The organism is Paenibacillus glycanilyticus, assembly GCF_023715145.1.
GTDB classification, from domain to species: Bacteria; Bacillota; Bacilli; order Paenibacillales; family Paenibacillaceae; genus Pristimantibacillus; species Pristimantibacillus glycanilyticus_A.
The window spans coordinates 228499-343841 of the sequence record NZ_JAMBNP010000004.1 but is presented as its reverse complement, the minus strand read 5'-3'; the positions used below and the strand labels follow the sequence as shown (position 1 = coordinate 343841).

Annotated in this window: 110 protein-coding genes and 3 pseudogenes (2 of these 113 only partly in view); 89 read left to right on the top strand and 24 right to left on the bottom strand. The window is 48.2% G+C overall.

Going from position 1 to position 115343, the window contains the following annotated elements:
• From M3194_RS14015 to abc-f, 3 genes are all read left to right on the top strand, one after another.
• On the top strand, positions 1-234 hold the 3' portion of the coding sequence (locus tag M3194_RS14015) for a hypothetical protein (RefSeq protein ID WP_251654693.1). 432 nt of this gene lie to the left of the window's left edge; 234 of the gene's 666 nt are visible here — the last part of the coding sequence; the start codon falls outside the window, past its left edge; it ends in the stop codon at positions 232-234.
• 162 nt (positions 235-396) lie between these two features.
• Complete coding sequence (locus M3194_RS14010; protein ID WP_251654692.1) at positions 397-1245, top strand: protein phosphatase 2C domain-containing protein; 849 nt, start codon at positions 397-399, stop codon at positions 1243-1245.
• A gap of 372 nt (positions 1246-1617) precedes the next feature.
• On the top strand, positions 1618-3369 hold the full coding sequence (gene abc-f / locus M3194_RS14005; RefSeq protein ID WP_251654691.1) for a ribosomal protection-like ABC-F family protein: 1752 nt from the start codon (positions 1618-1620) through the stop codon (positions 3367-3369).
• Between the two features lie 156 nt (positions 3370-3525).
• Here the strand turns inward: abc-f and M3194_RS14000 are convergent, their stop codons facing one another.
• Complete coding sequence (locus M3194_RS14000; protein WP_251654690.1) at positions 3526-4290, bottom strand: glycerophosphodiester phosphodiesterase; 765 nt, start codon at positions 4288-4290, stop codon at positions 3526-3528.
• Between the two features lie 265 nt (positions 4291-4555).
• On the opposite strand from M3194_RS14000, the gene M3194_RS13995 reads away from it, so the two are divergent.
• The 6 genes from M3194_RS13995 to M3194_RS13970 all read left to right on the top strand — a co-directional run bounded on the left by M3194_RS13995 (position 4556) and on the right by M3194_RS13970 (position 10912).
• Positions 4556-5590, top strand: a complete 1035-nt coding sequence (locus M3194_RS13995; protein WP_251654689.1) for a LacI family DNA-binding transcriptional regulator — start codon at positions 4556-4558, stop codon at positions 5588-5590.
• 137 nt (positions 5591-5727) lie between these two features.
• Positions 5728-7185: an extracellular solute-binding protein gene (locus M3194_RS13990; RefSeq protein ID WP_251654688.1), complete on the top strand. Its 1458-nt coding sequence runs from the start codon at positions 5728-5730 to the stop codon at positions 7183-7185.
• 104 nt (positions 7186-7289) lie between these two features.
• Complete coding sequence (locus tag M3194_RS13985; protein ID WP_251654687.1) at positions 7290-8165, top strand: ABC transporter permease subunit; 876 nt, start codon at positions 7290-7292, stop codon at positions 8163-8165.
• Between the two features lie 5 nt (positions 8166-8170).
• On the top strand, positions 8171-9040 hold the full coding sequence (locus tag M3194_RS13980; RefSeq protein ID WP_251654686.1) for a carbohydrate ABC transporter permease: 870 nt from the start codon (positions 8171-8173) through the stop codon (positions 9038-9040).
• An 11-nt stretch (positions 9041-9051) separates the two neighbouring features.
• Positions 9052-10545, top strand: coding sequence for a CehA/McbA family metallohydrolase (locus M3194_RS13975; RefSeq protein ID WP_251654685.1), 1494 nt, complete (start codon positions 9052-9054; stop codon positions 10543-10545).
• A gap of 115 nt (positions 10546-10660) precedes the next feature.
• Positions 10661-10912: a DUF7667 family protein gene (locus M3194_RS13970; RefSeq protein ID WP_251654684.1), complete on the top strand. Its 252-nt coding sequence runs from the start codon at positions 10661-10663 to the stop codon at positions 10910-10912.
• A 47-nt stretch (positions 10913-10959) separates the two neighbouring features.
• Here the strand turns inward: M3194_RS13970 and M3194_RS13965 are convergent, their stop codons facing one another.
• Positions 10960-11676 (bottom strand): DUF5666 domain-containing protein, encoded by a 717-nt coding sequence (locus tag M3194_RS13965; protein ID WP_251654683.1) that lies wholly within the window; start codon positions 11674-11676, stop codon positions 10960-10962.
• Between the two features lie 334 nt (positions 11677-12010).
• Between M3194_RS13965 and M3194_RS13960 the strand changes: the two genes are divergently transcribed.
• The 4 genes from M3194_RS13960 (at position 12011) to M3194_RS13945 (ending at position 15536) form a co-directional block, all read left to right on the top strand.
• Positions 12011-12571 carry an ATP-binding protein gene (locus M3194_RS13960; protein ID WP_251654682.1) on the top strand — a complete coding sequence of 187 codons (561 nt, stop codon included), beginning with the start codon at positions 12011-12013 and terminating at the stop codon, positions 12569-12571.
• Positions 12572-12979: 408 nt separating this feature from the next.
• Positions 12980-13978, top strand: coding sequence for a type I glyceraldehyde-3-phosphate dehydrogenase (locus tag M3194_RS13955; protein WP_251654681.1), 999 nt, complete (start codon positions 12980-12982; stop codon positions 13976-13978).
• 304 nt (positions 13979-14282) lie between these two features.
• Positions 14283-14615 carry a winged helix-turn-helix transcriptional regulator gene (locus tag M3194_RS13950; protein WP_251654680.1) on the top strand — a complete coding sequence of 111 codons (333 nt, stop codon included), beginning with the start codon at positions 14283-14285 and terminating at the stop codon, positions 14613-14615.
• A 192-nt stretch (positions 14616-14807) separates the two neighbouring features.
• On the top strand, positions 14808-15536 hold the full coding sequence (locus M3194_RS13945; protein ID WP_251654679.1) for an NAD(P)-dependent oxidoreductase: 729 nt from the start codon (positions 14808-14810) through the stop codon (positions 15534-15536).
• A gap of 81 nt (positions 15537-15617) precedes the next feature.
• Here the strand turns inward: M3194_RS13945 and M3194_RS13940 are convergent, their stop codons facing one another.
• Positions 15618-16175 (bottom strand): DUF420 domain-containing protein, encoded by a 558-nt coding sequence (locus tag M3194_RS13940; protein WP_251654678.1) that lies wholly within the window; start codon positions 16173-16175, stop codon positions 15618-15620.
• Between the two features lie 229 nt (positions 16176-16404).
• Between M3194_RS13940 and M3194_RS13935 the strand changes: the two genes are divergently transcribed.
• Positions 16405-17181 (top strand): class I SAM-dependent methyltransferase, encoded by a 777-nt coding sequence (locus M3194_RS13935; RefSeq protein WP_251654677.1) that lies wholly within the window; start codon positions 16405-16407, stop codon positions 17179-17181.
• Between the two features lie 114 nt (positions 17182-17295).
• Here the strand turns inward: M3194_RS13935 and M3194_RS13930 are convergent, their stop codons facing one another.
• Positions 17296-17526 (bottom strand): hypothetical protein, encoded by a 231-nt coding sequence (locus M3194_RS13930; protein ID WP_251654676.1) that lies wholly within the window; start codon positions 17524-17526, stop codon positions 17296-17298.
• Between the two features lie 106 nt (positions 17527-17632).
• On the opposite strand from M3194_RS13930, the gene M3194_RS13925 reads away from it, so the two are divergent.
• The 3 genes from M3194_RS13925 to M3194_RS13915 all read left to right on the top strand — a co-directional run bounded on the left by M3194_RS13925 (position 17633) and on the right by M3194_RS13915 (position 19451).
• Positions 17633-17908: a hypothetical protein gene (locus M3194_RS13925; RefSeq protein WP_251654675.1), complete on the top strand. Its 276-nt coding sequence runs from the start codon at positions 17633-17635 to the stop codon at positions 17906-17908.
• A 79-nt stretch (positions 17909-17987) separates the two neighbouring features.
• Complete coding sequence (locus tag M3194_RS13920; protein WP_251654674.1) at positions 17988-18929, top strand: phosphotransferase; 942 nt, start codon at positions 17988-17990, stop codon at positions 18927-18929.
• Positions 18930-18968: 39 nt separating this feature from the next.
• Positions 18969-19451 carry a cysteine hydrolase family protein gene (locus tag M3194_RS13915; protein ID WP_251654673.1) on the top strand — a complete coding sequence of 161 codons (483 nt, stop codon included), beginning with the start codon at positions 18969-18971 and terminating at the stop codon, positions 19449-19451.
• 83 nt (positions 19452-19534) lie between these two features.
• On the opposite strand, the gene M3194_RS13910 is transcribed toward M3194_RS13915, so the two are convergent.
• The gene (locus M3194_RS13910; RefSeq protein ID WP_251654672.1) at positions 19535-20299 is read right to left on the bottom strand and encodes a glycoside hydrolase family 2 TIM barrel-domain containing protein; all 765 of its coding nucleotides are present in this window, start codon (positions 20297-20299) and stop codon (positions 19535-19537) included.
• On the opposite strand from M3194_RS13910, the gene M3194_RS31660 reads away from it, so the two are divergent.
• The 13 genes from M3194_RS31660 (at position 20276) to M3194_RS13850 (ending at position 36706) form a co-directional block, all read left to right on the top strand.
• Positions 20276-20371 (top strand): AraC family transcriptional regulator, encoded by a 96-nt coding sequence (locus M3194_RS31660; RefSeq protein WP_397334320.1) that lies wholly within the window; start codon positions 20276-20278, stop codon positions 20369-20371. The genes M3194_RS13910 and M3194_RS31660 overlap by 24 nt on opposite strands.
• On the top strand, positions 20372-20563 hold the full coding sequence (locus M3194_RS13905; RefSeq protein WP_251654671.1) for a helix-turn-helix domain-containing protein: 192 nt from the start codon (positions 20372-20374) through the stop codon (positions 20561-20563).
• Positions 20564-20703: 140 nt separating this feature from the next.
• The gene (locus tag M3194_RS13900) at positions 20704-22476 is read left to right on the top strand and encodes an SgrR family transcriptional regulator (RefSeq protein ID WP_251654670.1); all 1773 of its coding nucleotides are present in this window, start codon (positions 20704-20706) and stop codon (positions 22474-22476) included.
• A gap of 310 nt (positions 22477-22786) precedes the next feature.
• On the top strand, positions 22787-23830 hold the full coding sequence (locus M3194_RS13895; protein WP_251654669.1) for a phosphodiester glycosidase family protein: 1044 nt from the start codon (positions 22787-22789) through the stop codon (positions 23828-23830).
• A 172-nt stretch (positions 23831-24002) separates the two neighbouring features.
• Complete coding sequence (locus M3194_RS13890) at positions 24003-25451, top strand: SWIM zinc finger family protein (protein WP_251654668.1); 1449 nt, start codon at positions 24003-24005, stop codon at positions 25449-25451.
• Positions 25452-25463: 12 nt separating this feature from the next.
• Entirely contained in the window at positions 25464-27278 is a 1815-nt protein-coding gene (locus M3194_RS13885; protein ID WP_251654667.1) for a hypothetical protein, read from the top strand.
• Positions 27254-28345 carry an ATP-binding protein gene (locus M3194_RS13880; protein WP_251654666.1) on the top strand — a complete coding sequence of 364 codons (1092 nt, stop codon included), beginning with the start codon at positions 27254-27256 and terminating at the stop codon, positions 28343-28345. The genes M3194_RS13885 and M3194_RS13880 overlap by 25 nt, the downstream gene beginning before the upstream one ends.
• Positions 28303-30651 (top strand): DUF5682 family protein, encoded by a 2349-nt coding sequence (locus M3194_RS13875; protein ID WP_251654665.1) that lies wholly within the window; start codon positions 28303-28305, stop codon positions 30649-30651. Before M3194_RS13880 ends, M3194_RS13875 begins: the two co-directional genes overlap by 43 nt.
• 3 nt (positions 30652-30654) lie before the next feature.
• Positions 30655-31884 (top strand): VWA domain-containing protein, encoded by a 1230-nt coding sequence (locus M3194_RS13870; RefSeq protein WP_251654664.1) that lies wholly within the window; start codon positions 30655-30657, stop codon positions 31882-31884.
• Positions 31885-32145: 261 nt separating this feature from the next.
• Positions 32146-33264, top strand: a complete 1119-nt coding sequence (locus tag M3194_RS13865; RefSeq protein ID WP_251654663.1) for a BMP family ABC transporter substrate-binding protein — start codon at positions 32146-32148, stop codon at positions 33262-33264.
• A gap of 25 nt (positions 33265-33289) precedes the next feature.
• Positions 33290-34267, top strand: coding sequence for an aromatic ring-hydroxylating dioxygenase subunit alpha (locus M3194_RS13860; protein ID WP_251654662.1), 978 nt, complete (start codon positions 33290-33292; stop codon positions 34265-34267).
• A 144-nt stretch (positions 34268-34411) separates the two neighbouring features.
• Positions 34412-35440: an ROK family protein gene (locus tag M3194_RS13855; protein ID WP_251654661.1), complete on the top strand. Its 1029-nt coding sequence runs from the start codon at positions 34412-34414 to the stop codon at positions 35438-35440.
• A gap of 66 nt (positions 35441-35506) precedes the next feature.
• The gene (locus M3194_RS13850) at positions 35507-36706 is read left to right on the top strand and encodes an MFS transporter (RefSeq protein ID WP_251654903.1); all 1200 of its coding nucleotides are present in this window, start codon (positions 35507-35509) and stop codon (positions 36704-36706) included.
• A gap of 511 nt (positions 36707-37217) precedes the next feature.
• Here M3194_RS13850 and M3194_RS13845 read toward each other — a convergent pair.
• Positions 37218-38246, bottom strand: a complete 1029-nt coding sequence (locus tag M3194_RS13845) for a LysM peptidoglycan-binding domain-containing protein (protein ID WP_251654660.1) — start codon at positions 38244-38246, stop codon at positions 37218-37220.
• Between the two features lie 214 nt (positions 38247-38460).
• Between M3194_RS13845 and M3194_RS13840 the strand changes: the two genes are divergently transcribed.
• The 4 genes and pseudogenes from M3194_RS13840 to M3194_RS13825 all read left to right on the top strand — a co-directional run bounded on the left by M3194_RS13840 (position 38461) and on the right by M3194_RS13825 (position 42977).
• The gene (locus M3194_RS13840; RefSeq protein WP_251654659.1) at positions 38461-39570 is read left to right on the top strand and encodes an N-acetylmuramoyl-L-alanine amidase; all 1110 of its coding nucleotides are present in this window, start codon (positions 38461-38463) and stop codon (positions 39568-39570) included.
• Positions 39571-40699: 1129 nt separating this feature from the next.
• Positions 40700-41578, top strand: coding sequence for an EamA family transporter RarD (gene rarD, locus M3194_RS13835; RefSeq protein ID WP_251654658.1), 879 nt, complete (start codon positions 40700-40702; stop codon positions 41576-41578).
• 145 nt (positions 41579-41723) lie between these two features.
• Positions 41724-41923: pseudogene (locus M3194_RS13830) on the top strand (TetR-like C-terminal domain-containing protein); the annotation flags it as partial.
• Between the two features lie 136 nt (positions 41924-42059).
• Positions 42060-42977 (top strand): helix-turn-helix transcriptional regulator, encoded by a 918-nt coding sequence (locus tag M3194_RS13825; RefSeq protein WP_251654657.1) that lies wholly within the window; start codon positions 42060-42062, stop codon positions 42975-42977.
• A gap of 79 nt (positions 42978-43056) precedes the next feature.
• On the opposite strand, the gene M3194_RS13820 is transcribed toward M3194_RS13825, so the two are convergent.
• Positions 43057-43671, bottom strand: a complete 615-nt coding sequence (locus M3194_RS13820; RefSeq protein ID WP_251654656.1) for a helicase-related protein — start codon at positions 43669-43671, stop codon at positions 43057-43059.
• A 294-nt stretch (positions 43672-43965) separates the two neighbouring features.
• Here M3194_RS13820 and M3194_RS31655 point away from each other — a divergent pair, with 294 nt between their 5' ends.
• Positions 43966-44301, top strand: a complete 336-nt coding sequence (locus tag M3194_RS31655; RefSeq protein WP_397334319.1) for an alpha/beta fold hydrolase — start codon at positions 43966-43968, stop codon at positions 44299-44301.
• Positions 44262-44768: an alpha/beta fold hydrolase gene (locus M3194_RS13815; protein ID WP_251654655.1), complete on the top strand. Its 507-nt coding sequence runs from the start codon at positions 44262-44264 to the stop codon at positions 44766-44768. The genes M3194_RS31655 and M3194_RS13815 overlap by 40 nt, the downstream gene beginning before the upstream one ends.
• Positions 44769-44941: 173 nt before the next feature.
• Here M3194_RS13815 and spoVB read toward each other — a convergent pair whose 3' ends face one another.
• Positions 44942-46489, bottom strand: a complete 1548-nt coding sequence (gene spoVB / locus M3194_RS13810) for a stage V sporulation protein B (protein WP_251654654.1) — start codon at positions 46487-46489, stop codon at positions 44942-44944.
• A gap of 104 nt (positions 46490-46593) precedes the next feature.
• Between spoVB and M3194_RS13805 the strand changes: the two genes are divergently transcribed.
• On the top strand, positions 46594-47076 hold the full coding sequence (locus M3194_RS13805) for a tetratricopeptide repeat protein (RefSeq protein ID WP_251654653.1): 483 nt from the start codon (positions 46594-46596) through the stop codon (positions 47074-47076).
• Between the two features lie 74 nt (positions 47077-47150).
• Complete coding sequence (locus tag M3194_RS13800; RefSeq protein WP_251654652.1) at positions 47151-48131, top strand: aldo/keto reductase; 981 nt, start codon at positions 47151-47153, stop codon at positions 48129-48131.
• A 45-nt stretch (positions 48132-48176) separates the two neighbouring features.
• Here M3194_RS13800 and M3194_RS13795 read toward each other — a convergent pair whose 3' ends face one another.
• Positions 48177-48548 carry a glycoside hydrolase gene (locus M3194_RS13795; RefSeq protein ID WP_251654651.1) on the bottom strand — a complete coding sequence of 124 codons (372 nt, stop codon included), beginning with the start codon at positions 48546-48548 and terminating at the stop codon, positions 48177-48179.
• A gap of 177 nt (positions 48549-48725) precedes the next feature.
• On the opposite strand from M3194_RS13795, the gene M3194_RS13790 reads away from it, so the two are divergent.
• The 7 genes and pseudogenes from M3194_RS13790 (at position 48726) to M3194_RS13755 (ending at position 52702) form a co-directional block, all read left to right on the top strand.
• A complete protein-coding gene (locus tag M3194_RS13790; protein WP_251654650.1) occupies positions 48726-49376 on the top strand; it encodes a response regulator transcription factor in 651 nt (216 codons plus the stop codon).
• Positions 49369-50082, top strand: a complete 714-nt coding sequence (locus M3194_RS13785) for a HAMP domain-containing protein (protein WP_251654649.1) — start codon at positions 49369-49371, stop codon at positions 50080-50082. Before M3194_RS13790 ends, M3194_RS13785 begins: the two co-directional genes overlap by 8 nt.
• Positions 50075-50653, top strand: coding sequence for a sensor histidine kinase (locus tag M3194_RS13780; protein WP_251654648.1), 579 nt, complete (start codon positions 50075-50077; stop codon positions 50651-50653). Before M3194_RS13785 ends, M3194_RS13780 begins: the two co-directional genes overlap by 8 nt.
• Positions 50654-50958: 305 nt before the next feature.
• Positions 50959-51159: pseudogene (locus M3194_RS13770) on the top strand (SDR family oxidoreductase); the annotation flags it as partial.
• 156 nt (positions 51160-51315) lie between these two features.
• The gene (locus M3194_RS13765; RefSeq protein WP_251654647.1) at positions 51316-51489 is read left to right on the top strand and encodes a hypothetical protein; all 174 of its coding nucleotides are present in this window, start codon (positions 51316-51318) and stop codon (positions 51487-51489) included.
• 22 nt (positions 51490-51511) lie between these two features.
• Positions 51512-52072 carry an SMI1/KNR4 family protein gene (locus M3194_RS13760; protein ID WP_251654646.1) on the top strand — a complete coding sequence of 187 codons (561 nt, stop codon included), beginning with the start codon at positions 51512-51514 and terminating at the stop codon, positions 52070-52072.
• 282 nt (positions 52073-52354) lie between these two features.
• Positions 52355-52702, top strand: coding sequence for a YrdB family protein (locus M3194_RS13755; RefSeq protein ID WP_251654645.1), 348 nt, complete (start codon positions 52355-52357; stop codon positions 52700-52702).
• A 151-nt stretch (positions 52703-52853) separates the two neighbouring features.
• Here M3194_RS13755 and clpP read toward each other — a convergent pair whose 3' ends face one another.
• Entirely contained in the window at positions 52854-53438 is a 585-nt protein-coding gene (clpP, locus tag M3194_RS13750; protein WP_251654644.1) for an ATP-dependent Clp endopeptidase proteolytic subunit ClpP, read from the bottom strand.
• A gap of 165 nt (positions 53439-53603) precedes the next feature.
• Between clpP and M3194_RS13745 the strand changes: the two genes are divergently transcribed.
• Complete coding sequence (locus M3194_RS13745) at positions 53604-54323, top strand: RNA polymerase sigma factor (RefSeq protein WP_251654643.1); 720 nt, start codon at positions 53604-53606, stop codon at positions 54321-54323.
• Between the two features lie 63 nt (positions 54324-54386).
• Here the strand turns inward: M3194_RS13745 and M3194_RS13740 are convergent, their stop codons facing one another.
• Positions 54387-54929 carry an NAD(P)H-dependent oxidoreductase gene (locus M3194_RS13740; RefSeq protein WP_251654642.1) on the bottom strand — a complete coding sequence of 181 codons (543 nt, stop codon included), beginning with the start codon at positions 54927-54929 and terminating at the stop codon, positions 54387-54389.
• A 165-nt stretch (positions 54930-55094) separates the two neighbouring features.
• Here M3194_RS13740 and M3194_RS13735 point away from each other — a divergent pair, with 165 nt between their 5' ends.
• The 9 genes and pseudogenes from M3194_RS13735 (at position 55095) to M3194_RS31650 (ending at position 62431) form a co-directional block, all read left to right on the top strand.
• The gene (locus M3194_RS13735) at positions 55095-55472 is read left to right on the top strand and encodes a winged helix-turn-helix transcriptional regulator (RefSeq protein ID WP_251654641.1); all 378 of its coding nucleotides are present in this window, start codon (positions 55095-55097) and stop codon (positions 55470-55472) included.
• A gap of 146 nt (positions 55473-55618) precedes the next feature.
• Positions 55619-56737: a GerAB/ArcD/ProY family transporter gene (locus tag M3194_RS13730; RefSeq protein ID WP_251654640.1), complete on the top strand. Its 1119-nt coding sequence runs from the start codon at positions 55619-55621 to the stop codon at positions 56735-56737.
• Positions 56709-58157, top strand: a complete 1449-nt coding sequence (locus tag M3194_RS13725) for a spore germination protein (protein ID WP_251654639.1) — start codon at positions 56709-56711, stop codon at positions 58155-58157. The genes M3194_RS13730 and M3194_RS13725 overlap by 29 nt, the downstream gene beginning before the upstream one ends.
• Positions 58154-59311: a Ger(x)C family spore germination protein gene (locus tag M3194_RS13720; RefSeq protein ID WP_251654638.1), complete on the top strand. Its 1158-nt coding sequence runs from the start codon at positions 58154-58156 to the stop codon at positions 59309-59311. The genes M3194_RS13725 and M3194_RS13720 overlap by 4 nt, the downstream gene beginning before the upstream one ends.
• Before the next feature lie 113 nt (positions 59312-59424).
• On the top strand, positions 59425-59904 hold the full coding sequence (locus M3194_RS13715; protein WP_251654637.1) for a hypothetical protein: 480 nt from the start codon (positions 59425-59427) through the stop codon (positions 59902-59904).
• 171 nt (positions 59905-60075) lie between these two features.
• Positions 60076-60774, top strand: a complete 699-nt coding sequence (locus tag M3194_RS13710) for an FHA domain-containing protein (RefSeq protein ID WP_251654636.1) — start codon at positions 60076-60078, stop codon at positions 60772-60774.
• A gap of 21 nt (positions 60775-60795) precedes the next feature.
• Complete coding sequence (murA, locus tag M3194_RS13705) at positions 60796-62085, top strand: UDP-N-acetylglucosamine 1-carboxyvinyltransferase (RefSeq protein WP_251654635.1); 1290 nt, start codon at positions 60796-60798, stop codon at positions 62083-62085.
• 131 nt (positions 62086-62216) lie between these two features.
• A pseudogene (locus tag M3194_RS13700) lies at positions 62217-62336 on the top strand (IS3 family transposase); the annotation flags it as partial.
• Positions 62337-62338: 2 nt separating this feature from the next.
• On the top strand, positions 62339-62431 hold the full coding sequence (locus M3194_RS31650) for an IS3 family transposase (RefSeq protein ID WP_397334329.1): 93 nt from the start codon (positions 62339-62341) through the stop codon (positions 62429-62431).
• A gap of 84 nt (positions 62432-62515) precedes the next feature.
• On the opposite strand, the gene M3194_RS13695 is transcribed toward M3194_RS31650, so the two are convergent.
• The 4 genes from M3194_RS13695 to M3194_RS13680 all read right to left on the bottom strand — a co-directional run bounded on the left by M3194_RS13695 (position 62516) and on the right by M3194_RS13680 (position 67221).
• Positions 62516-63574, bottom strand: a complete 1059-nt coding sequence (locus M3194_RS13695) for a Ger(x)C family spore germination protein (RefSeq protein WP_251654634.1) — start codon at positions 63572-63574, stop codon at positions 62516-62518.
• Positions 63571-64665, bottom strand: coding sequence for a GerAB/ArcD/ProY family transporter (locus tag M3194_RS13690; RefSeq protein WP_251654633.1), 1095 nt, complete (start codon positions 64663-64665; stop codon positions 63571-63573). The genes M3194_RS13695 and M3194_RS13690 overlap by 4 nt, the downstream gene beginning before the upstream one ends.
• Before the next feature lie 140 nt (positions 64666-64805).
• Positions 64806-65900, bottom strand: coding sequence for a GerAB/ArcD/ProY family transporter (locus tag M3194_RS13685; protein ID WP_251654632.1), 1095 nt, complete (start codon positions 65898-65900; stop codon positions 64806-64808).
• A gap of 1 nt (position 65901) precedes the next feature.
• Positions 65902-67221, bottom strand: a complete 1320-nt coding sequence (locus tag M3194_RS13680; RefSeq protein WP_251654631.1) for a spore germination protein — start codon at positions 67219-67221, stop codon at positions 65902-65904.
• 126 nt (positions 67222-67347) lie between these two features.
• Here M3194_RS13680 and M3194_RS13675 point away from each other — a divergent pair, with 126 nt between their 5' ends.
• From M3194_RS13675 to M3194_RS13655, 5 genes are all read left to right on the top strand, one after another.
• Entirely contained in the window at positions 67348-67911 is a 564-nt protein-coding gene (locus tag M3194_RS13675) for a TetR/AcrR family transcriptional regulator (protein ID WP_251654630.1), read from the top strand.
• A gap of 263 nt (positions 67912-68174) precedes the next feature.
• Entirely contained in the window at positions 68175-69056 is an 882-nt protein-coding gene (locus M3194_RS13670) for an oxidoreductase (protein ID WP_251654629.1), read from the top strand.
• Between the two features lie 65 nt (positions 69057-69121).
• Positions 69122-69451, top strand: coding sequence for an antibiotic biosynthesis monooxygenase family protein (locus tag M3194_RS13665; RefSeq protein WP_251654628.1), 330 nt, complete (start codon positions 69122-69124; stop codon positions 69449-69451).
• 146 nt (positions 69452-69597) lie between these two features.
• A complete protein-coding gene (locus tag M3194_RS13660; RefSeq protein ID WP_251654627.1) occupies positions 69598-71031 on the top strand; it encodes a spore germination protein in 1434 nt (477 codons plus the stop codon).
• 23 nt (positions 71032-71054) lie between these two features.
• Complete coding sequence (locus M3194_RS13655) at positions 71055-72203, top strand: Ger(x)C family spore germination protein (RefSeq protein ID WP_251654626.1); 1149 nt, start codon at positions 71055-71057, stop codon at positions 72201-72203.
• Here M3194_RS13655 and M3194_RS13650 read toward each other — a convergent pair.
• Positions 72200-73288, bottom strand: coding sequence for a GerAB/ArcD/ProY family transporter (locus M3194_RS13650; RefSeq protein WP_251654625.1), 1089 nt, complete (start codon positions 73286-73288; stop codon positions 72200-72202). The genes M3194_RS13655 and M3194_RS13650 overlap by 4 nt on opposite strands.
• Before the next feature lie 430 nt (positions 73289-73718).
• Here M3194_RS13650 and M3194_RS13645 point away from each other — a divergent pair, with 430 nt between their 5' ends.
• A complete protein-coding gene (locus M3194_RS13645; RefSeq protein ID WP_311290751.1) occupies positions 73719-75257 on the top strand; it encodes an MDR family MFS transporter in 1539 nt (512 codons plus the stop codon).
• A 110-nt stretch (positions 75258-75367) separates the two neighbouring features.
• On the opposite strand, the gene M3194_RS13640 is transcribed toward M3194_RS13645, so the two are convergent.
• Entirely contained in the window at positions 75368-75949 is a 582-nt protein-coding gene (locus M3194_RS13640; RefSeq protein ID WP_251654624.1) for a CGNR zinc finger domain-containing protein, read from the bottom strand.
• 241 nt (positions 75950-76190) lie between these two features.
• Here M3194_RS13640 and M3194_RS13635 point away from each other — a divergent pair, with 241 nt between their 5' ends.
• The 6 genes from M3194_RS13635 (at position 76191) to M3194_RS13610 (ending at position 81310) form a co-directional block, all read left to right on the top strand.
• Positions 76191-77405, top strand: a complete 1215-nt coding sequence (locus M3194_RS13635) for an epoxide hydrolase family protein (protein WP_251654623.1) — start codon at positions 76191-76193, stop codon at positions 77403-77405.
• A gap of 136 nt (positions 77406-77541) precedes the next feature.
• Complete coding sequence (locus M3194_RS13630; protein WP_251654622.1) at positions 77542-78801, top strand: sensor histidine kinase; 1260 nt, start codon at positions 77542-77544, stop codon at positions 78799-78801.
• A gap of 125 nt (positions 78802-78926) precedes the next feature.
• Complete coding sequence (locus M3194_RS13625; RefSeq protein ID WP_251654621.1) at positions 78927-79289, top strand: hypothetical protein; 363 nt, start codon at positions 78927-78929, stop codon at positions 79287-79289.
• Between the two features lie 39 nt (positions 79290-79328).
• Positions 79329-79511: a hypothetical protein gene (locus M3194_RS13620; protein ID WP_251654620.1), complete on the top strand. Its 183-nt coding sequence runs from the start codon at positions 79329-79331 to the stop codon at positions 79509-79511.
• 146 nt (positions 79512-79657) lie between these two features.
• Positions 79658-80080: a peptide-methionine (R)-S-oxide reductase MsrB gene (gene msrB / locus M3194_RS13615; RefSeq protein WP_251654619.1), complete on the top strand. Its 423-nt coding sequence runs from the start codon at positions 79658-79660 to the stop codon at positions 80078-80080.
• Between the two features lie 312 nt (positions 80081-80392).
• Positions 80393-81310 carry a tyrosine-type recombinase/integrase gene (locus tag M3194_RS13610; RefSeq protein WP_251654618.1) on the top strand — a complete coding sequence of 306 codons (918 nt, stop codon included), beginning with the start codon at positions 80393-80395 and terminating at the stop codon, positions 81308-81310.
• Here the strand turns inward: M3194_RS13610 and M3194_RS13605 are convergent.
• A complete protein-coding gene (locus M3194_RS13605) occupies positions 81307-81945 on the bottom strand; it encodes a cysteine hydrolase family protein (protein WP_251654617.1) in 639 nt (212 codons plus the stop codon). The genes M3194_RS13610 and M3194_RS13605 overlap by 4 nt on opposite strands.
• A 293-nt stretch (positions 81946-82238) precedes the next feature.
• On the opposite strand from M3194_RS13605, the gene M3194_RS13600 reads away from it, so the two are divergent.
• The 8 genes from M3194_RS13600 to M3194_RS13565 all read left to right on the top strand — a co-directional run bounded on the left by M3194_RS13600 (position 82239) and on the right by M3194_RS13565 (position 88937).
• Positions 82239-82958 carry a metal ABC transporter ATP-binding protein gene (locus M3194_RS13600; protein WP_251654616.1) on the top strand — a complete coding sequence of 240 codons (720 nt, stop codon included), beginning with the start codon at positions 82239-82241 and terminating at the stop codon, positions 82956-82958.
• Positions 82895-83770 carry a metal ABC transporter permease gene (locus M3194_RS13595; protein ID WP_251654901.1) on the top strand — a complete coding sequence of 292 codons (876 nt, stop codon included), beginning with the start codon at positions 82895-82897 and terminating at the stop codon, positions 83768-83770. Before M3194_RS13600 ends, M3194_RS13595 begins: the two co-directional genes overlap by 64 nt.
• A gap of 45 nt (positions 83771-83815) precedes the next feature.
• Positions 83816-84760 carry a metal ABC transporter substrate-binding protein gene (locus M3194_RS13590; protein WP_251654615.1) on the top strand — a complete coding sequence of 315 codons (945 nt, stop codon included), beginning with the start codon at positions 83816-83818 and terminating at the stop codon, positions 84758-84760.
• 90 nt (positions 84761-84850) lie between these two features.
• Positions 84851-86032 (top strand): GTP-binding protein, encoded by a 1182-nt coding sequence (locus M3194_RS13585; protein WP_251654614.1) that lies wholly within the window; start codon positions 84851-84853, stop codon positions 86030-86032.
• Positions 86033-86120: 88 nt separating this feature from the next.
• Positions 86121-86618 carry a GNAT family N-acetyltransferase gene (locus tag M3194_RS13580; RefSeq protein WP_251654613.1) on the top strand — a complete coding sequence of 166 codons (498 nt, stop codon included), beginning with the start codon at positions 86121-86123 and terminating at the stop codon, positions 86616-86618.
• A gap of 32 nt (positions 86619-86650) precedes the next feature.
• The gene (locus M3194_RS13575; protein ID WP_251654612.1) at positions 86651-86932 is read left to right on the top strand and encodes a hypothetical protein; all 282 of its coding nucleotides are present in this window, start codon (positions 86651-86653) and stop codon (positions 86930-86932) included.
• A gap of 94 nt (positions 86933-87026) precedes the next feature.
• Positions 87027-88052: an AraC family transcriptional regulator gene (locus M3194_RS13570; protein ID WP_251654611.1), complete on the top strand. Its 1026-nt coding sequence runs from the start codon at positions 87027-87029 to the stop codon at positions 88050-88052.
• A gap of 90 nt (positions 88053-88142) precedes the next feature.
• The gene (locus M3194_RS13565; protein ID WP_251654610.1) at positions 88143-88937 is read left to right on the top strand and encodes an SDR family NAD(P)-dependent oxidoreductase; all 795 of its coding nucleotides are present in this window, start codon (positions 88143-88145) and stop codon (positions 88935-88937) included.
• Positions 88938-89376: 439 nt separating this feature from the next.
• On the opposite strand, the gene M3194_RS13560 is transcribed toward M3194_RS13565, so the two are convergent.
• A complete protein-coding gene (locus M3194_RS13560; RefSeq protein ID WP_251654609.1) occupies positions 89377-89631 on the bottom strand; it encodes a hypothetical protein in 255 nt (84 codons plus the stop codon).
• 185 nt (positions 89632-89816) lie between these two features.
• Here M3194_RS13560 and M3194_RS13555 point away from each other — a divergent pair, with 185 nt between their 5' ends.
• The 10 genes from M3194_RS13555 (at position 89817) to M3194_RS13505 (ending at position 105723) form a co-directional block, all read left to right on the top strand.
• Complete coding sequence (locus M3194_RS13555; RefSeq protein WP_251654608.1) at positions 89817-90296, top strand: hypothetical protein; 480 nt, start codon at positions 89817-89819, stop codon at positions 90294-90296.
• A 283-nt stretch (positions 90297-90579) separates the two neighbouring features.
• Positions 90580-94419, top strand: coding sequence for a fibronectin type III domain-containing protein (locus M3194_RS31645; RefSeq protein WP_397334316.1), 3840 nt, complete (start codon positions 90580-90582; stop codon positions 94417-94419).
• Between the two features lie 412 nt (positions 94420-94831).
• Positions 94832-95719 carry a hypothetical protein gene (locus M3194_RS13540; protein ID WP_251654607.1) on the top strand — a complete coding sequence of 296 codons (888 nt, stop codon included), beginning with the start codon at positions 94832-94834 and terminating at the stop codon, positions 95717-95719.
• A gap of 137 nt (positions 95720-95856) precedes the next feature.
• Entirely contained in the window at positions 95857-97797 is a 1941-nt protein-coding gene (locus M3194_RS13535) for a PAS domain S-box protein (RefSeq protein WP_251654606.1), read from the top strand.
• Positions 97798-97965: 168 nt separating this feature from the next.
• Positions 97966-100770, top strand: a complete 2805-nt coding sequence (locus M3194_RS13530; RefSeq protein WP_251654605.1) for a sugar-binding domain-containing protein — start codon at positions 97966-97968, stop codon at positions 100768-100770.
• 458 nt (positions 100771-101228) lie between these two features.
• The gene (locus M3194_RS13525) at positions 101229-103325 is read left to right on the top strand and encodes a PrsW family intramembrane metalloprotease (RefSeq protein ID WP_251654604.1); all 2097 of its coding nucleotides are present in this window, start codon (positions 101229-101231) and stop codon (positions 103323-103325) included.
• Positions 103326-103327: 2 nt separating this feature from the next.
• Entirely contained in the window at positions 103328-103657 is a 330-nt protein-coding gene (locus M3194_RS13520; protein WP_251654603.1) for a hypothetical protein, read from the top strand.
• 332 nt (positions 103658-103989) lie between these two features.
• Positions 103990-104256, top strand: a complete 267-nt coding sequence (locus M3194_RS13515; RefSeq protein ID WP_251654602.1) for a CD3324 family protein — start codon at positions 103990-103992, stop codon at positions 104254-104256.
• A 154-nt stretch (positions 104257-104410) separates the two neighbouring features.
• Positions 104411-104992, top strand: a complete 582-nt coding sequence (gene cysC, locus M3194_RS13510) for an adenylyl-sulfate kinase (protein ID WP_251654601.1) — start codon at positions 104411-104413, stop codon at positions 104990-104992.
• Entirely contained in the window at positions 104989-105723 is a 735-nt protein-coding gene (locus M3194_RS13505) for a Stf0 family sulfotransferase (protein ID WP_251654600.1), read from the top strand. The genes cysC and M3194_RS13505 overlap by 4 nt, the downstream gene beginning before the upstream one ends.
• 127 nt (positions 105724-105850) lie before the next feature.
• Here M3194_RS13505 and M3194_RS13500 read toward each other — a convergent pair whose 3' ends face one another.
• Complete coding sequence (locus M3194_RS13500) at positions 105851-107044, bottom strand: RNA polymerase sigma factor (protein WP_251654599.1); 1194 nt, start codon at positions 107042-107044, stop codon at positions 105851-105853.
• Between the two features lie 445 nt (positions 107045-107489).
• On the opposite strand from M3194_RS13500, the gene M3194_RS13490 reads away from it, so the two are divergent.
• The 3 genes from M3194_RS13490 to M3194_RS13480 all read left to right on the top strand — a co-directional run bounded on the left by M3194_RS13490 (position 107490) and on the right by M3194_RS13480 (position 110700).
• Positions 107490-108467: a phosphotransferase enzyme family protein gene (locus tag M3194_RS13490; protein ID WP_251654598.1), complete on the top strand. Its 978-nt coding sequence runs from the start codon at positions 107490-107492 to the stop codon at positions 108465-108467.
• 172 nt (positions 108468-108639) lie between these two features.
• A complete protein-coding gene (locus M3194_RS13485; protein WP_251654597.1) occupies positions 108640-110124 on the top strand; it encodes an amidase family protein in 1485 nt (494 codons plus the stop codon).
• 105 nt (positions 110125-110229) lie between these two features.
• Positions 110230-110700 carry a DinB family protein gene (locus tag M3194_RS13480; RefSeq protein WP_251654596.1) on the top strand — a complete coding sequence of 157 codons (471 nt, stop codon included), beginning with the start codon at positions 110230-110232 and terminating at the stop codon, positions 110698-110700.
• Here the strand turns inward: M3194_RS13480 and M3194_RS13475 are convergent, their stop codons facing one another.
• The 4 genes from M3194_RS13475 to M3194_RS13460 form a co-directional block, all read right to left on the bottom strand.
• Entirely contained in the window at positions 110701-111804 is a 1104-nt protein-coding gene (locus tag M3194_RS13475) for a Ger(x)C family spore germination protein (RefSeq protein ID WP_251654595.1), read from the bottom strand.
• The gene (locus tag M3194_RS13470; protein ID WP_251654594.1) at positions 111774-112856 is read right to left on the bottom strand and encodes a hypothetical protein; all 1083 of its coding nucleotides are present in this window, start codon (positions 112854-112856) and stop codon (positions 111774-111776) included. The genes M3194_RS13475 and M3194_RS13470 overlap by 31 nt, the downstream gene beginning before the upstream one ends.
• A 25-nt stretch (positions 112857-112881) precedes the next feature.
• A complete protein-coding gene (locus M3194_RS13465; RefSeq protein ID WP_251654593.1) occupies positions 112882-114162 on the bottom strand; it encodes a spore germination protein in 1281 nt (426 codons plus the stop codon).
• A 73-nt stretch (positions 114163-114235) separates the two neighbouring features.
• Positions 114236-115102 (bottom strand): AraC family transcriptional regulator, encoded by an 867-nt coding sequence (locus tag M3194_RS13460; RefSeq protein ID WP_251654592.1) that lies wholly within the window; start codon positions 115100-115102, stop codon positions 114236-114238.
• Positions 115103-115254: 152 nt separating this feature from the next.
• Between M3194_RS13460 and M3194_RS13455 the strand changes: the two genes are divergently transcribed.
• Positions 115255-115343, top strand: the start of a protein-coding gene (locus tag M3194_RS13455) for an alpha-L-arabinofuranosidase C-terminal domain-containing protein (RefSeq protein ID WP_251654591.1). Its footprint extends 1924 nt past the window's final position; the window shows 89 of its 2013 coding nt (coding positions 1-89); it begins with the start codon at positions 115255-115257; its stop codon lies beyond the right edge, outside the window.

Sequence of the window (115343 nt, the reverse complement as noted above, 5' to 3'; positions counted from 1 at the left end):
AATGGTTTAAATAATGTCGTCAATCGTGCCGAAGTGCTGAGCGAGTCGCTTTTTGTTATTCTAAGCTTAGCGACGCTTATCCTTTACATGATTTTCCTGGTCATCTGTATCCAAGTATCGCGCGGCCTGCGAACAGCTGGTCTAGAGATTTCTTTCAGTCCATCCCCGGACACGGTTGCGGAAGGCTTCGAAGCGCACTCAAATGGACAGCCTGCCGTAACCGAGCAGCTGTAATCCATCCTTGCAAGAAGCAAACCATAAAGCCAAGTACCCATGGTATTTGGCTTTATTTGTTTATTAGGAGATTTAAAGGGGAGTAAAGCTTCAATACTTGAAGCGGGATGTATGGTAAAGTAGGTGACAGTTATTTAAGCCGTTTGAGAATGGAGTGACACTATGAATATGACTTATGATGCGATTAGCCGGAAAGGCATTGGATTACTTAACGAGGATGCCGTTATTACTCTTCCTAAAGCAAATGTGTACGGAGTTTTGGATGGCGTATCTTCATTGGTGCCTTATTTAAATTCGAACAATGAAACGGGTGGTTTTATTGCGTCGAATTTGATCAAGGAATACTTCCAATCGATTACTGAAATTGGAAGTCTAAAGGATCACCTAATTCTGGTTAATGATCTTCTTAGAGAACAAATGGAACTCGCCAATATCGATCTGGAGAAAAAAGAAGAGCTCTGGGGCTCGGCATTGGCAATCGTACATATACAGGATAATGGCGTAGAGTTCATCCAGACAGGAGATTGCATGATTCTGGCCGTGTACGATAATGAGGAGGTTCGCCCCTTAACATGGCAACAAGTTTCACACTTGGAAGCTCCGGCATTCTCTAAATGGCAGGAAGGAATAAACAAGGGCCTGAAAAGCCGGAAAGAGCTTCATGAGACCGTTATTGATATCATAAGAAAGAACCGTTATCAGTCCAATACGGATGGCGGTTACGGAGTCCTGAATGGGGAGAAGAATGCAGTTCGATTTTTTGAATACGGTAAAATCAATCTGACAGGTATAAAACATATCATTTTGATGACCGATGGGTTGTTTTTGCCAATGAATATCGTACCCGAACAGAGTTCGTATTGGAGTTTTGTTGCGCATAGAATGTTGGACAGGGGCATCAAACTTTATACAGAAGAGTTAATAGAACTTGAAGAAAGCGATCCCGAGTGTATGGAATATATCCGCTTTAAGAAATCGGATGACAAGACCGCAATCGTAATCAGCTTTTAAATTTTAGGTTTCTTTTACAGCCGGAGGGATGTCAAGCGTGATATCGTCATGCTATAATGGGGTATCTTGAAAGTTGTAGGAGGTATCCAATCAGACATCATGTGGACCTAATTTCCTGTCGATCATGATTTTCGATAATGACGATAAGTGATGAGAGCTCAGCCTCTGCGCGGAGCGGATTAGGATACGTGTGTCCATTGGAGAATACTCCTGCCACCTTGATTGATGCCGTTTGTTGGTGTCTATTTGGGGTGTTTTCACGCTATGCCTATATCCGCATATCCTTAGCCGCAGGCGCGCCCTGCGGTTTTTTTGTCTTCGACAATCATAGCCCATGTCAGTTGTTAAACTAAACTAGAAGTGGTGATTGGAATGACAATATTAACTTTACGCGGAATTAAAAAAAGCTACGGAGACACGAATGTGCTCGTGAACGTAAACGGCGATCTGGCAAGCGGAGAGCGTGTCGGCTTGGTTGGGATGAACGGGGCAGGCAAAACAACGCTGGCCAATCTGATCTTCGGTACGATTCGGCCTGACGAAGGCAAGCTCACCTTCCACAAGGATGAGCTGCGCATCGGGTATTTACTGCAGTCGACCTCGTATACCGTAAGTACTTTAAGCATGATGTTGGATCCCTCAGCTGAGCCGCGCGAAACCGAACTGTTTCTGCGGACCGCAAGTCATCTTGGCTTGCACAAGGTGAAGGAGTGGGACGGAGCGAGACTAGCGGGATTGAGCGGAGGAGAGAAGACGAAGCTGGCAATCGCCCATATTTTATCCTCGAAGCCGAATATCCTGCTGCTCGATGAACCAACGAATCATTTGGATTTTGACGGCGTTGATTTTCTCGTTCAAGAGCTTGCGCGATTTAGCGGAACAACCATCGTAATCTCGCATGACCGATATTTCCTGGATCAAACGGTGGACCGGATTATAGAATTGCAAGATGGCGTGTCGACGTCTTTTCCCGGCAATTATACGTTCTATCGGGAGGAGAGATCCCGCCGTTTCCAGAGTCAACTGCATGCGCATGAAGAACAGCAGAAATACGAGCAGAAGATTGAAGCGGAGATCAATCGGCTGAAGAACTGGTCAGCGAAATCGCATCGCGAAGCCGGCAAGGTTGGGAAAATGGCAGAAATGCGAGCGGGAGTGAAGGAATTCTACCGCAGCAAAGCCAAAAGCATGGATAAGCAAATAAAATCCCGCATCCATCGTCTGGAAAAGATTGAACTTGAAGGCGTGAAGAAGCCGGAGGAGGAAGCAAAGGTGTCCTTTGGCTGGGATCAGCCGGACAAACGCGGGCGACGAATTGTAGAAGCGCAGCGGATTGGCAAGTCGTATGACGGCCGCTCCTTGTTTGCCGATAGCTCCTTCTACTTGCAGCGCGGGGAGAAAATCGGCTTGCTTGGGCCTAACGGCTGCGGAAAAACAACTCTTATTCAAATGCTGCTAGCCCAGAAATCGGTAGACTCCGGTAATCTGTGGATTAGTCCAACCGCCAATGTGGCGTATCTGACGCAGGACGTATCGGATCTCAATCAGCAAGGCACCGTGCTGGAACTGCTGCAGGAGAGCCATGAGGTTCGCAGCGATGTGGGAAAAGCGCGGACTCTGCTGGCCAATATGGGCTTCGATGCCTCTATGCTCCATAAGCCGATTGCGCAGCTAAGTCTTGGTGAACGAACGCGGATCAAGCTTTCGCAGCTTATGATGCGCGAGCAGGATTTGCTCATTCTGGATGAGCCAACCAACCATCTCGATTTGGCTAGCCGCGAGCAGCTTGAAGAAACGTTATCGGAGTATCGCGGAACACTGATCGTGGTATCGCATGACAGATATTTGATTGACAAAATCTGCACGAAGCTGCTTGTTTTTCAGAGTGGCAGTATTAAGCGGATCGAATCCGGCTTCGAGGCGTTTCGCGAGCGGACAGAAGGCGTACATGCAGCAAGCGGGGCGAACGAACAGCAGTTGGAAGAGGAGAAGCTGGTTATCGCAAATAAATTGGCGTTTGTGCTTGGGGAATTAAGCTTGCTGAAGCCAACGGACATTCGGTATGCGGAGCTGGACGAGGAGTATAAGCAGCTTCTCGCCCGGAAGAAACAGCTGAGGACATGAGTAGATCTGCCAGATCGCAGGACAAAAAATATCTAAAAGCCGCGTTGCGGCTTTTTTTTGTACAGAAGTTCTTGTCCCGTTGTTAAGGACAAGAACTTCTATGCAACTATCGGAAGCTAGTACAATCAGCCTGGTTATCGGCAGGCGCAACCGTTGTTATTGTCGTACGTGCACTCGAAGTTCGCGCATGACGTCCGGGATATTCGTATCCATGGCGTCGACGCCAATAGCCTGCAGGCGGGCGAATACGTCAGGGTCGTCCGACATGCTGCCGTATACGTAGTAGCCTCGTTCACGCAGCTCGGCAACTCGTTCCGCGGATAGATGCTGCAATGGCGTATTGAAAATTTGCGCCTGCAGGCTTTCCAATAGCTCGATCGGGTGCTCTACCCATTGCCCGCAGATCGGCGCGGTTCGAACTTCCGCATTCACGTCGCGCACCGCTTTCACTAACCTGTGCTGAAACGACATCAGTTGCACCTGATCGTTCATGCCATGCTCGGCAACGAGCAGCGCTGTTCGATGGGCTAGCGTAAGATCCTCGCAATCCGCTGCCTGTTTCATCTCGATGCTGAGCCATATGCGATTCCGCGCCCAAGCAAGCGTCTCCGCCAGCGTTGGAATGCGCTGCCCTGCGTAGGCTTCCGAGAACCAGGAGCCTGCATCCAGCTCGCGCAGCTCCGCAAGCGTATAGTCGCTTAACGGACCATGCCCGTTCGTTGTTTTGCCCGTATTCAAATCATGAAAGACCACGATCTCCCCGTCCTTCGTCAGTTGAACATCAAGCTCGATCAGATCAGCCCCGCAGTCCAAGGCGCGATCGAAAGCAGCCATCGTATTCTCGGGCGCATAAGCCGAAGCGCCCCGGTGAGCGCCGATGGCAATGCCGCGCATGCCGTTGAAAATCGTTCTCCTTGTCATCCTATCCATCCCTTTCAGTCTGAAGATGACATTCATTGTACCATGATGATTTCGCTTTGAAAGATAACGTTTTGTTAAAGCGGTTTAATGCTACTTTTTTCCTAAATGCCTAAGAATTCTCCTGAATTTATTCGAATAAATGTGACTTTGTAACGAAATATCGATATTTACAATAACTAATCATCATTCTTAAATAGATTTTACAAAACCGGTTTAAGCTTAACAGCGTGTCCGGTATCACGGAAGAAAGCGAGGTTTAACGATTTTGGCAACTATTGACGACGTCGCGAAAGCATCCGGCGTTTCCAAAGGAACGGTCTCGAGCGTCTTCAGCAAGAAGCGTCCAATCAGCAAAGAGGTTACTGAGCGCGTTCTTGCTGCGGCTAAAACGCTAAACTACAAGCCGAATTATTGGGCGAGGAGCCTCGTGAACCGATCCACACGCATACTCGGATTAAATATCAGGGGCGAATCGCTGGAATTCGGTCAGTTTCACCACTCTTTACTTAACGGCGTCCTGCGCGTCTGTTACGAGAACGGCTACCGCCTGCTGGTCAATGCGCTGTCGCCGGCCTACCTCAGTCAAGTCGAGAACATTTCTTCGGATCCGGTGGATGGCGAAATCTTGCTGGACCCTATCGAATCGGACGGCAGGATTGAGGAGAGGCTTCTGAGCGGCGTACCGATCGTGATCATCGGCCGCCCGCCTGCGCTATACGAAGCGCGGGTAAGCTACGTCGATAACGATAATGTCGGCATGGCCGCACAGGTCACACGCTACTTAATCGAACTGGGGCACACGGAAATCCTGTTTCTCAATGCGCCGGCTTCGAGAACGGTATCGGTGGATCGCAGCTTCGGATACAAAAGCGCGTTCAAGCTCGCCGGCCTGCAGCCGAAGCCCGAGCTGATCCTGCACAAGCCGCTTAAGGGCGAGTCTGCGCACGCCTTCGGTTACGAGGCGGCGCTGGCCAGATTGACGGCTTCGCCGGAAATTACGGCGGTCATCGCCGATACGGACATGATGGCGCTCGGCGTATACAAAGCGGCGGATCAGATGGGGCTGCGCATTCCGGAGCAGCTGTCGGTATTCGCGTTCAGCGACGATACCGTGCTCTCGCCGGAATTCTCACCGCCGCTTACCGGCGTCCGGCTCCATGCCGACCGGCTTGGCGTTGAAGCGCTGCGACTCCTGCTTGAACAGCTGAACGCGGATCAGAAGAGCGCCAAGCGGGTGCTTGTTCCGACGGAGCTCTCGATTCGCGGCTCCTGCGCTGCACCTGCCGCTAGCGGCAAATAAAGGTAGCCGTTCCTTACGATATGGCAATTGCAACAGATATTTACTTGCTCTAATACGCATATAACGGTTGGCTGTCGCTCTACATCACACGGATTCATAATACCAATACGCTCATGCATTCAGGAGGTTATCTACCCATGAAAAAAGTAATGTTAACGGTGTCTACGGTTGCCGCTCTCGGAACACTGCTTCTGTCCGGCTGCGGTTCGGAAAGCGGATCGAGCAATGCTGCAAATACGCCAGGGGCTGGTAATGCACAGACCGGCAATAGCGCGAACGCCCCGTCTAATGCTCCGGCGGCGGATATGAAGCTGCGGATCCTAGACGGTAACGTCGGAGGCAAGACACCGGAAGAGACCACGAAGTTCGCGGCGGAAATCACGCGACTGACCGGTATTGACACTTCGATTGAGAAGCCGGCAAGCGATTACGATCAGAAAGTACTGACGGCACTAGGCTCCGGCGAGAAATACGATCTGATCGAGCTCAGCGATCTCGGCAAGCTGGCTACTTTTGTGGATCAAGGCGTCGTTACGGACCTGACGGATTTCGTCACCGGCTCCAAAGTGCTCTCCGATCCGACTGTCGTTCCTACAAGCGAATGGGAGCAGCTGAAGGACAAGGACGGCAGAATCGTCGGCGTATTCAACAAATTCCAAGGCGGCACGATGCCGATCGTGCGCAAGGATTGGCTGGACAAGCTTGGCCTGCAGGATCCGAAGACGCTGGACGAGTACTACAACGTGCTTAAAGCGTTCAAGGAAAAGGATCCTGACGGCAACGGCAAGAATGATACGTACGGCCTCAGCACGGCGGATATTTACGATATACAAGCCTTCATGAGCGCCGCAGGCGTTAAGGCGCATTATGTAATGAAGGACGGCAAGCGCACGATTCCGTACGCGACAGAAGCAGCCATTCCGATTTATGAATGGTTCGCCAAGCTGGTGAAGGAAGGCATCATGGATCCAAACTTCGTGACGAACGACTCGGGCAAGATGCGTAATCTGTTCCTCACCGACCGCGTTGGCATGGTCACTTATTGGGATGCTTGGGTTGGCATGTTCAATAACACGCGCAAACAAGAGGATCCGAACACGACGTTTAATGCAAAGGCGCTTTCGAGCATACCGGGTGCTGACGGTACCGTCCTGATGCGGCGCGGAGATCCGGATTTCTGGATCATTCCGGCCAATGCCGAGCATCCGGAAGCCGCGAAGAAGTTCCTGGAATTCTGGCACACGGAGCCGGGCATTATGCTCGGAAGCCTGGGCATCGAGAATGAGGATTACACGAAGGAAGGCGATGCGTACAAGCTGACGCCGACCGGAATCGAGCATAACATGGACCACGGAGTACCGTTCTGGTACAACCAGAACGTGGAGTATCCGTTCGGCAAGCTTCCTGGCGTGCAAGAGGCGCAAGATCTCGTGAACAAGAACGCGACGCTTGAATTGTCATTGCCAGGCTGGCCAGATGCGGAGAAGATCGTCAAGAATTATGCGCTTAAAGCAATGTCCGGTCAAATGGACGCTGCGGAAGCCGTGAAGAAGATGCACGATGAGCTGCTTGGGAAGAAACTGATCGACGAGTAAACCTGATCCGTATGAACGGAGCATAAGCAGGCAGGGGAGCGTGGATCCCCTGCTTGCCTGCTTTCATCCCGATCACTTTACCAGATAAGGACGTGAAGAAAAGGATGAGATTATTGAAGAAATACAGCGCCCTCTACGTCATGATGGTGCCGGTGATCGCTTATTTTCTTGTTTTTGCTTATTACCCGCTCGTGAAAGGGCTTCAGACCAGCTTTCAGGATTACAAGCTGATGGGTGACAGACCTTACGTCGGATTCGCGAACTATTCAGCGGTGCTTCATGACTCATTGTTCTGGGATGCAGTGGTCAACACGCTTGTCATAGGAGGAGGCATTCTCTGCTTCAGCTTTGTCGCGCCTCTTGCTATCGCACTGTCACTCAACGAAGTGCTGAGGACCTGGTTCAAGAAGGCGGCGCAGATGATTTTGTACGTACCGCATCTTCTCTCGTGGGTCGTTGTTGGAGGGATCTGGATTTTCATGCTTTCGCCCGACAGCGGGATTATCAATATGATTCTTGTCCATGTGTTTCACATGAAGCCGATTAATTTCATGGCCGACTCCGGATGGGCGCGCTGGATCTTGATTCTCCTTGCAACCTGGAAGGAGATGGGCTATACCTGCATCCTGTTCCTGGCGGGAATCGTGTCGATCAATCCTTCGCTCTACGAAGCGGCGCGCATGGACGGCGCGTCCCGCTGGAAGCAATTAATCTACGTCACGATTCCGCAGCTCAGCAACACGATGAAGGTTGTTTTCCTGTTGAATACGCTTGGCATACTGCGGATCTTTGACGAAGTATTTATCCTACGCAACCCTACGATTGCCGCGAAAGTGGACGTGCTGATGATGTACACGTTCCAGAAGGGGATTCTTGAAATCCAGCTTGGCCCCGCGGCGGCCGCCAGCTTCTTCGTATTGCTATTAACGCTCGCGCTGACACTCGTCGTACGGCGAATCACGCGATTTGATGAGGTGTAATGACTATGTCCGATCGATTCGAACGGCTTGGCTGGAAGAGTAAAGTGTTCGACGCGTTGAATGTCTTGTTCTTGTTTGGTCTCATGCTTACCATGATTATTCCGTTCATTAACGTACTGGCGCTGTCCTTCTCTTCGGGCATCGCCTCCATGAGGCCGGAAATCGTGCTGTGGCCCAAGCAGTTCAGCGCGGAGGGCTATGCCATTGTATGGAAAAGCCTGGATATCTGGCGTCCCCTGATGAACAGCGTTATCGTAACCGTGATCGGCACCGTGCTGCATGTGCTGCTGTCCAGCTTAGCCGGTTATGTATTCATCTATCCTCGTCTACCGGGAAAGAAGATAATGCTGACGTTCATTCTGATCACGATGATGCTGCCCCAGGAAGCGATTATGATTCCGCTCTATGTGGTTAACAAAGACTTGCATCTGATCAACACGCTGAGCTCTCTAGTACTGTCGGGTCTCGTGTCTGGGTTCTCGATCCTGCTCATGCGCAGCTTCTTCCTGAACGTCCCTTACGAGATGTCGGAGTCGGCCAAGATCGACGGCGCCGGCGAGTTCCGTATCTTCCTGACGATGTATATGCGTCTAGCCGCTGCGGGTCTTGCAACCGTGACGCTGTTCGAGTTCGTCGGACGGTGGAATATGTTCACCGCGCCGGTCATGTTCATTAACGATTCCATGAAGTATACGCTCCAGGTCGCGCTGAAGGCGATGATCATCGATACGAGCAGCAATTCCGGTACCTATATGGTCACAACCAACGTGCGGATGGCAGGTATCGTCATCAGCATCCTTCCGCTGCTGGCGGTATATCCGTTCGTGCAGAAGTATTTCATGAAGGGCATCCTGCTCGGAGCCAGCAAAGAATAGGAGGAAGTATGATGGAGATGAAGAAACAGCGGTTCGTGCTGCGCAGATGGATTGACAAAGAAGAGCAGCGTTCTTATTTGGAGGTTCCTTTCGCGGTGGAAGGAGCTGTGGAGCGTATCGATATCGCTTATCGCTATGAACGTGAGGCAGCCGGGGGAGCAGCGGTCGTCGATATTGGCCTTCGCTCGCCGAAGCGAATCGTCGGCTGGAGCGGCGGCGCTCGCGAAGCGTTCTTCGTCGGTACAGAGAAAGCGACCCCGGGCTATCTGGCCGAACCGATTGTCGAGGGCGAATGGGCCGTGCTGCTCGGAGCGTACAAAATCCCTGAAGGCGGAGCGGAGGTTATCATCGAAGTCGAGTTAACGAGACCGCATGGCCGGTGGATGAAAGGCGATCTACACATGCACAGCGTGCACAGCGACGGGAGCTACACGATCGGGCAGGCGAAGGAATCATGCAAGGCCCGCGGTCTGGAATTTATGGCGCTAACGGATCATAATACGACTTCTCAGAATCATGAGACGCTTGTTCCCGACGAAGAGCTGCTGGTCATTCCTGGCGTGGAGCTGACAAGCTATTTTGGCCATGCCAACGTCCTTGGCGTGTCGGATGCGCTGATGGATTTTCGCGTCACGACGTCGGAACAAGCAGGCGAGGTGCTCGGTGAAGCGCGCAAGCGCGGAGGCTTCGTGTCGCTTAATCATCCGTTCTGCCCGTCTTGTCCATGGGAGCTCGGATTTGACTTGCCGTATGATGCTATAGAGGTATGGAACGGCCCGTGGCGAGGACTGAATGAGCGCGCGCTTGCTTGGTGGCAAGGGCAGCTTGCTCAGGGTCACCGCTTGATCGCCCTTGGCGGGAGCGACGCTCACCGGGAGGAACGATTTGTAAAACACGGCCGGCCAACGGCATCCGTTTGGGCGGAAACCGACACGGCGCAAGGCGTGCTGGCGGGTATTCGTCAGGGCCGCGTCGTGCTGCAATTCGATCCTGACGAGACTTGCTTGGCTCTTACGGCCGGCGAGTATGGCATTGGCCAGACCATTCCTTTGACGGCCGTCGATGGAAAGGACGGGATCCCGCTGACGATCAACGTTTGCGGAGCCAAAGGCGACCGCGTAGCCTTATGGTCGGACCGCGGCATCGAGGCAATATGGGACATTGCCGATTCGCATGCGTCCATCGAGGCAAGACAATGGGAGCAGGATGCCGCTGAAGCCGGCGGCTGGACCGTTCAGCGGGAAGTCGCCGAGATTCTCGAGTTCGATGCGCCGGACAATAAAAACTGCGCTCCTTGGGAGCCGGATGCCGTGGTACTTGCAGGCGCCGTTGCGCCGCGAACGGTTGAAGCGGAGAACGGTCAGGTCCTGCTGGAATTCCATGGCTCAAGCGACCGGTTGTTCTACAGGCTGGAGGCACGACGCAGCGTGGAGGGATTGAAGCAATCGGCAGTGACCTGTTTGACGAATCCGATATACATCGAACAAGAAGGAAGGACTTGGTGATTGCTTCGCTTCCCGGGCTAGATTCATCCCCAAGGCCGCTCCGCTGCTAGTGCTTGGAAGCTTACATTTTTGGTCATACTGGCTAATAGCAAAAGACGTAAGAGGGAGGCCAAGTATGACCATTCTGCCGATACATGAACGGCTTGCTGAGTTATGGATCATTCGAGGTAGCAGGCGTCTGACCAGTGAAGAGCAGGCGGATTTCGAGCACTGCCTGGCGGTCAATGCTATGCATATGAGGCAATTAGCCGGTTTGTACAATTTATCGCTGGCCGCGTCCATAGCCGGGGATGTCGAATGGCAGCACGAGATTTGCCAAAGGCTGGAGAAGCTGAGCGGCTTGCCGCCGGGTTCTCCTCAATTTTAAGAATGAGAAAAAGCACCCGCAAAAGGTGCTTTTCTTCGTCTATCCTCTTATCCTGCGTAAGGCATATTGTTGTAGATGCGTGCGGCATTTACTTTGCCGCTGCTCAGGTCATCCGTTGTAAAACCGGAGACCAAGTTCCCAACTTTGAATTCTTTTTCCAGCAATTCATCGGATTGCTCGCCGGCTGTTGGTTCAGTGATGCCCATTATCGTGTCAGGAGTAACCGTTACCCAAACATCATTAACCTTAAAGCTCTTGCCGTCTTCGCTTACTTCAGAGATGACGCCGTTTAGATTTGCCGCCATCTTGGCTGTAGTAGCAGGCTTGCCGGCATCATCCTTTTGAGGCGCAATCAAGTTGTAGATTACATCAGCCTTTACATTGCTTGTGCTTACATCTTGGGAGGTATAACCGGACACGATATCGCCTACTTTAAATTCCTTATTGAGCAGCTCCTGGGACGGCTCCGCCGCAGTAGGCTCGCTGCTTCCCAGCTGCGTTTGATCGGTTACTTCAACCCACAATCCGCCTACCTTGAAGCTTTTTCCATCCTCGCTTACTTCGGAAATTACGCCTTCAATATTAACCGATACTTTGCCTTTAATAGGAGAGTTTGTTGTCGCATCAGCCGTCTGTTCCTGCTTAGTCGGTGAAGGTACCGTGTTGTTTGGATTCTGATTGACACTAATAACGCCAGCTGCCAAGACCGCGCATGCCGCGATACCTACTGTCCAACCCGTCCATTTCTTTTTGTTCTTTTCCATAATAATCCGCTCCTTATTTATTGTAGAGTTGTTTGTTGTGTTCGCTAATGCGCGCTTTAACTTCCGAGAGGTTGCCTTTTTGAAGTTTTTGCTGGTTCGCAATTTCGACATTGCAAGCTTATAAATAGATTTATTAGGGTCAAATAAATGGAACATTTCAGCACCTCCTCCTTAACACTTGTAATACAACTGAGTGACGAATTATTTTTCATTGATATTTTATTTTTTAGTAGACTCATAAAAGCTTAGCGCCGCCCCTAGCTGCTTCATGCTCTATAGGAGGGAATGCATCATAATCTGTGGAATAAAGTGTAAGCAAAGGAAGGAGGCTTTTATGACGAATAGAATTGTAGTCGTAACGATAGGTAAAACGCATAGCGGTAAGACGACATTCGCAAAGCAGTTAGAGTTGCAATTAAAGAATGCCGTTATGATTGACCAAGACAATCACGCATCGTTCATAAACGCTTATTATGAATCGCTGCGTCCTAAAGAAGGCCCAAATAAGCTGAAATATGCGGTTACTCAATCGATAATCGATTACGCGGTAAATCAGACCGATTGTCATATCGTGTTATGCAATTCTAATCTCGCGCGAAAAGGTCGCATGGAAGTATTGAACTATTTTCGAAGCAAAGGGTTTATTGCCATTCTCGTTTATTTCGATATTCCGGAGGACGTACTTCAAATACGGGTAAAGGAAAGTCAGCGCAGCAAAGACATTTTTCGGAGTGGCTCAACGTTCGAAGACGTGCTTGCCCGACAACTAAAGAACGAGATATCGGTGCCGGAGAAAGACGAAGCTGACTATCTATATGTAGTCAGAAGCAATGAAGTAGACGTACCGATGATTATTGAGAAGATTACGGAAATTAACGAGCGTATAAGACAATGAGGAAGGGGAGATATAAACTTATACTCGGATGGGGAGTTTATTTTATTGCGATATGGCTCATGAGTTATTATTTTATCGGGATTGACTTTAATAAGTCTGTACAGATGGCAGCTTTAATTACAATTTTACATATTTTAATAGGGTTTATAGATAGATATTATAAGAGGAAAACCAAATAATCGTGGTTTGAACTTAGTTTGAACGATAAAACAGCGGAGCAGTCTGCCGTCGGCAGGATGCTCCATATCCATCGTCATCACCATTAGTCTGCTGCTGTAAAAGGATCTGGCTATTTTTGAAATCCTCGTTAGCCTTGGTGACAAAAAAATGGCCATCTTTGGATATTTAATGTTCAAACTTGCGTACACTATACCCGTCGAAAACATCATGCACATGGAGGATGAGAAAATGGGTAAAATTGCGATATTCGGATTCGGCCGCATCGGCAGACAATTGCTGCGCGTCGCTCTTCAGGACAAGCTCTTTGTTCCGGTTTCGGTATCGGATATCAAGGACGAGGGCACGCTTGCCGCTCTGTTCGAGGTGGATTCCAACTATAAGCGTTGGCACGAGGACGTATCCTCCAAAGAGGGTGTCATGGTCATCGGCGGACGAGAGATTCTATATATTAATTCCTCTCAGGAAGTACCGGACTGGAAGGCACTCGGCGTGGATCTCGTTGTCGACTGCACGGGCCGTGCCGTCGTCCGTTCCGTCGCGCAGGTCCATTTGGACCGCGGCGCAAAACGCGTTCTGATCAGCGGCCCGAGCAAATCCCTCGACGATTGCGACGCGGTGCTGCTTAAGGGCATCAACCTCGACAGCTTCGATCCCGACAAGCACCGGATCATCAGCATGGCCAGCTGCACGACTAAAGCCTTGGCCGCCGTCGTAAAGCTGGTTAAAGAAAACTACGGGATCAAATTCGGACTGTTCTCCACGGTCCATTCCTATACCAATACGCAATCGTTGACGGATCAGCCGATGCGGGACCGCCGGGACTCGTGGGCGGCGGCCGAAAACATCATTCCGTCTTCTTCAGGCGCGGCCAAGGCGCTCAAGTTCATCTGGCCGGACCTGCAGATTACGGGCAAAGCGTACCGCATTCCGACCCGCACGGGCAGCATCGCCGAGCTTAACCTGATCACCGAGAAACCATGCTCGGTGCAGGAAGTGAACGATATGTTCCGCCGCGCCTCGCGAGAAGGAGACCTGAAAGGCGTCATGGACGTACTCGAGGACGAATGGGCGTCGTCGCGGATCGTTGGAGACCCGCATACCTCAATCATTGATCTGCCTCTCACTCACGTGGAAGGGGAGCTCCTGTCCGTCGCGACGTGGTATGACAATGAATGGGGCTTCGCTACTCGCCTGGCGGAGGTTGCGGCATTTTTGGCGAATAAATAACTTAAACACAAGGGGCAGACAAACCGTACAGCCTAACTTTATCTTATCAAGAGCCGCGTTAATGCGGCTCTTTGGTGTTATGAGGTGTTTGTGTCGTTAACATTAAATATAATGTTCCTATAATACACGAGTCAGAAGTCCGTTGGCATGTTTAAGAAATATTGAAGACAGCAGCGGGAAGGGCGGCTTAGAATAGTTTGTTTCAATGGATTTGATTGACCCGGCCGCAATTATTCTGTAAGATTTTGTTAAGAGTTGCTTTGTGAGCAAGCAGCTACCTTCAAGGTAAGGGGATGATTTATCAATGATTCATCAGCTTGAATGCCCGGTGGAGACAATCATTCATGTTTTAGGCGGCAAATGGAAGCCAATGATTTTATGGCATTTGATACAATCCAATAAACGATTCAACGATCTGGAAAAGCTTATACCCGATGCTTCCCAAAAAATGCTTTCCCAACATCTTCGGGATTTGGAACGAGAGGGCATAATCGATCGAACGGTCTACCCGACCGTCCCTCCAAAAGTAGAATATTCTCTTAGCGAATATGGTAAAACATTGATTCCTGTGGCTGAAGTTATGTGTGCTTGGGGAGAAAATCATAATAAACGGAAATTTGAAGAATCCGCGTCATAAAGAAAGCTGCCATCCTTGGCAGTTTTTTTGTTTGCGGTCAAATTTTTTCCGAATCACTCTGTCTGTTTAAAACTTACTTTAAAGTAAGGTCCCCACTTTAAAGTGCGTTCTTATCAAGATTTTTAAGCGATGCTATGCTTGAATCAATTCAGAGATGAATAAACGGAGTCATTAAATAAAGGAGGAAAAACGATGAAAATCATTGTTTTCGGAGCAACGGGAAATACGGGAAGAAGAGCGCTGGAGCAAGGGTATAGAAGGGGACATGAAATGACTGCATTCGTGCGAAACTCCGAGAAGTTCTACGAGCAGCAAGGAGAGAGTTCCGCCAGACAGGTGAGGGTGGTCGTGGACGATATCCTGAATCCGGCAAGCGTTAGAGAGGCGCTCTCGCATCAAGACGCCGTTATTATTGCTGCCGGCCATGCGGGTCAAGGAGATGAGTTTGTTCGTCTCGTTGATAATATTATAAGCCAATGCGAAGTTCATCCTAGCTTTACCGGAAGGGTATGGGTAATGGGAGGCGCTGGCCTGCTGGATATTCCATACACGGATTTCATTGGCAATAATCTTCCAGGCTTCCCGCCTGCGTACAAAACCCACAACCGAAACTATGAACGATTGCTGCAATCAAAGCTCGATTGGTCCATTATGTGTCCGGGAACCATGCTTGATTCGACTGAGCCTCCGGCGCCCAGCCATCTAAATGTGACAACGGAAGTCTTACCCCTATCCATTCCGAAGGCGATTAAGGAATATTCCGAGGCAGATCTAGCCGGTTATTTGTTCAGCCGACTTCAAGATCTAGACGTTGCTTATGATGATGTTGTCAAATGCATGATGGACCATATGGAGCTCGATGGGCCTTTCAAGAGAAAAAGGGTTGGCCTCGCCTGTCAAAATGATAACGCTGTACGCTAAGGAGCATATGGGAGCTTGGGGCAAACATCATTAAAGAAGGCAACTCCATTTGGAGTTGCCTTTCCTTGATTTCCATTCCTTTTAATAATAAGGTGCCATCATCAGGAATACGACAACCCCGGTTAAGCTGACATAGAGCCAGATCGGCATTGTCCAACGAGCAATTCTACGATGTTTATGCAACTGATTGGTCCATCCCCATACGAGAGTGAACAAAGCGAGAGGCACGATGATAGCCGCCAGAATGCTGTGAGAGATCAGAATGAAGAAGTAGATCGGCCGAATAATGCCTTCACCGCCGAATTTCGCCGTCTCCGTCGACATGTAATGGAACGTTAAGTAGGAGACAAGGAATAACAATGTAGATGAGAATGCGGCGATAATAAAGCCTTTGTGAAGCTTTACGTTCTTTCGCAGGATCGCAAACAACGCTACAAGCAGGAAAATGAAGGTAAAGCTGTTTAACACCCCATTGATTCTTGGGAAAAGGGTAATGTCGAAATCGATATCTCCCTTGTAGCCAATAGGTGAGAAGAACAAGAGTAAAATAACGATATTAGCGACCAATGAGATGGTGACGATGGCACCTGTGTAATTTTTGTTGCTCGTTTGCCCCGGTTCATTGTATCTTTCGCTCATTTAAAACAAAGATCTCCCTTCCTGACACATGGTAATGGCTTCATTATAGACGGTTTTAACGAGCAGCAATCAGACACTGTTGTCAAAATGGCGAAATCTTATTGACGATTTATAGTCTTTTCAGAAGTTGGGCCGTTACGGAGGCATTATGGCGTGATATGAAGGGAATTGCTTCAGTATTGTTGAAATAACCTAATACGATTTGAACTACCAGTAGGCGGTGAGTAGGATGGATGAGTCAGTTTTAGATTTTTATGATAACCTAGCGGAAGATTATCATCTTATATTCGTTGATTGGAAGCAGGCTATTTCTTGGCAAGGTGAGGTTCTAAGCAATTTCATTCATTCAAAACTCCATTTTTTTATGGAAGGAGGAACTTCTCTATTGGATTGTTCCTGCGGTATTGGAACTCAAGCCATTGGACTAGCCAATCACGGATTTAAAGTTACGGGGACCGATCTAAGTTCTGCGTCCATAGAAAGAGCAAAAAAAGAGGCAGAATCTTTAGGAGTGGGTATCAACTTCGGATTAGCAGATTTTCGTTCTTTAGAAAGAGATGTTCCCGGAGTCTATGATGTTGTTCTTTCCGCAGATAATGCAGTCCCGCACCTGCTGACCGATGAAGATTTATATCTGGCTGTAAGGAACATGTATTCCAAAGTTAAACAGGGAGGCATTCTTCTTCTTACAATCAGGAATTATAATGAGCTGGTAAATGAAAAGCCTAGAGCCACAGAGCCTCGCGTTTTCGATAACGGCAAACGAATTGTATTTCAGGTATGGGATTGGGCAGATCACGAGAAAACCTATCGAACTAACCATTTTTTATTGCAGGAAATTAACGGGCAGTGGATAACCAAGCATAACAAGACACAATACAGAGCTTTATTAAGAGAAGAGCTTACTCCTATTCTGAGTATGGCGGGTTTCTCGGATATCGAATGGACAATGCCCTCCGTATCCGGTTATTACCAGCCGATCGTAACGGCTCGTAAAACTGTGTAATTCTATGCTGAAAAAAGTGGAGCAGTCTGCCGGCAGCAGCTGCTCCACTTTAACCCAAAGGCAGTAGTATAGCGTAAGAAGAGCCATGGCGGCATCTCGCGCCAATAATTGAAGTCAAATTCCCGGACGATATTTCCGTTCACTAGATGAATCATCTTTCGTGCGTTTCTTGTTCTTCTCGTCCTGCTGCTCGATGGTCTGATCTTCGACCGGAATCGGATCAACCGTACGCTCGCTGGCGAACTTGTCAAACAGGCTCTCCTTATCCGTCGGAATCCCCTCCGGATTATCGCGCTTGCCCTGCTGCTCGTGCCGGCGATCGGCACTATGCTCGAAAGGGTTCATTGCTATCACCTCACTCAGCTTTTAAAACTACTTACCCGGTTTCCAATAGGCTTCAAACTTATAGGTAAGAACTCATGCTGCTCTGTTTAATCATCTAGAGGGATCTTTGAAGCTGAGATTATTACAGAAATATACTGCTCATTTAGTGACAGCGTATAGCCTTCAATGGATACCGGGGCAAGGGGACGACATCGTTACTTATTTAATTAATGCGGATTTAGTAGCAATTGTCGAGACTGAACGTTATGATGCAAGTATAGAGCCTATTATCGAAACAATGTCAATTACACAATACATGATCGGTTTGTGTAAGTCTCATCGCATTAAATTGGCAGTTGCTTTGGATATGGCACGGAAAGATATGGGGCTCAATCAGAGCTAGGTTGTCAGATCAATATAGGGGGGATTCATTGTGGCGGCTAAATCCTTGCTGCACCTCCTTAAGGAGAATCGAGAGCATAATGAAAGATTCCATAGTTATAAAAGCAGAACAAATTGCAGGCGATTTTCTTCGGGAAGAAGTAACATCATCCTACCTGATTAAGGATAGAGGTATCGATAATCAGGTTTGCGTAGTGATAACAGAGAATAGTAAAGTTGTTGTACGCATGAATGATGAAGCTTTTTTCCCAAGCTATGCGAAAGAGAAATGGTGCATCGAGCAAGCTGGCGCAGTTGGCATTCCCGGACCGGAGGTATTGTCCATAGGAATCCTTGATGATACAGCTTATATGATTCAAGCTTTTATTGATGGCGACAATGGTCTGGATTCTAAGGTTTCCAAGGTTGAGGTGTGGAGACAGTTCGGCGAATATACCAGGATTATTAACACTATTCAGGTAAAGGGATTCGGAGAAAATCTGAAGGATCCCGTCCGAGGCGAGTTTCAATCTCCTCCGCATGCAGGATCTGACGGAAGCTGGCTAGGGTATGTGCAGTACAACATAGATAGTTTGACGGAGCATGATCCTTTGATACAGCTTGGCGTTATAACACCGAACGATTCTCGGCAGGTAAGAAGCCTGTTTGAGAATTTGAAGAAAGATACGTTCCGTTTCGGTTTAAATCATGGCGATATCTCTTTGAAAAATACGATAATCAATCACGCAGACGAAGTTATCTTATTGGACTGGTGCAATTCGGAAGTGAGCGCTGTACCGCACGGAACCGTCGCTCAAGTGATGCATTGCCAGATGCTAGGGCTAATAGAAGGACCCAATATAGAGGAATTCCATGCTTTTCTAGACGGGTACGGATTAAACAAAACAGATCTTACAGCTATGTGGCATTTGCTGCTATTAAAGGCCTTCGATACTCTCAGGTGGGCAATAGACCAATGCCCGGACCGGATCGAAGCTTATGCTGCGTTTGCGAAACAAGCTGCTGATACGGTTTTGGATTAGCCGCGAAATTCAATATCAATTTGAAAAGGAGAAACATTAATGAAAATTGGATTTTTAATTATTGACATGCAAGCCGTACACTTACAGGATATCGACAAGAAAGCTATTGATCGCGCTTGCGAGTATATCAATTATGTATCGGACATCCTCCGATCCAAAAATCAAGTAATCATTCACGTTCAGGACGTAGAAGGGATTTCAGAGTTAAATAAAGATTCATTTACAACCATTCCAGAGGTTCAAATGAAGGATACGGACCTTGTTGTAACCAAACAATTCTCAAACGCGTTTTGGCAAACGGAGCTCGATCAACTATTGGCCGAACAGGGCGTGGAGCTATTGATTATTTCCGGAACTGCCGCAGAACATTGCGTCTTGTTCACTTATAACGGAGCCGGTGAAAGAGGCTTTAAACCGGTCATTCTGCAAAACGCAGTCTTAAGCAAGCATAGCGATGCCATAACATCCTTGTATAGAGACAGAAACTTAATCTCGCATCCGGCTATCTCCTATTTAATGTAAAGCATCGATTCGGAAAACTAAGCGGCAGCCGGTCATTATGACCGGCTGCCTATTGTCACGGTATGCGTAAAGTGGCATCTTATTTAACGGTCTTGCTCGCTCCAAGCCCGGTAGATGCGGCGTACTTCTCGGAACGATTGCTTTGGCTTGCGGTATTCATTGACCAGCCCTTTATTGTTGAAGCTTCGGGCGCGGTCGCGGAAATGTCTGGCGTTGCTCTTCAGATCGCCCCGGATATCGGCAAACTGCCAGATGTAGGTGCCTCCAATTCGGAGATCCCCTCTGAATATTTCCAGTGCTTCGGTCACAATATGAGCTTGATAGTCTTCGCTGAACAATCGCGGCTCCCAGCCGACATCCCCGGCTATCCCGGCACCGCCGAACTCCGTCATAAGCACCGGCTTGTCTCCGGCCCCCAATTGCTCGGCCCGCTCGTGAAACTTCTGAAGCATTTCTCTGAACCCATCAACATGGCCCTCATACCAGCCGTAATACTTGTTGATCCCGATAACATCAAATAACGGAAGCAGCACATCCTCCAGCGGATGCATGGTGGCATAGGTGATCAATCTGCTCGTATCCAGCTCTTTTACCAGTTCAACCATTCTCTCCGTCATCTCGTACGCATCTTGCGTTCTGGAATCAAGCTCATTATGTACGGACCAGAATACAACGGAAGGGTGGTGGAGGTGCGTATGGACCATTTCCTTCATCATCGTCAGCGCACGTTCCTGGAATAGGGGTTCACATACAGTCGCATTAGGAAGCATAGCTCCCCAGATCGGAATCTCGCTCCAGAATATAATTCCGTTCTCACAGAAAATTTGCGGATTGAACAGCTGGCTCATGCATACAGTATTTCTCCTTCATACCTGCGCAAGGTGTTTATTAAATATACCGGCATGGGGCCAAAAGAATAGTTGAATCATATCCGCAACCAGCAAGCCTGCGGTTATCTCGTCTTTACGGACTATCCAGTCAAGCAGATTGCCAAGCTATGCGGATATTATGAGGAATATCATTTCAGCAAGATGTTCAAACAGCATAACGGCGTGTCTCCAAGTCGTTATAGGGAACGAAAGAGGGCGGAGAGCGGCAACGTTATGGATTAGCAAACAAGATAACGATGCAACATTGTTGGTGCTGCGGCTTCTTTAATTATAAGAGATCTTGGTGCTACCCAAACAGGTGGAAGAAGTGTATACTTGCGCCAACAATATTCCTTGATTGACTACATAGGAGGGCTGCAGACATGCTTCTGGATGAGAGGTATTTGACCTTATACGAACGTTTTGGCGGCGACTCCGTTCCTGTGGAAGCTACCTTGGAGGAATTATCCGACCTTCTATACTGTACGCCGCGCAACGCCAAGCTTATTCTGAAGAAGCTTCAGAGCGAGCAGCTGATAGAATGGCTGCCCGGGGTAGGCAGGGGCCATCGGTCCAGAATCGTATTTCATACCGGCAAGGAGCCGTATTTGTTAGAGTATGTCACGCATATGGCGGAACAAGGGGATTATAAGCGCGCATTCGATCTTATCGCTCAATACGGAAGCGGAACGAATGCCAGGATCAAATTCCTGGAATGGCTTGATAATCAGTTCGGCTACAAAAAAGCGGGGGCAGGGGAAGGTCAGCAATGCAGGGATTCCCTCGTTTTTCCCGTGTTAAAGGCGCCTCTGACTCTGGATCCGGCCGATCTGCTGTATGCCTTCGATTCTCACCTGATTCGCCAAGTCTTCGACCGGCTGTTGCGGTTCGACGAGCAAATGGGCAAGATTGTGCCGATGCTCGCCCATTCCTGGAATTCAAATCCGGCAGCTACGGAATGGACGTTTTATCTCCGCAAGGGAGTCCGGTTCCATAATGGCCAGGAGCTTACTTCTAGCGACGTGCAATTTAGTCTTAACCGGCTGCATAAGGGAACAGCGAACAGTTGGCTGCTGCGTGAAGTGGCGAGTATAGAGACAATTGGTCCCCGCGTGCTGCGCATCAAGCTTAACCGGGTCAATCGGATCTTTGACCGGTTCATGTGTTCGGCGGCAGCCAGCATTCTTCCTTGCGATTTTGCAGGCAATGAAGAAGAGAATTTCTGGAAACAACCGATTGGGACCGGTCCCTTCCGGCTTGCGAAGTGGACGCATAGCCGAATCAGACTGGATGCTCATGCTGATTATTTTCAAGGCAGGCCCTATCTGGATGAAGTGGAAGTTGTGATTATGCCGGAGGTTTGCAGTACGGATATCGACAAACTTGCGAAGGTTCATCATAGTCTGGATACGATGCGAATGGATCAGACAACTACGCGGGAAGAATGGCAGGAGATCGAGAAGCTCTGTCAGGGCTGCGTTCTTCTGAATTGGAATCTAGCAGCGGCCGGCCCGCAGCGGTCTGAAGCTTTCCGTCAGGCTGTTCGCCTGATTGTTCACCCGGAGGAAATGATAGCGGAGCTTGGCGGAGAACGGGCAATTCCGGCTTTTGGCTTCAGACCGGAAGCAATCCGTTCGCATTCGCTGGAACCCGTACAGCCTGAGCAAATCCGAAGCCTGCTTCAAAACTCCGGTTATGGCGGAGAGACGCTGCGGTTTGCCTTTCATCCCAAGTACAAGGAAGACGGCGCCTGGGTGACGGACCGATTGGCGAAATGGGGCATCCAGACGGAGGTGCTGCCCTACGATAGCTTGTTGCTAGCCGATTTCTGTATTTCCGGACTTGTATTTCCGGAGGATGAGGTTTGCGAGATTGAGGCCTATGCTCATCGTGACAGCGTGATGAATAACTTTTTTGACGCAGAACGGAAAGCGTGGGTATTCAGCCGGATCGATCATGCGTTAGCAGCTGAAACGATGGAAGAGCGCCGTATGTTGTTGAAAGAAATAGAAGAGCGCCTACGTCAAGAAGCGGTGGTTTGCTTCCTTCACCACAGACGCCTAAGTACTTATTTGCATCCATCCGTACGGGGAGTAAGCTTAAATCCTTTAGGCTGGATTGACTTCAAGGATGTGTGGCTGGAGGAGCATGATTAATAGAACGGGATGTCTACAACGTGTATTTAGTTTGCGGTTTGAGGATTAAGGTAATGCATCCGTTTAATAGTTTTAAAGCGAGCGGTCTCTAAAAGGGACCGCATTTTTTGACTCTTTTTTCGCTGGAAAAAATAGATTAGAAAAAAATTGCGAGAAACTGCATTATTTTTGTCGGTTCATTACGTCTATTAAATAGAGAAGAAAACATAATGGTTCAACTGAAAATATTTGCTTATAGCATTTGTTAGGCTGCTAGACTTATAATGGGCTTTCATCTTAAAGTGAATTCCGCACAGAAAGGATGGAATTTGTGAAGAAGTTTTTTGGTTTTGTAGGCATATTTATCATCGTCTGGGCGATTATTTCGGGTGTCTTTATGTTTTTTACGGATTCCGGATATCAGCTTCGAGCGATGGCAGCAGAGAGTATCTTATCATCACAGCATCGCCAGTGGGCGAAGTTTACTTTCTTGCCGCAAAGTGAACTGGATGCCATGTTGGAAAATATAAACAATCCGAGTTATGAGAATAGCGCGTCAGTCAAAGATGATTTAGACGACCTTGTTAACGTAAAATCGGATAAAGATTTGTACGTGCATGTGGAGTCGATCGAGAGCTACACGAATCCTACGCATTATTACAAAGGGAAAATCATCACGATCTCGAATCCGAACCGGGTAAAGCTGGTCAGCTCGAAGCTGAGTGATCACGGGGAACAAATCTTTGTCATTGCAAAGCGGGCGAAAGCACTTGCCGCGATCAATGCCAGTGGCTTTGTCGATTTGAACGGCCAAGGCAACGGCGGAGCATCTACCGGCGTCGTTATCGAGGATGGCGTTATCAAAAGCCAGAACAAAAACACAAAAGAGTTTGTTGCCGGAATTACAAAAGACGGCGTGATGATTACCGGCAAGTACAGCGCGAATGAGCTAGTTAATCTTGGGGTACAATATGCTGCAGGATTCAAACCGCAGCTCATCGTAAACGGCCAAAAGATGGTCGAAGGCGATGGCGGCTGGGGCTGGGGACCGCGTACGGCAATTGGCCAGAAGAAAGACGGCACCATTATTTTCGTTGTTATTGACGGCCGGCAGGCTCGCTCCGTAGGAGCAAGCATTAAAGAAGTACAGGACTTGCTGTATGAGCGCGGAGCCGTTAATGCCATGTGTATGGATGGCGGGTCTTCCGCTTCGATGTATTTTAACGGTGATAATATTACGATTCCTTCTTCTCGCAATAATATACCGCGTTATCTGCCAAACATCTGGGCTTTGATCCCGCAAGAAGGAGATAACCTTCATGTTGATGTGGACGGCAAAAAGGTAACCTCGTTTGAAGGCATTGGCCTCCAATAAATAAATAATCAAAGACCCTCCTGGCGACAGGAGGGTCTTTGTGTTTGATTACGCATAAAACCGGTTATATTCACGCCCCTTTGCCATACAGATAGAAGGATGCCATTTAGGCAGGAAAATATCATTCTGTTGTGGAATTTAATAGAATTTCCTATGAAATGCGGGGTATACCATGGCAACGATAACAGAAGCGTACGTCGACAGTTTGGCGCCAACTGCAGGAGCGATCAAGAACGGAAGAGATCTGGTGAAGAAGAACAGCTTCCAGCTGCTGAATGAGACCGACGATAGAACGCTATTGTTCGGAGAATGCAAAGGAAGCGGCAAAGATCCTTACCGGTGTTCGGTGGACTTCATGAATGAAGGAAGTCCGGTGTTTCGCTGCAGCTGTCCAAGCAGACAATTTCCATGCAAGCACGCTCTTGGTCTCTTATATGCCCGTGCATTAGGCAAAGCATTCGCCACAGCGGAAATGCCGCAGGATATTGCGGATAAACGGGACAAAGCGGAAAAGCGGGAAGAGAAGAAGAAGGAAGCGGCAGCGGCTGATCCGGGAGATTCGGTTAAACCGAAACGCAAGGTAAACAAATCCGCATTGGTGAAAAAGATTGCGGTTCAGCTTGACGGACTTGGCCTATTGGAGAAGCTTGTGCTTCAGCTGACATTGTCCGGTCTCGGAAGCGTAGATAAGAAGACTCTTCAGATGATCGAAGAGCAGGCGAAGCAGTTAGGCAACCATTACATACCCGGGGCTCAAGCCGGTCTCAGGGAATTTGTCATGATTATGCAGCAATCGGAGATCGACAGGGAAGCGGTCTACACGGATGCGATGGAGCAGCTTCTTGCTCTCAGAGCATTAACCAAGAAAGGCAAAGCCTATCTGGAGCAGCGCGCTGCAGATCCGGAATCTCCGATGGAAACGGATACGAACCTCGAAGAGCTGTTGGGTCATGCCTGGCAGCTGGCGGAGCTGCGGGAATATGGACGGGTGCAGAAGGATGCGGAGCTGCTGCAGCTTGCGTTCATGTGCTATACGGATGAAGCGCGGGGTGAATTCGCGGATACGGGGTGGTGGATTGATCTTGGCACCGGCCATATCCGCGTGACCCGGCATCTTAGGCCGTTCCGCGCAGCACGGGCGCTGCGGGAGGAAGATACCTTTCATGCTGTCGTCAAGACCGAGGAGCTATTCCTCTATCCTGGCGAGCTTAATCCGAGAGTGCGTTGGGAGAATGCGACATTCCGGGAGCCGGGGGAGTCAGATTACGCAAAGATAAAGTCCTTGGCTGCAGCCTCTTTCCCCGATGTAATCAAACAAGTAAAAAATGTTATCAAGAATCCGTTAGCCGATAAAAGTCCCGTCATGCTGGTTGCTTTTCAATCCATTGAGCAAATAGACGGTAAGCTTGTTCTTCGAGACCGGGCCGGCAAGCAGCTTCAGCTGGAGGATTTCCAAGGGAACGGACGGACGACGACAGCGCTGGTCTCTCTGCTAGGCGAGGAAGAGCTGAAGGATCAGGCTGCATTAGTCATGTTCCGCCATCATCTTGATGATAACCGGTTAAGCGCGCAATTAATGAGCATGGTTACGGATAGCCGTATTATACGGCTGCTGTACTAGAGGAGAACCGATATGAGCGTAGAGATCTTATCTAATCTGCAGCAGGAGTCGCGGCGCCTGTTCATTGCCGGAAGCGCAATGGCTGCGGGTGATTTGCGGTTGACCAAGCTGCTGCCTTCCATTCAGAAGCTGGGAGAATCCTCTCCGGTGTTCAAGCGTCTTGCTGGCGCGGTGGAAGAATTGTTAGGCGCGAATCGTGAAGAGAGCGCAGTTAAGCTGCTCGAGCTGTCCACGCTGCTGAGTGCCATTCTGTATACCCAGGGTAAAACGGAGACGGAAGGCGAAGCGATTCGCGTGCAAGGCAGCGGAATTGGACTCAAGACGGAGAGTACATACCGCAAGCTGCATCCGTTTATCGAAGCGTTGACAACCAAAGGCCAAGGACGGCTGGAGCAGATCCGAACATCCTTCGAGGACGGCAGCTTTCTGGACCTGCGTGCTCTTCCCGCTGTATGCTCGGCGCTTGACGACAGCTATGCCGAGATTCCGGACTTTGTACAAAACAACCTGATCCCAGCGTTTGGTGAGGCAGCTGTACCTGTCCTAAGAAATCAGCTTAATCTGCAAGGCGGCAAAGGCGACGGGAGAAGACTTCTGCTGCTTCATCAACAGCTTCGAAGCTCCATGATTGAGCTTGTTACGGAGGCTGCCGTCGGCGGGGCGCCCGAAATCAAGATCGCGGCAATCACCATTCTGGGAGAATACCCGGAGCAGGAATCGCTGCTCTTGGAGCTTAGTCTGGAAAGACGCAAGGAGGTCCGTTCAGCGGCGTATTTCTCGCTAGCCAAGCTTGGAACCAGCGCCGCAGAGCAGCGGCTATATGAAGCGGCAGTATCAAAGGATCGCGAGATTGCCGTCGAGCCTATTCAGCAATGTGCTTCTTCCGTACTGCTCAGTCGTCTCATTGTCTTTGGCGGAGAAGCGTTGCAGCGATATTCCGCTCAGGAAGGAACCGCGAGAACGGAATCCGTCGAACAGATTGCAACCGTTATTCGCTGCTTGGAAGGCTCGGGCAGCCAGACGGCGCAAGAAGCGTATTCCTTCATTAGAACGCTATTAACCACAAAGGGCTTCCTCGTGCAGGAGACGGAAAATGTTCAGGAATCCGCGGCGGAGCTGCTGCTTGAACTGGATTGGGAAGAAGCCGATCATTTCGCTATCGAGCTCAGCGATAACTATAAGGGGCCGTTCATCCGCTACGGATTCCGTGCCGCCTTTAAGCTTTTGTCACCGGAGAATGTGTATAACCGATTTGTTGATGTGCTTGGCAACGGGAAATCCAGAGCGGCGAAGCAGCTGCTTATGGCGATCAAGGAGCTGGCCGAAGCGCAGTCCAGATCCGAAGAGGAATATGAAGGTTACGGTGCCGTACAGGAACGGCAATGGGATTCCAGGTGGATTCAGCAGTTTATTCGTCTCGAGCAGACGGAGCTGGTCAGCCTCTTTGCTCAGCGGCCAGACCGGGAGATTACGGACTACTTAACGGCTAAGCTGCAAGCGGCCAGATTGAATGATTGGAATGTTCTCGAGATTCTGCTCACGCTGTTCCGGATCCGCTACAAAGATGCTCCTGAACGGTTTATGGATATTTTGGAGAAAGGGTCCGTGCGCAATATGTACTACTTGAGCTGGCAGCATGCTCGGTTGCTTGCTTATATGCCCAAAGCTTACGCGGAACGCTTGCGTGCTTTTGCAGAAAAGGTTACTTACGAATCCGTGCGCAATGAGGTTGTGGCTATCATTGAGGCAGTGGAGCAGAAGCCCGATGAATTGAATGAAGAGAGCGGAAGGAGCGTTTGGAGATGGATCAAAAGCAAGATGTCCTAAGATTGCCTGCCGAGAAGCTGTATGCCAAGGAGCTTGAGGCGTTGAAGGAGAACGACAAAGCGGAAAGACCTGCCGGCTGGCAGCTTTCGCCCAAAGCGGTACTGACCTTCATAACAGGAGGAAAAGCGGGAAATACGGTAATTACGCCTAAATATATCGGCAACAGAAGGCTGGTTGAAATGGCGATCGCAACGCTTCTGACAGACCGGGCGCTGCTGCTTATCGGAGAACCGGGCACTGCGAAATCGTGGCTGTCGGAGAACTTAACGGCTGCGATCCACGGCGATTCCTCGAAGGTGATACAAGGTACTGCCGGCACAAGCGAGGAGCATGTCCGTTATTCCTGGAACTATGCGATGCTGCTGGCCCAAGGACCTTCCGAGCAGGCGCTCATTCGAAGCCCTATCTTCCGGGCGATGGAAAGCGGCGGAATCGCGAGGTTTGAGGAGATATCCCGCTGTGCTTCGGAAGTGCAGGATGCGCTTATTTCCATTCTATCGGAGAAGACGATCGCGATTCCCGAGCTGAACCGCGAAGCGGCGGCAGACCGCGGCTTCTCGATTATCGCAACGGCCAACACGCGTGACCGTGGAGTAAACGAGATGTCCGCGGCGCTGAAACGCAGATTCAACATTATCGTTCTTCCGGCACCGTCCAGCATCGAGACGGAGATTGATATCGTCCGCCGGCGCGTTGGGGAGATTTCCGCAAGCTATCAGCTAAGATCGGCTCTTCCGGATGAAGAGACCGTACGCAAGGTCGTCACGATATTCCGGGAGCTTAGAAGCGGATTGACGCTGGATGGCAAGGATAAAGTAAAGGCGCCAACCGGAGTAATCTCGACGGCAGAAGCCATCTCTCTGCTAACCGGCAGTATGGCGCTGGCCGGAAGCTTTGGCGACGGTCGGGTTAGTGACGAGGATGTGGCCGCGGGCTTGCAGGGAGCAATCGTGAAGGATGAAGAGAAGGACCGTGCAGCATGGAAGGAATATCTCGAGAACGTCATGAAGAAACGAGGGGCCTCATGGCGAAGTCTGTACGGCGCATGCTCGGAGATCAATGGGTGAGCGGGGCACGGGGACCGCATTGCTATGGCATCCGGCATTTGTCGCCGGCCGGTGCGTATCATCTTCTTGCTTTACTCGATGAGATTAAGCCAACCGCGGTATTGATTGAAGGTCCAAGCGATGCCGTTCAGCTGGCCAATCAGCTGGTGTCGCCCGGCGTAATCCCGCCGGTTGCCTTGCTTGCCTATACAGAGCAGCTGCCGGTTCGAACCGTCTTATATCCATTTGCCGATTATTCGCCGGAATACCAAGCCCTTCTATGGGCGAATCGGAATGAATGTGATGTGGATCTGATTGATCTGCCTACGGAGATCACGCTTGCTTTGATAGAACCGCGAAGAGGCTTGTCTGTTCCTTCGGATGAATCCGAAGCGGGAACGGAAGAGAAACGGCCAGATTTGTACGCACGGATTGCGGAGCTGTCCGGCGAGCCTGATTATGAGGCTTACTGGGAGCGTTACTTCGAACATAATCTTGCCCCTGGCGCCTATCGGCATGCCATTGCCCGTTATTCAGCGGAAATGCGTTCATTGACGGAGGAGGAAGAGCTTCGGTTAGCTCCTCATGAGTCGGCGTATAACGAGATCCGCGAAGCCTATATGCGCCGCAAAATACGGGAGACGATCGCAGCCGGACATGCGGCGGACAATATCGTGGTCATTACCGGGGCTCATCATACATCGGCTATGTCCGAGGAGCTTCCTCCCATGACGGATAAGGAGCTGGCGTTATTGCCGCGGGTAAGAAGCAGAATGACCTTGATGCCTTATTCGTATTATAAGCTCTCCTCCCATTCCGGTTATGGAGCAGGCAACGCTGCGCCGGCTTATTTCGAGCTGCTCTGGCAATGCATGCGGCAAGGCGAGCCGGAGAAGCTCCCGTCCTTCTATCTGTCTTCCGTTGCAGCTCGAATGCGCGAGCAGGGAGCTTGGCGTTCCACAGCATCCGTCATTGAAGCCGTCAGGCTTGCCGAAGCATTGGCATCCATGCATGACGGCGTTCAGCCGACCTGGAAGGATCTGCGCGATTCAGCTACGATTCTGTTCGGGCATGGCGAATACGCGGTTGTGGCGGAGGCTTTTGCCAAGACGGATATTGGCACGGCGATTGGTCAACTGCCTGAAGGGGTGAGTCAAACCCCCGTGCAGGATGATCTTAACCGAGAGCTGAAACGGCTAAAGCTTGACAAGTACAAGACGCTTGTCGCGGCCGACTTGGAGCTTGATCTGCGGGAGAACCGGCGCGTCAAGACAGAGGAGGCAGCCTATCTGGATCTGAACAGATCCGTTCTGCTGCACCGGTTAACGGAGCTTGGCATCCGGTTTGCCCGCAGGCAGCGAACTCGTCAGGCGGATGCGACCTGGGCGGAGCATTGGGTGCTGCAATGGTCTCCCGAAGCCGAGATTGAGATCGTCGAATCCACGTTAAAGGGAGAGACCATTGAGCTTGCCGCGGCTTATGTCATCCATGAAGAGCTGCTCGCTTGTACGGAAATAGCGGAAGCTGCGAAAATCATTCGCCGTGCCGGCAATTGCGGTCTTCCCCAGGTTGCAGGTCAAGCGGTAGCCGCTCTGCAGCGGCTTGCTGTGGATGCCGGGAATTTCGTTCAGATCGCGGATACCGTCCGAGAATTATCCGTCCTGCTCCAGTATGGTTCCGTAAGGCGGATTCATACAGAGGCATTAACGCCTATTATGAAGCAGTTGTTTCTTCGCGGCAGTCTGCTGCTGGTTGAAGCGTCCGGATGCAATGATGATGCGGCATCCGGGATGATCAACGGCATTCATGCCATGAATGTCGTTTCGCAGGAGCATTATAACGAAGTAGATGAGCAGCTATGGCTGAGCAAGCTCAATGATCTTGCTTCCCGCGATGACCGCAATGCCAAGCTGTCCGGTTATGCTTTCTCCATCGTGCTTGAACGAAATGCTGCCAGTGAAGAAGAATGCGCGCGCGAGGTCTCCCGACGGTTGTCTCCCGGTATCCCTGCCGACCTTGGCGCAGGCTGGTTTGAGGGGTTATCCCTGCGCAACCGTTATGCGCTGTTATCCCGGGATTATCTATGGAAGCAATTGGACGCTTATATCCAATCCCTTGAGCCGGAGCCTTTCAAACGATCGCTTGTCTTTTTGAGAAGGTCGTTTGCCAGCTTTGAACCGCGGGAGAAAGCAGCCATTGCCGAACTGCTCGGAGATATTTGGGGTACGGGATCGGAAGCATCGGGCGAGGAGCTGCAGCGTTCGCTTAATGAGGAAGAGAAGGAGATGCTGGATGAACTTAATGATTTTGACTTTGGAGATCTGTAGCCTATGACAACGATGGATCCGGAACTTGTAAAGCGGTGGCGCTTGATTCTTGGAGCCGCCGCGGAAGAGAAGCTGCAAGGGGCCAGCAGGCTCGGGACTCATTCCGGCCTGCTGGACGAAGAAGGACGATTGATGGATGAGGCATTGGCGGCTATCTATGACGGTACCTCGGGAATTGACGGAGGCGGTACCGGGACCGGGATAGTTGGCAGAGGATCAAGATCGGCGGGACTTGGCGCTTCCACACCCAAATTGGCGAAGTGGCTTGGCGATGTGCGTTCCTTTTTCCCGTCCGACATTGTATCGGTCATTCAAGCGGACGCCGTTCAGCGCAAAGGGTTGACGAAGCTGTTATTCGAGCCGGAGCTGCTGTCTCAGGTAAAGCCCGATATTGGAATGGTTGCGACCCTTATGTCGCTTCGCGGGCAAATTCCGGAACGAACCAAAGAAACCGCGCGTACCCTTGTGCGGGAAGTGGTGGACGAGATTGTCCGGAGGCTGGCCAGCGATCTTACCCGCGCCGTAACCGGAGCGCTTAACCGCAGGAAGCATTCGCCGCTGCCTTCCTTGTCGGGACTCGATTGGGATAAGACCATTCGCAGCAACTTGAAGCATTACGACACGGAGCGCAAGCTTCTGATTCCGGAGAGAGTCTACTTCTTCGACCGGGTACGCAAAAGCAAGGAATGGACCGTCATTCTGGATATTGACCAGAGCGGGTCGATGGCCAATTCCGTTATCTATGCCTCTATTGTAGGATCGATCTTCGCCAGTATGCCCTCGCTGGATACCCATGTTGTGGCATTTGACACCGAGGTCGTAGATTTAAGCGAAGCCTGCCAGAACGATCCGGTGGATCTTCTGTTTGGCATTCAATTGGGCGGCGGCACGGATATTAACAAGTCTATTGCCTATTGCGAATCATTTGTTGCCGAGCCGAGGAAGACGATTTTCCTGCTGGTGTCGGATTTGTACGAAGGCGGCAACCGGACGGAAATGATCCGCAGATTAAGAGACATGCATGAATCCGGTGTCCGAACGGTCTGCCTCTTGGCTTTATCCGATGACGGCGTACCGTCTTATGATGAAGACGTCGCAAGGAAGCTGTCGCAATACGGCATTCCTTGCTTCGGATGCTCGCCGGATAGGCTGCCGGAGTTAATTGAAGGCGCATTGAAGGGGATGGATCTCCAGCAGCTGGCAGATCGCTTGAAGCAAGCCAAGAGTTTATAAGGATCGGAAGATAACGAAGAAGCCCTCGGCAACGAGGGCTTCTTCGTTATCTATTTAATTCGTTTTTTACCTTTCGAGACTTCTGGTGACAGTTAACATCACATTAATTTTGTATGGATGTGCATGATGCACAATTGACCTCGATGTTTTTAGTTGGCAATCTATACTTGGTGTAAGCAATATTGACGCAATACTAACAATGCCCTATATTTTCTCTAAGCTTTCTGAAATAATCGTTCGCATATTGGGGAGGGTCTGGGAATGAAGAAGCTGATAATGGTCGTTACGGCAGCTCTGCTTGTTTTCACTGCTGCATGCTCGAAGGAAACGAATACCAGCGCAACGAATACGAATGCGACCGCGGCTGCAAACAAGGGCGAAGAGCAAACAAAACCCCGAGTAGCTTTTGTCTATCTGGGTGTGCCGGGTGATGGAGGGTGGACGTACGAGCATGATCAAGGACGCAAGATGATGGAAGAGGAGCTGGGCATTACGGCTACAACGGTCGAGAACGTGCCGGAAGGCGCAGATGCCGAACGCGTATTCGAAGAGCTGGCCGAGAAGAATGATATTATATTTGGCACAAGCTTTGGTTATATGGATGCAATGGTTGCCGTGGCACAGAAGCACCCGGATGTGAAGTTCCTTCACGCGAGCGGCTACAAGACCTCGGATAACCTCGGTACCTACCTGGGCAAAGAATATCAAAGCGCTTATCTGGTGGGGATGGCTGCCGGAAAAATGACCAAGAACAATCACCTCGGCTACGTCGGAGCTTATCCGATTCCGGAAGTCATCTATACGATCAACGCGTTTGCGCTTGGCGTGCAAAGCGTCAATCCGGATGCGAAGGTGGATGTCGTATGGAGCAATACTTGGTTTGATCCAACCGCGGAACGCCAGGCTGCAACCAGCCTGTTAGATAAAGGCGTGGATGTGCTGGCAGCCTATCAGGATTCGCCGGCCAGCATTCAGGCAGCGGCTGAGCGCGGCGTATGGGGAATCGGGAATGATTCGGATATGAGCAAATATGCACCGGACTATTACATTTCCAATCCGAAGTGGAACTGGGGCCCTTATTATGTGGAGACGGTGAAAGCCATTATGGACGGTACCTGGAAGTCGGAGAGTTACTTCGGTTCGATGAAGGACGGGATTACGGACATCGCACCATTTGGCAAGAATGTACCTCAAGACGTTAAAGATCTGGTAGAAGCGAAAAAGAAAGAGATACTGGACGGAGCATTCGATGTATTTACCGGACCTATCGCCGACCAGACCGGTACGGCTAAGGTTCCCCAAGGCAAAGCCATGACTGTTGATGAAATCTTGAACATGAACTGGTTCGTCAAAGGAATCGAAGGAACGATTCCTCAATAAATCCGGTGAGCGGGGAGGTGCGGACATGATTAGACAAGATCCTGTATTGGAACACGAATGGCATCCGGTGGCTCTTGCCGCCGATGTCACTGGCACGCCTAAGCAAGCGATCGTACTGGGAGAAAAGGTTGTATTGTTCCGTACGAAGCAAGGGGTCCGGGCGATGAAGGACTTATGCATCCACCGCGGCGTTCCGCTCTCGCTTGGAAGGGTGGAGAATGATCAGATCGTCTGTGCTTACCACGGTTGGTGCTATGACGGCGACGGACGTTGTGTCCGCATTCCGTCTTTGCCGGAGTCCCATGCGATTCCGTTAAAAGCGAAGACTCAGACTTATTATTGCAAGGAGCAGCATGGTTTCGTATGGGTTTGCCTCGGGGAGCCCAAGGAGGAGCATCCGCCGCTTGCGGGTAAAGTTAATGCCGAGCTTATCCCGATCTGGATGGGACCTTACCCGGTTCAAGCCTCTGCGCCTCGCGTCATTGAGAATTTTCTGGACGTATCGCATCTGATGTTTGTTCACGAAGGGCTGCTAGGCGACAGCGCTTTTGCGGAAATTAACGATTACAACGTGCATCAGGTCGACGGGGCGCTGGTTACCGATGAGATTATCGTGTACCAGCCGGACCCTGACGGCCGTGGGGTAGGTGTACACAACCGATATATCTATGAAATCTATACGCCATGCTGCGTGAAGCTGGTGAAGCGAAGCGAAGGATCGGACGAGGAGTTTCATCTCTTCTTGATCGTACTTCCCGAGACCGAGACAACTTGCACGGCATTTATGCTGCAGCTTCGCAACTATGCACCGGAGATTCCGGATCAGATATTTATCGATTTCCAGAATACGCTGCTCGAGCAGGATAAACGGATTGTCGAAGAGCAGAAGCCGGAGCTGCTTCCGCTGGATCTGCAGGCGGAGCTGCATCTCAAATGCGATCGCGTCAGCATTGCTTACCGGCGCAGATTGAGGGAGCTTGGCGTTACGATTGGAACGGAATAATGAAAAGCATGTCCAGGAAAGGCCGCTGCAACGCGGCTTTTTTTGTTTTTTAATAGATAAATCTGGTTGACTTATCCTTTCGAGGAATTTATACTCCACTTATTAAAATAGTTTTAAAAAGTGTTTTAATAAAGGAGTAGGAGTATGTCATCTTACACGCATAATACCATTCACGTAAAAAAAATGAATGTAGAGCTGGTAAAGAATGCCCTAAAGGCTCAAGGCGCGGGGACAAAGGCATCCATTGCGGGCTTGACCAAGCTAAGCGTTGCGACCTGCGGGACGATACTGAACGAGCTGCTTGCTATCGGCGAGATTATCGAATTGGAGCCGGATGGACCAAACGGCGGAAGACCTGCCAAGCAATACAAGTACAACGCCAACTTCGGCTGCATCATCTGTCTTCTTGTCAGGACGGAAGGCGGCATTCATTCCATTAGCTACAGCATTGTTAATTTGCTGGGCGAGACCGTTAACGGGACAACGGTACAGTTGAATCATATCGACAAGGAGGTTATCCACCGGTTGATTGAGCAATTAATCCAGGACAATGATAATGTGCAAGCCATTGGCATGGGAATTCCCGGCGTCGTTCACCTTGGAGTTATCGGCGTATGCGATGTTCCGGATCTTGCAGGACAGCCGTTAGGGCCGTATTTCGAAAAAAAATACGAGCTGCCGGTCACGATTGAAAACGACATGAACATGACGGTATACGGCTTCTACCATCTTCAAAATTTCGAAGAGGATAAGACGTTTGCCGTGGTGACGTTTCCGAAGAACCATTTTCCCGGCGCCGGGTTTATCGTTGACGGACGGATCCTGTCAGGCAATACGACATTTGGCGGGGAGGTATCCTATTTGCCGTTTGGCGTATCGCGCGAGGAGCAGCTCCGTCAGCTGCATACCGAGGAGGGCTTTATCCGGCTGGCCGTAATGACGCTTGCCTCCATTATTGCCGTTATTAACCCGGTTGCCATAGCCATCACGGGAGAGCTTCCGCGGGAATCGCAGCTGGATGACCTTTATTCGGGTTGTCTAAAGGATATTCCGAAGGAGCATATGCCGCAGCTTATCATTCAGAATAACATCCAGCGGGAATACATGACGGGCCTTGTGAGAGCTACCTTGGAAAGTCTCGCTTATCGGCTTCAGGTCACTCAGAAAAGATAAGATAAATCAGTTAGGAGCACATGAAGAGTGGAAAAAAGTATAGGCAAGATCAATAAGGTTTACGCCATGCAGCTGGCGACCATATTTATTGGTTTCATCATCTTCGGATTCTCGGAAAATATTAAAGGACCGGCTATACCGCGCATTCAATTCGATTTTCTGCTTAACGAATCCCAGCTAGGCACCTTATTATCCCTAAATGCACTGGGTTATTTGATAGCCTGTTCCTTCACGGCTTATCTGACCAAAATTTGGGGAATTAAATGGGTCACCGTTGCCGCATTTGCTTCCATGGCCTTATCCGGCATCCTGATTTTCTCTTCCCATTACTATCCGATGTTCTCGGCTTCGTATTTCCTTATGTATATCGGGAACGGGATGCTGGAGATTGGTCTGGCTATTCTAAGCGCCCGGATTTTTGTGAAAAACACGGGAACGATGATGAATATGACGCATGGCTTTTACGGGCTAAGCTCGACGGTCGCGCCGCTTATCGCAACGGGACTGATGAAGGTGACGATTGCCGGCCATACACTGGACTGGCGCGGGATGTACCTGGTCATGCTGATGTTGTCCGTCATTCCCATTGTTATTGCTTTGTTCAGTGCTTTCCCCGGGGATGATATCTCCCACGAAGACCGGGTTTCCTTTAAAGTGCTGCTGAAAGACAAAGTATTATGGTTAATGGTTCTGGTCCTGACGTTTGGCGTCGTGTCGGAACTGGCCGTTGGCGGATGGCTCGTCAACTTTCTGGAGAAAGCTTATGGCTGGGAGGCGGTTAATGCCTCCGGGATGCTATCTATTTTCTTCTTATGCTTTGCGCTCGCCCGGTTATTGTTTGGTCCGCTGACGGACCGGATAGGATTTGTATTGTCGCTAATTATTTTTTCCGGGTTTTCGGCCTTATGCACCTTCGCCGCTATAATCGGGGGTGAAGGTGCCGCCTATCTGTTTGCAGCATCGGGTATTGGGATTGCGATGATTTATCCTACCGTTATGGCGTTTATCGCCAAAAGATACCAGAAGGGCAGCGATACCGTCATTACTTTTACCGTTACCTTGATGGGGCTTGGCAGTGTCATCGGCAATTATCTGATCGGGGGAGTTATCGAGATCGTCAAGCATGTGGTTGGCGAAGATTCGCCAACAAGCCTGCTTCGCGGACTTCAGGCCGGCTACGGCTTCATTGGATTATGCGCGGCCTTATGCGCAATAACCGGACTTATTTTATACGCGTATTTGTTTAAGAGAAAAGAAATCATCTAAGTAGATAGGGCTTCAACATTTCCATGAGTAGAGAAAATATTGTAAAACAAGGGTGGCCCAAATGCCGCCCTTTTCTTATTTCTTTTCAATAAGCTGTGGGCAGGATACTTACAATATCTGGTTGAATACCTTAATAGATATTCTTGAAAGGAAAGGGATGAAAAAGCACTAATGTATACAAGTACTAGCTCTAACATCGGAGCTAGTACTTGTATACTTACTAGCCTGTTGGATGGTCGATCTAAGTTTGTCGATGGGAAAAATGGGGATTCCGTGGTTCAATTCGAAGGACAAGACTCTAATGGTTATGAATGGTTTCCAATCGATGATGTTACACCGATAAATTCATCACCGTTGGTCCAGCAAGCGGCCGATTGGTTTCGTACGAAGATGTTCCCAGTTAGTAGAAGTTCATATGATTACAGATCTTTAAGCTGAAGTGAAACTATAGTTTATGTTGCTCATCAGAGGCTCCGCTATGGCGGAGCCTTTTCTGTCCGGTTTCGATGACCTAAGCCTTTGGAATTTTCAGCACCGTGCCGGCTTTCACATCATCAATATTATCAATATGATTGTAATCCGCGATGAACATCACATATTTGTCGGAGCCGTAATAGATTTTGGAGATGCTGTAGAGCGTCTCGCCACTCTTTACGGTATGATCGGTTGTCTCGGAATCTTCCGGCTTGTCGTTTTTCAGGGAAGGAATGACGATGTTGGTGCCAGCTTTCAAGCCTACATTTTTATCAAGCTTATTTTCTTTCGCGATATAATCCACATATTCCGCCGATTTGTAGAACATTCTGGAAACTCCTGACAGCGTGTCGCCTGCTTGGATTAGATAGGTAACGGGCAAGCGTATTTTCGAATAGTCTTTCGTTCCTTGCTGGCTACCAATTATCGAGCCGGTAGTTGATGACAAGGACGGGATCTTAAGAGTATCACCGGCTTTCATATCATTAATGAACAAGATATGGTTATACTCTGCAAGCAGCGTATAATACTCCTTAGATTGATAGAACTTTTCTGCTATCAATCTTAGCGTATCGCCTTTTTGAACCACATAGGTGGTTGGAAGCTTCAAAGTTTTAGTAGGGGCTTCCGTTGATTTATTGCCTGTCTGTGCCGGCTTAGGCGTCCCCGTTGGCTTATCGCTTTCTCTGACCGGTGTGTTGGATGCAAGAGGAGCAGGTTCTTCTATAAAATCATTGTAATCCTCTGCAGGCTCTTGTTCTTCTTCACTGTTAACGGTTCCGGCGGGGATGGGATCATCTGCCCATAGCTCGTTTCCGTCATTCCCATTATTAAGGGAATCCGAATCAGCTGGCTTGCCAATTCTGTTCTGCCCAGTGGCTTGCTCGGCATCCTCGGCAGCTAGCGGAGGTTTAGAGTCAACTTTATTCGTATATTTGCCGTACAATACTCCGCAAATGCCAACAAGAATGATCATTATTGCCAGATAGATGATGAGATTTGTTTGTTTTGGAGATACCAATTTGGCTTTGGAATGTTTGCTGCTGCGTGTGGTTCTTTTATTCAAAATGTAATCTTCTCCTTTGCTACAAATTTAAACCTATTCTATCGGACTTATTGAACTCTGTGGAATGGGACTTAATAGCCAATTCATTCTCAACGAGCACTGCTGGTGGCGCATGAGAATGATGGTTAATATAGGTCTGCACGAATCTAATTAATTCAGGTATAATAGTAAACCTACATATCCTAAGAATATTAAAGGAGACTTATAGACTTATATGAAAAAAATTGTATGCCTGGCAATTTTGATCTGTGGGTTGATTAGTATTTCCGGTTATCTACCAAATCGGGTGGAAGCAAGCGGTAGTTATACGGCCAAGGTATACACCGATTCATTGAATGTCCGCAGCGAGCCATCGCGAGAATCGTTGATCGTAGGCGGTTTGAAGAATGGCGAAATGGTCACCGTTTCAGATGAAGAGTACGGCTGGCTGCGCATCAAGTCGGACCGCGTCTCCGGTTGGGCAGCAGGACATTATATGAAGAAAGTCGATGGCAATGTCGTTACGGCATCAGCGGCAGATCAAGATGACAGCGTGCAGAAGAGCTCTGCAGCCGCCCGCGCGACTGTGCTGGCCGATAGGCTTCGTCTCAGGGCAGGCGCCGGATTAAACCATGAAATTCTGGGATATCTAACAAAAGGTGAGGCAGTTACGATAATAGACAACCGGGAAGGGTGGGTTCGGGTCCAGACCCCGGATAAGCAACTTGGATGGGTATCGGATCGTTATATCGCGAAAGGAGAAACACAAACGGGGGCGGTTGCATCGGGAAAATCGAAGAGCCTCAAGGGAAAAGTAATCGTAATCGACCCCGGTCATGGCGGAGACGATCCCGGAATGATCGGAACTACATATGAAACGATTGAGAAAGAGCTTAATTTGAGCACATCCTTCTACCTAGAGGATGAGCTTCGCAGCCGCGGAGCGCGTGTCCTCATGACAAGAACGAAGAATGAAGAGAAGCCCGCGCTTACCGATAGGGTCAAAATAAGCGAATCGGCCGGTGCGGATGCATTCTTCAGCATCCATTATAATTCTTCGGAGAAAAACACGTCAGGCATACTTACCTTCTATTATTCGAATACAAAAGATCGGCCATTGGCCCGCGCGATAGAAAACAGGCTTGCGGACGGCATCGGCTTGAAGAGCAACGGGATTTCATACGGAAATCTTCACGTTTTGCGGGAAAATGATACGGTATCCGCACTCATAGAGCTCGGCTTCTTGTCCAACGCAAAAGATGAATCCATCGTCCGTGACTCGGACTATCAGAAAATAGCAGCCAATGCAATTGCGAATGGGTTGGAGGATTATTTCAGCAGGTAACTGAGTGGTTCGTACTCTACCGCTTCGTTCCTGCAGCGCTGGTTTATTATCTACATATGAATTTACAGAAATCATACTTCTTCGTTAATCCCCCTTGATGGCTAAGGGGGATTATTTATGGTGTCTTGTCATTCCTGCCAGCTTGTAATAGCATTACTCTACAAAACGGAAACGATAGACCACATCTTTGCCTGGCTATGGGCCGCCTCGTCTGAGAGGCCTAAAGACTTGTGAATGCCAGCTCCAGAAGCAGTTCGCCGACTTTCAAAGAAGTAAAAACAGACGAAAAACGAGATTGGTCAGACAGGGAACGATGGTGTACCATAAATTACACACCTTTCTTTGTTTGCATGGTTGCTAGTCACTCCCATGATACTAAACGAAGAAGGTATTTTTTTGTCTAGAGAAAGAAAAAACGCGAATTATCCCTACATTCACAAGGGACTCAAGCTAATTTTCGCGTTGCGAAAGTTGAGTTGTTAAATTTTGAACTTATTTTGTGGAGGAATCAACAGTGATTGTAAGCGCAAAATATCAGATCCCCCATATACGAAATACTATGGTATCCCGTCCGAAGCTGATGCGCAAGCTTAATGAGGGGATGGAAACCAAGCTTATGCTACTCTCTTTATAACAACAGTCGCAGAGTAGAAGCAGTTATGCTGGTGTTCTGCGACTGTTTTAGTTTATCTATTAAAAATCTGTGTTTTACTCAAATGTGCATCTCATCATGAAGGGGAAACAATAGTACAGTCCTCTGCGGGACCGGAAGCAATGTGAATATCACGGTATGCTGCGGGCGAGTTTGGATCGACTTAACATTCTTCAAAGTCTCCACATCTGCATGCTGATAACAAAATCAAGCTTTGAATTGACTCTCATGTGATCTGGGTTTGCCGTTTTAGGAATGATTACAAGACCAAGCTGAACATCGAATTGATACGATTACTCGACATACTTATTAAAAGTATCAATATATTCAGGGAAGGTGGGCACACTCAGTATGGCGAAAATTCGCCTATTACTTTCTCATTATGAAAGATAAAATACCAGTTATTTCCTTTGTTAAAGTGTGAATCGAGGTGTATAATCCGTTCAGACATCAGAGAGAAGAAGGGGGGAATTGGTTATGAACAACGGGCTTATCAATGCCATTATTGCGTATATCATGTGGGGTGTTCTCCCGCTATATTGGAAGCTGTTTAGTGACGTGCCTGCAGGAGAGATTCTGTCGCATCGGGTCATCTGGTCGTTTGTCTTCATGGGTATTCTTGTAGCTGTCCAGCGCCGCTGGGGCGACATGAAGCGGATAGCGACTAGCCGCGCGCTACTGCTGCCACTGGCTGCCAGTGGACTGCTGATCGCGGCGAATTGGCTTATCTTCATCTGGGCGGTTAACAATGGCCATGTCGTAGAAACAAGTCTCGGCTATTATTTGAACCCGTTGATTAACGTGCTTCTGGCGATCGTCTTCCTTCGAGAGAAGCCAAACCGTGGCCAATGGTTCGCGATTGCCATCGCTGGCGCCGCAGTGCTTATCATCGCTATCGACTACGGGCGGTTCCCGTGGGTCGCGATCTCGCTGGCCGCATCGTTCGGCTTGTACGGCTTCGCGAAGAAAAAGATCGCGCAAGACGCTTCTGTAGGCTTGCTGTCGGAGACGGCTGTCGTCCTGCCCATCGCGTTAGGCTACTGGATCTACATGGCCGCCGCAGGAAAGACGACGGCATGGACGCTGCCCGCGTCCACGTTCATCGAACTGCTATTGTCAGGCGTGGTTACGGCGTTGCCGTTGCTCTTTTTTGCACGGGCTGCTGCACGGATGACGCTATCCGCACTTGGATTCGTACAATACATTGGACCAACGATTATGTTGCTATTGAGCATATTCGTATTCAAAGAAGTAGTCTCTCCGGAACTGCTCGTCGGCTTCGCGCTCATCTGGACCTCGCTTGTCGTATACGCTGTGGCGTCACTACGGGGTACAAGACTTGCGAAGGCCAGTTAACGGCAAGGGCGCTCAGGCACTTTCAAAATGGCCAATTCTGCCCTATGGGCGGAGATGGCCATTTTGACGTGGCAAGCACGAGCAGAGCGAAATCCATAGTCTAATTATTTTGAAAAAGATAGGTCAACACGAAGGAAATGGCGGCAAGCTCGAGGCGAGACAACTGCTGGAGCGCGGTGTTCGCACGGAGAATTAAAAGAGGGCTTGGATATCGAATTAAGCATTGGCCTCCTGTATGGTCCAATCTTCTATCGGTTGCTGGTACTAGGCGATGCGATGGACGACGAGTATGCGGAAAAGCTGGTCAGCTATTCGTTTGCAGGAATTACGTCGGTTGGAAATTAACTAGCATTCTACTTTCAGTTGAATTACGCGGAAGTGATTATTCAACCAACGATTGAAGGATGATGTTCGCGAAGATGCTATGCTGTTTATGGGCAGTGCGCACTGTACATTTTGTTTTGTCGAAGGTAGATATACGATGTTCAACTTACGCAAGATTGGAGCTTATATTTTAAAGCTTCGCAAGGATCAGGATCTAACGCAATTGGAGCTCGCCGATCAACTGAATGTAAGTCATCAAGCCGTATCGAAATGGGAACGGGGAGGCTCGTTACCGGATATTGGAACACTCCCGCTTGTAGCAAGGATATTCGGCAAAACGGTAGACGATATTCTAAATGCAGGAAATAACATAGAAAGTCGGGAGCACCAGCATCTAGGAGCGATCGTTGAGGACATCGCAGAGAGTAAGCCGGAACATGTTGCAGAGATGGTCAATACCGGAGAGGTTGAGCTCGAAGAGCTTGTAGAAGTAGCGCCGTTAGTAAAGGTAAGCACGTTGCAGAAGGTTACTGAACGATTAGTCAGCAGCGTCCTTACGTTAGACGTGATCATGAGGCTGGCGCCGTTCCTTGGAACAGATACATTGGATGATCTGGTTCGTCAGGTAGAAGAGAGCGAACTGGAGTGGAATGCCATTGCCGGGCTCGCTCCATTCGTCAGCAGCAACACCTTAAGTAGACTAGTTGACAGATCGATTGATGATTCCTTTTACGTGCATAATCTTGTTGGAATTGCCCCGTTTCTTGGAAGAGAGCATATAGACCGCTTAGTACTACAAACGGGAGCGGGTAGCCTAACCTGGCATTCTGTTCAAGGACTAGCTCCTTTTATCAGCAGAGAGACATTAAGTAATTTGGTAGACCGAGTTAGAGAAGGCAGCCTTGATGCTGACCGGATCGTAAGCCTCGCACCTTTTCTGGATCGAGAACATCTCGAAAAATTGATTGGCGGAGTCGAAGCTGAACATCTTAGCCAGGATCTGCTGATAAGTCTTGCTCCTTTTATCGATCAAAGGACAGTAAGCAGAATGGTGACAAATTTAATAAATAAGTAAAGCATACATAGTACCCATATTATGGGGCAGCTTGGAACTGCCCGCTACCTGCCGCCCCCGGACGGCAGGTTTGTAGTCATTATGGGTTCTGGCATTCCAGATATTCGAACTCGTCAATTTTGCCTGAAGTTAGAAGATAATATATGGTGGCTTCTTCATGATAGGAAGTTTGTCTCGATATACGTTTGTTGCGCTGCAGAATATCAGAGTAACGTGCCGGATAATCATAGTGCACCAGATGATTTGCCGCCGTAACGTCGAGACCGGCGTTGACGGAATCCGTTATAAGCAGAACGGTGGAATCCGGGCTTTTATTAAATCTGTCAATCAACGCATTGAGCTCATGAATGGACAGCTGTGTCGTAATAATAAAAACGCCTTTGATGTCCTCGTCCGTAGAAAGCTCCTCAAATAACAAGGCGGTGACGATAGTGGATTTGGAGATGACGACCGCCTTTTCCCTTTTGTCACTCACATCCCGGATGATGGACTTTAGCATGTTCAATTTTTGCGCATTCTGGTTGCACATAATCGCCATTTGCTCTTTAATCGCCATGAGCTGTTTTTTTTCATGAATGGAGGAGGCCCGGCTATTTCGCTCAGAAGCTGTAAAGTAATCATTCAGCAGCTTCAAATATTCAGTTTCATATTCGGGTTCCAAGGATACGACGATCTGTTTTTCACTAATGTTCATGATATCAGTCATCCTTCCTGCTCTTCTTATTCTTTGAATAAAAGCAATTAACTTATGATACGGTTCTCCCGGCGATAGGGCAAGTCCTATAATATGGGAAATCGCTTTACCGCATCACCAAATAAGGTAATCCTCCTTCTAATATCCTCCGTTTTTGCTCTCGCAAATGTAAACCTCACAAAGCCTGGATCAGAACCATACACACTTCCTGGATCAAAAACGACTGGAGGTCTCCTCCGCAACAGTGTATTGTATGAGGTCAGGCAGTTCCTTTTGTAAAGCTTCGACAATGATATGCCGTTTTCATGTTATCGTTCTACGGGCAACCTTCAGGGTCATAATTGGGCACATCGTTCATCCTCCCACATGTTCCGTGATTTGATTCCGCTACTGGCTGATCGTTATTATGTGATTGCGCCGGATTATCCAGGGTACGGAAACAGCAGTATGCCGTTAGTTAACGACTTCTCGTATACTTTCGAACATCTTTCTTTGATCATTGAACAATTGATTAATCAACTCTGCATCCCTTGCTATATCTTGTATGCCCCATTGGGTTCAGGATTGCCGTTCGGAATCCAGAACGTGTTTTGGGTTTCGTTATCCAGAATGCTGTTGCGCATGAGGTAGGTCTTGGACAACCATTTGATAGGTTTAAGGCACTTTGGGTGGATCCGAGTCCTGAAAATCAAGTGGTGTTTGCCACGCTTGTCGAAGCAGAATTTACAAAGAAACAATATGTTTACGGTGTTTGTAACCCTTTCAGAATAAGTCCGGATGGGTATACGATGGACCAGTACTTCCTCGATCGGCCGGGAAATGCTGCAATTCAGCTGGTACTAGGTTATGATTACCGGCATAATGTGGAACAATATCCGATATGGCAGCAGTACTTACGTACCCATCAGCCTCCGACCTTAATAGCCTGGGGTAAAAACGATTTTAATTTCACTCTGGCCGGGGCGTACGCACTAGCGCGAGAATTGACTTGCGCCGAACTCGAGTTGTTGTGCGGAGGACACTTTGTCCTTGAAGAAGAGAGTTGGACGGTTTCCGAATTAATTAAATCTTTCTTTTGTCGTGTTTACGGATTCTAATGAAGTAACTATTTTAGAAAAACGGGTGGCGTGCACCGAACCGTTTTTTTTTTGCATGAGCTCATTATTCGAAATTTCTTGTCGTTGTACTCTGATGGTCATAGGAAGCCAAAAAGCCTGCATATCAGCTGCAGGCTTTTTCGTGCTTTTTCAGATAGTTAACATAAATATTATTATGGTAATGGAATCGTGCGACGGAAGCTTTTCCAATTAATCGTATTGGTCAGCATGAGGGTGATAAAATAGAACAGCGTGGATACGGCAATGGAGGCTACCATGCTCCATAACATGGTCCAGCCTTCATACGAGAAGAATTCCATGGACCAGCGGCCGCAGAGGGCCATCAGTACCATGCAAAACCCGACCTTGATGTAAGGCTCAACCCGCCAATAAAACCCGATTGAGCTGGAGATGGAGAAAAAGTTCAGCAGCATCTGCAGGACCATGCCGATCCCGATGCCAAACGCCACGCCAACAATGCCGAATTGACTGCCAAATACGAAGATCGATACGGCCTTGAAGGCCGTAGATATGACAAAGTTCCACAAGGCGGCATTTGTCCGGCCAAGTCCGAGAAGGATGGCATGCAGCGGTGCGTCAAAGTAATGAAAGAAGAACATAGGCGCCAAGATTTGGAGCAGCATCCCCGCATCGGGCGCTCCGTAAATGACCGATGTCAGCGGTGTAGCCCATTGAAATAGAATGACGGTTGCCGGCGCTCCGATTAAGAGACCAACAATCATCGCCTGATTCATCCGTTCATGAATTAGCAGACTATTCTTGCTGACAGCCGCCTCGCTGATCGCAGGGACGAGAGCGGTGGATAGCGAATTTGTAATAAAGCTGGGCATGAACAGAAGCGGAAAGGCATAACCGGCCAGCAGGCCAAATTGCTTTGTTGCCATAGCTGTGCTGATTCCGGCCAGCGCTAGACTTGATGTGATAAGCAAGGGCTGAAAAGCGCTGTACAGCGAGTGAAAGACGCCTTGACCCGCCGTTGGCAATCCGAGATTGAGCAGCTCGGTAAGCGTGCTTCTCCCGTGCTTGAGGTGGCTTTTCCATGTTTCGCCCGCGACCTTCCGTTCTCCATACAGCTTGTAGCTGACAGCGAGGAAGAGGAGGCTGATCACTTCGCTTACGACGGAGGCGGCCATGGCACCGGCAGCTGCATACGCCACGCCATAAGGAAGCAGCAGGTTAACGAGTGCCAATACACAGGCAATCTGCACCGTATGTTCGAGGACATCGGACGCCGCAATAGCCTTCATCTGCTGCATGCCCCGGAAGTAGCCCTTCAGAACCGCCGAAATCGCCACAATTGGCGCAATGGGCGTAATCGCCAGCATCGCGTAGTAGGCACGCTGGTCGCTTAGCAGGATGGAAGCAATCCATTCGGAGCCCATCAGCGAGAACGTGGTGAGCGAGATGCTTAACACGGACGTGATCGCGAGAGATACGTGCAGAATCCGCCTGATTTTGGCCCGGTCTCCTTGTTCGTTTGCTTCTGCAACCAATTTGGAAATGGCGACTGGCAGACCCAGCTCCGTAATGGTTATGACCAGCGGAACAAGGGGATGAGCCATCATTAACAATCCGATGCCTTCCGCGCCAAGAGCGCGGGCGATGTACATACCGCTAATGAAACCGAGAATCCGGTTGATAAAAGCGGCGGCCGACAGAACCAACGTACCTTTCACGAATGAAGATTTAGGTTGTGACATACTTTCCTCCTGAGAATTCGCTCGAATATTAAAGTGTATTCATCGATTGGAAAAGCATGCGAACAAGCTGCCGGAGGAGAAATGAATATGAAGGAGTAATCATCATGGACGAACTGGAAAAAGCGATAAAATTAAGAGAATCCGGTCAATTAGAGGAAGCCCGGTCAAACTTGCTGAGTTTAACGGAGCTTTATCCGCAAAACCCGTCGGTATGGTACCAATGTGCCTGGGTGCATGATGCAATGGGATTGGAGAAGGAGGCCGTCCCCTTTTATGCCAAAGCGTTGGAGCTTGGGTTAACCGGCGAGGATCGAGAAGGAGCTTATTTGGGGCTGGGGAGCACGTATCGTACATTAGGCAGGTATGAAGAAGCAAAGGCGATTTTCGTGGAAGCGATCAGCATTTATCCGGATAATAGAGAGTTTCGGGTGTTCTATGCCATGGTGCTTTATAATCTGAAGGAGCATGGCTCGGCTATGGAAATATTGCTGAAGCAATTAGCGGAGACCAGTCAGGATAAAGGCATTCAGGCTTATCAAAGAGCCATTCAATTCTATTCCGATAAGCTAGACCAAACATGGGAGTAAGACTTTGACTTGACTTGGAGTTAACTCCAAATGCAATAATGGTTTTATCAAACGGAAAGTAGGGGATCTATCAAATGGAATATGTAAAGCTTGGAAATACAGGTCTGGATGTTTCCCGCCTCTGTCTTGGCTGTATGAGCTTTGGCGAAGTCGAGCGTTGGAATCATCCGTGGATACTTGATGAAGAGAATAGCCGTCCCATTATTAAGAAAGCGCTGGATTTGGGGATCAACTTCTTTGATACCGCGAATATTTATTCAACGGGTGCCAGCGAAGAGATTATGGGACGAGCCTTGAAGGATTACGCTAACCGGGATGAAATCGTTATTGCTACGAAGGTGTTCTTCCGCATGCAGCCCGGTCCCAATGGAGCGGGTCTTTCCCGCAAAGCCATCATGAACGAGATTGATAACAGTCTGAAGAGACTGGGAACCGATTACGTGGATCTGTACCAAATTCACCGCTGGGATTACAATACGCCGATCGAAGAAACCATGGAAGCGCTGCATGATGTAGTGAAGGCGGGTAAAGCAAGATACATAGGAGCTTCCGCCATGTATGCCTGGCAGTTCCAGAAGGCGCTGCATGTCGCGGAACAAAATGGCTGGACCCGGTTTGTGGCCATGCAGAACCATCTCAATCTGATGTACCGGGAAGAGGAGAGGGAGATGATGCCGCTGTGCAGGGAAGAAAAAATCGGCGTCATTCCTTACAGCCCGCTCGCTTCCGGCAGATTGGTTCGCGATTGGGGGACGGTAACGAATCGTTCCGAAACGGATCAGGCTCAGAAGATGAAATACGATGCAACAGCCGAGCATGACCGTTTGATCGCGGAACGGGTTGCAGTCATTGCGGAGAAACACGGCGTTCCTCGCGTGCAGGTCGCTTTGGCATGGCTCTTGCAAAAAGAACCGGTGACCTCTCCCATTATCGGAGTTACGAGCATGGCGCAGCTTGAAGAAACAATCGGATCTCTCGAGCTGACCTTAACCGCGGATGAAGTGAACTACTTGGAGGAGCTGTACGTTCCTCACCGGGTAGTTGGCGCTTTGTAATAGTGAAAGCTGGTCCTTATCGGAGCCAGCTTTTTTTTGCGTGATTTAACTTGTTGCAAGCAGCTTGGCGTTCGCCTCTGCGTCAAACAGAGTGCGTTTCTCCTCGATAATAACGGCTGACTTGGCTTTCACGGACTGACCGTCCTGGAGGGTTACATCGCGGCCGGAGAAATTCACAATGACCTTCAGCTTGTCTCCGTATTGCGCGCTTTGTACCATTTGGTCATCCGACAGAATCGAGAATGTCGTCAATTCCTGCTTGACCGCTTTGCTATGGAAGGGAGACCACACCTTAAGGAAACCGGTAATGCTTGCTTTCTGCTTCGTCCACGCGTCCCGGTCCAGATGATACAAAGGAGGAGCGTTGTACAAAAGCTCATACAGCATCCGCTCAGCCTCTGCTCCTTTGGGTTTCATGCTTTGAATTCCTCCATTTCTGAAATTGAAATCGAGGTCATTGTAAGACAATAATGTTACATGAATGTGCCAATCTTTTTTCATTTGCAATCGTCACATTGGCGTCACCTGATTTTTATTTAGTAGAAATCTAAGCCCCCGATTTGGTAAAACTGAAGGAAAGAAGGTTGGTGACGTATGAACTTGCTGCTGGCAGATGATGAGCCGATGATGCTGCAAATATTAAATAGTTATTTTGTGAAGGACGGATTTAACGTTCTGACGGCCGGTGATGGGGAGCAGGCAATGGAATTGTTTTACGAACATAAGATTGATATTGCCGTATTGGATTGGATGATGCCCAAGCTGAACGGAGTGGAGGTATGCAAGGAAATCAAGAAGGTCAGCCGGGCGAAGGTGTTGTTATTAACGGCCAAGGGCGAGCCGGAGGATGAGTTGTACGCTTTAAACGCCGGTGCGGATGAGTATATGCGCAAGCCGTTTGATCCGAGAGTGCTGCTTGTCCGGGTCTGCAAGCTCATGAACTGGAATTCTCAAATGCGGGAAGGCGATCTGCTTGTTGATATGAATGCACTGAAGGTTTACCGTGACGGCAAGGATATTCAGGCAACCTCGAAGGAATTTCAGCTCATGAAATATTTGATTCTGAATAAGGGGCAGATTGTTACCCGGAAGATGCTTCTGGATCAGGTCTGGGGATTTGATTATTTCGGAGATGACCGGACGGTGGATACTCATATTCGCAGGCTTAGGGAGAAGATCGGGGACTCTCGAATCAAAACGTACCGTGGATTGGGTTATAGTCTAGAGGTCGGCCTGGATGAGTAAGCTGACTTCAAAGCTGATCACGCAGATTACCTTGGCGCTAATCGTGGTATTTCTATTAACCTTTGCGATGAATACTTATTTTCTGCCGAAATATTTCTTATATCAGAAGAAGGAAAAGCTGGCGGCACTTACCGCCGAACTGTCAGGAATGCCGGTCAGCGAGTTGGATGTGCAGATCCCGAGGATGGAGCAGCATAATGACGTTACGATCGTCTATGCCGCATTGTTGCAGAGCGTGGACGATCTAAATGACCGGCTCCTGTTACAGCTGAACCGGAAAGGGATCACGTTAAACAAGTTTTGGCTAAACGATGAAAATGTAGGGCTGCTGCGACAAGGAAAGCGCGTCAATAAGCTGTTTGACCAATCCAAGCTCAAATCCAGCTTTCTGGTAAATTTTCTGCCATCGGAAGGCAGGGTACTCGCGGTTGGAGAATCGATCTCCTATTCAAAGGAGACGATTGGTATAGTAAACCGGTTCAATCTGTATATTTGGGCCAGCATGCTGCTGCTGCTTATTCTCCTAGCGTCCTTGTATACGGCGAGGATTGTTAAGCCGTTGGCCAAGCTGAACGACACAGCCAAATCCATTGCCGATTTATCCTTCACTCATGCCGATATTCGTACCGGAGACGAGATTGAATCGCTCGCTGCGAGCATAAATAAAATGAGCGATAAATTAAAAGACACAGGATGGGATGGATGACGGAACCTATGCGGAGGTGATCGGGCGCCAGACTAAACAGATGGCCGGGATGATCGATCAGCTTCTGGAGCTGTCGAGGCTTCAGACGGAGGTTTATGAGCTGGCTCCAACCGAACTCCATCAGCTTCTGAGCGCAACGGTAGAGGATTATCGCACAGCCTTTCGTCACAGGAATATGGAGTTGATCGTGGAAGACGCGCTGCCTCCGCAGGTTTGGGTCATGGCTGACGGACGCAAGCTTGAATCCGTGCTGCGCAATCTGCTCTCGAACGCTTTGAAATATTCGGAAGGAAACGAGGTGCGCGTGTCAGCGGAGGTTCGCTCGGATGCCGTACACTTCCGGATCGCAAACAATGCGGACACGCGTAATAAAGCCAAGTGGGATCAGGTGTGGGAGCCGTTCTTCGTGATGGAAGAATCGCGCAGTAAACAGCTGAGCGGGACGGGGTTAGGTTTGTCCATCACCGCTTCCATTCTGCAGAAGCATGGAGCAGCTTATGGCCACGAGGCAGAGGACGGGAAGGCGGCGTTTTATTTTTCTTTGGGAGTGATAGGAGGGAACAAGAAATAGCTGCCTCACTTGAAGCGGCTATTTTCGTTAGATTATAGAATCATAAATGCTTGCCGTATATCTCGTAATGGCGTTGTCATAATCGGGATAGCGATATCCGAGACCTTGCGCCACGGACGTGGAGTATTTTCTTCAACAGCGTGCAAGTCACTCTGGGCACCGTGGTGCTGGAGCTTCTGCTTAGTACTCTGATTTCATTTGCGATCTTCAGGCTGGGCGGAAAAATCGGCATGATCGTGTTTGGTCTATTTACCGTCGGCTTGATTGTTCCGTCACCATGATGAAGCCGTTATTCGTATTTATGATCGCCGCGACCAACCTGGACGCCGTTAATTCCTTCAGCCTTTACGGCAGAAGAAGTAATGACATTTGGCACCGATGTACCGTTAGGGCGTTCCGGTCAGCCCTTTGAGCTTGCTCCCACGTATGTCCTGCTGGCATCCGATGATTCCTCGTACATATCCGGACAAATCTACTTCGTTAACGGCGGCACCATTGTTACTTGATGCTTCAAATCCATGCTGCCGAGGTGAAGAAGCATTAGTCCCTCTCCAAGTTGGGGAGGGACTTTGTTTTGATTAAAATCCAAGAGGAAAAATTATCCTAATTTATGTTATCATGGATGGACTGCACAAGTTATTTCGGATGGGAGGGATATAAGAATGATGGAAACTTCCGTTTCTGTATTTTCGGTATTGCCAATGATCATGATTATTGTATACGGGTTATTTATTTTGATGGGATTATACGCTCTTTATCTCTTAATTAAACTAATGATTCGAGGTATAGAGGCACTGGATATTCATCTGGATGAGAAGAGGAACAGAAGATTCTAATAGGGGACAAGGAGCGTATTCGATGAAACGATTGTGGGACAGAATGGAGACTTGGCTGAAGGAGAATGCTCCGGAAGTATTGACGGATCTCCATCCAGGGGCCAGCGAGTCCGAAATTTCGCATTTAGAAGAGGCTGTAGGCTTTGAGCTCCCAAGTGAGCTGAAGGAATCATTGCGCATTCATAATGGACAGTCAGGGGATTCTCAGTGGTTGATTGCAGGATGGGAGCTGCTTTCCACTGAGCGTATCTTAGAGGAATGGCAAGTCTGGAAGGATCTTTATGATTCGGGTTCGTTTGAAGACTGGGCCATTGAAGCTCAAGACGGCGTCGCGAATGTATGGTGGCAGCCAGCTTGGCTTCCTCTAACGTATGATGGCAGCGGAAATCATCATTGCATAGATCTATCACCAGCCCATGGCGGCAGCCGTGGTCAAATCATTACAATGTGGCATGATTCGGGAGAAAGAGATATTGCAGCGATAAACTATACGCAATGGTTCGAGCATCTGGTAAGCACATTTGAAAAGAATGACGCGGAGCATGTGTTTGACAGCGGCGAATTCAACTTCTTCGCCGTTTAAGTCTATGAGCGTTTTGCTCTCCCATTGTACTAATTTAACCATGTTAATTATATGTGAAAATCATTTTTTAACTAAAGTAAAAAGCAAGGCAATCGAAACTAATTAACATCATTAAATACTTATGTCTTAGTGTGTATGGAGAAGGAAGTTAACGGCGTTAAATATTGAGGGAAAAGTACAAATCCACTTATTATCAAAGCGACGCTTGATAACAAATCACAAGACGGAAGCCGCGAATTCGCGGCTTTTTGTTGGCTGTAAGCATGAAGATGGAGGACTCACATGAAAGCACTGATTCTAACGCTATTTTTTGTTCTGGAGCTCGCTGCCTTAGTCGTGTTTGGTTATTGGGGCTATCAGCTTCGCTCGGCCGAAGTGTTCAGAATCCTGTTGGCGGTGGCTGCACCGCTTGCTGTTGCGATTCTATGGGGTTTATTCTTATCCCCGAAAGCATCCGTGCCGATCTTCACGTATCCGGTCAGAACAGCATTAAAGCTTGTCGTATTCCTTGTTGCTTCTGCAGCATTATTTGTGACCGGGCATGACAAGCTCGGAACCATATTTTTGGTTGTATCGATTGCGATCATAGGAGCCGTGTTTATCATGAAGTGGCATAAAGTGAACAACTAAGGGGTGAAAGCTATCAAACTTCAAAGACGATGATGTAAGCGTATTTTATCTGAAAAAAGCCGGACCATTCTGGTATGTGTCAAGCGTAGGCACTGCTCCATGATCATAATTAAAAGCTGCCCATTGCAGGCAGCTTTATTAATTTGGAGCGTTAAACCGTATGCACGACTTGGTCGATAATGCCGTATTCCAGAGCTTCCTGAGCGGAGAGGAAGTAGTCGCGGTCCATATCCTTTTCGATCTTCTCAAGAGGCTGGCCCGTGCGGTCGGCAGCAATCTGGTTAAGCCTTGCTCTCGTATTCAAGATTCTCTTTGCGCTGATTGCGATGTCGCTTGCCTGACCTTGGGCTCCGCCATGCGGCTGGTGGATCATAACCTCGCTGCTTGGAAGAGCGAACCGTTTGCCCTTTGCTCCGGACAGCAGCAGGATAGCTGCGAACGAAGCCGCCATACCCACGCAGATCGTATGAACTTCGGGCTTGATATATTGCATCGTGTCATAAATGGCAAAGCCCGCTGTTGTTGATCCTCCCGGCGAGTTGATATAAAGGCTGATTTCTTTGTCAGGATCTTCGGCGGCAAGGAACAGCAGCTGGGCAACGATGCTATTTGCGACCTGGTCGTCAATGGCTGAACCCAGGAAGACTATTCGGTCCTTCAGCAAACGGGAGTAAATATCATAGGAACGCTCCCCGCGATTGGATTGTTCAACCACATATGGAATGAAGCTGCTCATTGTAATCCCTCATTTCTTCGTTTGGTGTCTTACAATCTGAACAACGAACAGGGGATCGGAAAGGATACGCCAAAAAAATATTCGATTCCAGCGTATCCTTCGCAAGGCTTCGCTCGTTTACTGAATTAAGGATGCGTATAATAGGAAGCAACGGAGGTGTCCGAGATGATTGAAGCGATAATGGAAAAGGAAGATAAAGAGCTTGAACGGCTGCAAGTAATGCTAAGCCGCTACTGTCTTAAATTGACGAAGTCCCGGGTGGAAGCGGAGGATTTAGCTCAGGAGGCGTGGCTTAAGGCGGTGGATTCGTTGCAGCCGCTCTCGCATGCTAATCCTGAAGCTTATTTGCTTAGGATAGCTCGGAACACTTGGATTGACCGTATAAGAAAACAATCCACGCATGCGCGAATGCTGAAATCTGTTCAAGACTCCGCCAAGCACCACGCCATGCCGGATGACAGCCAGATCGGAATGGAAATAGCGATGCAGGCGATCATGACCTTCTTGTCCCCGCTTCAGCGGGCCGTATTTCTTTTGCGGGACGTGTACGGGTACTCCGCTCAGGAAACCGCTTTAAGGCTGGGAATAACAGAAGGTGCCGTCAAAGCAGCCCTGCATCGCGCTCGCGCTTCATTGCCTTCCGTTAGGCAAGCCATTGAGAAGGGGTCTTTGGCAGCTCCAAAAGACGAAGGGCTTCGCGATGTCTTGCGGACCTTGGCAATCGCTTATGAGGGAGGCGACATTGAGACGATGCTGACACTCGTACAGCATGGGGAACTGGAGCCCGCCCCGGCAATCGCCGTGCTGCAGAGCAGAAGATTACGTGCTTCCGGTTCGTCGATTCGACGCGGCGGCTCCGTGCCATCGATGCAGCTTGCCGCTTGATTGTATATGTAGAAAAGCCGCTGAATTGGCGGCTTTTTCTTTTTATCCCGGTCCGTCCTCGCATTAATGAACAAGTACTGGAAGGGGAGTTCGGATATGCTCCGCATAACGGATGGCTTCCTCTGCCAAAGTCTCATCAGTCGCCGTCATGACCGCATAGCTTACGAAAGCCGGTAAATACGTGCCGTTGCATCTGGTAATGGTACGTTCGAGCGGCCGCAGAAATTCGCTGATGGTGAACTGATTATCTCCTCCCGAACGGTATGCCTTCTCAGTACCGCCCGTTGTGGTGGCAACGAGAAATTCTTTCCCGATCAGTTGATCGCCTCCAGGACCGTATGCCCAGCCATGTGCCATCACCTCTTCGAGCCATTTTTTCAATAGCGGCGGGCAGCTGTACCAATAGAAGGGGAATTGGAGCACAATCCGGTCATACTGCAGCAAGAGCTGCTGTTCCTTTTCCACGTCGATAATCCAATTCGGATATAACTGATACAGATCATGGACATGAATGTCTTGGCTGTACTTGCTGAGGCCTTTCAAGAAGGCTTTATTGGCACGGGAGGCGTTTAATTGGGGATGGGCGGCAATGACGAGAATTTTCATTCTAAAACTTCCTTTCGAATAGAATACACCCATTATTGAGCATGATGCCGGATCTGAAAAGTACGCTCTTTTTCCGTACTTAGTACGGTATACCGTACCATCTTGTTGTTGCTTGAACCTCTGTTATAATAAAAATCATCGTAAGAAACGGAAATGGAGGAGCTTATGGACCCGATCGGCAACAGGCCATCTTCCACGGAAGGAATAATCGCCACGCTTCAAGCTATTGGAGGGAAGTGGAAGCCGTTAATCTTGTTTATTCTGCTGTATGAAGGAACAAAGCGGTTCGGAGAGCTGAGGCGGATGCTGCCGAACGTGACGCAAGGGATGCTGACGAATCAGCTTCGCGAGTTGGAGAAGGATGGACTTATCCTGCGAAAGGTGTATCAGGAGATTCCTCCCAAGGTCGAGTATGAGTTATCGGAGCATGGCCGCTCACTCAGCTCAGTTCTGTCAGACATGTGCGGATGGGGCTTCAAGCATTTGGCATTTATGGATGAAACGCAGCAAGGGGAAGAAGCACGGAAGAAAGGATTAACCTGATCTATTTAACGAGCGGATACCTTAGGGGTATCCGTTTTTTTATGGTTAAGGAGTTTAATCAGATCGCAGAGAATGGCGGGTAGTTGGATAAATTTATGGAAGGTGGAAAATACTACAAAAAAATTCTGTAATAAAGGTGTGTATGGATGAATACGTTCAAGATTTCACTCGTGCAGGCTTTTCTATTGCTTGTTATCACATCGGCCGTCACGAATCAGTCCACCCTTATTCCGCTCATCTTAAAAGTATCCGGCAGGGATTCCTGGATCAGCGTTGTTATGGCCATCGTGCCGGGGGTAATCCTTGTACTTATGCTTCAATTTATTATGAACGCTACAAAAAACGAGTCGATTATCCCTTGGGTAAAACGCCATTTTGGTTCGTTTGCCGGCTGGATGGTCGCATTGCCGTTTATTATCTACCTATTGTCCGACGGCTTAATTACGCTAAAGGATACAACGAATTGGGTGGATACGACCTTTCTGCAGGAGACGCCGCGGTTTGTGATTGCCGCTTCTCTGACCATGCTATGCTACTTGGCAGCGCAAGCGGGCTTCTGGTCGATTACCGTATGCGCAGGCGTGCTGCTTCCGTTTTTCATTCTGCTGGAAATCTTCTTGTTACTCGTCAATCTGCAGTATAAGAACTATCAGTATGTCATGCCCGTACTGGAGAATGGCTTTGCCCCTGTCATGCAAGGAAGCTTATTCTCCACGCATACGGTGATGGAAATTGTGATCCTTCTGCTTATTCAGCATCATATTCAAACCAAGGTTCGTCCGGGCTTTGTGCTGCTGCTGGTCGTCGTCCAGATCGGACTCGTGCTGGGTACCTTGCTCGATATTATTACGAACTTCTCGCCAGGAGAGGTTGCTCTTCAGCGGTATCCAACGTTCGAACAGTGGGGACTCGTTTCTTTGGGCAAGAATGTGGCTCACCTTGATTTTCTATCGATCTATGAATGGCTGAGCGGAGCCTTTATCCGCTTGTCGCTGTGCATGTATATCATCGTTGAGCTGTTCCATTTCAAAGGCAGGCGCTCCCGCACTATCGCACTCCTTTCCCTAACGCTGCTTATATTGATCACCCCGCTTTTTCCAATCAATGATCCCATGTTCGTGTGGTTTCTGCGGGTGTTCTTTTACAAAATTGCCTTGATCCTGGTCTTTGCCGTATTAGGTCTGCTTCTGTTATTTGCCGTTATTGTTCGCGTTAGAGAGAGGGGGAATCATGGCCATGTATCCAAATCAAATACAACCAATTGAATCCTCCTTGCGGCAATGGTTTGAGAACTGCTCGGACGTTATTTTCCGGCATGTACAGCTTGTGAACGAGGATGAACGATGGGGTGTATTGTTTGTTTATTGCGAGGGCTTGTCCGACGACAAACTCATTGATCAATCGATTATTCCTCAATTAGAAAAGCTGTCCGTTAATCAAGTGGAATCCGACATTCTGGGGAACCTTTCATTCACGCCGCTTGAGAAGGAGCAGCAAAGCATCGTGGACGAGATCTTCTCCGGGAAGCTGCTCGTGATCTTTGACCATATCGAAAAGCTTTATTCGCTGGATATCTCGAACCCTCCGCAGCGGCAGCCGCAGGAGTCCAATACGGAAGTATCGGTTAAGGGGCCTCGCGACGGCTTTACCGAGCAAATCTCAACGAATATTGCTTTAATCCGCAAGCGGCTTCGTACGAGAACCATGTGCTGCGAAAGCTTTGTAATCGGCCGCAGAAGCCGTACCAAGGTGTCGCTTTTGTACGAAAGCGACATTATTAACCCGAAAATTCTGGAGACCGCCCGTAAAAGGCTCCGGAAAATTGATGTCGACGCGTTAGTCAGCAGTGAAGAGCTCGCAGAGTATATTTCGGATTCTCCATTCAAGCTATTCCCGTCGATTGATTATATCGGAAGGCCGGATTTTGCGGTTGAAGCGATTCTTAGAGGGCGATTCGTCATTATCGTGGACGGAACGCCTATGGTGCTTATTGCCCCAGCAACTTTGTCGGCATTATTGAAGACGCCCGAAGATATTCACGCTTCCTATATCTTTGTGGCTTGTGAATCCTTCTTAAGATATTTAGGACTGTTCATCGGCATATTTGTTCCAGGCTTCTATGTTGCGCTTACGTCGTTTCATCTGGATCAAATTCCGATTACCACGCTGGCAACCGTGATCAATGTAAGCAAGGGTTTGCCCATCCCCGCGCCTTTGGAGGCATTTTTGATGCAGATCACGTTTGAATTATTCCGGGAGGCAGGCATCCGGCTGCCGAAGGGAGTTGGTCAGACGGTTACCGTCGTAGGGGGACTCTTCATCGGTCAAGCCGCGATAGACGCCGGTTTAACCTCTTCGGCCATGCTGGTGGTAACCGCTCTGTCGATGGTCTCGACCTATACGCTGGTTAATCAGTCGCTAAGCGGCCTGGTCACATTACTCCGTTTGTTTATTCTGGCTTGTTCATCATTCCTCGGGATGTACGGCTTTTTCTGGGGCATGTTTGCCTTGCTCATTTACTTGTCCAGAATGCAATCCTTCGGCGTGCCTTATCTGGCACCCATGTCGCCGCCCGTCTTCAAAGACATGCTTATGGCGCTGTTCTCGAAACCAAGAAATATGGTTAGAACAAGACCGCTTATTTATAGTCCGCAGGATTTGGATCGAAAGGAGGGAGAGAAGTGAAGAAGTTAGTCGGAGTCGTTATGCTACTGATCAGTGCAAGTCTTGTGCTTACAGGATGCTGGGATGTAAAGACCGTATCCGACTACAATTTTGTCACCGCAATGGGCATCGATTATAAAGAGGGCAAGTATAAAGTTTATGTAGAATTAATGGATTTCGGGGATATGGGCAGCAAGGATGAAAGTCCGTCCGGCGATCGTTCGAAGGTATGGATCGGGAACAGCGAGGGAGAAACGCTGTACGAAGCGATTAATGAATTATATAAAACGTCTCAGCAGAACCTGTATTGGGACCATCTAATGGCTATCGTGTTTAGTGAAGCCGTTCTGAAAAAGGAGATCAACACTTTTTTTGATTCGATCCCGCGATTCCCGCAGATTCGTTATAACTCGTGGGTTTTTGGCTCGCGCGAACCGATCAACGAGCTGTTCAAGTATTCGACCTTCTTTAATATGTCGCCTATTTCTAACCTTTTGCATAATCCAAAAGTACTCCATAATCAGTTGTCCTTCATTCCGCCGATTCGGCTCAGTACTGTCTTGGCCAATGCGGAAGAACATGGGGAGACCGATCTCATCCCGTTGCTTATCTTGAAACCAAACACGTGGGAGGACGATAAAAAGTCTCAGACGGTTCTGCAAATGGACGGTGCCTATGTTCTGAACAAGGGGTATGCGGAGAAAAAGTTCACCGAAAAGCAGCTGGACGGCGTGAGATGGGTGAACAGCAAGACAAGACGTGCCGTCCTTCCAATTATTCGGGAGGGCAAAAGAATTGGCTCCGTATTAATATTAAAACCTAAGAAAAAAACTGAGGTTGCGATCCGGGAGGGCAAACCCGAGATAACGATAGGTTTAAAGTTTACCGGGATTGTTGAAGAGGTATTGGCGCCGTCCGCGGTTAAGCAATTTAAGGAGATCGCCGAGAAAGCCATTCAAGAAGAGGTCATTCAAACCTATCGGACAGGTATTGCGAATCATTCGGATGTCTTTGGTTTTGGGCAATACCTGTACAGGCGGGATCCAAGTGCTTGGAAATCCTTGACAGCCGCTTCAAGCGCGAACAACGGATTGATCTTAACGGAGGATTCTTTACGAAGTGTGAAGGTTACCGTTAATCTCGCTCATTCCGGGATGTACGATATGGAGCCTTAATCAGCAGATCCGCGCTAAGCGCGGATTTTTTGCGTTTTCCGCAGAAAGGCGGGATAATGGAAATGCGAGTGGGATTTGCTGGATAACGAAAACAATGGTGGAGGGGAACCGCATTGCCCATTATTCATTCCGTAAAACGTCCTTTCAGAATAAGAAATTTAATAGCTTTTTCTCTAATTAGTTTGGTATGGAGCTATATGGTCATTCGTTCATGGAGCCATGAAGCATGGAACGACAAAGACACCGAGGATATTATTGTTCTTTTTTTTCAAACTCTATTGTTACTAATGTATTATGGTTCTCTAATATTAACTCTATATAGAGGCTTTAAGAAACCAACGGAATTATACATGAATCCGGATGAAATCACAGTCAATGGCCGGACTATTCAAGCCAATGAGGTTAAGGTTGTCATGAAAATGGGTTATTTCAGACCCGTTATCGGGATTAAACCAATAGGCAAGAAGGTTGTGCCCTTAAAACTATGCTTCAAATTCTCGGAGAATGAAGATCAGGGCATCTCGGATATACAAAGCTGGGCAGAAACCAACCGGATAAAGATCGTCAACCAAGATTTCATGACATGGCTGTAAATGTCGGAGTCGCATCCTGCGGCTCTTTTTCGTTAACTGACTGTATTCGCATTACTGAAAAATAAGCGCGCCGTCAGTGCGGGGAGGTTTTAATCAGGCCCTGTTTGAGTTACGATATCTAATGGAGTCATTTCCGGTGACAGCCTGTCATCGAATACGGAGGAACTTATAGTGGACAACTTTGCATGCCTATATATCATTCGCGGCGAACCTTACCGAGCGGGGACGATCGTGAATTTGAATGAGGATGAGACGGCCATCGGCCGGTTATCCAATCAGTTGACTCCGGATATCGCCTTTACCAATCCGTTTATTTCCCGTCAGCATGTCGTTATACGCAAAGAGCATGACAAAGCCGTGCTGTACGACAAGGGCAGCCGCCATGGAACCGAGCTTAACGGGGAGCGGGTTAAGCCGCACCGCCCTTATCCGCTTAACAATTTTGACATCATCAAATTGGCTAACGGAATGAGTGTCCTTCACTTTTCATATATGTTCGCGGATCAGACCCTTGAGCTTGAACCGCTCAGCGTCACGAGACAATTGGAGATCCCGGGTCTTCCTCTGACGATTCATTGGGAGAAGAGGGAGTGCGTGGTGGAAGGGCAGCGAATTCCGATGTCGGAAAAAGAATATTTGCTGATTCGTCTGCTGCACGAGAACGCGAATAAGCTTGTGCCGCTTGAAGACATCAAAATGACGGTATGGCCCGAACGTTTGGCTGGGGAAGAGGGCATTCCGGACGTAACGCTTGATGAATTAAACGCTTTGATCTACCGGGTGCGCAAAAAATACGGCAAAGACACCTTCCTGATTAGCGCAGTGCGGGGCAGCGGCTACGTACTCGAATCGGAAATTGTATCTTCCTGACGAAAGTAGGAGAATCCCTTCATGAAATATATACAAGCCGAGTATTCAGGACCCCTTAACGGAAAAGTACATATACCGGGAGCGAAGAACAGTTCCCTGGCACTGCTCGCAGCCGCCTGTCTGGCGGACGATATCGTTACGCTGGAGGGGATTCCGCAAATTGATGATATCCGCATGATTGCGGGCATAAGCCAGGATATCGGGATGGAATTGAAGCAGGACGGCGGACAAGTCGTTCTGGATCCGCGCTGGATTCACAGCGCCGTGATTGACCCGGGCAAATCCTCGAGCTACCGCGCATCGTATTATTTTGCCGGCGCTTTGCTTGCCAAATTCGGCCGAGTAACGATCGGATTTCCAGGCGGCGACGACTTCGTGTCCAGACCGATCGATCAGCATATAAAGGTATTTCAGGCGCTTGGCGCCAATGTCCAATTTCTCAAGGATTATTATGTCGTAGAGGGCACAGAGCTTAAAGGAACGGATATTTACTTTGATACGATTACATCCGGCGCTACCATTAATGCGATACTCGCTGCTTCGCGGGCGAAGGGACGCACTATTCTGCATAATGCCGCGGTGGATCCGGAGGTTGTGGATACGGCTGCATTCCTTAATCGGCTGGGTGCGAAAATTTATGGCGCGGGAACGAACAGAATCCGAATAGAAGGTGTCTCGTATTTGAACGGAGGAACGCATACGGTCATTCCCGACCGATTAATCGCAGGAGCTTTCCTAATGGCTGCCGGCATGAATGGGGGACAGGTGACCGTAGAAGACGTCATTCCGGAGCATCTTGGTTCCTGCCTCTCCAAACTTCAAGAAGTGGGAATTGAGATCGAATCCGGCGAGAATCACATTACCGCGTACAGCACCGGCATATTAAGAGCTACGCGCATCCGCACAGGGATGTATCCGGGCTTTGCCACTGATCTGCAGCAGCCGATGACGGCGCTTCTGCTTCAGGCGAAGGGCAAGAGCATCATAACAGAACGCGTCTATCCGATGCGCTTCGCCCATGTGCCGCAGCTGCGCCGGCTTGGTGCCGAGATCGAGCTGCGCAAGGAAAGTGCTTTTATCCGTGGCGGGCTTCCGCTGCAAGGCGGTTGGGTTCACGCAACGGATGTTCGGGCAGGAACTTCTCTTCTTCTGGCCGGCTTAGCCGCGGAGGGGAATACGTATATGACCGGCGTCGAGCATATCGAACGCGGCTACGAGGATGTCATTGACAGCTTCCGCGCGATTGGGGCGAAGGTCTCGATTCAGGAGCATACCGGTAAAGAGAAAATAGCAGATAAAAAACTGAGTTAATTCCTTATTCGGCTGAAAAGCCTCTATTCATGATGTGGGACTGCCCCCTAGCTTGAGACAAATTAAAACACCTTCAAGAGAAAGCCTCCATGTCGTAAGATATGGGGGACAACTTTGGAGGTGTTTTTGCGTTGGCAACAAGAGTTAGTTACCCATTAGAAACCAAACCGAAAGCAATAGAAATGAGAATGGCAGGTATTTCTGTGAAGGAGGGCATGGAACAACTAAACATTCGAAATGAGACACAAGTGACATTCGAGACTACAAACCTTACTATAACTCAATTCGAATTCAAACGAAACTAAATAACCAGTCGCCGATTGATTTCCGACGACTGGCTGCTTAAACTTGAAAGGTGTTTTGATCCCTGTCTTAATAACGGGGGTCAGTCCCCATGTTCAGGTTAGATGTTTTTTGGTACACGAAGAGGTTAATCATTCAACTTCAGATTGCCCGTATTGCGAACCGTCGTTTTAATATCCAGATTGATCCGGGCATCTGGCAAATATTTCGAGCGCCATTGAGCCAGCTCTGTTCTAGGCAGTTCATTTCGGAAATGCTGACCGATGCCGAATATATCGGCATTTGCGCGTTTCATCTTCTGGAAGATTTGATCCATCTCATGATCGAGCAGTTTTTTTAACTTCGTTTGGAAGTCTTTTATGGATGTCTGGCCTGAAGTATCCAGGATAGTGACATTTAATTTGAGAACGCTATCCAGCACAGGTTTGTTATTTTCAAACCTGCCATTATTTTTGATACTGCTGCTCACAATCTGTACGGTGGAATGTCCCATAATCTCGATTTTGCCCTCCAGGCTTTTCCCGTCAAAGACGTTATAAAACAGAGTCTGCTCGTTATTTAAACGGCTTACCATCCTCCCGTTTTTGAGGATTGCGGACCCCATGCTTTCGATCGTCGTGGACTCTCCGGATTTCACGATCGGGACAACAACGTCATTCGTATAGGAGTGGATGCTCCTGAATACTTTCCACACCGGGGTGTGAGCGATTTCAGGATTCCAGCCGGCATCTTTTTGGAAGAAATCGTAGATTTCTTTCCCGTCACCATCCGTTTCGTTGTTGATTCGCGTGAAAAAACGATCAAGCGGTTCATCGCTAATGACAAACATTGTCTTGGGGGAAACATGGCGGGAACGAATAATATTGGAAGTTATTTCTTCCAGTCCCAGTTTTGCGAATGGTTCGTCTACGACAATCACTTTCAAATGAAGCAGATCAACCTGGCTTTCCATATTGACGCTGATCTTGTTAACCGCAGCACTGATCGAATCCCCATTGGCCGTTACGACGTCAATGCCTTCATTATTTACGCTAACCTTTGGAATGTCCAGATAAACCTTGTATTCCCCTTGATGAAAAGAAATCCCCATTGCGATTGGAAGCGCTCTGTGATTAATGTCTTTATTGTCCCAGCAACCGCTAAGCATAAGCAAGAAGAATGTTCCGATTAGAATACGTCGTATCATAGGTTATTCAACTCGACTTTTAATTTTTTGGCGTGCAGCCATCCTATTATCAACAGATAGACGGGGGTAGTAACCATTACGTACAATCTGAATGCCATACTCCATTGTAAAAGCTGAACAGAAGTATCCCAGTCAGGAATAAAAAGGCAACTAATAAATAGTAGAATCAAAATGATCGGAATCAAATAGTTAGAGTTAATGTTCCTCACACCCTGTTGTATGATACAAAGAATCTGCCATAGACTTACGCTGATAAAAAACATGCAGAAAGCAACCAAACCCAGCAGCAAGAATACGTTGATTCGTTCAAACATGAGCCAGTTAATCTCAATGGTGTCGACGACAAAAATATAAGGGAATTGCAACTGGCGAGCGGTCTGCTCCCCAAATGTCAATATCGGTACATACACGGAAATCAGATAAGCAGGAAGCAACGCGAGAGCCCCCCAATAGATGGCCTTTGGTTTAAACTTTGTAAACGAAGGAAGGAAGCCAATCATTAAGAATCCGCCGCTGCAAGCAAACAAGCTCATATAAAATGAGGGGTTCGTCACAAATTTGAAGTCGCTGAAGCCTGTCCAAAGCGGTAACAAATAATGCCAGTCCACATTCTGAAACGAGGCAAGAATAACAAATACGACCGGAACTACGAACAAGGCACTGATCAAAACGGAAAGCCTTAATATGCCGCCAATCATCCCTTGTAATGTGATATATCCGGGAATAATCAGAAAGAGCAGCATCAAAACCCATATAGGAGTATTGGACAGAACGGTGATCGATATCACTTCCGCAAAGCCTCTAACCGTCAGTATGATCATCGATCCCATATATATCAGAGCATGTAAAAGGAAGAACCAGGCCAGAAATTTGCTTTTCTTCATTAAAATTTCAATAATATTCTGGTCCTTGAAGTAACTAAGACCTTTAAGATAGATGAAAATCATAATCAGATTAAACAAACAACCAAAGAGCACCGGCAACCAATGAACTTGGTCAGTGCTTTCCATGATATCAATGGGATAAATAAAAAAGATTTGCGCTAAATGGACCAATATATAAGTTGTGGATACTTGCAGATTCTTAGACATTTTATTCCCCTTTAGGCTTATAGTGCAGCTAAGAATACCAAAAGACAATTAGCAGCAGCAAGTAGGTGTTAGATAGCTTGTGACTGCAGCGGTGAGCAGCAAAACGGCTGGTAAAAATATTTTCCAATTTTATTATGTCCTCATAGGTTTTTTGACTCTGCTTTTGATTTTTTGGCATGCAGCCATCCTATTGTTAGTAAATAGCCCGGGATAACAATTACTACAAACAGTTGGAATCTCATACTCCATTGTAAAAGTTGACCCGCAGTCCTCCAGTCAGGAATACAAAGACATCCAATTAATATCGGAAGAATGATAATCGGAACCAGGTAGTTAGAGCTGATGTCTTTTATGCCCAGCTGGATGACACAGAGTATCTGCCATATCAATAAACTTATATAAAACATGAAGAAAGCAATAAGGCTAAGCAATAAAAATACGTTGATTCGTTCAAACATCAGCCAATTGATCTCTACCGTGTCGACGACAAAAAGATAGGGGAACTGCAACTGGCGAGCAGTCTGCTCTCCAAGCGTCAATACCGGCACATAGACGGAAATCAGATAAGCAGGAAGCAACACAAGACTCCCCCAGTAGACGGCTTTTGGTTTGAACTTTGCAAACGAAGGAAGAAAACCAAACATGAGAAATGCGCCTGAATAAGCAAACAGGCTCATATTAAAGTGTGGCTTCAATAGAAATGTCATCGCGCCGGAATCCGGCCAAAGCGGAAACAAATAATGCCAGTCCGCATTCTGAAATGAGGTTGCAATGACAAATACGACGGGAACAACAAACAAAACGCCTAACAAAACGGACAGCCTGAGTATGCCGCCAATCATCCCTTGACTCGTGATAAATCCCGGAATGACCAGTAAAAGCAGGTTCAGAACCCACAACGGAGTATTGGACAAAATGGCGATGGACACCACCTCCGCGAAACCTCTAACAGACAATACGGCTAACCATGCCATGTAGAGCAGAGCAGGAAAGAGTATGCACCAAGCTACGAATTTGTTTCTTTCCATCAGGATTTCAACGATATTCTGGCCTTTGAAATACCTTAGACCTTTTAGATAAATCGTAACAACGAGAAGATGAAAGGCAAATCCAAAGAGCACGGGCAGCCAGTGAGCTTGGCTTGTGCTTTCAATAACATCGATGGGGTACACAAAAAAGATCAGCCCCAAATGGGACAACACGTATGTGGTGGACACCTGCAGATTTTTATACATTTTATTCCCCTTTAGGCCGAATCAATTGCAAATATGGAATGCCAAGCGTGCGGTTACCGGCAATATAAGCGCATATGATAAGCAATCCTGACATTATGCCGAGCACCCCTAGAATTGCGGCTAAGAATAGCAGCAGATATTTGAACAGTCGCAGGACATAGGTGTTCTGATAACCTACGACTGCAGCGTTTGCGATTGTGGTGGTAGCCAGAATAATAATAAGGAGATTGCTTACCAGCTTAGCATCCACGACCGCCTGTCCCAATACGATACCGCCTACCATCGTGATGGTTGGACCGATGCTGCTTGGAAGCCTGATAATCGCTTCCAGAATTAATTCCAGCACGCATAAGAGAAGCAGGGCCTCAATTACAGCGGGGTAAGGGACATCAAGACGACTTCTCGCAATGGAGTGCGCCAGTTCAAATCGCAGTACGTCCGGGTTGACAGAGACAAGCGCTACATACAAGCCAGGTAAAATTAACGTCAACATAACGCCAAGGAAGCGAAGACTTCGCATCAGCCAGGAATAGATAGGCGGGTGGTTCAAGTCATCCTCGGACATAAATAAATCGGAGAACAGACTAGGCAGAACGATGGAAAACGGGAGTCTATCAATAAATAGTACGGCTTTCCCATTTTTTAAAGCTCTAGCCGTATTTTGCGGCAGTTCAAAAGCCATATAATGGGTAACCCATGTAAATTTCGTGAAGCCCAGTCTATGGGAGAGCTCCAACATATTTGTAATTTCCGTCGTCGGATCAGATTCAAGCTTGTGCTTCAAATTTTGAAGAAGCATGGGATCAATCGTCTTATCCAAAAAACACAGACTGACTCTGTTCTTCACTTGGTTCCCAAACTCATAAGTCTTCACTTGAAGATCAGCAGAATTCAAATGACTTCGGAGCATCATAATATTGTTATCCAGGCTCTCGTTAAATGCACTATTAGCTCCTCCTATGCTGTTTTCCATCGTGGGCAAAGAGATAGCCCGGCTGTTTGGTTGAGGAACAGGATAGATGCTGACAACTAATCCGGATGCTTCATGTACGGCGACAAGCATACCGTCCAGTATCTCGGTAATGATAGTATTCCGATCCACCGATATCGGCTGCCCAAGACTCGTAAATACATCGATGAGCTCCAGCCCGTTCATGGCAGATGTTAGGAGAGGGTCTCTAAACATATATATCGTTTGAGGAAAATTAATTAAAGACTTTAATCCGGTCACGGTTAAGGTTTCAGCAGCGATTTGCAGCTTCTGATTCACAAAATCCGGATACGCAGAAAAATGATCGGTTACTTCGTCCATGACTGTCATATCGTAATTCTCCTTAAAAAGAAAATTTCAGTCTCATTATGCCCTGAATTTCCATTGTTATCCGGGATCGTATACTTGACATCCTCCCAAGACGCGTACTAATGTTATTGTCAAGAGGTGGGATACATGAGCAAGAAGCAGGACATTATGGCTGCAACGCTAGACTTGATTCATGAAGAGGGACTCCAGTCGGTGACCTTCTCGAAAATATTCAAGCGCGCAAACGTCGGCTCCGGCACGATCTATAACTATTTTGCTAATAAAGAAGAACTGATCAATGCCGTGTATAAAGAAGCGCGCATTCTTATGGGAGAGCATCTGCTGCATGGTTACGATCCCGAAGCGAGCTTATATGAACGTTTCAAATGCCTGCAGCTCAATAGATTGAAATTCGGCATGAAATATCCGAAGCAGTTCTTGTTTATTGACAGCTTTTCGTTCTCGCCGTACATTTCTCCCGAGCTTCGCAATATGAGCGATACCCACAATTCTGGGGAAGTCATTCTTTCACTCATTGTTGAGGGCCAGAAGCAAGGGATTGTGAAAGAGATGGATTCGCATTTGTGCCATCAGCTCATTCACGGCATTATCTCTTCCATTCTCAAAGGTTATTACATCGACAAGTATCCTTTGAACGAAGCGCAGATTCAACAAATTCTGGAAGCCTCCTGGAAAGCCATATTAGTATAGAAACAGCCTCGAGACGGAAAGTCTTAGGGGCTGTTTTTTTGCGCGAGATCGGAATATTTATTCCAATTAATCTTATGTTAGATTTGAAGAAGAGGAATGAATGCTTGAATCCAGTGTTATTTATGGCATTCTAAAGACAAAGGATGAATTTGGTTTGGAATATGTATTCCGAAAACTCTTGACTCAAGGGTGGATGTAGGACTATACTTGGGCCATGGAACAAACATTCCAAACTAAACGCATTATCAAGGAGGCAATCTTATATGTCTAAAGTATGGTTGATTACAGGAAGCTCCCGCGGTTTTGGCCGCAGTCTTGCAGAAGCGGTACTGGCAGCAGGAGATCAGCTGGTCGCAACGGCCCGCAAACCGGAGCAGATTGCTGATTTGGCGGAACGCTACGGAAGTCAGGTTCATCTTGTGCCGTTGGACGTGAATAGCTATGAGCAGGCTGAGGCAGCTGTAAAAGCCGCTTTCGATACATTTGGACGATTGGATGTCCTGGTTAATAACGCAGGCTATGGCAACGTGTCTTCTATTGAAGAAACATCGATGGAGGATTTTCGAGCTCAAGCGGAAACCAATCTGTGGGGCGTCGTTAACGTTACGAAAGCTGCACTTCCGTTATTGAGAGAGCAGGGCTCCGGTCATATCGTACAATTCTCTTCCATCGGCGGTCGTACGGGAGCACCTGGCCTTGGACCGTATCAAATGTCGAAATGGGCAGTGGAGGGCTTCTCTGAAGTATTGTCCAAGGAAGTCGGCCCGCTTGGCATTAAAGTTACTCTGATTGAGCCGGGCGGCTTCCGTACCGATTGGGCAGGCTCCTCCATGCAGCATATTGTGCCGCGCGAGGAATACCGGGATACGGTTGGCGGCTTGCTGAAGCATCTGCGTGACGTAACCGGCAAGGAAAACGGAGATCCGGACAAAGCTGCTCAAGCTATTATTTCCGTCGTTAACGAAGAAAATCCTCCGCTGCGATTACTGCTCGGCAGCGATGCGGTTGCGATTGCCAATGCCGTAGACAACGGCAAATTAGCCGAGACCAAACGTTGGGAGAAGCTCAGTATTTCAACCGACTATGAAGCAAAAGAGCTCGATCAGTCCGTAACGCGTATGTACGACGAGTTCGAAGAGCAGTAAGCTTACGTTTGTACGTATGAGATCATTCGGAGATGCAGATAGTAACTAAAAAAGGAGGTCATCTTATGACACAAATTTCTACGGATCACCCCGTTCTTACCTTTATCAATGTGTTCACGGTTAAACCTGAAAATCAGGACCGTTTGGTCGAGCTGCTTACCAGCGCAACAGATGTCTCCGTTAGATATGCGACCGGATTTATATCTTCCAGTCTTCATCGGAGCACGGACGGCACTAAAGTAACCATGTATGCGCAATGGAGAAGTCTCGAGGATTACCAGGCGATGCGGGATGATCCCAAACCGCTTCCGTATTTCCAAGAGGCATTAACAATAGCTACGTTTGATCCGGGAATGTATGAAGTAGTTAAGATCTTTGAGCCGATAAAAGCGTAAGTTGAAGTTATGCAGCCGACCTATATAGGTCGGCTTTTCTTCATGCTTGGAGAGCCATTTCCGGCTGTGAAGGGTATAAATCCGTACGGACATTTGGATACTAGGTACAAATTCTGACATACATCTCTGTAAGGGAAGATTCTCAAATGACGGAACAACATACCTCTGATCCAAGCGATAAGCCGGTGCTTCGCACGGTTAGTCCGGATAGGACAGAAAATGAAAAGTACCTCAACCAGGTTTTTGACAATTGCGCGGATATCGTTTTCCGGTCCTTTAACAGCTGCTTTGGCGAGATTCTAATCGTTTATGTGGATGGTCTCGCAGATACGAAGGAACTGGACAAGAGGGTGATCAAACCGTTAACCCGTTGCGAGGATGCCAATGACAGCAATGTCAGAGGAAGGTTGGATGGGGAATTCAGGTCTAAAGATGAATTAATCGAGTTTCAAGAAATCGTAAAACGGATATTGTACGGAGAGACAGCTGTGTTTGCAGAAGGGCTTCCATGCGCCATAATGATTCAACTTATCAAATTTGAGCACCGGTCAGTTAGCGAACCGCAACTTGAATCCTCCATCCGGGGACCAAGAGAAGCTTTTACCGAAGTCCTGCAGACAAACCTGAGCTTGCTGCGGAGAAAGTTCAACACGCCCGAACTAAAGATGGAAGAGGTCCAAATTGGCGAGTTAACCCGTACTCGCGTGATGGTCTCTTATTTGGCTGATGAAGTAAACATGGAGATTCTTGCGAAGGTTAAAGAAAAGTTAACAAGCATAAAGTCCAAAGCTATTCTGGATGCCAATTACATAGAAGAAAGCATTGAAGGCTCCTCGTTCTCCTTGTTTCCGCAAATTCAGAATACGGAGAGACCTGACACCGTGGCGGCTAGTGTCATTGAAGGCAAAATCGCTATCTTTGTGGATGGATCACCCAATGTGCTGCTGGCGCCTATGACCTTCTGGTCAGGCTTTCAGGCAGCGGATGATCATTATGAACGATTCCTCTACGTGTCTGCGGTAAGAATCATTCGGATTGTTTTGTTCATCCTGTCCTTGCTGCTGCCGTCCTTCTACGTCGCATTAACGACCTATCATCCTCAGATGATTCCCAATACGTTGTTAATCAGTATTGCAGCAGCCCGCGAAGGCGTGCCATTCCCGACGGTGATTGAGACGTTTATTATGGAGATTATGTTTGAAGGACTTCGTGAGGCCGGGCTGCGGCTCCCTAGAGCAGTAGGTTCGGCTGTCAGTATCGTTGGTGCGTTAGTGATCGGGGAATCGGCCGTTCAAGCGGGCTTTATCTCGGCACCCATCGTTATTATTGTCGCCAGTACGGGCATTGCGTCCTTTGCCATACCAAGATATAACCTGAGCTTGCCGTTCCGGCTGCTTCGATTCCTGCTTCTTGGCTTGGCCGGATCACTAGGGTTTTATGGGATTGCAGCCGGCACAACGGCCATACTGATTCATCTGTGCATCCTTGAATCCTTTGGCGTTCCTTATCTAGCCCCGCTGGCATCCAGTAAAAAATTCAGCGCAGAGGATACTCTATACCGTGCGCCAAAGAAAGGTTGATTCCCATTCTGATCAGAATTTATTTGAAAAGACTGACAGCCGCGGGCATCGTTCTATCCGTCCTATTATTGACGGGCTGCTGGGATAGAACGGAAATTAACCATTATGCTTTCTGGATGGGCACCTTTATGGACAGAGCCAAAGATAATGAAATTAGGGTAAGCGCGCAAATTGCGGTTCCTTCTCAGATTGGTTTTTCCGAGGGATCCAGCGGATCGGGAGAAGATCAGGGCAGTATCGTTGTCTCTGCGACTGCGCCTACTTTGCTGGCAAGCTGTCAGCTTATCCAAGACAAGCTTCCTCGACGTTTGTTTATCGGTCACCGCAGAGCCGTGTTTATTGGACAAAGCTTGGCTGAATCTGGCATTCGCGATTTGATGGACATGTATACCCGTAATTTGGAGACCTCTTTCCGCACAAGCGTTTTCATCGTGATTGGCGAGAAGCCCGAGCGAGTATTGGAAATGAAAAGCCCTTTTGAGCCCTTATCCTCTAGTGCTGCGGTTGATATAGAGAAATACAGTAAAAACGGGGACAAGAGCTTTCGGGATTTTATCGTCGCGATGAAAAACGAAACAACTTGCCCGGTCTTATCCGTTATCAATACCGCCGATATCGAGAATAAGAAGGCCGGTCAAGTGTTCGAGATTAATCGGCTCGCGATTTTTAATAAAAAAACGCAATTAGCCGGTATTTTGGATCCCGAAGACAGTTTAATGGCTTTAAGAGTGATGGCCAGGCTCAATCAGCATATCGTCACGCAATATATATCGAAGGGAGATGGCTACGTAACGTTATTTGAATCCAACCAGAGGACGCGGATTCAAACAAAGATTGAAGGAGGGCAAGTATCGGTACATATTAAACTAACAGGTACCGGAACCTTAAGGGAGAACAGGACTAAATTTGATTTGCTGGATTCAAAAGCCTTGGCGGTCGTGCAAAAAGAGTTAAACGAGGGGTTGTCTAAAGAGGTTCTGAAATCAATTAACAAGGTCCAGTCGACATATGGAACGGACATTTTTGGCTTTGGAGATGCCATTCATCAGCAGCATCCCGGGGAATGGCAGAAACTGAAAGGCAATTGGGAGCAAACTTTTCCTCATGTAAAAGTGTTTGTGGATGTTAATTTGCATATCGTTCGGATTGGCGCACAAGGCAGTCCAACCTAGTTCGCTAGCTGTTTGCGTCTGATTAAGCTGATAATTAGCAAGAGGCACGGAATAACGACCATGTTCGGCCAATAGATATAAGGCAGCCATATGTTATAATAGTCCGTTATGACATTAGCAATATTCATCGGCAGCATCGCGCACACAAAATAGGCGGCAATGAGAAAAAGCACGGATTTCTTCCTGATGCTTCGGTTAGCGAGTTCGGCTATACCGTGGCTTGTTAGGGTCAAATAGACGGACAACTTGACAAATACGCCAAACAGCCATACGAAAATAACCCAAACATCCATATTCTGAATAAATTCCAGCACTGAAATGAATCGGACCATATTGAAGAACGGGTATATGAATTGTCCCGATAACTCCGATCCAAAAGTCATCGTGACGCTTGCCGTTGTCAGAAGCACGAGAGTAGAAGAAATGCCTACAGCCCACAGAGCAGTTTTCGAAGCCTTTCCGGATTGTATCATCAGCGGAATGAGCATCGTGATCAAGATGGATTCCGACAAAAAGGAAGTATGAACAAGGGATGCGTGCATGACTTTCATTACGCTATGATCATGCATGACAGGGAGGGCCAGCTTGTATTCCAGATTTATAACATTCAAGATAAGCGTAAGCAGGACGATGGTAAAGAACAGCGGGCCTGTAATCTGGCTGAACCGGCCAATGGCTGCAAGGCCCCCTCGATAAGATATATATAACATGTTGGCAATCATGATTAAACAAATCACCCAGTTGCTAGTCTTATTAAAGAGAACCAGTTGAATAAAGTCCGTCATTGCGCGCAGAATCACGACCGTAACGCTAAACCATCCCAGCATGAAATAGATCATGACAACCGTACCGAGCCACTTTCCAAAAACTCTCCGGCAGATGCCAACAAGGGTATGCCCAGGATGCATGGCGCTCAATCGGGCATAAATAAACGTTGTTACTAGACCGATAAGCCCGCCAATCAAGATAGAGATCCACGCATCCTGCTGCACAGCACTAATCGTAGGGGAAATGGTTAGCCATATCGTCATGGATAATTCGATAACGGCAAGAATCCAGAAAAATTGCAAAGTCGTAATCCTCATCAGTGATCCCCATTTCATGGCATAAGTGCTATCTTCAAGTGTTTGCCATATTGAACCATAATAAACAGTCAGGCGGTGAGCATTCCGTTTCACGGAATCTTCCTGTAATTGAAATAAGTAGTTGACACTAGAACGTGTGTTCTATATGATAAATTTGTGTTTTTCTGATTGAAAGGAAGAATGAAGGTTGGATAAATTCTGGACTATGCAACGAAACATTGTTATGTTACGATGACATACGAAAGAATGTATGAGGCGGATCGAAGCTCGCAGAGGGAGATTTCCTTGGTTTTATGGTCAAAAGTCGATTTCTCTTTGCTGGAAAGCCGGGTAGCATCATACATAGATGACTATATCGCGAAACAATGTTTCGAATAGTCAGATAACAAAACAACTGAACTCATGTTAGGAAAGAAAGGTTGCGTGGAAAGTGACTGCAAACAAAAAAAGCAACGTGGGACTTGTCATCGCCGGTCTGTTGCTTAGCATTCTGATGGCGTCGATGGACAATACGATCGTCGCCACCGCGATGGGCAACATCGTTGGTGAATTAGGAGGCTTGGACAAATTTGTCTGGGTTACCTCCGCTTACATGGTAGCGGAGATGGCGGGGATGCCGATCTTCGGCAAGCTGTCCGATATGTATGGACGGAAGCGGTTTTTCCTGTTTGGTATCATCATGTTTATGGCGGGTTCCGTATTATGCGGAACATCAGGCTCGATTACGGAGCTCGCTCTGTACCGCGCCGTTCAGGGGATCGGGGCAGGGGCTATGATGCCTGTCGCATTCACGATCATGTTTGATGCGGTACCACTGGAGAGCCGTGGCAAAATGGGAGGGATGTTCGGAGCCGTATTCGGAATGTCCTCAATCTTCGGACCGCTGCTTGGCGCCTACATCACGGACAATTTCGCCTGGGAATGGGTATTCTACATCAATCTCCCGCTCGGAATTATCGCGCTATGCATGATCGGTTTCTTCTACAAGGAGTCGATGGAGCATTCGAAGCAGCCGATCGACTGGTATGGTGCTGCCACGCTCATTGGAGCGATCGTATGCCTCATGTTCGCGCTTGAGCTTGGCGGCAAGACTTATGCTTGGGACTCGGTGCAAATTCTTGGCATGTTTGCGGGCTTCGTTGTACTGGTTGTTACGTTCCTGATTGTCGAGACAAAGGTGAAGGAGCCCATTATCTCGTATGCGTTATTCAAGAACCGGTTGTATTCCACCAGCATTCTGAGCGCGTTGTTTAGCGGCGCGGCGTTTATTGTCGCTTCGGTATTTATCCCGATCTTTATTCAAGGGGTGCTTGGCGGTTCGGCGACCAACTCGGGGCTTGTCCTGCTGCCGATGATGCTTGGTACGGTTGTTACGGCAACCTCCGGCGGTTTCCTTATGACGAAGATTCCTTATCGCAATATCATGGTGGGTACGTTTATTATCCTGGTTGCAGGATCCATCCTGACGACAACACTTACGGCAGAATCCTCCAGATTCATTGTAACCATTTATATGATTCTGATTGGACTCGGTATTGGCGCGTCCTTCTCCGTATTGGGGAATACCGCGATCCATGGTTTGCCTGCAAGACAACGCGGTACCGCAAGCTCGACGCTCAATTTCATCCGGTCGCTCGGGATGACGATCGGCATTACGATTTATGGGATTGTGCAAAGCAATCTGTTCACCAGCAAATTGACCGATGCATTCGCAGCCGGCGGCCAATCCGCTCCTGCGGGCGGCATGGAATTTAAGGATCCGCGCGAAATTCTGACCCCGGAGGCGCGAGAGCAAATTCCGGCAGATGTCTTGGACAAAATCGTTCACTCCTTGGCGGATTCAATCGTTGGTACGTTCGCCTGGGCGATCATTCCGGCCGTTCTGGCCTTGATTGTTTCGTTCTTCATGGGCAGAAGCAAGCTTGATCCAACAACGGAGATGGAAGAGCAGGGCTTTAGCGGACATTAATGATTACTTCAAAAAAGGCATTCGCAATTATTGCGAATGCCTTTTTTTGTTAACTAATGAGTTTATTTATTTTGATTACATAACTAATATTATGTTAACTAAACTGGAGTTCAATACTCTGTAGAACCATGGAAAGAAGAATCATCGCTTGCAGCCGACTTTTGGCGTGCGCGAAAGCGGCGGACCTTCATCAGGTTGCCGCATACTTTATCGTCACAGAAACGCTTGGATCGATTCCGTGTCTCGTCGTAGTATACGACCTTGCAATCCGGATTGCCGCAAATGCGCAAGCGGGAGGGTTCCCCTTCGACAAGAAGGCGGCTGAAGGATGTGGCCACTTCTGCACGAATGCGTGACCAACCCTCCCTTAGAGGAGTGGACTCCCAGCTATAGCCTGATTCCGATCTGGCAATGCGAAGAATCATGGGTCCACCTGACATGGCTAGATTTAATCCTTCAAGATCAACGGCGGACGCTGTTTCATTAGCGGTTGAACGCTGCACAATATGAAGGATGTGCGTTCTCAGCCTTTTTAATTCAACGAGTTCTTCCGCTGAAGGAGCACCTGGAAACGGAAGATTATGGATCGACAGCAGCTGCGGCAGCCATCCCGGTTTATCAAGCCTGTCTTCGGAATGGCCACTGCCTCTCCAGTCATGATAATCACTTTTTAGAAAATCCTCCCATAACATCGCTCCACGACTCCTCTGCGTTGATGTGAAATGAATCTATTGTAACACCCAATACATATGTTAGCTAGTGACCAATGTACATAGTAAATTGCTGGAAATACAAACTGTAACCTTTAAAATAAAATTAGATAGTTACTTCTTTTCCTTGCTTAGTCATGATATATTACTCCTCGTAACTTTTAAAAATATATTTAGCTAGTTACAAAATGCATCCAATATTTATTAAGAGGAGAATGTAAAAATGGCACAACAACAACAAAGAATTGAACAACAAACAGAGAAGCACGCCATTCGTCCGTATCATGTGAATGTTCCCGAGGAGGAGCTTGTGGAGCTACGCAGACGTATTCTTGCAACAAGATGGCCCGAGAAAGAAACCGTAAATGATCAATCACAAGGTACCCAGCTTGAAACGATTCAGGAGCTGGCACGATATTGGGCAAACGATTACGATTGGCGCAAAATTGAAGCTAGGATCAATGCCATACCGCATTTTCTTACTGAGATTGATGGAGTGGATATCCACTTCATTCATGTTCGTTCCAAGCATGAGAATGCGATGCCGATCCTTATTGCGCACGGTTGGCCTGGTTCAATTATCGAGCAGATGAAGCTTATCGAGCCTCTGACGAATCCGACGGCGCATGGCGGAACCGAAGCAGATGCCTTCCATGTCGTTATTCCGTCGATGCCTGGCTACGGATTCTCGGGCAAGCCAACTACGACCGGCTGGAACCCTAAACGCATCGCACGCGCTTACGGAGAATTGATGACTCGTCTTGGTTATGAAAAGTATGTTGCGCAAGGCGGCGACTGGGGCGCTATCGTTGTTGACTTTATGGGCGTTCAAGAGCCTAAGGGGTTAATTGGCATCCATACCAATATGGCAAATGTTATTCCGCCTGAAGTGGATGCGGCGATCTGGTCCGGCAATCCGTTGCCGTCCAGTCTGTCTGAAGAAGAGAAAAAAGCGTGTGCGCAAGTTAGCGAAAATAAATTCTATTACGCCTTCTTCATGGGGACGCGCCCGCAGACATTGACCGGACTGGTAGATTCGCCTGTTGGGCTGGCAGCCTTCATGCTTGATCATGACTGGAAGAGCCTTGCCCTGATCTCGAGATCCTTTGCCGGAATCAAAGAAGGCTTATCGCGTGACGATGTTCTCGACAACATTACGCTTTTCTGGCTAACCAACACAGCGATTTCCGCTGCTCGTCTTTACTGGGAGAACGGTAATGCCGGCATCTCGTTCTTCGCGGTCAAAGGCGTCAAGCTTCCGGTTGTCGTGAGCGTCTTTCCTGATGAGCTGTTTGAAGCACCGAAGAGCTGGGCAGAGAAGGCCTATCCGAATTTGATCCACTACAACAAGCTTCCTAAGGGCGGGCACTTTGCAGCCTGGGAGCAGCCTGAATATCTCACCGCGGAAATTCGCGCCGGCTTCAAGCCGCTTCGCTAATACGCATAAAAGCCTGAGGAGAAATCTCCTCGGGCTTTTGCTTGTTCATACGGATAAGACGATATAAGTTAGGGGAAATTACTCCAAAATTATTCGATTCGGTGTCATCAGGTGCTGCAGGAAAAGGGAGTTATTAATGATGGATAAAGCAATGGATTTCGTGTGGAGAAGCCCAACTTCCTTAAGATGGCTTTTTGGATTAAAGCTTATTTATGATCTGGTTCTGACGGGGATTTTTTATTTTGAGAACTCGACGGCAATCTTTTGGAGACTTACCTATGTGGTGTTCTCCTTATTGGTCTTTTTCTTTTTGTACATGTATTATTCCCATTTGAAGAAGAATTGGTTATTGCATCTCCTGATTATCGATTTCCTGGTCTCCGCGTCCTACGGTTATATTTTTATTGACGGCAAGTTTCCGAATCATCTATTTAACGGAATTACGGCTTTAGCGATATTTATGTTTGTTAAGAATACCCGAATGCTCATCATGACATGCGTGGCTTTACTCATGCTCTACTTCGTTACGATGGGCAGTATAGATTGGTACTTCTATCATCGGTTTGATGTGCCGGGTTATTTTGTTTCTTCCTCTTTTATTGTGTTCGCGTGCATAGTGAGCTCCTTGATTCATTATCACCAGAGAGCTAACAGTAATACGAAGCAATTGTATGAACAGTTGATGAAATCCCATGAACAGCTGCAGGAATATGCAAGTAAGGCAGAGGAGTGGGCGGCTGTGCAGGAAAGAGTGAGAATTGCCCGCGATATTCACGATACGGTTGGTCATAAATTGACCGCTTTGCTTGTTCAGATGCAGGTCGCTCGCAAACTAAGCGGCGTGGATTCTATGCGCAGCGAGCAAGCCTATTTGGAGTGTGAGGAATTAATCAGGGCCTCTTTGCAGGAAGTGCGTCTTTCCGTTAGAGCGATACAAGATGAGTCCATTACGGCCACATCATTAAATACGAGCCTAACCCGTTTATCAGAAGAATTTACCAAGTTTGCGAAGGTACATACTGTTTTTAGAGCTGTGGGTACACCGGTGTCCCTTCCCGGCAATCTTCAATTAACAGCTTACCGAATCGTGCAGGAGTCGCTCACAAACGCCCAGAAGCATGGACATGCAGCGAATGCAGCCATTGTACTCACGTATGCCGAATCCGGTTTTTCCATCTCCATACAAAATGACGGAATACTTCCAGCGGAGCTGAAGCCGGGATTTGGTCTAATTCATTTACAGGAAAGGGTACGGGAAGGGAGGGAGAAGTCGAGTTTCGCATGGATCCCATGTTTGCGGTTGAAGTTAAACTTCCTTATTCTAAGTCGGAAGCAGATCAGACGTATTAAAATAGATACACGAATACAGGGCATGACTTTTGGCAGGGGAGCATGAAGATGTTCATGGTTCACGCTGAAAAGGCATGCCTTTTTCTATTGCAGATCATGACTTCTCATAGATTTGTCGAAGTTTCATTCTTGTTATACTGTTCACACGGATGCAGGAGAAAGGATGGGATAATGAAAAAGGGTTGGTTTGAACTCGACAAATACAAACCTGATGTTTGTTATTGCTTCGATGACTGCAAATGTTCAGAGGCGTGGGCTATTCATATTTATTCCTATGAAGCGGAAGACGTGTCTGCACCGGATGTTGCTTTGATTTTGAATAAGACGGATGAGAACAATAACGGTTATGTCTTAACGGAGTTTTCCATCAGCTTTGTCGGTCGTGCGGTCATGTTCGAAGAGGCTACTGCTTTAGTCAAAAGGTTGGATGAGATCAGCAGAAAAAAGGCTTCCGTCTGCTTGACTGAGCATTTAGTGATCTGCCGCGAATTTTTTGATTGCGGGAAGGTTCTGCATCAGACAGCGCAATTCTAGAGCATCATGACGGAATCGGATGAGAGGAGAGTAGAGGATATGCTGCGATTATTTATTGAATATCTTAATCAGCTGCTCCAAGTATTCAGTAAATATCCGAGTGATAGCGTGCTTGGACTTTCTGATCATCCGAATGTCGTTCCGATCAGCTATGATTTCTATTTTGCTTATGGTATGAATCCAACGAACGAGGACGGTGAACCGCATGAGTGGATGGTATAGGATAGATTTATGGTTTCGTGATCATATCCTTGAGAAATTGATCACCAAGCTGAATAAACCTGTGAGTAAGGTGAATGACCAGACAATCGGTGAACGCATCTTCGAACATTCATTATACGATGAATAAACAGGAGGCTGATCTTAGGATGAACAAAAAAGAAAAGCTAAAAACGCTAACTAAGCTGCAATATAACGTAACGCAAAACGGAGTGGACGAGCAGCCGTTTGCCAACGAATACTGGAATAACGAAGCAGAGGGGATCTATGTCGATATTGTCTCCGGCGAGCCGTTGTTTAGTTCAAAGGATAAATATGATGCTTGTACAGGCTGGCCAAGCTTTTCCAAGCCTTTGGATCCGGACAACTTCGTTTTTAAACGCAAAGGATTAATCGGGACCGAAGTAAGAAGCAAGCAGGCCGATTCGTTCCTTGGCGATGTGTTTAATGACGGGCCATCATCGACGGGAATGAGATTTTGCACTAATTCTGCGGCCATGGAGTTTATTCCGAGGGCAGAGCTTGAAAAAAGAGGATATGGCGCTTATACCGCGCTGTTTGAAGATAAATAAGTGACATCAAGAAAGGCAGCAGTCCTAAAAGGGCTGCTGTCGGACGACAAGAACATCGATACAACGAAGTCGCATAATAATGCGACTTTTTTAATTTAATTTGTAGCGTGTCACGATACTCCAGATTGCAGGAAATCTTATTGTATGTAGGAGGTACAAGTTACGAACAAGAAAATTATAAGTACACTTGTTGTTGGTTTTGATTTTTGGCTCGAAAATGCCCGTTTTTATGCTATAATTAAGTGCGCAAAATCAGTGTTTTGCGCACTTTCGTTTAAGAGCGACTTTTTATACATAAAGGTGGGACAAGTGTTGAGTGAACAGCATGAAATAGAGGATCATTATGGCAAGTTGACCGGGGCTTTTCGCATTTGGATGAAGCAAGCCGGATATACGGATACAACTCAAAAGGAATATATGAGAGAAGCATACGGTTATCTGCAATCGCTTGAAGGAGCGCCGGCCGAGCAAGCCGGAAAAATGCATGTGATCTCTTTTCTCGTATCCAAGCAGCGCGGGGCAGGAGATAAGGCGAGGAACAGGACCTTATCAGCAATTCGTTCCTTTTATACGGCACTGATCGATTTCGAACTGGCTGCACGGAATCCCGCTATGGAAGTCAAGAAGTCGAAGACGGAGAAGAACAAGAAGCCTGTCTACTTGGAGGAAGAAGAGCTGGCTGCAAGTCTTTCGTGCATGGAAGGCAGATACCGTTCCCGCAATGTTGCGATCTTTCTGCTGATGAGCTATTGCGGCCTGCGCGTCGGCGAAGTTCATCGATTGAACCGCAGTGACTTCAACCCGGTCAGAGGGACAATCGAGGTATTCGGGAAAGGGCGGAAGTGGAACGAAATCCCCGTACCGGAAGAGCTTGCCGCAGTGCTCGCGGAAGTGGTGCAGGATCGCCTTACGCCGTATAAGGAGCAGGAGGATGCTTTCTTCGTATCGCAAAAGGGGAGAAGGCTATCGATTCGGCAAATTCAGAAGATCGCCGGCCAAACCTTCGAAGCCTTCAAAAGCATGAATCCCAGTGCGGCGAATAAAAAGCTCTCCTGCCATAAGCTGCGGCATACTTTCGCCACGATCTTGCTGAAAAACGGCGTAGATATCCGCGTTGTGAAGGAGCTGCTGGGGCATGCATCCATTGAAACAACGATGATCTATACTCACGTTAACGACGAACAGAAGAAGGAAGCGATGGCAACGATCAGGCTACCGATGCGTGCTTAGCTTTGCAGCTGCGGCATTCGAGGGGACTGCTGCCAAAAGGAAATAACACTTTTTGTATCGGAGGACATGCCAAAGTAAGTATCAACCGTTTTAACCGTCATATCATGTTCTTCTTGAGAAAAGGCGGCACAGGCATCCTTCATCAGCACAATCCGGTAATCCATCATAAAGCCGTCCCTGGCCGTTGATTCCACGCAAAGATTCGTACTGACGCCCGTCATAACAAGGGTCTCGATCTTTAATGTCTGGAGTACCGACTCTAATCGGGTATGAATAAATCCGCTGTACCGGTGCTTCTTGACAATAATATCTTCGGCCTCCGGGGAAATCTCGAAGAATTCGGCACCCCAGCTGCCGGTATGGCAGATCGGGTTCACGCCATCCTTGAACCGGGAGACCCACACCTCGGAGTCGGTAGCTTTTTCATGATTGGTCTGCAGGAAGATAACCGTAATGCCATGTTCCCGAGCCGAGGTTAGAAGGGCTTGCAGGTTCGGAATCATTTTGTTAACGGCGCTGACATCAATGCCGGTTTTGGCGATAGCGCCATCAGGGTGACAATAATCGTTCTGGACGTCTACGACGATAACTGCGGTGTTTTTATGCTCCAGGTTTTGCTTTAATTTGTCATTCAAAGGTTGCACCTGCTTTTCATGAGTGTTAGGATAAATTATTTTTCCAAGGAGTAAGCCTTCTTATCCAGAGCCGCAGGATTGCGGCTCTTTTCTTATAAGCAGACAGGTACAAGATAACAGAACTTTTCTTAATCGTAATGTTGACGATTAAGAAAAGTTCTGTTATTGTTACTTATACGTAATGATTACGTTCAACGCGAAATGGCGTTGAACTTTTTATTTTAACACTAATCGTAATCATTACTATATAATTCGAGACTTTTGTATTTTGCATAACAGAAAGGATGATTTTATTGCTGCTTGCCTCCTTGCAGGATGTAACGTTTGGTTATGGAGATGCTCCTTGTCTGGAAAGGGCAAACATAGAGGTTCATTCGGGAGAATTCATAGCGGTCACCGGTCCGAATGGCGCTTCCAAATCCACCTTACTTAAGCTGGCTTTGCAATTACTTACCCCTTGGCAAGGGAAGGTGACGTTATCGCAGGCGAATTCAGAAGGCAACAAGCTGCTTGTGGCTTATGTTCCCCAGCAAATTGCCGCGTTTAACAGCGGATTTCCAAGTCAGGTAACGGAGTTCGTGCGTTCAGGCTTATATGCTCAGAGCGGCAATTGGCTTAGAAAGCTAAATTCGCAAGCCAAGAAAGCAGCGGATGAAGCGATGCAAAGCATGGGCATATGGGAATTGCGCAACCGGCGCATCGGGGAGCTGTCCGGTGGACAAAAGCAAAGAATCTGCATCGCCAGGGCATTAGCAATGTCACCGGATCTGTTCGTCCTCGATGAACCAACAACCGGCATGGATAAGGAGAGCCGAATGAGCTTTTACCGTCTGATGCGGGATCAGATTGATAAGCTTGGCAAGACGGTCGTCATCGTCACTCATAATCTAACAGAGATGAACGATATGCTGGATCGGATTATAACTCTGGAGAGAAGAGAGGAGGGAGGCTGGAAATGCTGCACTACGACTTCATGCAGCGGGCATTTTGCGCCGGTGGAATCATTGCATTAATCGCTTCGGCGCTTGGCGTTTACCTATTGTTGAGAAGGCAGGCATTGATGGCCGATATGCTGTCCCATGTATCACTGGCTGGCGTTGCGGCAGGTACATATTTTCGGATCAATCCATCGATTACGGGATTTTTGGTTGCCATTATAGGCGCGATTGCGGTGGAGTATGTACGGAAGGCTTATAAAACGTATAGCGAGCTTTCGGTTGCCATCATTATGGTTGGGGGACTTTCCGTGTCCGTTATTCTTATGACCATGAACAAGACGATCAATAAGAGCTTCTCCTCTTACTTGTTTGGATCCGTAGTTGCGGTCAACAAGCTAGAGCTTGTCATTATGATGACTGCAGCTCTCATTGCCGGATTATTTCTCTTTTTATTGCGAAAACCGCTCTACATTCTCTCGTTTGATGAGGAGTCGGCGAGATCAAGCGGCATTCCCGTACAATGGATTTCCCTCGGCTTTAGCATCATCACGGGAATGATCGTAGCGGCGGCCATGCCGATTGTAGGGGTACTGCTCGTATCATCACTTATTATTTTACCCGCTGCGCTGTCCGTCCGGATTGCTCCAAGCTTTGCGTCAGCGATACTGGTGTCGATGGGAATAGGGTTAACGGGGACTTTTACCGGCTTAACCGTATCCTACGAGTTGAGCACGCCGCCTGGAGGCACGATCGCATTTATCCTGTTGTTATTCTTGGTCACAGGTATAAGCGTGAAGAAAATGCTCGCGTTTGGATCCAAAAACACTAATACAAAACAGATGTCCGTACGATCCGTAGCACCGCAAAGGGTCACGGATATCGAATAAACGTTTTTAAATAAAGATATATCGCATATGGAGGTAGTTATTAGAATGAATTCCTGGTTGAAAAAATCAATTGTGCTTGGTGCAGGGCTAGCCTTACTCTTATCCGGCTGCGGAAATCAAGCCAAAGAGTCATCCGGTCAAGCCGCGAAGTTAAAAGTGGTTACGACCTTTTATCCGATGTATGAATTCAGCAAGCAAGTGGCGGGCGAACATGCGGATGTGATTGCGCTGATTCCATCCGGAGCCGAGCCGCATGACTGGGAGCCAAGCGCGAAGGATATGGCCGCCATTAAAGACGCGGATGTATTCGTATATAACGGCATCGTTGAAGGCTGGGTTGACAGCGCTTTGTCCAGCGCAGCGAATGATCAGCGTGTCGTTGTGGAGGCGAGTAAAGGCATTTCCTTAATGGAAGGGGAAGAACACGAACATGCGGAAGAGGAGCATGAGCATGAGGAAGAGTCCCATCTGGATCCCCATGTATGGCTTGATCCCGTACTGGCCGAGCAAGAAGTGAGAGCTATACAGGCAGCGTTTGAGAAAGCGGATCCTGCTAATAAGGAGGACTATCAGAGCAATGCTGACAGCTATATTGCAAAGTTGCAGGAGCTGGACCGTGCTTTCGCAGAAGGGTTGAGCGATACCAAGCACAAGGAGTTTGTGACCCAGCACGCGGCATTTGGCTACCTGGCCAAGCAATATGGACTGACCCAAATTCCTATCGCCGGACTATCGCCCGAACAAGAACCTTCACCGGATGAGATGGCGGAGGTAGTTGAATTCACGAAAGAGCATCAGGTCAAAACCATCTTCTTCGAAACGCTTGTAGATCCGAAGGTTGCCCAGGTCGTAGCAGACGAGATTGGCGCAGCAACCGATGTGCTTAATCCGCTGGAAGGGCTGACGGATGAGGATTTGAAGAATAACCTAGATTACATCGGCATCATGACCAATAATCTTGCGGCATTAAAGAAAGCACTTAACGAATAGAACGATTAGCATTGGCTGAGGGGTCCGGGAATATACCGGCTTTTTCTTTCAAGCTTAATCGTAATAATTACAGTGAGGATGGCGAAATCAATGAACAAAATACCTGTAACCGTACTAAGTGGATACTTAGGAGCTGGGAAAACAACCGTGTTAAACCATGTGTTAAACAATCGGCAAGGCTTGAAAGTCGCCGTTATCGTGAATGATTTAAGCGAGGTCAATATCGATGCGGCCCTAATCAAAGAGGGAGGCGGACTGTCGCGTACGGATGAGAAGCTGGTGGAAATGTCGAATGGCTGTATCTGCTGCACGCTACGGGAGGATTTGCTCCGTGAAGTGGAAAGGTTAGCGCAGGATGGACGATTCGACTACATACTGATCGAGTCAACAGGGGTAGGCGAGCCCGTTCCGGTCGCTCAAACCTTTACTTATATCGATGAAGAGCAAGGCATTGATCTGTCCCGGTTCTGCCGTCTTGACTGCATGGTAACTGTTGTAGACGCAAACCGCTTCTGGCATGACTTCTCTTCCGGTGATTCCTTGTTGGAGCGAAGCCAGGCGGTTGGCGAAGACGATACTCGCGAAGTCGTAGATCTTCTGATCGATCAGATTGAATTTTGCGACGTGCTTCTGCTTAATAAATGCGACATGATTGAAGAGGATGAGCTCGTTCAATTAGAAGGAGTGTTAAGAAAACTCCAGCCGCGCGCCAAGCTGATTAGAACGGTAAACGGCATGGTTAATCCTTCAGAGATTTTGAATACGGGCTTGTTCGATTTCGATGTGGCGAGTCAGTCTGCCGGTTGGGTGAAGGAGCTGGAGAAGCCGGTGCATACGCCGGAAACGGAGGAGTACGGGATCTCATCCTTTGTCTATGAGCGCATGAAGCCGTTCCATCCGGGAAGATTGAAGAAATGGCTTAAGAACTGGCCGGAGGAGGTCGTTCGGGCTAAGGGAGTCATGTGGGTGGCTTCGAGGAACAATATCGGGCAAAACATCAGCCAGGCTGGACCTTCCATTCAATTTGGTCCATCCGGTTATTGGATTGCTGCCCTGCCGCAAGAAGAGCAAGCCATGTATTTGCAGGAATATCCGGAGCTGCAGGCCAATTGGTCATCCCAATATGGGGACCGAATCAATAAAGTGGTATTTATCGGCATCGAGATGGACCGCGATTCCATTCATGCGACACTCGACAGCTGTCTTCTGACAGATGCCGAAATGAAGGAAGACTGGACGCGCTTTAAGGATACGCTGCCGAATATTCACTAGGACGAAGACAGCCGTTACATGGTAACGGTTGTCTTTTTCGTTAGTTAGGGTAATATGAAACCATAATACATAAAAGGCAGGTATCTTAATGAAGCTATTACAAGTCCATACAGCAGAAGAGATTGCGGAGGTTGCCCGCTTGGCAGCTCAAATATGGCGCGAGTATTATGTACAGATTATTACGATCGAGCAGATCGACTACATGATCGATAAATTTCAATCGATAACTGCCATTACGGATCAGATTAAGCAACAAAATTATGAATATTACTTGCTCCGGCAAGACGATTCAGTGGTTGGTTATTTGTCTGTCAAAGAAGACAACGGGAAGCTGTTCCTGAGCAAATTCTATGTGGCTAAAGAACATCGCGGACACGGTTATGCCAGTGAAGCCATGGCTTTCATTGAGAAGCTATGCAAACACCGCAGCTTAAGTCATATTTGGCTGACCGTTAACCGCGATAACCATTCCAGCATTGCGGTATATGAGAAGAAAGGCTTCCTGAACGTACGGGAGCAAGTGGCCGATATTGGAAACGGTTATGTCATGGACGACTTTATTATGGAGAAGGAAATAGCGGGATAAAGCAGGGAAGATTCCAATCTAGCGAGGCTGCCATGAAAGTAAAATTCAAAATCATTTCCGAGAAACTGGAAGAAAGCGTTATTTTCCTATCCCATAAGATGACTCCGTTTATCCAAAACCTTATTCAAATCATCGAGAGCAATCCTTCTTCACAGCTGTTCGTCAAAAAGGTGGGGGAGGACCGGGAAAGAAAAGTCGACTATTACACTATTTTATATTTGGAGTATCTGGAGCGGAAAATATTCGTGTATGCCTTTGAAACTGAGCAGATGGAAATAACCCGAGGTGTCTGTCCAGCACTTCGGGTTATTTAGTTAACAGAATTAATGTTATGTAAACCATAAGTATAAGATGTTATAATTGAAGTTCCTCTACATACGATCTTACATTTAAAGGAGGTTCAGATAGATGTCTTCCAATCCATCAGAGCGTATCAAGATTCCTCAGGGGTTCTGGTCAGGTCTGCGCGAACTGGGCTTTTCGTTACCGGAGATAGCTCAGCAGGCACAATTGCCGACAGCCATTATTGAAGAGCCGGAAGGGGTTGCCACCGCTCAATATTATGCGATTTGGCAGGCTTACTCCGAGCTTGTTGGCGATATATCCCAAGCCATTATCAAGCTTTCAACCGTCTTTGATACCGCTCTATATCCGCCTTCCATGCTGGCAACGTATCATGCGCGAGATTATCGTGACGCACTGAAACGCATGGCGATGTACAAGCAGTTATGCCCTCCTGAGAGTCTGCGAATGATAGAAGAAGGCGAGAGCTGTCTGATAGATCTGAATTGGCATTCCGTTCAAACTGGTCCAGCGGTCCTTATAGGCATTACACTGGCTACTCTTCTAGAGCTGGGACGAAGGGGAACAGGGCAGCCTCTACAAGCAAAGCTTGTAGAATTCTCCAATCCGATGGGCGATGTTTCGTTACTGGAAACTTACTTTGGCTGCCAGATTAAGCTTGGATCGGAATGTAACAGGCTGATGCTGCATCGCCGTGACTTGGACCGCCCATTCCTGTCCTATAATGAAGAATTGCTTGAGATTCTGACTCCGGCACTGGCACGCTCTCTTGATGAACGGCAAAGCAATAATTCCATCATACATGCGGTCAAATGGATCATTAAGCGCTGCCTCGCAGGCAGCCGCCCGGACATGCGTTCTGTGGCCAGAGATCTAGGCATGAGCGAACGCACCTTGCAGCGCAGGCTTACGGAGGAAGGGACGGGCTTCAAGCAGTTAATGACGCAAGTCAGGCATGAATTAGCGCTGAATTACTTGGAGGATTCCGTGCTTGATATGAAAGAAATTGCTTTTCTGCTCGGCTATGAAGATCAGAATTCGTTCTATCGTGCTTTTCGCATATGGGAAGGAGACACGCCTTCTAATTGGCGGATAAGGCATAACCATCCATCGCCTACATTGGCGCGTTAGGCAAGTAGAATGGCGCCGCGGGCTAGTTACCAACGGATTCGGACAAGGTAATATATTCTCTATCCCATACGAAAAAAGGAGATAGAGAAAATGGATATGAGCATAACGAACAAGACTGCGCTTGTAACGGGTTCAACAAGGGGAATTGGCAAAGCCATCGCCATCGAGCTGGCTAGGGAAGGCGTTCACGTGTATATTAACGGCCGTAATGAGGAAGAAGTTGAACGTACGGTTCAAGAGATTAAATCACAATTCCCGGCAACCTCTCCTCAGAATGCAACAGCCGATATCGCGGACAAGAAGCAGCGTGAAGCCTTGCTTGAGAAGTATCCCCAGGTGGATATTGTCGTGAACAATACGGGCATTTACGAAATCATGTCTTACGAAGACATTAATGACGAAGTCTGGGAGAGAACCATCCAAACGAATGTATTAGCTGCGAACGCGTTATGTAAATTTTATTTGCCGAAAATGCTGGACAACGGTTATGGCCGTATCCTCTTTATAGCAAGCGAAGAAGCGATCATGCCGTCCGGTCAAATGCCGCAATACGCCGTGACCAAATCCATGCTGCTATCTTTGTCCAAGAGCTTATCCAAATTAACGGCCGGAAAGGAAGTAACGGTTAATTCCATCCTGCCGGGACCAACGCTCTCCGAGAACGTACATCATATCATCAATCATCTTTACGGGGATGAGGATATTCCTTTCGCGGAGAAAGAGAAGAGATTTATGACAACAAATCTGCCTCAATCCGAGATACAGCGGTTTATAAGGCCAAGCGAAATTGGCAGATTAGCTGCGTTTGTATGCAGTCCTGATGCTTCCGCATTTAAGGGTTCTCCCATCCGCATGGATGGAGGAATGGTGCCGACCATTTTCTAACCTTCATCCAGTTTCCAGGCGCAAGAGCTTACCCTTTCAAGGGTTGTTCTTGCGTTTTTTCTATTCGCAAAATTTAGTCTCGCCTTAAAGTGCGCTTTAAGACATAGGATAGGGAAGTGGCCACAGAAGACAGCTAATTGATCAACAAACACGATATTGAAGGAGGGATCATGAGCATGGACGATTGCAAACCAGGCATTGCCGATTCCAGGGACCAAACGAATTCCTTATCTGGAGGAAAACGCGGCTTCGATGGAGGTTGAATTAACTACGGAGGACATGGGCCGGATTGAACAGGTTAGTCCCAAGAATGTGGTTCACGGTACTCGGTATATGACAGAACAGATGACATTGCTTGATGGCTAGCATTAAGTGTTTGCACAAGAAAGCGGCAGCTTTGGGCGAAATGGAATGCCTTGGACTGCCGCTTGTTTAGTTGTTATTTAGGAGAGGTCAAATTATACTTTGCTTTCTCTTCGTCGCTTAACGTATAGAAGTGCGTCACGCTTCGCAGGAATGTAGTTCCGTCCTCGATTTTGACCATTACATCGCTGTAAGCAATGATGGGCATAGGCTGTCTTAAACGCATCCGGTCCTGATAAACGATCACCGGTTCTTTTGAAGCAATGACTTTTCGGATCTCTTCATCCGTTTTCAATTCGTTTGCTGCAGTGATGTGAGGTGTCTCAATCATATCATTATCCCCCTTAAATGTTGCTGCGATGTAAGTCGCAAGACTTGGAAACAGACTGTGAGTTACTAGGATGTCCAACAACGGAACAGAACATTCCCTTTATGCTCGACGGGTACTAATAAAGTTAGAACTTATTTATCCTCCCTGGGTAAGGTAAGATCGTGTCAAGCAGGGGAGGGAAGTCTATGAACCATTCATTAAGCACCACCGTCATGAGAAAATTCATCAGCGCATCGCTGACGACATCTCTATTCAGCTTCGTGTATGCTTGGCTGGAACCATATCCTTTTGATAGCAGCAAGTATTCAATTTCCTTCGGTATTCACTTTCATGAAGCATTTTGTCTCGTCTCGGTTTACATGATGTATGCGGCACCTGCGATTTACCTTTATGGCACAGCTGCTTCGCTCCTTAGTGAGTGGCTGGCAAGCGTTGTATCCAAGCGCAGATGGCTGCAGCTCTCAATCTCCGTTTTCTTGCATTGTACATTTGGTTTAATTCTTTTGAAAATCAGTCTGTTGGCAGCCGTCATTTTCTTTATCACCGACACTTTGATCGCGTTGCTCATAAAACAACCGCTAACCCTGAACCTAACTCTCATCAGCCATCTTATACCCCTTGGCTTATGGATTGCAAGTGTTGTTTATAGTAATCTTACAGGATAAGGAAAACGCGGCCGCCCGCTTGATGCGCGGCTGCGTTTTTTATTTCCAGCACGACCCTGAAATCGGAATGAAATGGATTGAAAATCCGGCTATCACTGATTTAAGGGGTGAAGATCTGTGTTTTCTTATGTTGCGAATAAGCCTGTGATCGCAGAAAATGAGAACCACAAGCGAAGAAGGGAGGTAAATAGTTAGTCCATCGTACATTAACCGAAAGCAGTCATCTGAAGAATCAGCTCCATTGCAGTCACGCCACCTACTTAAGAAGGAGAAGTGAACATTCATGCGCAATATGGGAGTAAGGAGCAAGCCCTTTTTTATCCTCTTCATGAGTTTTCTGCTGGCACTAGGAAGTCTGCCTCTGGCCAATCGTTCCGTTTCGGCCGCAACGTCATTCAGCAACGTATCGCTGAACACCACGACACCGGCGTTGTACGACAAATTCGAAATGACTTTTAATTTGAGTTCCACGTATACAAATCCGTTTAATCCGGACGAGGTCAACGTGACTGCAACATTCACGACGCCATCTGGAGCGGTGGAATCCGTTCCTGGCTTCTACCGGTCCGATTCCTCTCCTAAATGGGCTGTTCGTTATTCCCCGCGCCAAGCAGGCGTACATAGCGTCGTGCTGAGCGTTACAGATGCCAGCGGGACAGGAACATCTTCGTCCTATACCTTCACGGCGGGCGGAGCTGGCAGCAACCGGGGCTTCATGACGGCGCAGGGCGACCGTTTCGTGGACAGCTACGGCTCCCAGCTGACTTTGCTTGGCACAAACTTTGCCTGGAATAACACGCAGGATTCGACGGCAGTTACTACCGAGATTCCGAATTTGCTGCCAGCCAAAATGAACTTCCTCCGCGTATGGTATTCCTGCTGGTGGAGCAGCTTTGCGCCGGAATGGGGTCCGATTACGGCTAATGAAGCAGGTCTTAGCATCAATTATGCCGGTATCGGCAAGTATCAGCTCGATAATCAGGCGCGCATGGATCAGATGCTCGACACGGCAGCTGCGAACGGCGTGTATATCATGCTGACGATGAACAGCTTTGGCGATATGTACTACCAATGGAACGTTAACGCCTATAATCAGGCCAATGGCGGTCCATCCACGTATTCCGAGAACAATACCGACTTCTGGACGAATCCAACGTCAATCGCTTATCAGAAGAAGCTGCTCCGGTATATGTTTGCCCGCTTCGGTTACAGCAGAGCGCTTGGCATGCTGGAATATTGGAACGAGTCTGACAACCGCGTAGATACTTCCGCCGCCAATCGTGCCAGCTGGCACGCGGCGATGGACAACTACTGGAAGAGCCTCGACTTCTATCATCACCCGACAACAACAAGCTACGCCTGGAAAGACCATGCAGGCTCCGGGCAGCAAACATGGGAGACGTTAACCACGCTTACCGCTACAAACGTTCACCGGTATGATACCAGTGCCAATGTCGTAGATGTATGGGAACAACAAATCGACAATCTGCATACGCTTGCTCCGGGCAAACCGGCCTTCATCGGGGAAGTAGGGAAGGAGCATACCGACCAGACAACGGATCCTACAATCGATGAATACATGCATAACTCGTTATGGGGTCCAATCTTCCGTGCGGGAGCAGCGGGAGGCAGCTTATGGTGGATATTTGAAAGCGGTTTCGCTTTGCCTTCGAATTTCAAAGCCATCTATACGCGGCTTGCGAACTTCATGCAACCTGAAGAAGATCATCTGATTAACATGCCATTCGTAGACTATGGCTTGCAATCGAACAGCACGAAGATTGGCGGCTATAAAGACAATTCCCGCGCCTACCTCTGGATCAATGATACGCAGGCCAATCATACGGTAACGAATCCCAGAACGGTATCCGGGATGAGCTTTACCATTCCAATGCCTAACAACTACTACAATGTTTCCTACTACAATACGTATACCGGCACGTATGGCGCGACAAGCAGCGTTCAAGCAACCGGCGGCAATCTGGTACTTAGCAATGTGCCTTCCTTCAGCCGCGACATTGCGGTAAAAATCGAATGCGAAGGCTGTAACACGCCGGATACAACAGCTCCAACGGCACCAACAAACCTGACTTCGCCTTCGAAAACAGACACTACCGTCAACCTGTCCTGGTCGCCAGCGACTGACAATGTCCGCGTAACGGATTACGACGTGTACCGCGGGTCTACGAAGATTGGCTCTACTGGCGGAGCAACGACTTATGCGGCAACTGGCCTGACCGCAAACACGGCATACAGCTTCACGGTAAAAGCGAAGGACAATGCCGGCAATGTATCTGCGGCGAGCAGCGCATTAAACGTAACGACTAATCCGCCGGATACAACGGCCCCTACGGCTCCATCCGGATTAACTTCGCCTTCGAGGCTGGATATTTCGGTTAATCTTTCTTGGACGGCATCCACCGATAATGTAGGAGTATCCGCTTACGACATTTACCGGAACGGCAGTCTTGCAGGAACGGTCAGCGGAACATCCACGACTTATACGGATACGGGCCTGACGGCTCTGACGACTTATTCGTACTATGTCAAGGCAAGAGACGCGCGCAACAATACTTCTGCCGCAAGCGGTACAATCAGCGTAACAACACTTGCGCCGATTCCGGTCAACAAGCTGCAGAATGCTGGCTTTGATACAAGCAACAGTAATAACAAACCGGATCAATGGGTCTGCGAGAATGATTATTTCTGCTATCGCGATACAGCCGTTAAACGCAATGGAACAGCTTCAATGAAGATGACGGGGGACACCGGTCCATGGCTTGCTTTCTATCAGGATGTGAACGCTTCGGCAGGGACTGCTTATACTTTCGACGGTTACTATAACGCGGCGGCCAACAGCGGTACAACGATTGAATTCAAGCTGCGCTTCCTGGATGCTTCTAATAATGTGCTGCAGGATAACCTGCTGTACACGCATACGGGAACAAACAGCGGATTTGCCAATGTGAACGGTACCCGGACAGCTCCGGCGAATACCGCCAAAGCCCGCGTGTACATTTACATGAAAGACCTGCGCGGCTCGCTTTATTTCGACGACTTTTCCTTGACTGACGGAACAGGAGGACCTGCCGACACAACAGCGCCAACAGCGCCAACGGGATTGACTTCACCGTCGAAGACGGCAACAACCGTTAACCTGTCCTGGACGGCATCAACGGACAATGTAGGCGTAACCGGTTATGACATCTACCAAGGTGCAGCACTAATCGGTTCGACGACTGGCGCAACAACGTACCAGGCAACAGGATTAACGGCCAATACGGCATACAGCTTCACGGTAAAAGCAAAGGATGCGGCGGGCAATGTTTCCTCGGCAAGCAGCGCCTTGAATGTGACAACCAATGCCGCAGCCGATACAACGGCGCCAACAGCGCCAATGGGATTGACTTCACCGTCGAAGACGGCAACAACCGTTAACCTGTCCTGGACGGCATCAACGGACAATGTAGGCGTAACCGGCTATGACATCTACCAAGGTGCAGCACTGATCGGTTCGACGACTGGCGCAACAACGTACCAGGCAACAGGATTGACGGCCAATACGGCATACAGCTTCACGGTAAAAGCAAAGGATGCGGCGGGCAATGTCTCGGCGGCAAGCACTGCGCTTAATGTGACTACCGATGCATCATCAGGAGGCAGCGGCAACCTGCTGACCAACGCCGGCTTCGAGACGGACAACGGCAGCAATCGTCCATCCTCCTGGATCTACGAACAGGATTATTACGTTTCCCGTAATACATCTACCTACCGTTCGGGCTCGGCCTCCATTCGCATTAACGGCGATTCGGGTCCTTGGTTTGGCTGGTATCAGGACGTCAATGCTACGGCGGGCAGCTCCTATACGTTCGACGGATATGTGAATATTACCGCCAACAACGGAAGCACCCTGCAGTTCAAGGTACAATTCTTGGACGCTTCCGGCACGATATTGGCCGACAATACCATCACAACCTTCAACGGCACGACGACCTCCGGGTTCGTGAATGTACATGGTACGTATACCGCACCCGCCAATACAGCTAAAGTCCGCGTCTATACGTACTTCAAAGACATGAGAGGTACATTCTTCTTTGACGATTACTCTCTGACAAGTAATTAATAGGATGAGCAGCAGAGCGGTTCCATCACGGGGCCGCTTTTTTTGTGATGCTTAAGCGAAAAGCAGTTGTTAGCGAAATCCAATTATTTGGACCCTGTCTTTAATTTTCGAGCAAATGAAAGCCCAGCTGTGATCTTATCTATCGAACCATACAGCTTGGCGTCTATCAAACCGTCATCATCTACATAGAGGGACTTAGCGAGCCCAGGTACATCATTGAAGCTAACCATGACCATCTCATGGGGGGCTTATTTTGCAGCTGACTCCATCGCCAGACCGATGCCGGCAAGACCTCCGATGGACCGCGTACACCTCCTAAAGTCGAGAAAAATTATAGTCAAGGGACCGATACGGACTTGCATTCCTTTCCAGTAAAGTTAAGATACAAACTTAACCGAAGGGAAGCGTTTCTATGCAAGGCAATTCCAAGCAAGTCATGCCGCAACAAAGATTGTTTGAGGGGGAAAGAGGACTTGTCCTGACAGGTCTTCTCGGATTTTTGCTTGCGGCCGCATGCGGTATTTGGACACTGATTAACGGCGGGGAGGTTGCACCGGGAGGCGATGTCTCGAAGGCGTTCTCCTTTAACGCTGCTCTCGGCATCTTTATACTATCGACGGCAGCCATTGTACCATTCTCCGGCATGGGAGCGAGAGGCCGGAGAATTTTTCGGAGAGTTTATATCGGTCTTGCCTTATATTCCTGCGGAGCAGAAACGATTCAAAATTTCAGAGGCGTCAATCCCAGATTTGTGGATAGCGATTCGATCTTTGATCAAACGGTAGGGAATCTGTTCGCCTTTGTCGCGTTGTTTCTGGTTCTATTCTATGTCTATTTAGGGGTACAGTTTTTTCGGGTCAAAGCTTATAAGATCCGTCCATTAATGGCATTAAGTGTTCGATATGCCATGATTGCCGTCATTATTTCTTTTGCAGCGGGCATCTGGATATCTGCCAATCAAGGCCGGTATACCGGGGCGGAAGGGAACATCATTTGGCTGCACGGGTTTGGCTTCCATGCGCTTCAAGCGGTGCCGCTTGTTGCTTTGCTAGCGGAACGAGTCCGCACAAACGCGTTTGTGCGGCATGCATGGATTCATCTTGCGGGCTGCAGCTATCTCTTTGGTCTTGGCGCAATCGGATGGCAGACGATGAACGGTCATACGATTTGGGAATGGTCGTTTATGCCAATGGCCGCAGCATTCTTTTTCCTGATCTCGCTGGCAACCGGTGCTGTAACGCTGCGCAGAGCCGTTTTTGACCATAAGCCGGATGGACGCAACAAAGCTTCTGGCTTCTAATATGGGGCAGTTAACTACACGGATACTAGAAATAGTGGTATACTGTTTGCAAAATCCAAAGTAGAAAAATAGTAGATTTACGCGGACCCGCATCTTGCGGGTCTTTTATGTAGTAAATCGATAAGGAGGCTGGAACGATGAATGAAGCTAATCAACCGGACATGTATGCCCATGCATTCCAATATGCTCCGATCGGAATCGCTTTAATCTCGCTGGATAACAGATGGATCGACGTAAATCCGGCCGCGTGCCATATTCTCGGATTTGAACGGGACGAGCTTATGAGCAGTGATCCAAACGAATTGTTTTTCTCTTCCGAGGATGATATGCTGCGCGGTCAGCTCGCTCAATTGCTCGAAGGAGAGATCTCGGCTTTTAAGCTGGAAAGAAAGCATATTCACAGGAAAGACGCCATGGTATGGACGTCTATGCATATTTCGCTTGTAAGAGATATCCCGGACGGCAAGTCCCCTTATTATATTGCTCAGATTGTCGACATCACTTCGACGAAGCGGACGGAGCAAAAGCTTCAGGAATCGGTGGAAAGGTACACATCGCTCAAAAAATATAACCATGACACGATTATCTCCTTCGATCTGCAAGGCAAGATTATTGGCGGCAACGTTATGGCGGAGAAGCTGACCGGACGGCAGGTGTCGGATTTGATTGGCACAAGTATTGCCGCTGTAATCGGAGAGGACACGCTTGCACGCATATTAGCCGATAACGAACCTTATACCGAGATTGAAGGTTCCATCACCCATGTACCTCATTATGATGGTTATCATGTGGAGGTTCTGGTGACGATCGCGCCGATTATTATTCATAACGTAAGTATTGGCTTCTACTTGTTAATCAAGGATATTACTGAACAGAAAAAGCTGCTGATCGAGAAGGAAACCGCCGAGAGAACAAACGAAGTGAAAAGCGAATTCATGGCAATGATGAGCCATGAGATTCGCACCCCAATGAACGGAGTAATAGGGATGACCGATTTGCTTCTGGATACGCCGCTTAATGAAGAGCAGAAAGAATACGTCTCTATTATCCGCAAGAGCGGGGACACGTTGCTTGGCATTATTAACGATATTCTCGATTTCTCCAAGGTGGAATCGGGCAATGCGGAATTGTCGGAGGAGCCGTTTGATCTCAATGAGGCAATCATGGAGACGTTTGATACGCTCATGCCAAAAGCGATGGAGAAGAACCTTATGCTTAACTTGTCCATCAAGACAGGCATTCCTCAGACCATTATTGGCGACCCTCTCAAGTTTCGCCAGATTATGCTGAACTTGATCGGCAATGCCATCAAGTTCACGCCGAATGGATCGGTCTCCGTCTTTGTTGACAGAGCAGATTGTGTTGGCGATCAGATTCGACTGCACTTTGCCGTCAAGGATACGGGGATTGGAATTTCGGAAGACAAGCTGCCGTATTTGTTCGAACCGTTTTATCAAGCCGATCATTTTATGGTTAGACAAGCCGGGGGTACCGGCCTAGGTCTCGCTATTACGCGCAAGCTTATACAGTTAATGGACGGCGAGATTTATTGCGAGCCGAATCCGGGGGGCGGAACGGTCTTTTATTTCCATATACTGATACGAGCGGAGTCGCTCCCTGCCGTTGCGGCTTCCGACAATCCTATGGATAAGCTGCCAGAGCCGGCCGATGAGCTGGCCATTCTAATTGCGGAGGACAATGAAATTAACCGGCTGGTACTAATCCGAATGGTGGAGAAGCTTGGTTATCGTCCCGTTGCGGTTGGCAACGGCGTACAGGTGCTGGACGAAGTTCATAAAAGAAAGTATGATATCGTGTTTATGGATATTCAAATGCCGGTGATGAACGGACTGGAAGCGACGAGACTCATGCGCCAGACGCTTACCCCCAAAGACCTGCCGTACATAGTTGCCGTGACGGCGAACGCTCTAGTCGGCGACCGGGAGCGGTACATGAACGAGGGGATGAATGAATATATCAGCAAGCCTTTGCAGAGCTCCTCGGTCCTGGCTGTCATACAGAAATGTCTCGACAGCAAGAGAATAAGGGAAGGGCAGCAAACCAGGCTGCTTAATTAGAATATCTTTATTAACCCGCGCAGGTGCGCGGGTTTTTTAGTGGAAGAATAGGATCTTGATCCATGCAAATATAGCATGAAAACGTTACTAATTTCTGCGGTATTTTGGGAGTAGCGGTTATGCTATAGTTGTCGCATTCGAGTTGAATTCTATAGAGGACGTGATAGCTTGATCGCAGCAATAAACCTGGACGGTATTTGGCAGTTTGAATTGGATGAAGAAAAAAGAGGCTTCCAAGAGCCTTTAAACGATACGATTGCTTTGCCCGGCACGACTTCATTCGCGAGAAAAGGTAAGCGCAATCATGCTGCGCATGCGGATTCGCTTACGGACGAGTATGCCTTTGAAGGATGGGCTTGGTATTCTCGTACGGTCGATATCCCCGCTGAGCTGGCAGGATCGAACATCATGCTGTATTTGGAACGGACACGCGTTACGACGGTCTGGATCGACGGCGAAGAAGTCGGGACGCAAAATAGTCTAAGCGCGCCTCATCTCTATAACGTAACCGGGTATTTGCCGAAAGGCCTCCATACCGTGACGGTCCGCGTAGATAATACCAATTACCCGACCAAGGGCGGACATATGACTTCGCGTGACACGCAGACGAACTGGAATGGCATAACTGGCCGGATGGAGCTGCAATTCTATGGAGCCGTCTATCTGGAGGAGGTACGGACATATCCCAATCTACCGGACAGGTCCGTTACGATTAAGGCTAAGCTGACAGGAGCTTCAGAGGGAATGCTCCGTGTTACTGCCGCAAGTACAAACCGTACGAAGCAGCATGAGGCGGAAACAAGAACGTATTCGGTCAACGGCGGGGAATTTGAGCTTATTTACCCCCTTGGCGATGAAGCGCTTCTGTGGAGTGAATGGGAGCCCAATCTCTATAACCTGCAGCTTGAATTGAAGCAGGAGAACGGCAAAACGGACGTGCATGAGTCCGTATTTGGTCTGCGGAATTTCAAAGCGGAAGGCGACAGCTTCACGATCAATGGGGCAAAGACCTTTCTGCGCGGCAAGCATGACGGGTTGATTTTCCCGCTGACGGGTTTTGCTCCAACAACCGTAGAAGAATGGCAACAGGTACTTGAGACAGCGAAATCTTATGGCATTAACCATTATCGCTTCCACACCTGCTGTCCGCCGGAGGCTGCATTCGAAGCTGCTGATCGGCTCGGTATTTACATGGAGCCGGAGCTGCCGTTCTGGGGCACGGTAACGGATGAAACCTATGACAATCATAACGCCGCCGAGCAGCAATATTTAATTGAAGAAGGCTATCGGATGCTGAAGGCATTTGGCAATCATCCTTCGTTTGTGATGATGTCGCTTGGCAACGAGCTGTGGGGCAGCAAGGAACGTATTGATGAAATTTTGAAGAACTACAAAGCTTTCGACAGTCGTCCGTTATATACGCAAGGTTCCAATAACTTTCAGTTTGTCCCTGTTATTATGGAACACGAAGACTTCTTTAGCGGCGTTCGGTTCTCGCGGGACCGCCTGATCCGCGGTTCGTACGCGATGTGCGATGCCCCGCAAGGCCATATTCAGCTTGGACCGCAAGGTACTTTGAAGGATTATGATGAGGCAATCGTACCGCGGGTTAACGAGGGAGCAGCCACAGAGGACTTGGGCGAAGGCGGCACGATCCAGATTCAATACGGCACCGAGGCCAAGACAATCAAGGCGGACGCAGCCGAAGGCGAATTAGTGCCGCATATCCCGGTAGTCTCGCATGAGATTGGACAGTTTCAGACGTATCCCGACTTTAACGAAATTGCCAAATATTCGGGTCCTCTAAAAGCACGCAACTTTGAGTTGTTCAAGCAGCGGCTAGCGGAGAAAGGGCTCGACCACCTGGCGGAGAAATACCATGTCAGCTCCGGTCATTTGGCGGTCGAAAGCTATAAAGAAGAGCTTGAAGCCGCGTTCCGTTCCAAGCGGCTTGCCGGGTTCCAACTGCTTGACCTCCAGGATTTCAGCGGACAGGGGACAGCGCTGGTTGGCGTGCTTGATGCCTTCATGGAATCCAAAGGGCTAATCTCGCCGGAGGAATGGCGTACATTTTGTTCGGATGCCGTGCTGCTGGCACGGTTTGAGAAGTTCAATTACAAGGCGGATGAGCCATTTGAAGCGGCCGTCCAGCTTCGTTATCTGCGTCCCGATCCGCTGGACGGATTTAAGCTGCAGTGGAAGTTGACTGCAGGAGAAGTGCGGCTGGCTGGGGGAGAAGCTGTTGCTTCCGTTAATGGGTCGGGTGATTTTGTGGACATCTGCCAGATTGCTTTCGCTATGCCTGATGTCCCTGTGATGACGAAGACAACCTTGCAATTGCTTATCGCGGGAACGGATATCCGGAAGTCCTATGATTTGTGGATTTATCCGCACCGGGTTGAAGCCGATAGAAGCGGCATTCACGTATTCGAGGAGTTAAACGCCGAGGCTGCTGCATGGCTCGAGCGTGGCGAGCGTGTCGTTCTTCTGCCTAAGCTGGACAGGCTCGGGAACTCCATCGAGGGGACTTATTGTGTCGACTTCTGGTGTTATCCCATGTTCCGATCCATCTCGGAGAGCATGAATAAGCCCGTGCCGGTTGGTACAATGGGACTCTTGATTGAAGAAGAGCATCCGCTGTTTAAGCATTTCCCATCCGAGATGTATTCTACTGAGCCATGGCGGCAGATCGTCGAGAATTCCCGCTCGATTATTCTCGACGGTACCGACCGGGCTCTGCAGCCAATCGTGCAGACTATCGATAATTTTGAACGCAACCATAAGCTGGGCATGGTATTCGAATGCCAGGTGGGAGCAGGCAAGCTGCTTGTCTGCGCCGTGGATGCCGAGCAAGCAGGAGAGTCGTTGGAAGGAAGGCAATTCCTGCACAGCTTGTTCAGCTATGCTGGATCGGAAGATTTCAGACCGCAAGCGAGCCTCGAGTTGTCCAGACTTCAAGAGCTGCTTCAATAATAGCATTTAAGCAATGTAATACGCCTGCTTTCGGTAAAGCCGAAAGCAGGCGTATTTGCGCTTTCCTCTCGTAGGGGTACTACAAAAGTTAGAACTCAATAGGAACGTATTGAAGGTATATCATTTGGTAGAAGAAGGAGGAATGCGTTCATGTTAAGTCGAAAATGGATAGCGTTATTATTCTGTATAACAGCGATGTTTTGGATAGTTGGATGGGTCATTTGCAATCCTTGATAAGGATGCGAATACCTTTCGGCAAGGGAGTCATATTTTCACATACAGGCTTATGATGTGATTCGTTTGTATTGGGAATAAAGTCCAGTTTTTATTAATCTCTTCTTATTTATGATTCATGTTCCAATTTATCGAGTATGATTTGGAATGAGGATCTGCCGGTTTTCATGGGGAAAGCCGGGTAAGGAGGGATCGATACGGATAAGATATGGCGAATCCGGAGCATGGTTAGAGACTACGCGGAGGCGGCGTACCAATTCGTCCGGGTAAAGCGTTATCCTTGGTTAACGACTATTTACGCGATCTGGTGCTGGGTTTCGCTGCTGCTCTTCATTGCGGGGTTGTTCATGTATCGCGATTCCCGTACCATGCTGGTCCAGTATCTATGGTCGTTTTACGTCATGCTGCAGTTCTGGCTGTTATGCCGGAGCAAGACCTTTACATGGAAAAAAACAGCCCTGTTTATGCTGCTTGGCATTGTACTCGTGATCCCGATTACGGCATGGACCCTTATGGGGGCGCATGGCTTGATTGGCGGAAGGACTTCGGACACCTGGTCGATAGCCGTGATCACTCCCATTGTGGAAGAGGTATGGAAGCTGCTTCCTCTTGGCCTCTATCTATTCTTCTCGCGCCGGGCATCGTCGATGAGCCTTGGCGATTACACCCTGGCGGGAGCGGCAGCCGGGGTAGGCTTTCAATTGATGGAAGAGCTGAGCCGAAGGTGGCTCAATTCCGGTATCATCGGCCGAACCTATGGTTACAGTACCACGATGCTTGGAGGAGAGACCATCCATTGGGACTTCTGGACGCTGTTTCCGGGCCGGTTCGAAGAAAGCTTCTTCCCGACGATCATGACAGTCAGCCATCCCGTGCACACAGCGATGGTCACTCTCGGAATAGGGCTCGCTGTACGATTCCGCAAGCGGCTGACGAATTGGATATATGCTCTACCGGTGGTGCTGCTCGCCTGGTCAATTCTCGAGCATGCCGCTTACAACGGGCAAAACGCTTTGCCCGATTGGGTTATGCGAATGAACGAGTGGACCGGCAGCGGCTATCATACGAAAAATATTTTTCTGCTCATGCTGCTCTTGGGGTTAGTATTGGATTATACGGCTTTAAATCGGGTTAAAAGCAAACTCTCCATGCTGCCAAGCGACCGGTACATAGACCCGCTAAGTGAGCTCATTCATCTGTGGGGATCATTTTTCGGCAGGAGAGAAGGCTTCTCCAGCATGATGGCATGGATACGGGAACGCCGGGAAATGGGATTTATTCTGCTGTATGGGAACGCCGAGGCCCTATCTGTCCAGGAAGAATTACGAGGCCGCATGCAGAAGCATTTACGAACAGTCATGGGCATAACCTTACTGCTGATTGGGGCTGGACTGCTCGCAGGGTTTGCAGCCTATTGGCAAGGGCATGCGCAGCTCGATTCATCGGCCTGCTTCTCCTGCATGTTCGATTCGCTGCAAAATTGGTGGGATCGTCTCAGCTTCAGGGAGAAAGGAGCGATCCTGCTTGGAGCATTTGCTCTAGCCCTGTTGTTTGTAGGATTCTGGCCGGCATTAGGCTTCGCCTTGACAGCAATTAGCATCCCCGGCAGCGGCCATGAGATCGCAAAGAATATCCGTGATCCGAAGAGGCTGCTCACGCCCGAGAATGCGATAGCTGCTCTGATTGCTCTTGCGCTTAGCCGCGTACCGTTGGGACGATTGGCCAAGAAGGGCGGGGAGCGTCTCAAGAATTGGCTGGAGAAGCTTATCAAACGGCGGCATAAGCCCGAACCGGACATCCCGCGCAAGCCTGACGTTGACGGACCAAAGGAGAAACCGGATCCAGATAAACCGGAGGAACAGGCTCCTCCGAAAGACTCGGAAGATTATGTGCACTGGAGCAAAGCCAAGTATAAAGGCGTGGAGTTATACGACAGCAAGAACGGAGCACTAGGCGAGTTTGATGGCATCGACGTCGAGAATGGCATTTTTTACGAAGCCAAGTCGGCGGAGGGTCTGAATCGCATACATCCCAAAACCGGCAAGCCGCAGCAGACGCCACAGCAATTCACGGATAAACAGCTATATCAGAAAACAAAGACTCGAATCAATAACTTGATGCAAAAAGCGGTCGGCACGCGTACCACACCTGACGGTACATCCGAGATTCCGGCCCTGGAAGATATTAAGAACATCCGCAATTTCCAGTTCCAGCTTGATGGAGATACGCCGGAGCTGCGGGCTGCAGCAGAGAACAGCTTGAACCGTCTACGGCAGGAATTCCCGGATTACACATTTACGATAAGATTTGGAGTGAAGTAGACATGTCGATTAGTGCATTTATTGTGGATCCCGAAGACGAATTCGAGCGTTCGTTTATGCTGCCGGTTGCAACGGAGTCATTTTATAAACAGTACTGGGAACCGGCAGCCGAAGAGCTGGGACTCGAGTGGACTGCTTTATTTCAAGGCGGCACGGACGTCGAGCAAGAGGATGTGCCGAAGATACTGGAGGAAATCGCTCAATTGAAGGAATGGGTAAGCTCCAAGATGAGCGGCGAAGCTCAAGAGCATATGCTGCGCAGGTTAAATCTGCTCGAGATCGGACTGCCAAGCGCATTCCGGCGAGACGGAACGGTTGTTTATATTGGATAGTGAATTTATCGGTAGAGCAGGTGCCAATGGCATCTAGGAAGGAAGGACAGTGCCCATACTCCGACCCGGCTACCGAAGCAAGAATTAGCATCGCAACGCAATGGATGGAGTGGGCTAAAACATCATGTTATACTTGACACATTATCCCATGGAAGCGGAGGTTATGCAGCATGTTGGATGACAAAGAGAGTAAGCTCTATGCAAAGTCTTCATTATAAGCAACGGCGGTTGTTTGTATAGAGCTAAAGCGTGAAACCGCCTGATCAGGTGAAATAAATTTATAATGAGACTTTGCTGCCTTAAAATAAATTCTTTTAAGGAGTAGAGTGATCATGAAATATATAAATGCAGATGTATTGCCTGAGGAGCTGCTGAAGGAAGTACAGAAATATGTGAATGGCGCGTTGATTTATGTGCCTAAAGCTGAAGGGGCGCGTCAGGGCTGGGGCGTAATTTCGGGCAGCAGACAAGTGATCCGCCAAAGAAACGAAGAAATTCGTCAACTGTTCTCTCAAGGCGCTGCCATTGATCAGCTTACGGAGCAATTTTTTCTAGCCCGGGATACGATCAAGAGAATTGTGTATACGAAAGTAAAATAGAATGTTTAGAGAAAGCCATATCAGAAGAGATTCTGATGTGGCTTTTTGTGTATAAAACAGGTTAAAACCGTTTCTTACCTATCACAGTTCGCTAGGTGCTGTTAGAATAATCATCAAGTTCGGCTTCCATATTTTCCTTGGTAAGGAGGGTATTATGCAAAGAGATGACAGAGAACGCCGGAATGGACATCATGGCGGAATTGTTTGGCTTACCGGCTTATCGGGAGCGGGAAAATCCACCTTGAGTCAATGCGTCGAGCATGAATTGTTCAAAATGGAATTTAATTGCGTGGTTATAGATGGGGATCAGCTAAGAGCAGGCTTGAATCAAGACCTCGGATTTTCGGAAGACGAGCGCAAAGAGAACCTACGCCGTGCAGCCGAGGTGGCATCCATGTTCCTGAATGCTGGATTTATCGTCCTGCTCGCGATGATAGCACCAACAAGATCTGTAAGAGATGCAATTAGGAAGCGGTTTGATTCGGCCGACTTTGCGGAGGTTTATGTAAAATGCTCGCTTGAGACCTGTGAACGACGCGATCCCAAAGGGCTTTACTTGAAAGCTAGAAGGGGAGAATTACGTCACTTTACAGGGATTGATGCCCGCTATGAGCCGCCAATTGACCCAGAGCTTATCGTAGACACGGAGTATCGCTCTATAGAGGCCTGTTCGCAAGAACTTGCGGCGTTTATTTCTCATAAGTACAAATACCAATTAGAAAGCGAGGAAGCATGATGACAGCTCCTGCATTAAGTTACACGATTTGGTTCTCTCAGAGGACGGGAAGTACACTGCTTAATACTGCGCTTGCCTCCACGGGAGTAGCGGGCGACCCTAGCGAATGGCTGCATTTTGAGCATAGAGATCCCGCAACCTTCCGAATGGAGGATCTTGAACAGATAAGGGAACACGGAACGACGCCTAACGGTGTATTCGGGATAAAAATCCAATTTGAACAAAGATGGGTGGATGCTTTCCGGACGCTGCTCCATGTCCCGAATCACGCTGCCCGGGCCGAAGTGTGGAGCACGGCCTTCCCTAATTGCTCCAAGCATATCTATATGACTCGCCGCAATAAAGTCAGATTGGCCGTCTCTTGGTGGCGGGCCATTGTATCCGGCGAATGGCATCGCACATTCGGAGAGACGCCGCAGGAGCATGATATTGCCGATCAGTACAATTTCGATGCCATTAATCATCTCCTGCTCGAGAGTACGATGTGTGAAGCGGCATTAGAGGATTTCTTCTCGGAGACGAAGATTATTCCGCTTACCATTGTGTACGAAGATTTTATCGAAGATTACGAGGGAACGGTTCTGAAAGTGCTGGAGTATCTGGGCATCCCCGCAGACGGCGTTACTGTTGCTCCGCCCGCACTCGATAAATTGGCAGATGAGGTGGCCGAGGAATGGGTGCAGCGGTATCGCGAAGAAAGGCAGAAAGATTGGGAGATTAAACGCTGGTAGTTCTCTAACGCGATCGCATTGGAAGTAACTACCACGAACTGATGTATGAGTTCGGTAAGGGCGGAATCGGGGACTTGCAAGAAGAGACAGTCAGCTAATGCTGATTGTCTCTTCTTGTTTGCATTCATTAGAGATTTAATCGAGCTCTTAATTGCTCTTTCCAGCTGTTATGGAATTCATGAGACGAACAAGCGAAAGCATCTTCGAAATCATTAGGTTTTCGGATGATTTTATTCAGAGTTTCTATGCCATATTTATTTAGGACGAACTCACATAAAAGATAGGAGAACTGAAATCCCTTCCTCGTTTCGAAATCCCAAGAGTTATCCTCCAGCTCAGTTAGAGCAGGCAGTTCCCCTTGCTCGACTAACTCTCTTACGGAATCGTTTATATAAGCTTCGGTCATTAAGCCCGCTTCATACCCGCCTAATCCCTGGTAAAGCCATTTTGGCGCATACGGATTGATATCTTTCACCAGCCACATGGTAAAGAGATGCACCGTTGATTTGAGAATAGACTCGTAGGTGTGCTCAGGTCCGGGATTTAAAGGGGATGTTATCCTAATGGTATTTCCCTCTATCATTCCCATAAACCAGTCAGGTGCGTCAGGCTCATGAACGGCCAAGTGGAAGGTATGAAGATCGGGATAAATCTCAATCGTCATTTTGCTTGATGGTTTGTGATGAAGTTTACTGCAAATGCGGTCAACATTGGCTTTAAGCTTCGCAAGGACGTCCCGATAGATTTTATCATCTGTAGGGATGGACATAGACTCACTATCTTTGCTAACAACCGCAATATGAAGGGCTTCCATTATTCTTTGAACCTCCTCGGTCTGAAAATCATTTCTTAATTTGGTTAAAGCCCTGTATAAACGGTTTTTCACAGCGCTGGTCTTCATCCCGACAAGCTCGGATACTTCTCTTAACGTGCATCCAACATCATAATGCAGAGAGATGATCTCTCGATCGAGCGGGTTCAACTTAACGAGAGCCATGGAGATATCGATTCTTAACTCCACATTTTTCGTGAATTCGACTGCAATGAAACGTCTGTCCGTATCCAGCAGATCTACAGCATCTTCTTTGATGCGATGCTGTTTTCTTAGTTCATTTTTTAGAGAGTTGCCAGCAATACTGCTTAACCAAGTGAACTCACTTGAGTCTCCGCGGAACGTGTGAAGATTCTCCATTGCTTTGACAAAAGTTAATTGCGCGATGTCTTCCGCTGTTTGCGTATCGGTCTTTAGAGAGAGGAAGCGTCGAATTTTATGATGATATTGCTCGTATAGTTTTTCAATTTTGTCATTAGGCCCAGACATCAAGTGAACCTCCTTTGCTTTCACATATCATTAGACACCTCGGAACAGAAAAAGGCCACAAAGCCAATTTTTTTACGAGTAGAATAGCTGTAAAAATGCAAAAAACCGACACATGAATGTGCCGGTAAAGTTTGAGAATGGACTCCCTAAAAATGCCATGGATAAATAATACTATACAAAAATTTTCACCATAAGTCTATACCTTTTTTGGCATTAATTGTATGGTTAATAGGCGGCCGCAATACGCTTGAAAGGGAGAAATTCTGGATGATTACACTTCGAAAGACCCGCTCAATACTGTTGGATTCCTTATAAAGACGATAATGCGGTTGCCGGAAAGCTATACGAGAGCTTTGGCTTCCGTAACAGCGGTGAAATCATACATGACGAGCTGATCTCCGTGTTAAGACTATAACGATACCGGAGATGCGAGGAGGGAATAAAGGTGGATTTTACAGAATGCATGAAGGATGCTTTGGCGAAGTATCCTTTCAGAAAGCCCGTCGGTGAACTCATTCGTCATAATGAAAATGTTACTTATAAGGTGATTGAAGAAGCATCGGGCGAGACTTACTTGCTGCGATTGCATAAGCCGATTGCCTCCAGCATGGCAGGAGTTCAGAATTCGATTAAGGCTGTCCAATCGGAACTGGATTTTCTGATGGCTTGGTCTGCTCATTCCGCATTGCCTGTGCAGACGCCCGTTCCAAATCGCCAAGGAAGCTTGGTGACAACGGTGGATTGTCAGCATGAAGAAGTAGCCTGCTCCATTTTACGGTGGATTGACGGAGAGATCGTCTCTAAGCAAGACTTTAATAACGAAGAGTCAGCACGAACCTTAGGAATTCTTATCGCTGATCTTCATCGGTTTTCGCAGCGTTATAAGCCTGAATCCGATATGGTTAGGCAAAGCTATGGGATGGAATGGACAAATAGCCTGTTAACCAAAATGCGTGATGGTCATGAGAGGGGCATTCTCACTGCTGAAGAGTTTCGAAGCATAGAATTAACCCTGTTCATGATTATGGACCGGATGAATGGCTGGGAGAAAAAGCAGGATAGCTGGGGATTCATCCACGCTGATCTGAATTACAGCAACTTGATATCCTCCTCAAAAGGAATTTCATTCATTGATTTCGGCTTATCGGGACATGGCTATTACGCGATGGACGTTGCGATGGGCGCTTTGCTGGTCCCTGGTGCCTATCGTGATGCTCTGCTGTCCGGCTATACCTCTCTCCATGGCAAGAGTATCGATCATATCCAACTGGAAGCCTTTATGTTTCTGGCCATAATGGGCTATTACGCTTTTGTGCTGGATCAACCGGATAAGCATTCCTGGATACGTAGTCATATTACAGGACACATTGAACATTTCTGCAAGCCTATGCTGAATCATGACAGAGTTTTCAATACGATTTGATTGGCTTGTACCCGAATTGCTAATCCAAGCTGCCGAACGATAATCGGCAGCTTGTCTTTTAGCGTGTGTTCAGTATAGATATACCTGTTTGTTACCAACCCGCAGTTGATTCTAAAAGGTAAAATGAAGAGGACTATGTTATGAAAAGGTAAGCGATAAGGAGGAGTTATCTATGAATCAAACCTTAAACGATCAATTATTGGAAGCCGATATCGCATCGTTGCAAACGGCCATGGAAGCGGGAGAGTTAACGTCGGAGGAGTGCGTACGCTGGTATTTGGAACGGATCGAACGGTTTAATCCAAAGCTAAGAGCAGTACTGGAACTTAACCCTGAGGCAATTGCGATCGCGCGTACGCTGGATGCCGAACGGCGTCAGCATGGTGCCCGAGGACGACTGCACGGCATTCCGATCTTGCTTAAGGACAATATCGATACAGGAGACGGCATGCATACCAGTGCCGGCTCCGTTGCTCTTGCTGAGCATTTTGCTCCTCAAGATTCAGCCGTGGCCGAGCAATTGAGGGCAGCAGGAGCCGTGCTGCTGGGCAAGGCCAATATGACGGAATGGGCGAATTTCATGTCCGGTACGATGTGGTCGGGCTATAGCTCGAGAGGAGGGTTGACCCTTAATCCATATGGACCAGGAGAGTTATTCGTGGGTGGTTCGAGTTCCGGCTCCGGTTCTGCGGTTGCTGCAAATCTATGTACGGCTGCAATTGGAACCGAAACATCGGGATCAATCATTAGTCCTTCCTCGCAAAATGGTATTGTTGGGATAAAGCCGACAATCGGGCTTGTTAGCAGAAGAGGAATTATCCCGATAACGCATAGTCAGGATTCAGCCGGCCCAATGACTCGAACGGTCCGAGATGCCGCTATTTTGCTCGGAGCAATGACCGCTTCTGATCCGGAGGATTCCGCAATGAAAAACGATCAGCGCATAGCCTATGCCGATTATACGATTTTCCTCGACGCAAGCGGTCTGAAAGGCGCGAGAATCGGCATTCCACGCCATTACTATCAAGGGCTCGATGCCGCGAGAGCTGAGATTATAGAAAGGGCCATTACTTTATGCGCGGAACAAGGAGCCATTATAATCGATCCGGTGTCGCTGCCTTGCGAGAACGCCAAGTGGGATTGGGATGTGATGCGGTTCGAGTTCAAAAAAGGGCTTAACGATTATTTAGCCAAAGCTGGAAACGGCGCTTATGTCCGGACATTAGACGAGCTTATCGCTTATAACGAAGCGAATCGAGATATAGCCTTGAAGTACGGTCAAAGCACGCTGATCTGGTCTAACGAAACCAGCGGCACGCTAACTGAACCCGAGTATGTCGAGAGCTTAAGGCTTAATCGTGAGGTGGCGCGCGAGCAAGGGATTGATCACGCCATGCGCGAATATAAACTGGATGCTCTGCTGTTCCTGGGCAACGAGGACGGACTGGATATTTCCGCCCGCGCCGGATACCCGGCCATTACGGTACCGGGCGGTTATGCGGAAACAGGCATAATAGCCGAAGGAGGCTATACCACTAAAGGCCCGCAAGGAATTACATTCGTGGGAACCGCGTACAGTGAGCCTACACTGTTTCGCTTAGCGTACGCATATGAACAAGCGAGTAAATGCCGTCGCGCGCCGATTGATCCGGTGTAAAATCTAGCAGCGATTCAGGAACAAGGTTCCTTCGAATCATGGAATAAGATTAAAACGGAAATCTTTTAATGACATTAACAAACGATATTTTAGGGGGTTAAATAAATGCAGAAATTATTCGAATACAACTGGCAGGTTCGACAGGACTGGTTCAATTGGTGCCAGGACGTGCCGCTTGAAGAACTGCTAAAGAAGCGGACAGGCGGTGTTGGCGGGATTCTCCACACGTTGTTTCATATCGTGGTAGTGGAGTATAGCTGGATCTGTGATATGAAAGGGAAACCGGATTTCAGGGAACCGTTCGATTCCTATGCCAGCCTGCAGCAAGTCATGGAATTATCCCATAGATTCCACGAAGATATTCGTGCATTTGTCGCCTCGTGGACCGATGAGCTGGAGTGGAACGTATTCTCGGAGACAACTCCTAAAGGGGAAACCGTCAGCTTCAAATATGGGGAGATTATGCGGCATGTTATTGCCCATGAAATCCATCATGTCGGCCAGTTGTCCGTATGGTCAAGGGAACTTAATAAAGTTCCGGTAACCGCTAATTTGATTCGCCGGGGATTGTATTAATCAATTCTCCTTAATCTTATACTGCACCTTCACCTGGAATTCCAGTTCGGGATAGATCGCTGACCACGACTTAACCTCGTTCGAATGATCCCAATGTCTGGAGCGGTAACGGAGGCCAAAGCCCAGCGGGTCGAGGCCTTCCTCTTTAAGCTTAATCAAGAGCTGAAGAACGTTCTTCTGGAGCTGTTCCTCTGCCTTCTGCTCAAGAGTCTTCTTGATGTCTTCCGTAATAACGCCGGAATCATCCATTCTTTCGATTAAGGCGCCTTTCATCTTGATCGAAAAGAAGGCTTTTGCCTTCCCTTGTCCTATAGCGAGTTTATAGTCGGACTCACCATCCTCGGTTGTGACGGAGAATACTCCATCCTTCGTTTTTAACGTTAACGTATCATTATGCACGCCGGCTATAAGCAGCTTTAAAAGCTTTGACTCATCCGAAGCGAGCTCTACCTTTAGCTTCTTCTTATCAAATAAGGCGATCTGGTTAATTTGAAGATCATCATGTACATACGCCATAACGGGAATGGTTAAATCCAGCCCTGGAGTCGTGATTCTTCTGCTGGCATCATAGAGAGGGACGGCATACACGAAAGGGGACTGCATGCGGCTGCGCTCAAACGCATAGAAGAAGTAGCTGCCGGCAACGGCTTCTTCCTTTGGTTTGAATCTAAGCAATTCATAAGCGTTGGGCTTGCCCACTCCCAAGTATGCGATTTTCTGAATATCCGGTCTTCTCATGAAATAGTCAACCGCAAGAGAGATGTCTTTCCTCGCAACCTCCTCGCCAAACAGCAGCACTTTCACATGCCCGTACTCCAGCTTCTTATCACTCATGGCTCTAAGGAGGTCAAGCCCTTCCGAGATGGAGTTGCAGTTAACTTGAAGCATCAAGAAATCACTGCCGATCACTTTAGGATCACCTTTGGACATGGAGATTTTCAGAATAACCGAATACTTCTTGTCCTTTACCTCGGATGAATCTATGCCGATAGACGTCACGAAGGCGCGCCTGTCTATATCCTCGAAGGCGCAGCCGGACAGAGGCATGAGCATGAAGATGACACATGCAGCTACTAAGCCGGCTTTATTCGTCGCGCGCAACAAAGGACTGCAAGCACCATCAGGATGTCGAACACCAGCTTCACGTTTAGGAACCAGCTGAAGAAGCTGTTTCGAATAGCGGATTCGCCCATATACGGCCATAGCGCACAGGATAGAACAAGTAACAGCGAGACCCAGATCCATTTGATTTTTCCTCCGTTGAGCAGGTTCGCTTGCTTCAGAAATTGCAGGGAAGAATGACAGCAGACAATGACAAACATGAGTGATACGCCAAGCTGGATCATTAGGAAGACAACCAGATATCGTTCAATGAAAAAATGCGGTAGACGCATGCTGTTTGTTGCTGTGAACCACACATCGTTGTCGCTATCGATTCCGGCCAGTCCCAAGTAACCGATCGGAATGAAATAATAGGCGAGCAAGAGCAGGAGCCCGATTATAAAAACAACCGGCAGCTGCTTCTTAGGCTTGCTGCTTACGAGATGCTCATTAAAAACCAATCGGCTCATATAGCCGTTGAAGAGAAAAGCACCAGCCGCGATCATCTGGTAGGCCGGCCAATGGCGGATATAGGTAGCGGCTTCCAGCAAGAAGTCAACCTGGATATTGGAGTCCAATAAGAAGAGCAGAATCATGATCATCATGAACGGGATTTGAAATATCACAATGATCTCCAGCATGAACAATATGCTCTTCGATGCAAGGAGAGAGGCGAAGAGTACGAGAACCAGGAAAACGGCAAAAAGCAGCCCGGATGACATATCTGGACAGATAAACCTATGGATGATCTGCGTATAGGAGATTAGAAAGATCAGTCCGGCACCATACGTCAGAACAAAATAGCAGAGGAACAGGCTTTTTTGAACAAAGCGGGCTAATGTGCCGGACATGATCTGGGCAATCGATTGTCCGGAGAACCGGTTCATCTGTCTTTCAAACAAAATAATCATCAAGCAGGTAACGAATAACGCAAGCATTAAGCTGCTAAGGCTGCCGGTATACCGCCCCGAATAGATGAGCTTGGGAGTAAACTCAATCATGCAGACGATGAAATTCAGATAGAGAAGAAAGTAGTAGTATCGGATTTGAAGCATGTCATCACCTGCATTTCATGTGGTCTCACAGCAATTTCATGTAAGGCTTACCCAAGCTCCTCAAATTGCAAAGATAGGCGATAAGCGCCAACAAACCAAGGACAACGCCAATCGTTCCAAGAAAGCTGGCTAGAATGATTAAGGGGTACCGGATGACCCGAATCGCCTGATGCATGGAATTGACAGGAATGACGAAGTTCGAGATCGCCACAGCCGAGATGACGATAATCATGACCTCGGCTACCAATCCCGCTTCGGTTGCTGCTTGTCCTAAGATAAGACCTCCGACTGTCGTGGCCGTTGGGCTGATGGTCTTGGGCAGGCGTATACTCGCTTCAATCAGAAATTCGGTCATGATGAGCATAAACATAATCTCCACATAAGAGGGAAACGGAACGGACATCCGGCTGCCGGCAACAAGGAGAGCAAACTGAACCTTCAACAGATCGGGGGAGTACGAAATAATCGCGATATATAAAGCTGGCAGCACAAGCGTAATCACTAGGGCAACATAGCGAATGAACAGCATGAATTGTCCAATGACGGGCATTTGAACTGGGTCATCCATCGATTTGAAAAAATCGAAAAAAGCAGCAGGTCCTATCAGAGCCCAGGATGAGCCTTCGATTAGAATGACAATTTTGCCTTCCGCCAAGTTCTTGACGACCCGGTCGGGACGTTCGGTAGTCAGGAAGAGCGGGAATAGATTAAACCGGCTTTTGATGAGGTTTTTCTGCAATTGCCCGGCTGATTGAATGAGATCGACATGAATATGGGAGAGCTTCTCTTTAAGCTCGCTAAGGGCATGGGCATCGGCCAGCTGTTCATCAAATAACAGCATCAGTTTAATTTTTGACTTGCTGCCTGCAGAGTGGCTTTCCATGCGCAGCGATTCGCTTTTGTAACGGTTGCGGATCAGGTTCATAGAGGTATGAATGTCCTCGTTCAGGCCGTCCTTAGGACCCTGAAGCACGTTTTCTTCGGTTGATTCGCTGACAGAGCGGGACTTGAAATCCTTCATTCTGACAGACAGCATGCTCCCGTTAAGGGCAACCATAACGAAACCGTCGAGCAGCCGTTCGGTTCCTTCATCATCCCCCGTATGCAGCGAGCAATTCGGGAAAGACCGCAGGTACTTTACGTAATCATCAGACGAGCTGGACAGATAGAAGGGGGATATCAGCTTATCGAAAATATCATCCTCGTTACACACCGTAGATAAGTAATAAAGACAAATGGAAAAATACCGGTTGTCAAACTCACGTTTCAAGAAGTCTTCGTTTTTAGTTAAGCCTTCAAACCGCACAGGGGAATCACCTCTGAGGGATATATTTTCCTTTTTCTCCCCGTTTCATTCTCAAATAAAGAAAGCGCCGTTATTAATCGGCGCTTCTTTCATTCAGCTTACGGTATGCAGTAGGGGACATTCCCGCTTTCTGCTTGAACAAATTCGAGAAATATTGCGGATCGTCGTAGCCGAGATGGAAGGCGATATCGCCGACAGGCATTTCGGTGTCCTGCAGCATCATTTTGGCGATGTCCATTTTACGGGTGAGAACGTATTGGTAAATGGTAATTCCCGTATGCTGTTTGAAAATCCGGTTTAACTGTCTGAAAGAAAGGCCCATATGAAGGGCGAACTCTTCTGATCGAAAGGTCTCGCCGACAAGCTGATCCAGAAAGAGCTTCATCCGGCTCATGACAGGGGAGTAATAGTCTGCTGCCTGCTTAATCGCCTGCTGAAGGGCCATCATAATTTCCGTGCAAGTCAAGATAGAGAACGACTGAAGATCCGTTCCTTCAGCTCGATGCTTTGCTGCATCTAAGCCTTTCAAGAATAAATGGCCAATGCCAGCGTCGGGGATATACGAGGTGTGAAGCAAGTGGAAGGTTTCCAGCAGCGGCAGGCTATTGCCATGCAGATTGTACCAATAATAGGTCCAAGGCTCGCTTGAATCGGACAAGGCCGTCACCTCATGCCTGCTGTCCTTTCTCAGAATAAAGACATCGCCTCTTCCAAGGCGGTGCTTCTCCGAATTAACCTGAATTTCCCCATGTCCGTTTATCACAAACCCAAGTACAGTTATATCGGCTTTTTCCCGAATATTCTTGTAAGTTGGCGCGCAATAGTTGATGCCAATCATCGGGATATAGATCGATAGATCTGGAGAATGCGGCAAGGCGTGTATGTCGCCATACTTATGCTGTTCCGGATTGAGAATTGCTTCATTCTGAGAAATGTCCATTTTCCTCACGTAACCTTCCTTATAATCTATGTTCATCCGCTCACGAAAACACTATCATGGATATGAAATCTAGTCTAGATCACTACTGAAGCGGGTGTAGCAAATAAGAGGACTTACGCGAAGTAATCCTTATAGCAGAGGAGAAAATACATATGAATCAGAGAGCAATGATTACCGTTCATACGGAAGAACCGTCCGAACATCGGCTGAACCCTTTTATCTTCGGGCATTTCGTCGAGGA

Bases quoted from the DNA above. Each gene is read 5' to 3' on its own strand.
- M3194_RS13920 (WP_251654674.1), top strand. From the start codon at position 17,988: ATGAAAGATTCCATAGTTATAAAAGCAGAACAAATTGCAGGCGATTTT.
- M3194_RS13755 (WP_251654645.1), top strand. From the start codon at position 52,355: ATGAAAGCACTGATTCTAACGCTATTTTTTGTTCTGGAGCTCGCTGCC.
- M3194_RS13825 (WP_251654657.1), top strand. From the start codon at position 42,060: ATGTTCAACTTACGCAAGATTGGAGCTTATATTTTAAAGCTTCGCAAG.
- M3194_RS13785 (WP_251654649.1), top strand. From the start codon at position 49,369: ATGAGTAAGCTGACTTCAAAGCTGATCACGCAGATTACCTTGGCGCTA.
- M3194_RS13500 (WP_251654599.1), bottom strand. From the start codon at position 107,044: ATGTCTGGGCCTAATGACAAAATTGAAAAACTATACGAGCAATATCAT.
- M3194_RS13590 (WP_251654615.1), top strand. From the start codon at position 83,816: ATGAATTCCTGGTTGAAAAAATCAATTGTGCTTGGTGCAGGGCTAGCC.
- M3194_RS13860 (WP_251654662.1), top strand. From the start codon at position 33,290: ATGATTAGACAAGATCCTGTATTGGAACACGAATGGCATCCGGTGGCT.
- murA (WP_251654635.1), top strand. From the start codon at position 60,796: ATGAAATATATACAAGCCGAGTATTCAGGACCCCTTAACGGAAAAGTA.
- M3194_RS13640 (WP_251654624.1), bottom strand. From the start codon at position 75,949: ATGTTATGGGAGGATTTTCTAAAAAGTGATTATCATGACTGGAGAGGC.
- M3194_RS13480 (WP_251654596.1), top strand. From the start codon at position 110,230: ATGCAGAAATTATTCGAATACAACTGGCAGGTTCGACAGGACTGGTTC.
- M3194_RS13470 (WP_251654594.1), bottom strand. From the start codon at position 112,856: ATGCTTCAAATCCGATACTACTACTTTCTTCTCTATCTGAATTTCATC.
- M3194_RS13725 (WP_251654639.1), top strand. From the start codon at position 56,709: ATGTATCCAAATCAAATACAACCAATTGAATCCTCCTTGCGGCAATGG.
- M3194_RS13970 (WP_251654684.1), top strand. From the start codon at position 10,661: ATGACCATTCTGCCGATACATGAACGGCTTGCTGAGTTATGGATCATT.
- M3194_RS13620 (WP_251654620.1), top strand. From the start codon at position 79,329: ATGCTGCGATTATTTATTGAATATCTTAATCAGCTGCTCCAAGTATTC.
- M3194_RS13555 (WP_251654608.1), top strand. From the start codon at position 89,817: ATGAACCATTCATTAAGCACCACCGTCATGAGAAAATTCATCAGCGCA.
- M3194_RS13730 (WP_251654640.1), top strand. From the start codon at position 55,619: ATGAATACGTTCAAGATTTCACTCGTGCAGGCTTTTCTATTGCTTGTT.
- M3194_RS13765 (WP_251654647.1), top strand. From the start codon at position 51,316: ATGATGGAAACTTCCGTTTCTGTATTTTCGGTATTGCCAATGATCATG.
- M3194_RS13740 (WP_251654642.1), bottom strand. From the start codon at position 54,929: ATGAAAATTCTCGTCATTGCCGCCCATCCCCAATTAAACGCCTCCCGT.
- M3194_RS13885 (WP_251654667.1), top strand. From the start codon at position 25,464: ATGAGCGTAGAGATCTTATCTAATCTGCAGCAGGAGTCGCGGCGCCTG.
- M3194_RS13675 (WP_251654630.1), top strand. From the start codon at position 67,348: ATGAGCAAGAAGCAGGACATTATGGCTGCAACGCTAGACTTGATTCAT.
- M3194_RS31655 (WP_397334319.1), top strand. From the start codon at position 43,966: ATGCCGTTTTCATGTTATCGTTCTACGGGCAACCTTCAGGGTCATAAT.
- M3194_RS13685 (WP_251654632.1), bottom strand. From the start codon at position 65,900: ATGTATAAAAATCTGCAGGTGTCCACCACATACGTGTTGTCCCATTTG.
- M3194_RS13665 (WP_251654628.1), top strand. From the start codon at position 69,122: ATGACACAAATTTCTACGGATCACCCCGTTCTTACCTTTATCAATGTG.
- M3194_RS13800 (WP_251654652.1), top strand. From the start codon at position 47,151: ATGGAATATGTAAAGCTTGGAAATACAGGTCTGGATGTTTCCCGCCTC.
- M3194_RS13745 (WP_251654643.1), top strand. From the start codon at position 53,604: ATGATTGAAGCGATAATGGAAAAGGAAGATAAAGAGCTTGAACGGCTG.
- M3194_RS13910 (WP_251654672.1), bottom strand. From the start codon at position 20,299: ATGAGCCAGCTGTTCAATCCGCAAATTTTCTGTGAGAACGGAATTATA.
- abc-f (WP_251654691.1), top strand. From the start codon at position 1,618: ATGACAATATTAACTTTACGCGGAATTAAAAAAAGCTACGGAGACACG.
- M3194_RS13630 (WP_251654622.1), top strand. From the start codon at position 77,542: ATGATGGATAAAGCAATGGATTTCGTGTGGAGAAGCCCAACTTCCTTA.
- cysC (WP_251654601.1), top strand. From the start codon at position 104,411: ATGCAAAGAGATGACAGAGAACGCCGGAATGGACATCATGGCGGAATT.
- M3194_RS13850 (WP_251654903.1), top strand. From the start codon at position 35,507: ATGCAGCTGGCGACCATATTTATTGGTTTCATCATCTTCGGATTCTCG.
- M3194_RS13865 (WP_251654663.1), top strand. From the start codon at position 32,146: ATGAAGAAGCTGATAATGGTCGTTACGGCAGCTCTGCTTGTTTTCACT.
- M3194_RS13560 (WP_251654609.1), bottom strand. From the start codon at position 89,631: ATGATTGAGACACCTCACATCACTGCAGCAAACGAATTGAAAACGGAT.
- M3194_RS13660 (WP_251654627.1), top strand. From the start codon at position 69,598: ATGACGGAACAACATACCTCTGATCCAAGCGATAAGCCGGTGCTTCGC.
- clpP (WP_251654644.1), bottom strand. From the start codon at position 53,438: ATGAGCAGCTTCATTCCATATGTGGTTGAACAATCCAATCGCGGGGAG.
- M3194_RS13670 (WP_251654629.1), top strand. From the start codon at position 68,175: ATGTCTAAAGTATGGTTGATTACAGGAAGCTCCCGCGGTTTTGGCCGC.
- M3194_RS13955 (WP_251654681.1), top strand. From the start codon at position 12,980: ATGGGTAAAATTGCGATATTCGGATTCGGCCGCATCGGCAGACAATTG.
- M3194_RS14010 (WP_251654692.1), top strand. From the start codon at position 397: ATGAATATGACTTATGATGCGATTAGCCGGAAAGGCATTGGATTACTT.
- M3194_RS13585 (WP_251654614.1), top strand. From the start codon at position 84,851: ATGAACAAAATACCTGTAACCGTACTAAGTGGATACTTAGGAGCTGGG.
- M3194_RS13680 (WP_251654631.1), bottom strand. From the start codon at position 67,221: ATGACAGTCATGGACGAAGTAACCGATCATTTTTCTGCGTATCCGGAT.
- M3194_RS13880 (WP_251654666.1), top strand. From the start codon at position 27,254: ATGGATCAAAAGCAAGATGTCCTAAGATTGCCTGCCGAGAAGCTGTAT.
- M3194_RS13855 (WP_251654661.1), top strand. From the start codon at position 34,412: ATGTCATCTTACACGCATAATACCATTCACGTAAAAAAAATGAATGTA.
- M3194_RS13575 (WP_251654612.1), top strand. From the start codon at position 86,651: ATGAAAGTAAAATTCAAAATCATTTCCGAGAAACTGGAAGAAAGCGTT.
- M3194_RS13570 (WP_251654611.1), top strand. From the start codon at position 87,027: ATGTCTTCCAATCCATCAGAGCGTATCAAGATTCCTCAGGGGTTCTGG.
- M3194_RS13945 (WP_251654679.1), top strand. From the start codon at position 14,808: ATGAAAATCATTGTTTTCGGAGCAACGGGAAATACGGGAAGAAGAGCG.
- M3194_RS13805 (WP_251654653.1), top strand. From the start codon at position 46,594: ATGGACGAACTGGAAAAAGCGATAAAATTAAGAGAATCCGGTCAATTA.
- M3194_RS13540 (WP_251654607.1), top strand. From the start codon at position 94,832: ATGCAAGGCAATTCCAAGCAAGTCATGCCGCAACAAAGATTGTTTGAG.
- M3194_RS13460 (WP_251654592.1), bottom strand. From the start codon at position 115,102: ATGGACATTTCTCAGAATGAAGCAATTCTCAATCCGGAACAGCATAAG.
- M3194_RS13565 (WP_251654610.1), top strand. From the start codon at position 88,143: ATGGATATGAGCATAACGAACAAGACTGCGCTTGTAACGGGTTCAACA.
- M3194_RS13840 (WP_251654659.1), top strand. From the start codon at position 38,461: ATGAAAAAAATTGTATGCCTGGCAATTTTGATCTGTGGGTTGATTAGT.
- msrB (WP_251654619.1), top strand. From the start codon at position 79,658: ATGAACAAAAAAGAAAAGCTAAAAACGCTAACTAAGCTGCAATATAAC.
- M3194_RS31645 (WP_397334316.1), top strand. From the start codon at position 90,580: ATGCGCAATATGGGAGTAAGGAGCAAGCCCTTTTTTATCCTCTTCATG.
- M3194_RS13940 (WP_251654678.1), bottom strand. From the start codon at position 16,175: ATGAGCGAAAGATACAATGAACCGGGGCAAACGAGCAACAAAAATTAC.
- M3194_RS13625 (WP_251654621.1), top strand. From the start codon at position 78,927: ATGAAAAAGGGTTGGTTTGAACTCGACAAATACAAACCTGATGTTTGT.
- M3194_RS13820 (WP_251654656.1), bottom strand. From the start codon at position 43,671: ATGAACATTAGTGAAAAACAGATCGTCGTATCCTTGGAACCCGAATAT.
- M3194_RS13960 (WP_251654682.1), top strand. From the start codon at position 12,011: ATGACGAATAGAATTGTAGTCGTAACGATAGGTAAAACGCATAGCGGT.
- M3194_RS13535 (WP_251654606.1), top strand. From the start codon at position 95,857: ATGAATGAAGCTAATCAACCGGACATGTATGCCCATGCATTCCAATAT.
- M3194_RS13975 (WP_251654685.1), top strand. From the start codon at position 9,052: ATGGAGATGAAGAAACAGCGGTTCGTGCTGCGCAGATGGATTGACAAA.
- spoVB (WP_251654654.1), bottom strand. From the start codon at position 46,489: ATGTCACAACCTAAATCTTCATTCGTGAAAGGTACGTTGGTTCTGTCG.
- M3194_RS13690 (WP_251654633.1), bottom strand. From the start codon at position 64,665: ATGTCTAAGAATCTGCAAGTATCCACAACTTATATATTGGTCCATTTA.
- M3194_RS13990 (WP_251654688.1), top strand. From the start codon at position 5,728: ATGAAAAAAGTAATGTTAACGGTGTCTACGGTTGCCGCTCTCGGAACA.
- M3194_RS13525 (WP_251654604.1), top strand. From the start codon at position 101,229: ATGGTTAGAGACTACGCGGAGGCGGCGTACCAATTCGTCCGGGTAAAG.
- M3194_RS13935 (WP_251654677.1), top strand. From the start codon at position 16,405: ATGGATGAGTCAGTTTTAGATTTTTATGATAACCTAGCGGAAGATTAT.
- M3194_RS13965 (WP_251654683.1), bottom strand. From the start codon at position 11,676: ATGGAAAAGAACAAAAAGAAATGGACGGGTTGGACAGTAGGTATCGCG.
- M3194_RS13890 (WP_251654668.1), top strand. From the start codon at position 24,003: ATGGCAACGATAACAGAAGCGTACGTCGACAGTTTGGCGCCAACTGCA.
- M3194_RS13900 (WP_251654670.1), top strand. From the start codon at position 20,704: ATGCTTCTGGATGAGAGGTATTTGACCTTATACGAACGTTTTGGCGGC.
- M3194_RS13985 (WP_251654687.1), top strand. From the start codon at position 7,290: ATGAGATTATTGAAGAAATACAGCGCCCTCTACGTCATGATGGTGCCG.
- M3194_RS13780 (WP_251654648.1), top strand. From the start codon at position 50,075: ATGGATGACGGAACCTATGCGGAGGTGATCGGGCGCCAGACTAAACAG.
- M3194_RS13795 (WP_251654651.1), bottom strand. From the start codon at position 48,548: ATGAAACCCAAAGGAGCAGAGGCTGAGCGGATGCTGTATGAGCTTTTG.
- M3194_RS13515 (WP_251654602.1), top strand. From the start codon at position 103,990: ATGAAATATATAAATGCAGATGTATTGCCTGAGGAGCTGCTGAAGGAA.
- M3194_RS13790 (WP_251654650.1), top strand. From the start codon at position 48,726: ATGAACTTGCTGCTGGCAGATGATGAGCCGATGATGCTGCAAATATTA.
- M3194_RS14000 (WP_251654690.1), bottom strand. From the start codon at position 4,290: ATGACAAGGAGAACGATTTTCAACGGCATGCGCGGCATTGCCATCGGC.
- M3194_RS13915 (WP_251654673.1), top strand. From the start codon at position 18,969: ATGAAAATTGGATTTTTAATTATTGACATGCAAGCCGTACACTTACAG.
- M3194_RS13485 (WP_251654597.1), top strand. From the start codon at position 108,640: ATGAATCAAACCTTAAACGATCAATTATTGGAAGCCGATATCGCATCG.
- M3194_RS13875 (WP_251654665.1), top strand. From the start codon at position 28,303: ATGGCGAAGTCTGTACGGCGCATGCTCGGAGATCAATGGGTGAGCGGG.
- M3194_RS13695 (WP_251654634.1), bottom strand. From the start codon at position 63,574: ATGATACGACGTATTCTAATCGGAACATTCTTCTTGCTTATGCTTAGC.
- M3194_RS13635 (WP_251654623.1), top strand. From the start codon at position 76,191: ATGGCACAACAACAACAAAGAATTGAACAACAAACAGAGAAGCACGCC.
- M3194_RS13520 (WP_251654603.1), top strand. From the start codon at position 103,328: ATGTCGATTAGTGCATTTATTGTGGATCCCGAAGACGAATTCGAGCGT.
- M3194_RS13950 (WP_251654680.1), top strand. From the start codon at position 14,283: ATGATTCATCAGCTTGAATGCCCGGTGGAGACAATCATTCATGTTTTA.
- M3194_RS13870 (WP_251654664.1), top strand. From the start codon at position 30,655: ATGACAACGATGGATCCGGAACTTGTAAAGCGGTGGCGCTTGATTCTT.
- rarD (WP_251654658.1), top strand. From the start codon at position 40,700: ATGAACAACGGGCTTATCAATGCCATTATTGCGTATATCATGTGGGGT.
- M3194_RS13930 (WP_251654676.1), bottom strand. From the start codon at position 17,526: ATGAACCCTTTCGAGCATAGTGCCGATCGCCGGCACGAGCAGCAGGGC.
- M3194_RS13650 (WP_251654625.1), bottom strand. From the start codon at position 73,288: ATGAGGATTACGACTTTGCAATTTTTCTGGATTCTTGCCGTTATCGAA.
- M3194_RS13580 (WP_251654613.1), top strand. From the start codon at position 86,121: ATGAAGCTATTACAAGTCCATACAGCAGAAGAGATTGCGGAGGTTGCC.
- M3194_RS13760 (WP_251654646.1), top strand. From the start codon at position 51,512: ATGAAACGATTGTGGGACAGAATGGAGACTTGGCTGAAGGAGAATGCT.
- M3194_RS13735 (WP_251654641.1), top strand. From the start codon at position 55,095: ATGGACCCGATCGGCAACAGGCCATCTTCCACGGAAGGAATAATCGCC.
- M3194_RS13980 (WP_251654686.1), top strand. From the start codon at position 8,171: ATGTCCGATCGATTCGAACGGCTTGGCTGGAAGAGTAAAGTGTTCGAC.
- M3194_RS13505 (WP_251654600.1), top strand. From the start codon at position 104,989: ATGATGACAGCTCCTGCATTAAGTTACACGATTTGGTTCTCTCAGAGG.